This is a genomic window from Intestinimonas sp. HCP28S3_D6 (assembly GCF_052065695.1).
Lineage (GTDB): Bacteria > Bacillota > Clostridia > Oscillospirales > Oscillospiraceae > Intestinimonas.
In genome coordinates this window covers 1-94,865 of sequence record NZ_JBQHTM010000008.1, presented here as the reverse complement: position 1 = coordinate 94,865, position 94,865 = coordinate 1, and the positions used below count along the sequence as shown (strand labels likewise).

At 60.9% G+C, this 94,865-nt stretch carries 79 protein-coding genes and 1 tRNA gene; 33 read left to right on the top strand and 47 right to left on the bottom strand.

Annotated features, from left to right (window positions below; all coding sequences use genetic code 11):
* The first annotated feature begins 664 nt into the window (after positions 1-664).
* From ACTNBK_RS04730 to ACTNBK_RS04655, 16 genes are all read left to right on the top strand, one after another.
* Positions 665-1,027, top strand: a complete 363-nt coding sequence (locus tag ACTNBK_RS04730; protein ID WP_441144066.1) for an ArsR/SmtB family transcription factor — start codon at positions 665-667, stop codon at positions 1,025-1,027.
* A gap of 37 nt (positions 1,028-1,064) precedes the next feature.
* Entirely contained in the window at positions 1,065-1,283 is a 219-nt protein-coding gene (locus ACTNBK_RS04725; RefSeq protein WP_294514156.1) for a cation transporter, read from the top strand.
* A 43-nt stretch (positions 1,284-1,326) separates the two neighbouring features.
* Positions 1,327-3,246, top strand: a complete 1,920-nt coding sequence (locus ACTNBK_RS04720; protein WP_441144064.1) for a heavy metal translocating P-type ATPase — start codon at positions 1,327-1,329, stop codon at positions 3,244-3,246.
* A gap of 142 nt (positions 3,247-3,388) precedes the next feature.
* Entirely contained in the window at positions 3,389-5,374 is a 1,986-nt protein-coding gene (locus ACTNBK_RS04715; protein ID WP_441144062.1) for a DNA gyrase/topoisomerase IV subunit B, read from the top strand.
* Between the two features lie 282 nt (positions 5,375-5,656).
* The gene (locus ACTNBK_RS04710; protein WP_441144060.1) at positions 5,657-7,672 is read left to right on the top strand and encodes a hypothetical protein; all 2,016 of its coding nucleotides are present in this window, start codon (positions 5,657-5,659) and stop codon (positions 7,670-7,672) included.
* A gap of 37 nt (positions 7,673-7,709) precedes the next feature.
* Positions 7,710-9,950: a DNA gyrase subunit A gene (locus ACTNBK_RS04705; RefSeq protein WP_441144058.1), complete on the top strand. Its 2,241-nt coding sequence runs from the start codon at positions 7,710-7,712 to the stop codon at positions 9,948-9,950.
* Between the two features lie 31 nt (positions 9,951-9,981).
* Positions 9,982-10,851, top strand: a complete 870-nt coding sequence (locus ACTNBK_RS04700) for a YitT family protein (protein WP_441144056.1) — start codon at positions 9,982-9,984, stop codon at positions 10,849-10,851.
* 19 nt (positions 10,852-10,870) lie between these two features.
* Positions 10,871-11,458, top strand: coding sequence for a lactate utilization protein (locus ACTNBK_RS04695; RefSeq protein WP_441144054.1), 588 nt, complete (start codon positions 10,871-10,873; stop codon positions 11,456-11,458).
* Positions 11,439-12,563 (top strand): hypothetical protein, encoded by a 1,125-nt coding sequence (locus tag ACTNBK_RS04690; RefSeq protein ID WP_441144052.1) that lies wholly within the window; start codon positions 11,439-11,441, stop codon positions 12,561-12,563. Before ACTNBK_RS04695 ends, ACTNBK_RS04690 begins: the two co-directional genes overlap by 20 nt.
* Before the next feature lie 52 nt (positions 12,564-12,615).
* A tRNA-Gly gene (locus ACTNBK_RS04685) sits at positions 12,616-12,691 on the top strand.
* A gap of 268 nt (positions 12,692-12,959) precedes the next feature.
* On the top strand, positions 12,960-13,868 hold the full coding sequence (locus ACTNBK_RS04680) for a GDSL-type esterase/lipase family protein (RefSeq protein WP_441144050.1): 909 nt from the start codon (positions 12,960-12,962) through the stop codon (positions 13,866-13,868).
* Positions 13,869-13,889: 21 nt separating this feature from the next.
* The gene (locus ACTNBK_RS04675) at positions 13,890-14,396 is read left to right on the top strand and encodes an RNA polymerase sigma factor (protein ID WP_441144049.1); all 507 of its coding nucleotides are present in this window, start codon (positions 13,890-13,892) and stop codon (positions 14,394-14,396) included.
* A complete protein-coding gene (locus tag ACTNBK_RS04670; protein WP_441144048.1) occupies positions 14,386-15,240 on the top strand; it encodes a DUF3298 domain-containing protein in 855 nt (284 codons plus the stop codon). Before ACTNBK_RS04675 ends, ACTNBK_RS04670 begins: the two co-directional genes overlap by 11 nt.
* A 289-nt stretch (positions 15,241-15,529) precedes the next feature.
* Complete coding sequence (locus ACTNBK_RS04665; protein ID WP_441144047.1) at positions 15,530-16,324, top strand: enoyl-CoA hydratase/isomerase family protein; 795 nt, start codon at positions 15,530-15,532, stop codon at positions 16,322-16,324.
* A 49-nt stretch (positions 16,325-16,373) separates the two neighbouring features.
* Positions 16,374-17,117, top strand: coding sequence for a CoA transferase subunit A (locus tag ACTNBK_RS04660; RefSeq protein ID WP_294515832.1), 744 nt, complete (start codon positions 16,374-16,376; stop codon positions 17,115-17,117).
* Positions 17,117-17,776, top strand: a complete 660-nt coding sequence (locus ACTNBK_RS04655) for a CoA transferase subunit B (protein WP_441144045.1) — start codon at positions 17,117-17,119, stop codon at positions 17,774-17,776. Before ACTNBK_RS04660 ends, ACTNBK_RS04655 begins: the two co-directional genes overlap by 1 nt.
* Before the next feature lie 60 nt (positions 17,777-17,836).
* Here ACTNBK_RS04655 and obgE read toward each other — a convergent pair whose 3' ends face one another.
* The 12 genes from obgE to ACTNBK_RS04595 all read right to left on the bottom strand — a co-directional run bounded on the left by obgE (position 17,837) and on the right by ACTNBK_RS04595 (position 28,929).
* Positions 17,837-19,114, bottom strand: coding sequence for a GTPase ObgE (gene obgE / locus ACTNBK_RS04650; RefSeq protein WP_441144043.1), 1,278 nt, complete (start codon positions 19,112-19,114; stop codon positions 17,837-17,839).
* A gap of 86 nt (positions 19,115-19,200) precedes the next feature.
* Positions 19,201-19,485, bottom strand: a complete 285-nt coding sequence (gene rpmA / locus ACTNBK_RS04645) for a 50S ribosomal protein L27 (RefSeq protein ID WP_101692346.1) — start codon at positions 19,483-19,485, stop codon at positions 19,201-19,203.
* 4 nt (positions 19,486-19,489) lie between these two features.
* Complete coding sequence (locus ACTNBK_RS04640) at positions 19,490-19,825, bottom strand: ribosomal-processing cysteine protease Prp (protein ID WP_227603029.1); 336 nt, start codon at positions 19,823-19,825, stop codon at positions 19,490-19,492.
* 20 nt (positions 19,826-19,845) lie between these two features.
* A complete protein-coding gene (gene rplU / locus ACTNBK_RS04635; protein ID WP_204739601.1) occupies positions 19,846-20,157 on the bottom strand; it encodes a 50S ribosomal protein L21 in 312 nt (103 codons plus the stop codon).
* Between the two features lie 213 nt (positions 20,158-20,370).
* Positions 20,371-21,468, bottom strand: coding sequence for a metallophosphoesterase (locus ACTNBK_RS04630; RefSeq protein ID WP_441144040.1), 1,098 nt, complete (start codon positions 21,466-21,468; stop codon positions 20,371-20,373).
* 31 nt (positions 21,469-21,499) lie between these two features.
* Positions 21,500-22,438 (bottom strand): 50S ribosomal protein L11 methyltransferase, encoded by a 939-nt coding sequence (gene prmA / locus ACTNBK_RS04625; protein ID WP_441144038.1) that lies wholly within the window; start codon positions 22,436-22,438, stop codon positions 21,500-21,502.
* Positions 22,439-22,460: 22 nt separating this feature from the next.
* Entirely contained in the window at positions 22,461-23,327 is an 867-nt protein-coding gene (locus ACTNBK_RS04620; RefSeq protein ID WP_441144036.1) for a DegV family protein, read from the bottom strand.
* Between the two features lie 48 nt (positions 23,328-23,375).
* A complete protein-coding gene (locus ACTNBK_RS04615) occupies positions 23,376-23,903 on the bottom strand; it encodes a DUF1836 domain-containing protein (RefSeq protein WP_441144034.1) in 528 nt (175 codons plus the stop codon).
* Positions 23,904-24,069: 166 nt separating this feature from the next.
* Positions 24,070-24,648 carry a hypothetical protein gene (locus ACTNBK_RS04610; protein WP_441144032.1) on the bottom strand — a complete coding sequence of 193 codons (579 nt, stop codon included), beginning with the start codon at positions 24,646-24,648 and terminating at the stop codon, positions 24,070-24,072.
* 20 nt (positions 24,649-24,668) lie between these two features.
* Positions 24,669-25,430, bottom strand: coding sequence for a nucleoside phosphorylase (locus ACTNBK_RS04605; RefSeq protein WP_441144030.1), 762 nt, complete (start codon positions 25,428-25,430; stop codon positions 24,669-24,671).
* A 581-nt stretch (positions 25,431-26,011) separates the two neighbouring features.
* Positions 26,012-27,820, bottom strand: coding sequence for a translation elongation factor 4 (gene lepA / locus ACTNBK_RS04600; RefSeq protein WP_441144028.1), 1,809 nt, complete (start codon positions 27,818-27,820; stop codon positions 26,012-26,014).
* 401 nt (positions 27,821-28,221) lie between these two features.
* Positions 28,222-28,929 (bottom strand): helix-turn-helix domain-containing protein, encoded by a 708-nt coding sequence (locus tag ACTNBK_RS04595; RefSeq protein ID WP_441144026.1) that lies wholly within the window; start codon positions 28,927-28,929, stop codon positions 28,222-28,224.
* A 170-nt stretch (positions 28,930-29,099) separates the two neighbouring features.
* On the opposite strand from ACTNBK_RS04595, the gene pta reads away from it, so the two are divergent.
* On the top strand, positions 29,100-30,074 hold the full coding sequence (gene pta / locus ACTNBK_RS04590) for a phosphate acetyltransferase (RefSeq protein WP_441144024.1): 975 nt from the start codon (positions 29,100-29,102) through the stop codon (positions 30,072-30,074).
* A 115-nt stretch (positions 30,075-30,189) separates the two neighbouring features.
* On the opposite strand, the gene ACTNBK_RS04585 is transcribed toward pta, so the two are convergent.
* From ACTNBK_RS04585 to metF, 4 genes are all read right to left on the bottom strand, one after another.
* Complete coding sequence (locus tag ACTNBK_RS04585) at positions 30,190-32,535, bottom strand: S-layer homology domain-containing protein (protein WP_441144022.1); 2,346 nt, start codon at positions 32,533-32,535, stop codon at positions 30,190-30,192.
* 132 nt (positions 32,536-32,667) lie between these two features.
* Positions 32,668-35,049 (bottom strand): homocysteine S-methyltransferase family protein, encoded by a 2,382-nt coding sequence (locus ACTNBK_RS04580; protein ID WP_441144020.1) that lies wholly within the window; start codon positions 35,047-35,049, stop codon positions 32,668-32,670.
* A 36-nt stretch (positions 35,050-35,085) separates the two neighbouring features.
* On the bottom strand, positions 35,086-35,733 hold the full coding sequence (locus tag ACTNBK_RS04575) for a Vitamin B12 dependent methionine synthase activation subunit (protein WP_441144018.1): 648 nt from the start codon (positions 35,731-35,733) through the stop codon (positions 35,086-35,088).
* Positions 35,726-36,610, bottom strand: coding sequence for a methylenetetrahydrofolate reductase [NAD(P)H] (metF, locus tag ACTNBK_RS04570; protein WP_441144016.1), 885 nt, complete (start codon positions 36,608-36,610; stop codon positions 35,726-35,728). Before metF ends, ACTNBK_RS04575 begins: the two co-directional genes overlap by 8 nt.
* A gap of 138 nt (positions 36,611-36,748) precedes the next feature.
* Here metF and ACTNBK_RS04565 point away from each other — a divergent pair, with 138 nt between their 5' ends.
* Positions 36,749-37,243, top strand: coding sequence for a phosphatase PAP2 family protein (locus ACTNBK_RS04565; RefSeq protein WP_441144014.1), 495 nt, complete (start codon positions 36,749-36,751; stop codon positions 37,241-37,243).
* 53 nt (positions 37,244-37,296) lie between these two features.
* Here ACTNBK_RS04565 and ACTNBK_RS04560 read toward each other — a convergent pair whose 3' ends face one another.
* From ACTNBK_RS04560 to ACTNBK_RS04535, 6 genes are all read right to left on the bottom strand, one after another.
* A complete protein-coding gene (locus ACTNBK_RS04560) occupies positions 37,297-37,992 on the bottom strand; it encodes an ABC transporter ATP-binding protein (protein WP_441144012.1) in 696 nt (231 codons plus the stop codon).
* A complete protein-coding gene (locus tag ACTNBK_RS04555) occupies positions 37,979-38,827 on the bottom strand; it encodes an ABC transporter ATP-binding protein (RefSeq protein ID WP_441144010.1) in 849 nt (282 codons plus the stop codon). The genes ACTNBK_RS04560 and ACTNBK_RS04555 overlap by 14 nt, the downstream gene beginning before the upstream one ends.
* Positions 38,820-39,989, bottom strand: coding sequence for a branched-chain amino acid ABC transporter permease (locus ACTNBK_RS04550; RefSeq protein WP_441144008.1), 1,170 nt, complete (start codon positions 39,987-39,989; stop codon positions 38,820-38,822). Before ACTNBK_RS04550 ends, ACTNBK_RS04555 begins: the two co-directional genes overlap by 8 nt.
* A 14-nt stretch (positions 39,990-40,003) precedes the next feature.
* Positions 40,004-40,912: a branched-chain amino acid ABC transporter permease gene (locus ACTNBK_RS04545; RefSeq protein ID WP_441144006.1), complete on the bottom strand. Its 909-nt coding sequence runs from the start codon at positions 40,910-40,912 to the stop codon at positions 40,004-40,006.
* Between the two features lie 165 nt (positions 40,913-41,077).
* Entirely contained in the window at positions 41,078-42,307 is a 1,230-nt protein-coding gene (locus tag ACTNBK_RS04540) for an ABC transporter substrate-binding protein (protein ID WP_441144004.1), read from the bottom strand.
* A gap of 347 nt (positions 42,308-42,654) precedes the next feature.
* The gene (locus tag ACTNBK_RS04535) at positions 42,655-43,272 is read right to left on the bottom strand and encodes a TetR/AcrR family transcriptional regulator (RefSeq protein ID WP_441144002.1); all 618 of its coding nucleotides are present in this window, start codon (positions 43,270-43,272) and stop codon (positions 42,655-42,657) included.
* Positions 43,273-43,571: 299 nt separating this feature from the next.
* Between ACTNBK_RS04535 and ACTNBK_RS04530 the strand changes: the two genes are divergently transcribed.
* Positions 43,572-44,294: a YczE/YyaS/YitT family protein gene (locus ACTNBK_RS04530; protein ID WP_441144001.1), complete on the top strand. Its 723-nt coding sequence runs from the start codon at positions 43,572-43,574 to the stop codon at positions 44,292-44,294.
* Positions 44,295-44,362: 68 nt separating this feature from the next.
* On the opposite strand, the gene ACTNBK_RS04525 is transcribed toward ACTNBK_RS04530, so the two are convergent.
* The 5 genes from ACTNBK_RS04525 to ACTNBK_RS04505 form a co-directional block, all read right to left on the bottom strand.
* Entirely contained in the window at positions 44,363-44,797 is a 435-nt protein-coding gene (locus ACTNBK_RS04525) for an ACT domain-containing protein (RefSeq protein ID WP_441143999.1), read from the bottom strand.
* 14 nt (positions 44,798-44,811) lie between these two features.
* Positions 44,812-46,113, bottom strand: a complete 1,302-nt coding sequence (locus ACTNBK_RS04520) for a phenylacetate--CoA ligase family protein (RefSeq protein WP_441143997.1) — start codon at positions 46,111-46,113, stop codon at positions 44,812-44,814.
* Positions 46,114-46,246: 133 nt separating this feature from the next.
* Positions 46,247-46,819, bottom strand: coding sequence for an indolepyruvate oxidoreductase subunit beta (locus ACTNBK_RS04515; RefSeq protein WP_441143995.1), 573 nt, complete (start codon positions 46,817-46,819; stop codon positions 46,247-46,249).
* Between the two features lie 3 nt (positions 46,820-46,822).
* Positions 46,823-48,565, bottom strand: coding sequence for an indolepyruvate ferredoxin oxidoreductase subunit alpha (gene iorA / locus ACTNBK_RS04510; protein WP_441143993.1), 1,743 nt, complete (start codon positions 48,563-48,565; stop codon positions 46,823-46,825).
* Complete coding sequence (locus tag ACTNBK_RS04505; RefSeq protein WP_227603064.1) at positions 48,562-48,915, bottom strand: YerC/YecD family TrpR-related protein; 354 nt, start codon at positions 48,913-48,915, stop codon at positions 48,562-48,564. The genes iorA and ACTNBK_RS04505 overlap by 4 nt, the downstream gene beginning before the upstream one ends.
* A 223-nt stretch (positions 48,916-49,138) precedes the next feature.
* On the opposite strand from ACTNBK_RS04505, the gene ACTNBK_RS04500 reads away from it, so the two are divergent.
* A complete protein-coding gene (locus tag ACTNBK_RS04500) occupies positions 49,139-50,773 on the top strand; it encodes a class I adenylate-forming enzyme family protein (protein ID WP_441143991.1) in 1,635 nt (544 codons plus the stop codon).
* Between the two features lie 68 nt (positions 50,774-50,841).
* On the opposite strand, the gene ACTNBK_RS04495 is transcribed toward ACTNBK_RS04500, so the two are convergent.
* The 3 genes from ACTNBK_RS04495 to ACTNBK_RS04485 all read right to left on the bottom strand — a co-directional run bounded on the left by ACTNBK_RS04495 (position 50,842) and on the right by ACTNBK_RS04485 (position 53,644).
* Positions 50,842-52,101, bottom strand: coding sequence for a competence/damage-inducible protein A (locus ACTNBK_RS04495; protein ID WP_441143989.1), 1,260 nt, complete (start codon positions 52,099-52,101; stop codon positions 50,842-50,844).
* Positions 52,102-52,125: 24 nt separating this feature from the next.
* Positions 52,126-53,295, bottom strand: a complete 1,170-nt coding sequence (gene thiI / locus ACTNBK_RS04490) for a tRNA uracil 4-sulfurtransferase ThiI (RefSeq protein WP_441143987.1) — start codon at positions 53,293-53,295, stop codon at positions 52,126-52,128.
* A 103-nt stretch (positions 53,296-53,398) separates the two neighbouring features.
* Entirely contained in the window at positions 53,399-53,644 is a 246-nt protein-coding gene (locus ACTNBK_RS04485; RefSeq protein WP_441143985.1) for a hypothetical protein, read from the bottom strand.
* A gap of 105 nt (positions 53,645-53,749) precedes the next feature.
* On the opposite strand from ACTNBK_RS04485, the gene ACTNBK_RS04480 reads away from it, so the two are divergent.
* Complete coding sequence (locus ACTNBK_RS04480) at positions 53,750-53,995, top strand: helix-turn-helix domain-containing protein (RefSeq protein ID WP_294515539.1); 246 nt, start codon at positions 53,750-53,752, stop codon at positions 53,993-53,995.
* A 32-nt stretch (positions 53,996-54,027) separates the two neighbouring features.
* Here ACTNBK_RS04480 and ACTNBK_RS04475 read toward each other — a convergent pair whose 3' ends face one another.
* Positions 54,028-55,545, bottom strand: a complete 1,518-nt coding sequence (locus ACTNBK_RS04475) for a YifB family Mg chelatase-like AAA ATPase (protein WP_441143983.1) — start codon at positions 55,543-55,545, stop codon at positions 54,028-54,030.
* 244 nt (positions 55,546-55,789) lie between these two features.
* Here ACTNBK_RS04475 and nifJ point away from each other — a divergent pair, with 244 nt between their 5' ends.
* Positions 55,790-59,356, top strand: coding sequence for a pyruvate:ferredoxin (flavodoxin) oxidoreductase (gene nifJ / locus ACTNBK_RS04470; protein WP_441143981.1), 3,567 nt, complete (start codon positions 55,790-55,792; stop codon positions 59,354-59,356).
* 159 nt (positions 59,357-59,515) lie between these two features.
* Here nifJ and ACTNBK_RS04465 read toward each other — a convergent pair whose 3' ends face one another.
* Both ACTNBK_RS04465 and ACTNBK_RS04460 read right to left on the bottom strand, forming a co-directional pair.
* Positions 59,516-60,307, bottom strand: coding sequence for a TIGR03915 family putative DNA repair protein (locus ACTNBK_RS04465; protein ID WP_441143979.1), 792 nt, complete (start codon positions 60,305-60,307; stop codon positions 59,516-59,518).
* Positions 60,308-60,320: 13 nt separating this feature from the next.
* Complete coding sequence (locus tag ACTNBK_RS04460) at positions 60,321-61,586, bottom strand: putative DNA modification/repair radical SAM protein (RefSeq protein WP_441143978.1); 1,266 nt, start codon at positions 61,584-61,586, stop codon at positions 60,321-60,323.
* Between the two features lie 173 nt (positions 61,587-61,759).
* Between ACTNBK_RS04460 and ACTNBK_RS04455 the strand changes: the two genes are divergently transcribed.
* Both ACTNBK_RS04455 and ACTNBK_RS04450 read left to right on the top strand, forming a co-directional pair.
* Positions 61,760-62,893: a sensor histidine kinase gene (locus ACTNBK_RS04455; protein WP_441143976.1), complete on the top strand. Its 1,134-nt coding sequence runs from the start codon at positions 61,760-61,762 to the stop codon at positions 62,891-62,893.
* A gap of 2 nt (positions 62,894-62,895) precedes the next feature.
* Positions 62,896-63,603, top strand: coding sequence for a GNAT family N-acetyltransferase (locus ACTNBK_RS04450; protein WP_441143974.1), 708 nt, complete (start codon positions 62,896-62,898; stop codon positions 63,601-63,603).
* 84 nt (positions 63,604-63,687) lie between these two features.
* Here ACTNBK_RS04450 and ACTNBK_RS04445 read toward each other — a convergent pair whose 3' ends face one another.
* The 6 genes from ACTNBK_RS04445 to secA form a co-directional block, all read right to left on the bottom strand.
* Positions 63,688-65,160 carry a transglutaminase domain-containing protein gene (locus tag ACTNBK_RS04445; RefSeq protein ID WP_441143972.1) on the bottom strand — a complete coding sequence of 491 codons (1,473 nt, stop codon included), beginning with the start codon at positions 65,158-65,160 and terminating at the stop codon, positions 63,688-63,690.
* 137 nt (positions 65,161-65,297) lie between these two features.
* Positions 65,298-65,768 carry a hypothetical protein gene (locus ACTNBK_RS04440; RefSeq protein WP_441143970.1) on the bottom strand — a complete coding sequence of 157 codons (471 nt, stop codon included), beginning with the start codon at positions 65,766-65,768 and terminating at the stop codon, positions 65,298-65,300.
* A gap of 12 nt (positions 65,769-65,780) precedes the next feature.
* The gene (locus tag ACTNBK_RS04435; RefSeq protein ID WP_441143968.1) at positions 65,781-69,482 is read right to left on the bottom strand and encodes a phosphoribosylformylglycinamidine synthase; all 3,702 of its coding nucleotides are present in this window, start codon (positions 69,480-69,482) and stop codon (positions 65,781-65,783) included.
* A gap of 46 nt (positions 69,483-69,528) precedes the next feature.
* Entirely contained in the window at positions 69,529-71,061 is a 1,533-nt protein-coding gene (locus ACTNBK_RS04430; protein WP_441143966.1) for an ABC transporter substrate-binding protein, read from the bottom strand.
* 77 nt (positions 71,062-71,138) lie between these two features.
* Positions 71,139-71,948 carry a peptidoglycan editing factor PgeF gene (pgeF, locus tag ACTNBK_RS04425; RefSeq protein ID WP_441143964.1) on the bottom strand — a complete coding sequence of 270 codons (810 nt, stop codon included), beginning with the start codon at positions 71,946-71,948 and terminating at the stop codon, positions 71,139-71,141.
* A gap of 346 nt (positions 71,949-72,294) precedes the next feature.
* The gene (secA, locus tag ACTNBK_RS04420; protein ID WP_441143962.1) at positions 72,295-75,063 is read right to left on the bottom strand and encodes a preprotein translocase subunit SecA; all 2,769 of its coding nucleotides are present in this window, start codon (positions 75,061-75,063) and stop codon (positions 72,295-72,297) included.
* 218 nt (positions 75,064-75,281) lie between these two features.
* Here secA and ACTNBK_RS04415 point away from each other — a divergent pair, with 218 nt between their 5' ends.
* The 3 genes from ACTNBK_RS04415 to ACTNBK_RS04405 are packed head-to-tail and all read left to right on the top strand — an operon-like array spanning position 75,282 to position 77,967.
* A complete protein-coding gene (locus ACTNBK_RS04415; protein ID WP_441143960.1) occupies positions 75,282-76,073 on the top strand; it encodes a DUF3298 domain-containing protein in 792 nt (263 codons plus the stop codon).
* Positions 76,074-76,088: 15 nt separating this feature from the next.
* Positions 76,089-77,711 (top strand): 23S rRNA (uracil(1939)-C(5))-methyltransferase RlmD, encoded by a 1,623-nt coding sequence (gene rlmD / locus ACTNBK_RS04410; RefSeq protein WP_441143958.1) that lies wholly within the window; start codon positions 76,089-76,091, stop codon positions 77,709-77,711.
* A 10-nt stretch (positions 77,712-77,721) separates the two neighbouring features.
* Positions 77,722-77,967 (top strand): DUF6061 family protein, encoded by a 246-nt coding sequence (locus ACTNBK_RS04405; protein ID WP_367923292.1) that lies wholly within the window; start codon positions 77,722-77,724, stop codon positions 77,965-77,967.
* 51 nt (positions 77,968-78,018) lie between these two features.
* On the opposite strand, the gene ACTNBK_RS04400 is transcribed toward ACTNBK_RS04405, so the two are convergent.
* The 7 genes from ACTNBK_RS04400 to ACTNBK_RS04370 all read right to left on the bottom strand — a co-directional run bounded on the left by ACTNBK_RS04400 (position 78,019) and on the right by ACTNBK_RS04370 (position 87,239).
* Entirely contained in the window at positions 78,019-79,845 is a 1,827-nt protein-coding gene (locus ACTNBK_RS04400; RefSeq protein ID WP_367923293.1) for an ATP-binding protein, read from the bottom strand.
* A 20-nt stretch (positions 79,846-79,865) separates the two neighbouring features.
* Positions 79,866-81,053 (bottom strand): SIR2 family protein, encoded by a 1,188-nt coding sequence (locus ACTNBK_RS04395; RefSeq protein ID WP_367923294.1) that lies wholly within the window; start codon positions 81,051-81,053, stop codon positions 79,866-79,868.
* A 15-nt stretch (positions 81,054-81,068) separates the two neighbouring features.
* Entirely contained in the window at positions 81,069-84,302 is a 3,234-nt protein-coding gene (locus ACTNBK_RS04390; protein WP_367923295.1) for a type ISP restriction/modification enzyme, read from the bottom strand.
* A 43-nt stretch (positions 84,303-84,345) separates the two neighbouring features.
* Positions 84,346-84,996 carry a super-infection exclusion protein B gene (locus ACTNBK_RS04385; RefSeq protein WP_367923296.1) on the bottom strand — a complete coding sequence of 217 codons (651 nt, stop codon included), beginning with the start codon at positions 84,994-84,996 and terminating at the stop codon, positions 84,346-84,348.
* 544 nt (positions 84,997-85,540) lie between these two features.
* A complete protein-coding gene (locus ACTNBK_RS04380) occupies positions 85,541-86,203 on the bottom strand; it encodes a sigma-70 family RNA polymerase sigma factor (protein ID WP_367923297.1) in 663 nt (220 codons plus the stop codon).
* Positions 86,184-87,029 carry a helix-turn-helix domain-containing protein gene (locus ACTNBK_RS04375; RefSeq protein ID WP_367923298.1) on the bottom strand — a complete coding sequence of 282 codons (846 nt, stop codon included), beginning with the start codon at positions 87,027-87,029 and terminating at the stop codon, positions 86,184-86,186. Before ACTNBK_RS04375 ends, ACTNBK_RS04380 begins: the two co-directional genes overlap by 20 nt.
* Positions 87,030-87,032: 3 nt before the next feature.
* Positions 87,033-87,239, bottom strand: a complete 207-nt coding sequence (locus ACTNBK_RS04370) for a helix-turn-helix domain-containing protein (protein WP_303926995.1) — start codon at positions 87,237-87,239, stop codon at positions 87,033-87,035.
* A gap of 229 nt (positions 87,240-87,468) precedes the next feature.
* Between ACTNBK_RS04370 and ACTNBK_RS04365 the strand changes: the two genes are divergently transcribed.
* The 5 genes from ACTNBK_RS04365 (at position 87,469) to ACTNBK_RS04345 (ending at position 93,443) form a co-directional block, all read left to right on the top strand.
* Positions 87,469-88,077, top strand: a complete 609-nt coding sequence (locus ACTNBK_RS04365) for a CHC2 zinc finger domain-containing protein (RefSeq protein ID WP_367923299.1) — start codon at positions 87,469-87,471, stop codon at positions 88,075-88,077.
* Positions 88,067-89,386, top strand: a complete 1,320-nt coding sequence (locus tag ACTNBK_RS04360) for a DNA primase family protein (RefSeq protein WP_441143952.1) — start codon at positions 88,067-88,069, stop codon at positions 89,384-89,386. Before ACTNBK_RS04365 ends, ACTNBK_RS04360 begins: the two co-directional genes overlap by 11 nt.
* Before the next feature lie 87 nt (positions 89,387-89,473).
* Positions 89,474-90,463, top strand: a complete 990-nt coding sequence (gene mobV, locus ACTNBK_RS04355; protein WP_367923301.1) for a MobV family relaxase — start codon at positions 89,474-89,476, stop codon at positions 90,461-90,463.
* A gap of 276 nt (positions 90,464-90,739) precedes the next feature.
* The gene (locus ACTNBK_RS04350) at positions 90,740-92,431 is read left to right on the top strand and encodes a recombinase family protein (RefSeq protein ID WP_441143950.1); all 1,692 of its coding nucleotides are present in this window, start codon (positions 90,740-90,742) and stop codon (positions 92,429-92,431) included.
* Between the two features lie 205 nt (positions 92,432-92,636).
* A complete protein-coding gene (locus ACTNBK_RS04345) occupies positions 92,637-93,443 on the top strand; it encodes a hypothetical protein (RefSeq protein WP_041223376.1) in 807 nt (268 codons plus the stop codon).
* 45 nt (positions 93,444-93,488) lie between these two features.
* Here the strand turns inward: ACTNBK_RS04345 and ACTNBK_RS04340 are convergent, their stop codons facing one another.
* Positions 93,489-94,217: a zinc ribbon domain-containing protein gene (locus ACTNBK_RS04340; protein ID WP_441143948.1), complete on the bottom strand. Its 729-nt coding sequence runs from the start codon at positions 94,215-94,217 to the stop codon at positions 93,489-93,491.
* Here ACTNBK_RS04340 and ACTNBK_RS04335 point away from each other — a divergent pair.
* Positions 94,216-94,539, top strand: coding sequence for a hypothetical protein (locus tag ACTNBK_RS04335; protein WP_441143946.1), 324 nt, complete (start codon positions 94,216-94,218; stop codon positions 94,537-94,539). The two genes, ACTNBK_RS04340 and ACTNBK_RS04335, sit on opposite strands and share 2 nt — an antisense overlap.
* Positions 94,540-94,865: the final 326 nt, after the last annotated feature.

The following is a 94,865-nucleotide window of genomic DNA, read 5'->3' as shown; positions in this document are numbered from 1 at the left end:
CCCACGCGGCCGCGCCCACGGCCACCCCCCGCTTTTGTTTTGCAGAGAGGGGAGAGGACGTGAGCAGTCCACGTTGCGATCCCCACCACGTGGCGACCAACGCCACCCACGCCGCAGCAACGGAAATCCCAGTCAGCGCCACCACGTCCCGACACCCACCCACGCAGGCGGCGAAAAAATTGCGGATAGGACCACAGCTTGCCCCTGTTCCGCCAAGGTAGTCTACCGTAGACGGGGCCGGTGCTCAACGGGGGCGTAAAGACGGGCCGCCGGATTCCTATTTGGAATCACCTAACCCACACGGGAGCCCCTTTTTCTTTGGATTCCAAAAACCGTTCTTTTTCCAGCAGGGAAAAAGAAACGGGTTTTGAACGTCTCTCCCGTCCTTTCACGTCACAGAAAGGCAAAGAAACGAGACGGAATACCACGCCGCAAGGCTCCCCCTCATCCGGCGGCAAGACTCCCGCAGTCGCCATTCGGTGACAGCTCCCTCAGAGAGGGAGCCAATGGAGGCGTCCGGGAAGACGCCCCCCACAAAGAGCACAAGGCCGCAGGCCATCGCCCCAGCCAAGAAAATTTTCCCCACCCTGTTGACATTTCCGCGGGAGTGCATATAATAACATATGAACAATAACTCATATGTTTCAGAAAAGGAGTGAGGCAGATGGAGGAGAGAGAGGAACTGGAGCAGTGCGAGACCGTCCAGGTCCACCGGGACATCGTGGAGAAGGTGGACGCCGAGATGCCCGACGAGGAGATCCTCTATGACCTGGCGGAGCTCTTCAAGCTCTTCGGGGACTCCACCCGCATCAAGATCCTGTATGTGCTCTTCGCGTCCGAGATGTGCGTGTGCGACATCGCCCAGCTGCTGGGCATGAGCCAGTCGGCCATTTCCCACCAGCTCCGGGCCCTGAAGCAGGCCAAGCTGGTGCGCTACCGCCGGGAGGGCAAGCAGGTCTTTTACTCCCTGGCCGACGGCCACGTCCGCACCATCCTGGGCCAGGGCATGGAACACGTGGGAGAGTAATCAAAATAATCAAATTATAGGTTAGGAGGACACCACCATGAAGAAAAAGTTCAAGCTGGAGGATCTGGACTGCGCCAACTGCGCCGCCAAGATGGAGGACGCCATTAAGAAGCTGGACGGCGTCAACGATGCGTCGGTGAGCTTTCTCACCCAGAAGCTGACCCTGGACGCCGACGACGAGCGGTTTGAGGAGATTCTGGACCAGGCAGTCAAAGTGTGCAGAAGGGTGGAGCCCGACTGCAAGATCCTGCGCTGAGGGGAAAAGAGGTCCCCGGCAGCGGTTTTGGAGGTGCATGGTGATGACCAACAAACAGAAAAAGACCCTGTGGCGGATCATCGCGGCGGCGGTGCTGCTGGTGTGGGCCATGTTCGGCCCCACCCTGTGGCTGCCGGCGGGCCTGCCCCTTGTGTCGGTGGGCCGGACGGCAACCGACGGTACGGCGGCCTTTGCCCTGGCCCTATGGGCCCGGTTCCTCATTCCCTATCTGGTCATCGGCTGGGACGTCCTGTGGCGTGCGGTGCGGAACATCGCCCACGGCCAGGTCTTTGACGAGAACTTCCTCATGGCCATTGCCACCGTGGGGGCCCTGTGGATCGGGGAGTATGCCGAGGCCGTCTTTGTCATGCTCTTCTACCAGGTGGGCGAGCTCTTCCAGAGCTACGCCGTGGGCAAGTCCCGGCAGTCCATTGCCGAACTCATGGAGATCCGCCCTGACTACGCCAACGTGGAGCGGGACGGCGCGGTGGAGCAGGTGGACCCCGACGAGGTGGAGGTGGGGGAGACCATCCTCATCAAGGCCGGGGAGCGGGTGCCGCTGGACGGCGTGGTGCTGGAGGGCCGGTCCGACCTGGACACCGCCGCCCTCACCGGCGAGTCCCTCCCCCGGGAGGTGGAGAGCGGGGACGACGTCATCTCCGGCTGCGTCAACCTCACCGGCCTCTTGAAGGTCCGGGTCACCAGGGCCTTTGAGGAGTCCACCGTCTCCAAGATCCTGGACCTGGTTGAGAACGCCGGCAGCAAAAAGGCCAAGGCCGAGAACTTCATCACCAAGTTCGCCCGGTACTATACCCCCGCCGTGGTCTTTGCCGCCGTGGCCCTGGCGGTGCTTCCGCCCCTCTTCGGCGCCGTGACCTGGAGCGAGAGCCTCCACCGGGCCCTCATCTTCCTGGTCATCTCCTGCCCCTGCGCCCTGGTGATCTCGGTGCCCCTGAGCTTCTTCGGCGGCATCGGCGGCGCGTCCAAGGCCGGCGTGCTGGTGAAGGGGGGCGCCTACCTGGAGGTGCTGGCCAGGACCCAGATCGTGGTCTTCGACAAGACGGGCACCCTCACCAAGGGAGTCTTCAATGTCACCGCCATCCACCCCGAGACCTGCGGAGAGGACCGGCTGCTGGAGTTGGCCGCCCTGGCCGAGAGCTGGTCGGAGCACCCCATCGCCCGCTCCCTCCGAGAGGCCTACGGCAAGGACATTGACTCCGGCCGGGTGGCCGACGTGGAGGAGCGCTCCGGTCGGGGTGTCCGGGCCGTGGTGGACGGCAAGGAGCTCTTCGTGGGCAACGACAAGCTCATGGACGACATCGGCGTATCCTGGCACCCCTGCCACCGGGTGGGCACCACCGTCCACGTGGCGTCGGAGGGGGAGTACCTGGGCCACATCGTCATCTCCGACGAGGTGAAGGAGGATGCCGCCCAGGCGGTGGCCGACCTGAAGGCCCTGGGTGTGGCCAAGACGGTGATGCTCACCGGCGACGCCAAGGCCGTGGGAGAGGCCGTGGCCGCCCAGTTGGGCCTGGACGAGGTCCACACCCAGCTCCTGCCCGCCGATAAGGTGGAGCGGGTGGAGGCCCTGCTGGAGCAGAAGACGGGGAAGGGCTGCCTGGCCTTCGTGGGGGACGGCATCAACGACGCCCCCGTCCTCTCACGGGCCGATATCGGCATCGCCATGGGGGGCCTGGGCTCCGACGCCGCCATCGAGGCCGCCGATGTGGTCCTCATGGACGACAAGCCCTCCAAAATCGCCGTGGCCATCCGCATCGCCAAAAAGACCCTGGTCATCGTCCGGCAGAACATTGTCTTCGCCCTGGGGGTGAAGGCCCTGGTGCTGGTGCTGGGCGCCCTGGGTGAGGCCAACATGTGGGAGGCCGTCTTCGCCGACGTGGGGGTGTCCGTCATCGCCATCCTCAACGCCATGCGGGCCATGAAGGGCGCAGGACAGCCCTGACCATTTTCAGGAAAAGACCGCCGTTTTTGGGACCGGCGGTCTTTTTTTGTGCCTTTTTCGACCCTTCCCCTTCCTTGACAGAACGGGTGGAAATGGGATAAACTTATTCTGAGATATTATCGTTTGAATGTGAGGGAGACCCATGCCAAAGAGCAGCGCGAAAAGCTACGGCAACGACTCCATCTCCTCCCTGAAGGGTGCCGACCGGGTCCGCAAGCGGCCCGGCGTCATTTTTGGCTCCGACGGGCTGGAGGGCTGCGAGCACGCCGTATTCGAGATCCTGTCCAACGCCATCGACGAGGCCCGGGAGGGCCACGGCGACCTCATCACGGTGACCCGGTACGCCGACCAGTCCATCGAGGTGGAGGACTTCGGCCGGGGCTGCCCGGTGGACTGGAACGAGAAGGAGGGCAAGTTCAACTGGGAGCTGGTCTTCTGCGAGCTCTACGCCGGCGGCAAGTACAACAACCTGGAGGGGGACAACTACGAGTACTCCCTGGGCCTCAACGGCCTGGGTACCTGCGCCACCCAGTACGCCAGCGAGTTCTTCGACGCCGTCATCCACCGGGACGGCCAGGAGTACACCCTCCACTTTGAAAAGGGCGAGAACATTGGAGGCCTTCAGAAGGCCCCCTATTCCGGCAAAAAGACCGGCTCCAAGTTCCGCTGGAAGCCCGACCTGGAGGTCTTTACCGACATCAACATCCCGGTGGAGTACTTTCTGGATGTCCTGAAGCGCCAGGCGGTGGTCAACGCCGGGGTCACCTTCCGGTTCCGCAACCAGGTGGGGAACAAGTTCGAGACCACCGACTTCAAGTACGAGCACGGCATCGAGGACTATGTCCGGGAGCTGGCCGGAGAGGACAGCCTCACCCAGCCGGTGTTCTGGCAGACCGAGCGGAAGGGCCGGGACCGGGCGGACAAGCCCGACTACAAGGTGAAGCTCTCCGTGTCCTTCTGCTTCTCCAACCGGGTCCAGGTCATCGAGCACTACCACAACTCCTCCTGGCTGGAGCACGGCGGCTCCCCGGAGAAGGCGGTGCGCTCCGCCTTCGTCTCGGCCATCGACGGCTACCTGAAAGCCCAGGGCAAGTACCAGAAGAGCGAGAGCAAGCTCACCTGGAACGACGTCCAGGACTGCCTGGTCTTCGTCTCCAACAACTTCTCCACCCAGACCTCCTACGAGAACCAGACCAAGAAGGCCATCAACAACAAGTTCGTCCAGGAGGCCATGACGGAGTTTTTGAAGAGCCAGCTGGAGGTCTACTTCATCGAAAACCCCTTCGATGCCCAGAAGATCGCCGAGCAGGTCCTCATCAACAAGCGCTCCCGGGAGAGCGCCGAAAAGGCCCGGCTGAACATCAAGAAAAAGCTCTCCGGCAACGTGGACATCTCCAACCGGGTGCAGAAGTTCGTGGACTGCCGGACCAAGGACACTGAGCGGCGGGAGCTCTACATCGTGGAGGGCGACTCCGCCATGGGGGCCGTCAAGCTCAGCCGGGACGCCGAGTTCCAGGGCATCATGCCGGTGCGGGGCAAGATCCTGAACTGCCTCAAGGCCGACTACGCCAAGATCTTCAAAAGCGAGATCATCACCGACCTCCTGAAGGTGCTGGGCTGCGGTGTGGAGGTCAAGGACAAGCACGCCAAGGACATGGCGGAGTTTGACCTCATGAACCTCAGGTGGAACAAGATCGTCATCTGCACCGATGCCGACGTGGACGGCTACCAGATCCGCACCCTCATCCTCACCATGCTCTACCGCCTGACCCCCACCCTGATCCAGCGGGGGTACGTCTATATCGCCGAGTCCCCCCTCTACGAGATCGGCTGTAAGGACAAGACCTGGTTTGCTTACAGTGAGAGCGAAAAGGCCGCCATCCTCAAGGAGCTGGAGGGGAAGAAGTACACCATCCAGCGCTCCAAGGGCCTGGGCGAGAACGAGCCCGACATGATGTGGCTCACCACCATGAGCCCGGCCACCCGCCGTCTCATCAAGGTCATGCCCGAGGACGTGGAGCGCACCGCCGCCGCCTTCGACCTGCTGCTGGGAGACAACCTCCAGGGGCGCAAGGACCACATCGCGGAAAACGGGTATAAATATCTGGAATTGGCCGATATTTCCTGACGTATTTTTTATGGTACCTGGCGGCATGGCGATGTGGTCCGCGAACGGATGTGAGCCGCCGCGTCAGCGGCGTCCAAGCGTTTTGCCCGGCGGGCAAAACCTTGCGGCGGGACCATTCATTTGTCCCGCCGAAGATGCTGTCCGGGTGCCCATCCGGCCCTGGCCGGATGGGAGGTATATCGCTGAAAACGGTTATAAATACCTGGAGCTGGCCGACATCTCCTAAATGACTGCCGCTCCGCCGGTCCCCACCCAAAACGGAACAAGGAAAAGGAGGTCCCCATGAAAAAGCTGATTTCCATTCTGCTGACCTTGGCGCTGACCCTGTCCCTGTCCGCACCCGCCCTGGCCGCTGCCCCGGAGGAGGTGACCCTGCCCACCATAGACGAAGCCCTGTCCATGGAGGATTCCGTGGTCATCCGGGACTCCGGCTATCCCATGGGCGCCTACGTGGCCGACAGGCTGGAGGCCCACCCCGAGGAGGCCGCCGCCATGGAGGCCAACCTGGACCAGTGGGCCGGCACCTCCTGGGGCTATGGCTCCGTGGCCGAGATGGCCGAGGCCTGGGGGGAATCGGAGGCTTACATCCGGGCTATGCTGTTGGAGGAGCAGGCCGGGACGGCCATGTACCTGGAGGAGCAGCAGGCGGCCCAGGCCGAGTACGCCGCCGCCCACCCCGGCTATCTGGACGGATTTGACCCCGACGCCTGGCTCCGGAGGGCCTATCCCGATTACAGGGACCCGGAGGAGGCCTTTATGGCCGACTACGGTCTGGCCGACCGGGCGGCCTTTGAGGCGTACATGAAGGAGGACTACACCAACCACCTCATCTGGATAGAGGAACTCCGAAGCGACATCGACGCCGCGCTAGCGGAGACCCCCACCGCCCTGGACGGCTTCGACGTGGGCGCCTACTTTGCCCAGGAGTACCCCTACTATGACAGCCAGGAGGCGTTCATGGCCGACTATGGCCTCCTGGACCGGGCCGAGTTCGAGACCTACCTCACCTGGGAGTATCTGTATTACTACGCCGCGCCGTCCGACCCCTGGACCTACGAGAGCAAGGAAAACCTGGGCGGTGTCCCCGGGGAGCTGGGGATCATGGTCAACGGCACCTACCTGACCTTTGAGGTTGACAAGCCCTACGCCGAAGACGGCGTCACCTACGTCCCCGCCGCCCAGCTGGGGGAGGCTCTGGGCCTGACCCTCACCGGCGACTACGTCCCCCTGCGGGAGACGGCCCAGGCCGCCGGCTGTGAGATCTGGTGGGACCAGGACTATGCCACCGCTGTGGTCATCGATCCCGCCGCCCTCACGGAGACCATCGACGGCGGCTTCACCGCCCTCAACGGCGTGCTGGCCAAAAGCATCCCGGCCTGGGAGCGCTGGGCGGAGACCGAGGACTGGACCGTCACCCTCACCATATTCGATACCCTCGATGGGGACCAGACCTACCCTATGACCCTGACTCAGGAGAGCCTTTACGGCCCGGAGAGCCTCCAGACCACCGGGAAATACGACCTGGCCGCCCTCATGACCCTGCTGGAGCGGATGGGGCTGCTGGACTACGTGGGCGAGGATGAGAGGCAGGTGGTCTCCGCCGTCCTCAGCGGGGACTATGAGCTGCGCTGGGATATGGAGAGCGGCGATATGGCCTTTACCGCCTCCTGCCTGCCCGATCTTCTCTCCATGCTGGGAACCCCCTATCCCAAGGACCTGTGGTTCACCCTGGACGGGGAGACCACGGCGGAGCTGACCGACCTCCTCTCCGGCCTCATGGACCGGGAGACCTCCGTCACCGTGGGGGCGCTGACCTGGGCCCTTACCCGGAGCACCACCTATGGAAGCCCTGTTTTCTACTGGCGTGACGCCATGGACTTTGCCGATGCCCTGGCCCTCTTCCTGGGGGACGACGCCCTGATCCGGGAGGGGGACGCCTGGGTGCTGCGGCTGGGCATGGACGACCTGGCCGCCCTGCTGGGCTACGGGGAGGATACCTACGACTACCTGGGCTTGGAGGACTTTACCCTGGAGTGCGCCTTCGGCGACGACGGCACCGTCACCGGCAGCCTGCTGTTCCTCACCCCCGATGGCAGCTGGTCCCCCGCCATGCGCATTGCCGCCCAGTGGGACTTTGACCTCACCGGCGGCACCGTGGAGGCCGAATTCCACCTCAAGAACCAGATGAAGCTGACCCTCACCGGCGCTTTCGCCCTGGAGGAGACCGGCGGAAAGCCGGAGACCGGGGTGCCCGATGGGGCCGCCGCTATGGCCCTGGAGGACCTGACCGGCTGGTGAGCCGCATCTGACCATATGTACAAAGGACTGATCACCATTGGCTAAGAAAAAGGCCCCCCAGGAGGGGGGCAAGCGGGTGGACGACTCCAATGTCCTGGGCCTTCACGCCGAGGTGCTGGAGCAGCCCATCACCCAGACCCTGGAGCTCAACTACATGCCCTACGCCATGAGCGTCATCGTCTCCCGGGCCATCCCGGAGATCGACGGCTTCAAGCCCTCCCACCGCAAGCTCCTCTACACCATGTACCAGATGAAGCTGCTGGGCGGGAACCGGACCAAGAGCGCCAACGTGGTGGGCGCCACCATGAAATTGAACCCCCACGGCGATGCCGCCATCTACGACACCATGGTCCGCCTGAGCCGGGGCTACGGCGCCCTCCTCCACCCCCTGGTGGACTCCAAGGGCAACTTCGGCAAGGTCTACTCCCGGGACATGGCCTGGGCCGCCCCCCGTTACACCGAGGTGCGCCTGGACCCCATCTGCGCCGAGTTTTTCCGGAACATCGACCAGGACGCGGTGGATTTCGTGCCCAACTACGACGGCACCATGGAAGAGCCTACCCTCCTGCCCACCACCTTCCCCAACGTGCTGGTGTCCTCCAATATGGGCATCGCCGTGGGCATGGCCTCCAACATCTGCGGCTTCAACCTCTCCGAGGTGTGCGACACCACCGCCGCCTACCTCAAAAACCCCAACTGCGACCTGATGGCCACCCTGAAGGCCCCCGACTTCCCCACCGGCGGCGAGCTCCTCTACGACGAGAAGGAGCTCAGCGCCATCTATGAGACGGGCCGGGGCTCCTTCAAGGTCCAGGCCAGGTGGCGGTACGTGAAGGAAGAAAACCTCATCGAGATCTACGAGATCCCCTACTCCACCACTGTGGAGGCCATCATGGACAAGGTCTCCGAGCTGGTGAAGGGCGGCAAGGTGAAGGAGATCTCCGATATGCGGGATGAGACCGACCTGAGCGGCCTCAAGCTCACCATGGACCTGAAGCGGGGCACCGACCCGGACAAGCTCATGGCCCGCCTCTTCCGCATGACCCCCCTGCGGGACTCCTTCTCCTGCAACTTCAACATCCTCATCGCCGGCATGCCCCGGGTCATGGGGGTGCGGCAGATCCTGGAGGAGTGGACGGCCTGGCGCATGGAGTCCATCCGCCGCCGGACCTATTTCGTCCTGGGCAAGCGCCGGGAGAAGCTCCACCTCCTCCAGGGCCTCCAGAAGATTTTGCTGGACATCGACAAGGCCATCAAAATCATCCGGGAGACCGAGGAGGACGCCGAGGTGGTGCCCAACCTGATGATCGGCTTCGGCATCGACGAGGTACAGGCCGAGTACGTGGCCGACATCAAGCTGCGCAACATCAACAAGGAGTATATCCTCAAGCGCACCCGGGAGACCGAGGACCTGGAAAAGGAGATCGCCGACCTCCAGGACCTGGTGGACAGCCCCGGCCGCATCAAAAAGACCATCGTGGCGGAGCTTGCCGCCGTAAAGAAGAAGTACGCCCTTCCCCGGAAGACCGGGCTCCTCTACGACCGGCCCGAGGAGGCTGACGACGGGGGAGAGGACGTGCCCGACTACCCGGTGAACGTCTTTCTCTCCAAGAAGGGCTATTTTAAGAAGATTACCCCCCAGTCCCTGCGCATGAGCTCGGAGCAGAAGTACAAGGAGGGGGACGGGGCCTACCTCCAGTGGGAGTGCACCAACCGGGACGAGCTGCTGGTCTTCACCGACCGCCAGCAGTGCTACAAGACCCGCATGAGCGACTTCGAGGACGCCAAGGCCAGCGTTCTGGGCGACTATCTGCCCACCAAGCTGGGCTTCGATGAGGGGGAGAGCTTCCTTTGGGCCTGCGTGCCCGGGGACTACTCCGGCAACCTCCTCTTCTTCTTTGAAAACGGCAAGGTGGCCCGGGTGGAGCTTGCCGGCTACCAGACCCAGACGAGGAGAAAGCGCCTCACCGGGGCATACTCTGATAAGAGCCCCCTGGTCCGGGGCTTCCTCCTCCGGGAGGACCTGGAGATGGCGGTATGGTCCACCGAGGGCCGCTGCCTCATCTTCCACACCGCGCTGCTCGCCCCCAAGACCACCCGCACCACCCAGGGCGTGGGCGTCATGACCCTCAAGCCCAAGTACAGGGTGGAGGGAGCCGCCCCCCTGGACCAGACCCCCATCCAGAACGCCGCCCGCTACCGGGCCCGGAGCCTGCCGGTGGCCGGCGCCCTCCTGAAGGAGGAGGACCGGGGCGAGGAGCAGATGAGCCTGCTGTGATGGAAGATCCCAACTCCCTCTGGAGGTAGTTATGAAAAAGACCCTGCGCAAGACCCTGCTGGCCTATGTGTGGATCACCCTGGCGTCGGCGATCTACGCCGTGGGCTTCAACTGGTGCTACGAGCCCAACCAGATCGGCTTCGGCGGCATCACCGGCGTGGCCCAGATCATCAACGCCTTCCTGCCCTGGGCCCCCATCGGCACCGTGGTCATCATCCTCAACGCCCCCCTCTTCCTGCTGGGGTGGCGGCTGCTGGGGGGCCACCTGCTCCTCTCCTCCCTCTACGCCATGTTCGTCTCCTCCCTGGCCATCGACGTGCTCCACGCCCTCTATACCTTCCAGCCTATGGACCCCATGCTGGCCACCATCTACGGCGGCGTGCTCATGGGGGGCTCCCTGGGCATCGTCTTCCTCCAGGGCGCCACCACCGGCGGCACCGACCTCATCGCCCGGCTGCTGAAGCTGAAGCTGGCCTGGCTGCCCATGGGCAAGCTCCTCATGGCCATCGACCTGGTGGTCATCGTGGCGGTGGCCCTGGCCTTCGGCAACGTGTACAGCGCCCTCTACGGCCTGGTGGCCCTCTTCCTCTCCTCCAAGGTGATGGACGTGGTCCTCTACGGCCTGGACACCGCCAAGGTGGCCTATATCATCAGCCAGGACCCCCAGGCCATCGCTCAGAAGCTCATCCGGGACCTGGACCGGGGGGTCACCATCCTCCAGGGCCGGGGCGCCTGGTCGGGAGAGGACAAGGAGGTGCTCATGTGCGCCTTCAAGCAGCGGCAGATCGTGGCCATGAAGCGCATGGTCAAGGAGGTGGACCCCGCCGCCTTCCTCATCGTCTGCGACGCCCACGACGTCATGGGCGAGGGGTTTCGGGAATATCAGCAAAACGACTTGTGATGTGAAAGAAGGGTGTCTTATGGCAGATCTCGAAAAGTTGCAGAAGAGCCTGGAGGCGGAGGGCTTTGCCGTCTCCCGCTTCGACACGGCGGCCCAGGCCGCCGATTACTTAGACGCCGCCCTGGACGGCAAGACCATCGGCATCGGCGGCTCCGTCACCGTCCAGGAGATGGGGCTGGGGGAGCGGCTGGCCAAGCACAACACCGTCCTCTGGCACTGGGGCGGGAGCACCCTCCAGGAGGCCGCCGGGGCCCAGGTCTACCTCACCTCGGTGAACGGCGCCGCCGAGACCGGGGAGCTCATCAACATCGACGGCACCGGCAACCGGGTGGCCTCGGGGCTCTTCGGCCACGAGAAGGTGTACTTCATCGTGGGCCGGAACAAGGTGGCCCCTGACTACGACGCCGCCCTCTGGCGGGCCCGGAACATCGCCGCCCCCAAGAGCGCCCAGCGCCTGAACCGCAAGACCCCCTGCGCCGCCAAGGGCGACCGCTGTTACGACTGCAAGAGCCCCGAGCGCATCTGCCGGGCCCTGGTGGTGTACTGGGAGAAGCCCACCAGCATGGACATGGAAGTGGTGCTGGTGGATGAGGACCTGGGCTATTAAGGGGCGCTTCGCCGCCCTGGGACTCACGGCCCTGGTGCTCCTCAGCGGCTGCTCGGCCATGCTGGAGCGGGAGTACCAGTCGGTGGAGCCCCACGTCCGGCTCAGCGTGGCCGAGGACGACTCCAACGCCGTGTGGGCGGAGACCTACTCCGAGCTCCAGAGCGCCATTCTGGCCCAGGTGAAGGCCGGCCAGGAGGAGGGCGTCATCCGCCTGCGGAACTGGAAGGGAGACGTGGAGGAGCAGCTCACCCGGGCCTGCGACGAGATCAGCCACTCCGACCCCCTGGGGGCCTACGCCGTGGACCGCATCCAGCACAGCTTTGCCCGCATGGTCTCCTACTACGAGGCAACCATCACCATCGACTACCGGCGCTCGGCGGAGCAGATCGCCGCCGTCACCACCGTCACCGGCAGCGGCGCCATCCGGGCCGAGCTGCTGGACGCCCTGGACGGCTTCGTCCCCGAGACGGTCTTTCAGATCAACTACTTCGACGAGACCCAGGACGCCGACTATATCCGTGACCTCATCCGGGAGGCCTACTACGATCTGCCCGCCGCCGCCCTGGGCATGCCGGAGGCCCAGGTGAACCTGTACCCCGATGAGGGGAGCCGGCGGGTGGTGGAGGTCCTCCTCACCTATCCCGAGGACGCCAGGACCCTCCAGGGCAAGCGGGTGCAGCTGGAGGACGCCGCCACCGACCTGGTGGAGCCCTACCGCACCGGCCTTGCCGACCGGGTGTTGGCCTCGGTGCTCTTCAGCGCCCTGGGGGAGCGCGCCAGAGCCGACGAGGCGGCGGGGGCTACCGCCTACCACGCTCTGGTGGAGGGAGCTGCCGACAGCGAGGGCATGGCCCTGGCCTATAAGGAGCTGTGCGACCTCACGGAGCTGCCCTGTCAGGTGGTGGAGGGGGATCTGGGCGGAGTACATCACTTCTGGACCATCGTCACCCTGGGGGAGGGGAGCTTCCATGTGGACCCCTCCCGGGAGGAGGGCATCCTCCTCACCGATGCCCAGATGGCCCAGGCGGGCTATACCTGGCCGGAGGGGGAATACCCCGTCTGCGGCGAGGCGGCCATCCCCACAGAAGAAAATGCGGAAAATTGAAAAAAACTATTGACAGAAGCGGCAGGTGTGGCTATAATATCATTTGTCGCTTGCAGGTGTAGCTCATCTGGTAGAGCGCCACCTTGCCAAGGTGGAGGTAGCGAGTTCGAGCCTCGTCACCTGCTCCAGCAAAAAACGGACTGCTTATGCAGTCCGTTTTTTTCATATCAAGACCACTGTCCTTTGGCGAGAACGCGCTGCCTCCACCACAAAAATGCGGTGTAGCCGCATTTTTTGCAATCCGGAGGTGCGGGGTCCCCGCAAAAGCGGCGCTTTTGTAGGGCGCGGCTTCCCAAATGCGCCCTCATGCCGACCTGAAACTTTTTCTCCCCCGTGAAAACTTTCCGCCCGCCCCTCCGTCTAACATACAGAAAGACAGAAAAGGAGGGGAGACGCATGGGCTATCAGCCGAAACGCTGCCAACGGAAGGTGCGGACCGCCCCAGCGCTGCGCCTGCCCGCCGCCGTGCTGCTCCTGGCGCTGCTGCTGGCCGGAAGCTGGTCGGTGCTCTCCGCCCATGTGAGCGCCCGTCACGATACAGATGACCTGCCCCGGCAGAAGGTGGAGCGGCAGGAGACCGCCGTGGAGACCGTGGCCCCCACAGTGACCGCTCCCGTGCCCGTGACGCCTTCCACGGCAGAGACTGCCGCTGTCCCGGCGGAAACGGACGCCGCCCAGGGCTATGACTATACCGCCCCTGTGCCCGAGAGGGAGCGGGTGGAAAACGACTGGTTCGAGGATGCCGCCTTTTTGGGGGATTCCCTCACCGACGGCCTGCTGCTGTACAGTGACATCCGGGGGCCGGCCAACCTCTCCTACAAGGGTCTCACCGTCCAGTCCGTCCGCACCGACAAGGTGATCCGGCTGAACGGTCAGAAGTACACCCCTCTGGAGGCCCTGGGGAAGCGATCCTACGGCAAGGTCTACATCCTGCTGGGCATCAATGAGCTGGGCTGGTACAACGACCAGCGGTTCTACAACTGCTATGCCCAGCTCATCGATCTGGTCCGGGCGGCCCAGCCGGACGCCCAGATCTATCTCCAGACCCTGCTGCCGGTGACGGCGGAGAAGTCGGAGAGCCATGAGTGGCTGAAAAATGAGAAGATCGCCGTCTACAACGACCTCATCGCCCAGCTGGCCGGGGAGAAGGGGGTCTACCTGGTGGACGCCCACGCCGCCCTGGCCGACGAAAACGACGCCCTGCCGGCGGATGAGAGCGTGGACGGGGTCCACCTTACCAAGGCCGGCTATCAGCGCTGGGCCGACTACCTCCGGACCCATACCGCGGCGTCGGAGACCTCATAACGGAAGGAAGCTGCCATCCCCTTGAGACAGAACGTCCCGGACAACCGCCAATTGCTGGTGGAGCATATTCTCAACGGACAGACGGATTTTTACCGCCTGGCGATGAGTTATGTCAAAAACCGGGATGCGGCCATGGATGTGGTCCAGGAGGCCATCGTGAAGGCCCTCAGCAAGGTGGACAGCGTCCGGGAGCCGGCCTATCTCAAGACCTGGTTCTACCGCATCCTCATCAACGAGGCCATGAACCACTTCCGGCGGAATCGCAACCTGGTGTCCCTGGAGGACGTGATGGTGGACCGGGCGGAGGAGCCCCGGGACCCGGGGGAGCGGCTGGACCTCTATGACGCCATCGACCGGCTGTCCTTCCCGGAACAGACCGTCATCAAGCTGCGTTACTTTGAGGACATGAAGCTGGAGGAGATCGCCCAGGCTACCGGGGCCAACCTGAACACGGTGAAGTCCCGGCTCTACAAGGCCATCCGAAAGCTCAAGGACATGACTGGAGAGGAGATCGACTATGCACCCTGAAATGGAACGGGCCAGGGCCCGCTATCGGGCTCAGGAGACGCCGGAGGAACTCTCCTTTATGGTGCGCGCCGCCATCCGGGAGGGGGACCGGCAGCGGAAGCACCGTCGGACCCTGCGCCGGAGCCTGGCCACCGCCCTGGCCAGCTGCGCCTGCTTCGTGCTGCTGGTCAACGGCAGCCCCAGCTTTGCACAGGCGGTGTACGAGGTGCCGGTGCTGGGCAGCCTGGCCAGAATCGTCACTGTCACCGAGTACACCGTCAACGACGACGACCGGGTCATCGATGTACGGCTCCCGGCCCTGGAGCACACCGGCCACACCGAGCTGGAGCAGAAGATCAATCAGGAGATCTCCGCCCGCATCCAGTCCGTCATCGCCGAGGCTGAGGAGCGGGCGCGGGAGGCCAAGGAGGCCTATGTGGCCACCGACGGCGACCCCAAGGACTATATGCCGGTCATCATCGACGTGGACTACGAGGTCAAGTGTCAGACCGACCAGTACCTCTCCTTCGTGGTGGAGAAGACCGAGACCCGGGCCAGCGCCTACACCGAGTTCTACACCTACAACATCGACCTGGAGACGGGCAAGGAGCTCAGCCTCCGGGACCTGCTGGGACCCAACTGGATGGAGATCGTCAACACCCAGGTGGCCCAGCAGATCGAGGAGCGGTCCCAGGACCCGGACAACATCTACTGGACCGCCGAGCAGGGCGGCTTCCAGGGCATTGAGGAGGACCAACCCTTCTACCTCAATGAAGATGGGCTCCCCGTGGTGGTCTTTGAGAAGTACGAGCTGGGCCCTGGTTCCATGGGCAATCAGGAGTTCGTCATCCAATCTGGTGATTGATCCAATATTTCTGCCTCCAAGCCGGACGGGCGGATACGGTTCTTCCATATCCGCCCGTCCGGCTTTTTCGACGGCAAATGAGGGAAAGGGTAAAAATGAGAAATTCTTAGTTTCATTTTGAATGGATGCAATCCCCAGGCCAAAATTCATTATTTTATACAAATATATTTTTTATAATACAGGTAAAAATGATTGATTTTCACAATACAAAGTGGTAGCCTTTAAGTGTAAGGCCCGGTGTTACCGGAAACCCAGATCTGAGTAAGCTTGTGAAAGGAGCAGGGTAAAAATGGAACTGAAGAAGCTGATCTACACCGTGGAAGACGGCATCGCGGTTATCACCATGGACTACCTGAAGAACCTCAACGCCATTGATGAGCAGATGGCGGACGAGCTCCAGTATGTGGTGGACGCGGCGGAGCAGGACCCGGCGGTGCGGGTGGTCGTACTCAAGGGCAGCAGGAAGGCCTTCTCCGCAGGCGGGGACATCGGCTACTTCTATCAGCTGATCCAGGCCGGCGGCGAGGTCAACATGGACGGGCTCATCAGCAAGGTGGGCGGCGTGGCCGACGGCATCAAGCGCATGAGCAAGATGGTCATCACCTCGGTGTGCGGTGCGGCGGCGGGGGCCGGTGTGAGCCTGGCCCTGGCCGGCGACTTCATGATCTGCGCCGATAACGCGAAATTCATCCTGGCCTTTGTGAATCTGGGCCTGGTGCCCGACACCGGCGCCACTTATCTGCTGGCCAAGAGTATCGGGACCGCCCGCACCATGGAGCTGGCGGCCACCGGGCGGCCCGTGGACGCCCAGGAGGCCAAGGCGCTGGGCCTGGCCTACAAGGTGACCACCGTGGATGAGCTGGACGAGGTGACTATGGCCTTTGCGAAAAAGCTGGCCGCGGGGCCCCTTGTCTCGTATAAAAATATCAAAAAGCAGCTCTACGCCGCCAGTTACAGCGACTACAAGCAGTGGCTGGCCGAGACGGAGGTGCCCACCCAGCGGGAGTGCGCCGCCTCCATGGACTTCCAGGAGGGCTGCAAGGCCTTTATGGAGAAGCGCAAGGCCCAGTTCCAGGGGAAATGATATACAGGCGAATCACGCCGAACACCCGTAAGGAAAGGTGGCAAGGGATTTGAAATCAAAGATCGTGACCCGCGAAGAGGCCGTGGCCGGTATCCATGACGGCCAGGTCATCATGTTCGGAGACTGGCACGGAGAATTCTCCGCCGAGGAGCTCATCACTGAGGTGCTGAAGAAGGGCGTCAAGGACATCGACGCCATCGCCGTGTCCGGCGGCATGCCGGACCAGGGGCTCGGCCGGCTCATCCACGAGCACCGGGTCAGAAGCCTCATCACCACCCACATCGGCCTCAACCCGGAGGCCCGGGACCAGATGTTCGCCGGGGAGCTGGACATTGAGTTCGTGCCCCAGGGCACCTTTGCCGAGCGCATCCGCTGTGGCGGCGCCGGTCTGGGCGGCTGTCTCACCCCCACCGGCATCGGCACCGATGTGGAAAAGGGCAAGCAGAAGCTGACCATCAACGGCAAGGAGTACCTGCTGGAGCTGCCCCTCCATGCCGACGTGGCCCTCATCAAGGCCACCAAGGCGGACCGTGCGGGCAACCTGAATTTCCGGCTCATCAGCCGGGCCACCAACAGCTATATGGCCCTGGCGGCCGATCTGGTCATCGCCGAGGTGGAGGAGCTGGTGGAGGTGGGCGAGCTGGGCCCCGATGATATCGATGTGCCCGCGCCCATTGTGGACATGGTGTATGTGCGGACGGGAGAGAAGAAGCCCTTCTGTCCCATGTGGCAGCGGGCGAAGGCCAAGGCAGAGGCCAAGGCCCGGGAAGCGGCGGAAGGAGGCAGCAAGTAATGGGAGCTCTGACCGGACGGGCGTTGATCGCGTCTCGCTGCGCGAAGTTTTTCAAAGACGGTGATTTTGTCAATCTGGGCATCGGACTGCCCCTGATGTGCGTCAACTACCTGCCGGAGGGGGTCAACCTCTGGCTGGAGGCCGAGATTGGAATCGTGGGCTGCGGCAGCTCTCCCTCCTGGGACGACGCCGACCCCGACCTCATCGACGCCGGCGGCCAGCCGGCCTCGGTCATCCCCGGCGGCAGCGTCTGTGACCACGCCACCTCCTTTGCCTACATCCGGGGCGGCCACATCGACGCGGCGGTGCTGGGCACCCTCCAGGTGGACCAGCAGGGCAACATCGCCAACTGGACCATCCCGGGCAAGCTGGTGCCCGGCATGGGCGGCGCCATGGATCTGTGCGCCGGCGTGAAGAAGATCGTGGTGGCTACCGACCACTGCGAGAAGAGCGGAGAGTCCAAGATCCTCAAGCAGTGCACCCTGCCCCTGACCGGCGCCCGGTGTGTCACCGATATTGTCACCGAGCGGTGCTACTTTGAGGTGACCCCGGAAGGGCTGGTACTCCGGGAGCTGGCCCCCGGCTACACTGTGGAGGACATCAAGGCCTGTACCGAGGCCGACTTCCTGGTGCCCGACGAGATCGGCGTCATGGAGTGATTACCTCGGCGGGCGGCCATCAAAAACAAAAAACGGAGCGCCAAAAGGCGCTCCGTTTTGTTATTTCTGGTATTCAAATTCCAGATTGTAGAGGCAGACGGTGTCGCCGTCCTGGACGCCCATCTCCTCCATCCGCTGGAAGAGGCCGGACTCCCGCAGGACCCGGTCGAACCAGTTCCGGGACTCGATGTCGCCGAAGTTGACGTTGGCCATGAGCCGCTGGAGCCAGGGACCGTCCACCATCCACACGTCGTCCACCTTCTCGATGGTGACGTCGCCGCTGGTGTCCAGCTGCGGGGGGGCGGGGACGTAGTCGGGCTCGTACACCGTGATGGGGGGCAGTTGGGACAGCAGCCCGGCGGCGTGGCGCATGAGGGCGTCCACCCCCTGGTGGGTGGCGGCGGAGAGCTCGAAGAAGGTGAGCCCCTTGGCCTCCACATGGGCCTTCAGTTTCTCCAGCCCGGACCGGTCCTCGGCGATGTCGGCCTTGTTGCCCGCCACCAGCATGGGCCGCTGGGCCAGCTGGGGGCTGTACTGGGCCAGCTCGGCGTTGATGGCCTCAAAATCCTCCACCGGGTCCCGGCCCTCACGGCCGGACACGTCCACGATGTGGATAAGGAGGCGGCAGCGGTCGATGTGCCGGAGGAAGTCGTGGCCCAGGCCGGCGCCCTCGCTGGCCCCCTCGATGATGCCGGGAATGTCGGCCATGACGAAGGAGACGCCCTCGTCCACATAGACCACGCCCAGGTTGGGGAAGAGGGTGGTGAAGTGGTAGTCGGCGATCTTGGGCCGGGCCTTAGACACCACGGAGAGCAGGGTGGACTTGCCCACGTTGGGGAAGCCCACCAGGCCCACGTCGGCCAGCAGCTTCAGCTCCAGAATGACCTCACGCTCCTGGCCGGGCAGCCCCGCCTTGGCGAAGTTGGGCACCTGGCGGGTGGGGGTGGCAAAGTGCTTGTTGCCCCAGCCGCCGTTGCCGCCCCGGCAGAGGACGAAGGGCTCGGTGGTGGACATGTCGGCGATGATCTGGCGGCTCTCAGCGTCCCGGACCACGGTGCCCAGGGGGACCTTGATGACCATGTCCTCCCCGTCCTTGCCCGAGCAGCGCTTGCCGGTGCCGTCCATGCCGTTGCCGGCCACGTACTTGCGCTTGTAGCGGAAGTCCATCAGGGTGGACATGTGGGGGTCCACCTGGAGGATCACGTCGCCGCCCCGGCCGCCGTCACCGCCGTCGGGGCCGCCGGCGGCCACATACTTCTCCCGGTGGAAGGCCACGGCGCCGTTGCCTCCCTTGCCGGACCTTACCGTGATTTTCGCGGTATCCACAAATGCTGGCATAGACAGCACCTCCTGTGTAAAAGTAAGAATAGCGAAAAAACGCCCCGAACAGAGGATACCCTGTCCGAGGCGTTATGATGCTCAAGTTACTGGGCGATCTCCACGATGGAAACCTGCTTGCGGTCCTTACCCAGACGCTCGAACTTGACCTTGCCGTCCTTGAGGGCGAACAGGGTGTCGTCGCTGCCCTTGCCCACGTTCACACCGGGGTGGATGTGGGTGCCGCGCTGACGCACCAGGATGTTGCCGGCCAGGACGAACTGACCGTCGCCCCGCTTCACGCCCAGACGCTTGGACTCGGAATCACGGCCGTTCCGGGTGGAGCCGACGCCCTTCTTGTGAGCGAAGAACTGAAGACCGATCTTCAGCATGGTGTTACACCTCCATGTCGTAAACGATGATGTTGTCGGGATATTCCTCCCTGAGGTCGGTGAAGTAGACCATCATGGCTGTCAGAAGGGTCTGACAGGTGCTCTCGTTGGTCTGCCCCAGGCCGCCGGGGAGCTTGAGGGTGATGGAGGCATCCTTTTCCCGCACCTTCACCGCAGCCTCCAGGCCGAGAATGTCGTTGACGGCGCACTCGGTGAGCCGGACGGCACTGGTGACGGCGGCGCAGAGGATGTCCTCCCCCTGGGAGGCCAGGCCGCTGTGACCCTTGACTTCAAAGCCGGTCAGGCGGCTGCCCTCCGTAAAAAAAGTAACCTCGATCATAGGTCAGGTAAGAGGGAGGCTCAGGCCTCGATCTTGCCGATGGTGACCTTGGTGTAGGGCTGACGGTGGCCCTGCTTGCGGCGGTAGCCCTTCTTGGGCTTGTACTTGAAGACGATGACCTTCTTGCCCTTGCCGTTCTTCACCACGGAAGCGGTGACCTTGGCGCCGTCCACCACGGGAGCGCCGAAGGTGGCCTTGTCGCCGTCCAGTACAGCCAGGACCTTGTCGAAGGTCACGGTGTCGCCGGCCTCGACGGGAAGCTTCTCGATGAAGAGGGTATCACCCTCGGCCACCTTGTACTGCTTGCCGCCGGTCTCAATGATCGCGTGCATTCTATTTTTCACTCCTTCATTACGGGCTCGCTGTCGGGGGCGGGAAGAAGCGCGGAGGGCGCGCAGCGTGACAGCCTGCACCCTTGCTCACGTCTCCCACTTTCGTACCCAGTCAAAGCGGCTATAATAGTATATCAGTGCCCATGGGGCTTGTCAATGGATTTCTGCCCTAATTTCTCCCTTTTTTCCGGGTAAAAACAGGGAAAAAGCCGGTTAGGGTTCCGCCAGCCGTCCCAGGTACCAGCCGGTGGAGCCGTTCTTCTTCACCAAGGCGCCCCGGGAGGTCTCCTCCACCACGGAGAGGAGGTCGCCGGGGGTCACGGAGAGGCGGTAGTCGGTGGAGTCCAGGCAGAAGGTCTGGCCATCCCGGTGCCGCAGGTACTTGGTGAGTACCCACAGCTCTTTCCCGGTGCTCAGGTGGCGGCACAGGGAGAACTCCGGTCCCTCCTCCAGCACCTCCACGGCGTGGTCGGTCCAGGAGATGGTGAAGGGATGGGCGCTCTCATCCTGGCTGTCCAGGGCCCGACGGCGGGGGAGGTCGTCGTAGGAGCACCAGGTGATGTCCTCGCCGCCGGGGGGGAGGATGAGGGCGTTGAGCTGGCCGTCGTCCTTAAGGACGCAGCCGCCGTCGATGCTGATGATCTTCCGGTCCCGGCAGATGAGAGGCTCACAGCAGGGGTGGTCGGTGCGGTAGAGGGTCACCGGCCAGTGCCCCACCACGCAGTAGTAGGGGAAGGAATGGCCCTGGGACAGGAAGTCGTCGTTTTTCATGCACTTCCAGGCGTCCAGCTCCTCCATGTGGTCGTAGGAGGGTACGCCGCCGTGGACAAAGACGTAGCCCGGGGCGGTGAGGATGGTGGGCAGGCTCCGGAGAAAGTCCAGCTCGGGGATGAATTTTTCACGGAGGGCGGCGCGGAGGGCGGGCAGGTCCTCGGGGGAGGACACCGGCGCGCCGATCTCCATGGCCATCTGCACCACCAGGGAGCGCTCCTTCCACACATTGAGGTAGTAGCGGAAGAAGTCCCGGCCCAGGCCGGCGTTCTGGTCCACGAAGTCCACCGCCAGGTTGTCGCAGTTGCCGCACAGGGCGTGGACGGTGTGGGTCTTGGAGAGCTCCATGACATAGCGCAGGGTGGCCAGGCTGTCGGGACCCTTTTCAATAAGATCGCCCACCAGCACCAGGGCGTCGTCGGTGGTAAAGCCCACCTTGTCCAGCAGGCCCTTCAGCCAAGGCAGGTTGCCGTGGACGTCGCTGACCGCCAGCAGCCGTCCGTTGGCGGGATAGGGGATGGGGCGGACCACCGCCTTCATGGGTCAGGACCTCCTTTTCGTGAATTTGGGCTCAGAAGCGGGCGGCGTAGGCCACCCAGCCGTCCCGGTCCTTCCGGCCAAAGACAGTGAGGCCGTTCTTCTCCAGGGCGGCGCGGACCTCGTCGCAGCGGGTGTCGATGATGCCGGAGCACAGGAAGACGCCGCCGGGGGCCAGAAGCTCCTCCACGTGGGCGGAGAGGGGGATGATGACATCGGCCACGATGTTGGCCAGCACCACGTCGTATTTCTGCGCCGAGAGCTCCGCCTTCAGGGAGGCGTCGGAGAGGATGTCCCCAGCCAGCACGGTGTACATGTCCCGGCCGATGCCGTTGAGACCGGCGTTTTCATAGGCCACGTCCACCGCCTTGGGGTCAATGTCCACACCGATGGCGGAGGTGGCCCCCAGCAGCAGGGAGGCGATGGACAGAATGCCCGAGCCGCAGCCCAGGTCCAGCACCTTGGCGCCGGGCTTCACGGACTGCTCAGTCCACTCCAGGCACAGCCGGGTGGAGGCGTGGTTGCCGGTGCCGAAGGTGAGGCCGGGGTTGAGGTAGAGGGCGGTCCGGCCGTCGGGCACCGGCTCCCCCTTCTCCCACTCGGGCACCACGTAGAGCCGCTCCCCGATGGAGAGGGGCTTATAATACTTCTGCCAGCTGGTGGCCCAGTCGTTCTCCCGCAGGGGGGTGGTGGAGTAGGGCAGGTCGATGCCCGCCATCCACTTCGCCAGCTGGGCCTTGCCGTCAGCGTCGTCGGTGACGTAGAACTTCACCCGGGCGGCGCCCTTCATCTTCTCCAGCAGTTCGTCGTCCACGTAGTCCCAGTACTGCTTGTTCTGCTCCAGAAAGGTCTTGAAATCGTTTTCATCTTCAATGGCCAGACCGGTGGCGCCGTTCATGGTCAGCTTGGCGCACAGGTCGTCCAGTTGAGGTTCGGTGGTCTCCACCGTGACCTCCAGCCATGTGGTATCCATAGATGCAGCTCCTTTGGAAAAATTACCGCTTGGTGCCCAGGAAGAAGAGGGCCAGCGTGCCGGGTCCGGAGTGGGCGCCGATGACGGGCCCCACGTTGTTGATGACCACGTCCTTGGTGCCGAAGCGCTTCTTCACGTCGGCGGCCACCTTCTCGGCATCGGCCAGACAGTCGCCGTGGCTGATGAAGACGGTGTCCACGTCGGTGACGGTCTTCTCCATGTGGTCCACCAGGGCGGTGAGGGAGGCTCCCCGGCCCCGGGCCTTGCCCATGCTGATGAGGTGGCCCTCGTCGTCCACGTGGAGGACGGGCTTGATGGAGAGCATGGTGCCCACCACGGCAGTGGCGGCGGAGATGCGGCCGCCCCGCTTTAGGAAGTGGAGATCGTCCACGGTGAACCAGTGGCACAGGTGGAGCTTGTTCTCCTCCACCCAGTCTCGAACGGCCTCGATGCTCTGGCCACGCTTCTGCTCCTGGACGGCGTGCCACACCAGCAGGCCCTGGCCCATGGAGGCGCACAGGGTGTCCACGGTGTAAATCTTCCGGTCGGGGTACTGCTCGGCGAGCTCATTCACCGCGATGACTGAGGACTGGTAGGTGGTGGACAGGCCAGAGGAGAAGGCCAGCACCAGTATGTCCTTCCCAGCCTGGAGGAGGGGCTCCAGCATGGCGGTGTACTCGGCTACGTTGACGGCGGAGGTGGTGGCCATCTCGCCGTCCCGGAGCATCTTGTAAAAGACCTTGGGGGCCATCTCCCGGTCGTCGGGGTAGTTGTGGTAGGTCTTGCCCTGCACCGTGAAGGACAGGGGCAGCACCTCCACCCCCAGCTCTTTGACCAGGCTGTCAGGCAGGTCGGCGGAAGAGTCGGTGACGATGACATAGTCGCTCATATGGTAATTACCTCCCGTATAGAATGGGGTATGTACTCCGATTTGAGATCACTTTCTCCGGCGTTCCGGCTTCTCCTCCTGGGGGGCAATGAGCGAGAGGAGGCGCTGGCAGGCCAGCTTGTCGGCGTAGCTGCGCAGGGCCAGCCGCAGGGCAAGCCGGGGCAGGTCCTCCCGGCTCAGGTCGGGGTCCAGCACCTCGGCGGTGCAGTCCAGGGCCAGGGAGAGCTCCTGGTAGAAGGCGGCGTACAGCTTTTCCGGGTCCCGGCCCGCGCTGCCCGTCTCCAGCAGGGTGCGGGTGTCCCGGACGGAGAGGACCTGCTTGAGGGCGCAGATGGCGGTGAGGTAGCCCAGGTGGGTCTTGCTGTACTTCTTGCCCTCGGCCCGGGGAAGCAGGCCGTCCTTGATGTAGTTGTTCACCATGGCGGGAGTCAGAGCCTCGCCGCCGTCATAGGAGATGAGCTGGCGGGAGACGTAGGAGATGACCTGGTCCATGTAGAGGCCGATGTCGGGAAAGCTGTCCCACACCATGGGGCGCTCCTCCTCCAGCCGGCGCTTCAGTTCTTCCAGTTCCTCCACCGCGGGTCACTCCTTGTCTTTCATAATTTTAAATATGACATTTCAGCATATCGATATGAATTATACCACGATTTCAGCACTACGTAAAGGGGTGGGAGGAGTTTCCGGGAGGGCTGAAAAAAGCCCGGAGCCCTTCCGGTGAGCGGGCTCCGGGCATAGGGCCGTGTCAGGCCTCCTTGGCGTCCAGGCTGGTGGCGGCGGCGAAGAAGCCGGCCCACTGGGGGGAGCGGAAGAAGACCAGCTGCCCCGGCAGGCGGATGTCCTCCACGGTGAGGAAGCGCTTTTTCTCCTCCCGCTGGGCCAGCAGGCCGTTGAGGTGGGTGAGCAGGCCCAGGTCCAGCCAACCGCCCAGGTCCTGGGCCTCATATTGGCAATCCTCCCCGTTCAGAGTGAAGGTAAGGACGCGCTTGCCGTCGGCGGCGGGAGCCAGGTTGCCGCCGGAGAGGTCCGCCGCCCCGCCGGTGAGGGCGGAGAGGGACTTGAGCAGGTCACGGTACATGGTGTCGGGGGAGGGGGACTCGGGGACCGTCACCAGGGCCTGGTCGGGCTCGTCCTGGGCCAGGCGGCAGAGGAGGGAGAGATAGGCCGGGTCCTCGTAGGACTCGGGATGGGCTTGGAAGTGAGTCTCCAGCTCAGGGGAGAAGCGGAAACTCAGCCGCTTGAGGGTGGCGAGCTGCTGGTCCACCGGTACCGCCGGGCGGCGGAGCTGGGCGGAGAGGAGACCGGCGAAGTGGTCGAGATCCATGTGTATCCGTCCTTTCTTACTCAGGGGGTGACCCGGCGGGCCAGTTCCAGGGCCAGCCGGAAGTAGGCATCCTTGGCGTCCTGGGGCAGCTTGCCCAGCAGGCCGGGGTCCCAGAAGTCGCCCCCAAGGTTGTCTTCGGTGTAGAGGAACTGATAGAATTCCACGCCTCGGAATTTGCACACCGCCGCGCAGGCGGCGCACTCCATGTCCACGCAGAGGCAGCCCTCGGCCTTGCGCCGGGCCACGTTCCGCCGGGTCTCCCGGTAGAGGGCGTCGGTGGTCCAGGTGGGGCCCTCCACAAAGGGTACCCCCAGCTGGGTGAGGACCCGGGCGGTGCGGGGGGCGGTGTCCAGAGGGATATAGTTCTCCTCCGGGGGGAGGTAGTGGTAGCTGACGCCCTCGTCCCGGCGGGCCGCCGTGGGGACGATGAGGTGGCCGTCGGGCAGGTCCCGGGCCAGGGAGCCGCAGGAGCCGAAGAGGATGAAGCGCCGGGCCCCCCGGGCGATGACCTCCTCCATCATGCCGGCGGAGGCGGCGCCCCCCAGCAGGGTCTGGTAGAGGCCCAAGGTCTTGTTCTGGTAGTCGATGGCGTAGATGGGGATTTGAAAAAAGACGGGCAGGTGGCCCAGTACCCGGGTGCCCGGCCAGCTTGCGGCGGCCTGGGTCAGGGAGGGCTGGAAGGTGACCACCACCGTCTCGGGAAAGCCCTCCACCGGCGCGGCGGCGTGGCTGGGCTCCAGAACCGCCTCCCGGGCGGGGTCGTAGGCGTCCAGAATGCTCATGGGGACCTCCTTTTTGGGACATTTCTTTGGAAAACCGCCCGTGTGCTCAGGGCGCGTCTGGGAAGCCACGCCCCACAAAGAAAAGTAACAGGGAAAAGTGAAGAGTGAATAGGTAAGAGAGACGGAACCCCATCCCACAATAGAGGGAATACCAGGCAGCGCCATCACGCCCCGATACCCACCCACGCAGGCGGCGAAAAAATGTGGGATAGAACCACAAGTTTTCCCTGTTCCGCCGAGGTAGTCTACCGTAGACGGGGCTGGACCTCTATGGGGGCGTAAAGCCGGGCCGCCGGATTCCTATTTGGAGCCACTCAACCCGCTCGGGAGCCCCTTTTTCTTTGGATTCCAAAAACCGTTCTTTTTCCAGCAGGGAAAAAGAAACGGGTTTTGAACCGTCTCTCCCGTCCTTTCACGTAACAGAAAGGCAATGGGCCGAGATGTCGTTTGGCGGGTGGATGATATCCGCCCCTACTCCACCTTTGCGACGTGATACCGGGGGCGCGTCTGGGAAGCCGCGTCCCACAGACAGCGTGGTGCCGGGGTGGCGGGCGGCCACAGGCCGCCCCTACGCCGGCAGGTTACTCCTCGTCCAGCTTGAGGACGGCCATGAATGCCTCGGTGGGAAGCTGAACAGAACCCAAGCTCCGCATCTTTTTCTTGCCCTCTTTCTGCTTCTCCAGCAGCTTCTTCTTCCGGGTGATATCGCCGCCGTAGCACTTGGCCAGCACGTCCTTCCGCATGGCCTTCACTGTCTCCCGGGCGATGATCTTGCCGCCGATGGCCGCCTGGACGGGGATCTCAAAGAGCTGACGGGGGATGTTCTCCTTGAGCTTCTCGCACAGCCGACGGGCCCGGCCATAGGCCTTGTCCCGATGGGCGATGAAGGAGAGGGCGTCCACCTGGTCGCCGTTGAGCAGCAGATCCACCTTCACCAGGTCGCTGACCTCGTAGCGGTCCAGCTCGTAGTCCAGGGAGGCGTAGCCCTTGGTGCGGGCCTTCAGGGTGTCGAAGAAGTCGTAGATGATTTCGTTGAGGGGCATGGAGTAGTGGAGCTCCACCAGGTTGGTGTCCAGGTACTGCATGTCCTTGAACTCCGCCCGGCGCTCCTGGCACATGGGCATGATGTTGCCCACGTACTCCGGCGGGGTGAGGATGGTCACCTTGGCGTAGGGCTCCCGGGCCTCGGCGATGACGGCGGGGTCGGGGTAGTTGTGGGGGTTGTCCACCTTGACCACGGTGCCGTCGGTCTTGGTGATCTCGTAGATGACCGAGGGGAGGGTGGTGATGAGGTCCAGGTTGAACTCCCGCTCCAGCCGCTCCTGGATGATCTCCATGTGGAGCATGCCCAAAAAGCCGCACCGGAAGCCGAAGCCCAGGGCCACGGAGGACTCGGGCTCGAAGGAGAGGGAGGCGTCGTTGAGCTGGAGCTTCTCCAAAGCGTCCCGCAGGTCGGGGTACTTGGAGCCATCCTCGGTGTAGATGCCACAGTAGACCATGGCCCGGGCGGGGCGGTAGCCGGGGAGGGGCTCGGCGGCGGGGGCGTCGGTGCCGGTGACGGTGTCGCCCACCCGGGTGTCCTTCACGTCCTTGATGGAGGCGGTGAAGTAGCCCACCTCGCCGGCGATGAGCTCCTGACAGGGCTCCATGCCGATGGGGAGAAGGTGGCCGCACTCCAGCACCTGGTAGCTGGCGCCGGAGGCCATCATCTTCACGTTCATGCCGTTTTTCAGGGTGCCCTCCATGACGCGGAAGTAGACGATGACGCCCCGGTAGGGGTCGTACTGGCTGTCAAAGATGAGGGCCTGGAGGGGGGCGGCGGGGTCGCCCTTGGGGGCGGGGACGTTCTTGACGATGTCCTCCAGCACGGCGGGGATGTTGATGCCCACCTTGGCGGAGATCTCGGGGGCGTCCTGGGCGGGGATGCCGATGACGTTCTCGATCTCCTCCTTCACCCGCTTGGGATCGGCGGCGGGCAGGTCGATCTTGTTGATGACGGGGAGGATCTCCAGGTCGTGCTCCACCGCCAGGTAGGTGTTGGCCAGGGTCTGGGCCTCGATGCCCTGGGCGGCGTCCACCACCAGGATGGCGCCCTCGCAGGCGGCCAGGGAGCGGCTCACCTCGTAGTTGAAGTCCACGTGGCCCGGGGTGTCGATGAGGTTGAGCTCGTAGGTATTGCCGTCGTCGGCCTTGTAGTTGAGCTTTACCGCACGGGCCTTGATGGTGATGCCCCGCTCCCGCTCCAGGTCCATGTTGTCCAGAAGCTGGGACTCCATCTCCCGCTGGGACACCGCCCCGCACAGCTCGATGAGCCGGTCGGACAGGGTGGACTTGCCGTGGTCGATGTGGGCAATGATGGAAAAGTTGCGGATCTTGGATTGGTCAGTCATAGGCAGAAACCTCCAGACGGCAAGTCCACGGGGCCCCATCGGAGATGGGGCGGCGCAGAGCGCCGTGAATGAAATCAAAAATATGGGGTCCCCGGACGCCGGGACGGCGTCTGGGGGAAGGAGGAGCAAGGAAGTGGCTGAGGGCTTCGCCGTCAGGCGGAGACCGAAGGAGCGGACTTTGCGACGACGCGGTCGATGTGGGCAATGATGGAAAAGTTGCGGATCTTGGATTGGTCAGTCATAGGCAGAAACCTCCAGACGGCAAGTCCACTGTGCCCCATCGGAGATGGGGCGGCGCGGAGCGCCGTGAATGAAATCAAAAATATGGGGTCCCCAATAAAACCTCCGATAGGGGGAATAGAAAACCGCTGAATGGGGAATGAAACCTCCGATAGGGGTGGTTACTTGCTGTTTCCGGCTTCGTAGGCGGCCACCCGGCGGCCGATACGCTCGCCGGTGTTGTGGATGATCTGAAGGAGGGACTGGTAGGCGCCGGGGTAGGTCTGGGTGAGCACGTCATGGTTGATGGGAGGCAGACTGCCCGATTCCTTGACCTGGCTGGCCAGGGCGTCCACATACTCCACCTCGGCACAGGTCATGTCGGCATTTGCAAGGCCCGTGACGAAGCGCCGGGCGGGAATGGTGAAGAAGTCCTCGTTGTTGTTGCCGTCGGCCCGGTAGAGGTGGCGGAACATCTTGTAGACGGCGGTGCTCAGGTAGTCCGAGCAGGCCTTGATGGCCTCCTTGCTGCCCGACTTGCCCAGAAGATCGAAAAGCACGCCGATGGAGTTGACCAGCAGCTTCTTGGACAGAGTGGCCATGATGCTGCCCCGGAGGACGTTGTCCTTCTCGGCGCTGTAATCAAAGAGGCTCTCGGCGTCCACGATGGTGGTGCCGTCCCGGCTGAGGGTCCGGCCCAGGAGAAAGTCGGCGGAAACCCCGTAGTAATCACAGGCCTTCACCACAAAGGCGAGACCGGGTTCACGGATGCCATTTTCATAGTGGCTCAGCAGGGCCTGGGAGATCCCCAAATCCTTGGCCACCGAGCGCTGGGAAATACCCTTTTCCTTCCGCAGCAGAGTCAGGGAACGGGAAAAATCCGAACTCATATTCGTCACACCTCGCAAAAAACAGTATGTATAGTATAGTTTGCAAAATACAAAAAGTAAAGCGTAAAGTTTCAGATTCTGGACAATTTGGGCATTGTGATGGAGAAAGGCTTGATGTATAATGTAGCTTACCGGAGAAACTACGAATACACACATGGAGGCGTGTAAATATGTTTGAGAATCTGGTTGAAAAGCTGAAAAAGAATCCTACCACCCTGGTCTTTACCGAGGGCCCCGATCCCCGTATCCTGGAGGCCGCTTCCCGGCTGAAGAAGGAGGGCATCCTGGAGCCCCTGCTGGTGGGTAACCCTGAGGAGGTCCAGGCCGCCGCTGCCAAGGGTGGTTTTGACATCACCGACATCCGCATCGTGGACCCCGCCAACTACCGCCGGATGGACGAGCTGGTGGAGAAGATGGTGGAGCTGCGCAAGGGCAAGATGAGCCCTGAAGAGTGCAAGGCCGCCCTCCTGAAGGGCAACTACTTCGGCACCATGCTGGTGAAGCTGGGCGTGGCCGACTGCCTGCTGGGCGGCGCCACCTACTCCACCGCCGACACCGTCCGTCCCGCCCTGCAGCTGGTCAAGACCAAGCCCGGCAACAAGAGCGTGTCCTCCTGCTTCGTCCTGGTCCGCGAGCGGGCCGACGGCAGCGAGGAGAAGTACGTCATGGGCGACTGCGCCATCAACATCGAGCCCTCCGCCGAGGAGATGGCTGAGTGCGCCATCGAGTGCGCCCACACCGCTAAGATCTTTGGCATCGATCCTAAGGTGGCCATGCTGAGCTACTCCACCAAGGGCTCCGGCAAGGGCGAGAAGGTGGACAAGGTGGTGGAGGCCCTGAAGCTGGCCCAGGCCGCCGCTCCCGACCTGGCCATCGACGGCGAGCTCCAGTTTGACGCCGCCTTCTCCCCCGTGGTGGCCCAGACCAAGTGCAAGGGCTCTCCCGTCGCCGGTCAGGCCAACGTCTTTATCTTCCCCGAGATCCAGTCCGGCAACATCGGCTACAAGATCGCCCAGCGTCTGGGCGGCTTTGCCGCTTACGGCCCCATCCTCCAGGGCCTGAACGCTCCCATCAACGACCTCTCCCGCGGCTGCGACGCCGAGGAGGTCTACAACATGGCCATCATCACCGCCGGCCTGAAGTAAGCAGTTTCCCAAACAGATAAAAAGCCCGCCCCGGAGCTGTTCCGGGGCGGGCTTTTTTGTGCCGCCGTGAAAAAGGCCCGGGCCCCCATGACGGAAGCCCGGGCCAGATATTATGTCACTGCCGGAGAATGACGGTGGCCTGGAAGATGGTGCCGCTGTAAGCGCCGTTGACCTCGATGACGCTGCCGGTGTCCAGATCCCGGAGGATCAGGGACTTGCCGGTGGAGGCGCTGAGGATGACGGCGGTGGAGGGGACAGACACGGTGACCATCTCCTCGCCGCCGGCGTCGGTGGCGGCCCGGAGGTAGATGATGTTCTCGGCGTAGTCTACATAGAGGATGGTGCCCGAGACCTTATTGCCGGAGTTAACGGCCTGCTGGATCTCGATGGACACCACCTGGTTGCCGTTGACGGCCAGACCCAGCTTATAGCCGGGCTTCAGGGAGGAGAGGGCCATCTCCTTGTTGTTCTGGGTCACGGAGACGGAGTTGTCCACGGTGTAGGAGGCCTTCGTGCCGTCGGAGAGGGTCATCTCCAGCGTGTAGCCGCTCTTCTCCTGAATGATGCGCTCCACAGTACCGGTGAGGTTGACGTTCTGGGTGGTGGCCTCGATGCGGCTCACCTCGCCGTAGCGCACGGTAAACTCCACCTCGTCGCCCACCCGGAGCTTATCCACGGCGGAATCCTCGTCATCCCGCTCCACGACCGGGGGATCGGACAGGTCCACCTTGAAGCTCACCATGGTGCCGTCCTTCTGGGTGACCACGAAGGTGATAGTGGTGTCGGTACCGGAGCCGAAGGTCCGCTCACTGATGGTGCCCACGGTGGTGGTGGAGCTGGGGTAAGCCTGGATCATGGTGGCGTCATCGCTCTCGTTGAGAAGGATGGTGACAAAGTCGTTCTTGTCCAGGTCACGGAGCCGGGTGGTCTCCCCGTCATAGGTGATGACGGCGGCGGAGGTGACGTCATAGGTGGCCCTACGGTCGTTGGAAAGCCGGGTAATGGTGATGGTCTCGTCGGAGGAGTCCACCGACTGGATGACGCCCTGGACATAGTTGGACTTGGTGTCCACCGAGACGGACTGGACGGTGTTGTCCTCGTCCAGCAGGCGGAGGATCACGTAGCTGTCCTTGAGGGTGCTGCTCAGGGAGTCCACAAGGCCGTCCACAGTGGTGGTGGCGCCGGAGGGGATGGTATAGGTCCGGGTGACGCCGTCGAAGCCGATGAGCTGGACGGTGGCGGAGGTGGCGCTGGTGGATGTTCTGGTGTAGCTGGAGAGGATGCCCTCCACGGTGGAGGTGCCGCCGGTGAACTGAATGGCCACCAGCCGGCCCTGGTCGTCCAGCTTGCACACGGCGGTGGTATAGTTGGCGCCGGCGTCCACGATGGAGGAATCTCCGGTGGTCTTACTGCCCACCTGGACCTGGGTAAAGCGGTCCATGGTGAGGATACGGCCAGTGCCGTCGGCGGTGACGGCCACATTCTTGCCGTCGATGCCGTTGACGGTGGCGGTAAAGACCTCCAGCTCACTGCTGACCCGGACGGCGAAGGGGGTGCCGGTGCTGTCCAGGCAGACCCGGGCGTGGCGGCCGCTCTTCAGGGCGGAGGAGGTGGTCTCCATGTTGTTCTCATAGATGGTGACATTGGCGGGCAGGGTGACGGTACCGATGGCGGCGCCGGTGAGATCGCTGCTCAGGGAGAGCTGGATGACGCCGTTGGTCTCGATGGCCGAGGAGATAACGCCCTGTCGGAAGGCATAGTCGGTGTACTCGGGCAGGTCAGGGGAGGTGCCGTGGGCCTGCATGTAGGCGATGGCACGGGTGAGCATGGTGGCCATGACGGCCCGGGTGACGTTGAGCTTGGGGCTGAAGTCGTTGAACTCGTCGCCTTCCACGATGCCGTAGACGTGGAGCAGGTAGACCGAGGGCTTGGCGTCGGCGGCGATGGAGGAGGCGTCGTCAAAGGTCAGGGGATAGGAGGTGAGCCGGTCGGCCATGGGGCCCAGCTGCATGGCCCGGACCAGGTAAATGGCCAGGTCCTCCTTCTCAATGGGCTTGGTGAGGGCACCGGTCTGGTAGAGGCTCTTCAGGTCAGAGCTGGTGAGGATGCCGGTGGCCAGACAGATGGAGAACTCCTGATAGAACCAGCTCTGCTCGTTGTTGAGCAGGGTCTTGAGTGTGGGGAAGTAGTTCACGGAGATATCCGTAGTGGTGCTGGAGTCCAGCCCCACGGTCCGGGCGCACAGCGCCAGGGCCTCAGCGGTGGTGAGCTGGTTCTCCGGCTTGAAGTTGCCGTCTTCATAGCCTTTGAACATCCCGGCGGCCGTCATGGCCTCTATGTAGCTCTTGGCCCAGTGGGCCTGAATATCGGGAAAGGTGGTGGCGGCAGACGCGGGCAGAACGGTCGCGGTCAGGACCATGGCCAGCGCCAGCAGGCTGGAGAGCAGTCGTTTCACTTTCATGCGGAACACCTCCATGGACGTTTGGTGGTCGGCCGGTGCGGTCGACATAAGCTTGTATCTTTCAGTATACCGTCCGCGGGGGAAAAAAGCAACTGGAAGTATGTCGATTTCCACAAAAACCCACAGGGCAGATCAGCCAGCTTCGGTGACGCCGTCGGCGTAGCGCACGTCGCTCATGGCGTCTTTTCCGTAGAAGTCGGCCCCCATCCGCCGGGCATAGTCCTCGGTGAGCACGGCACCCCCCACCATGACCTTGCACCAGGGAGCCTCCTGCCGGAGGAGGGCGATGGTCTCCTCCATGGCGCCCACGGTGGTGGTCATGAGGGCGGAGAGGCCGCAGAAGGCGGCGTGCTCCCGGACCACGGCCTCGGTCACGGCCTGGGGGGAGACGTCCTTCCCCAGGTCCACCACCTGGTAGCCGTAGTTCTCCAGCAGCACTTTGACGATGTTCTTGCCGATGTCGTGGACGTCCCCCTTCACGGTGGAGAGGACCACCTTGGCTTTGGCGGCGGGGCGCTCCCCCTCACGGGTCATGGCCCCCCGGAGAAGCTCAAAGACGGCCTTGGCCGCCTCGGCGCTCATGAGGAGCTGGGGGAGGTAGAGCTTGCCCGTCTCGAAGGCGGCCCCCACCCGGTCCAGGGCGGGGATGAGGCCGTCGTCGATGAGCTCCATGGGGGCCTTGCCCCCGTCCAGGCCCGACTTGGCGGCGGCCACGGCGCTCTCCTTGAGGCCCCGCTCCACGGCGGTGCCCAGGTCCATGCCGGCGGCAGGGACGGCAGGAGCGGGGGTGGGGGCGGTCTCCCCGGCCATGGCGGCGATGTAGTCCTGGCAGTTGGGGTCCAGGCCCTTCAGGGCGCAGTAGGCCCGGAGGGCGTCGGTCATGGGGGCGGAGTTGGGGTTCAGAATGGCGGCAGACAGGCCGTGCTCCAGGGCCAGCAGGAAGAAGGCGGAATTGACCGCCTCCCGCCGGGGCAGGCCGAAGGACACGTTGGAAACGCCCAGGCTGGTGCGGCAGCCCAGCTCCCGGGTGATGTGGTCCACCGTCTCCAATGTGACGGCGGCGGCGCTCTGGTCGGCGCTGATGGTGAGGGCCAGGGGGTCGAAGATCAGGTCCTCTTTGGGGATGCCATAGCTGGCGGCGGTGTCAATGATCTTTTGGGCGATGGCCACCCGCTCCCCGGCGGTGGCAGGGATGCCGTTCTCGTCCAGGGTGAGGGCGATGGCGGTGCCGCCGTATCGTTTCAGGAGGGGAAAGACGGCGGCCATGCTCTCGGCCTTGCCGCTCACCGAGTTCACCAGGGGGCGGCCGTTGTAGCACCGCATGGCGGCGGCCATGGCGCCGGGATGGTTGGTGTCGATCTGGAGGGGGAGGTCGGTGACGGCCTGGAGCTCCTCCACCGTCCGGGGCAGGAGGGTGGGCTCATCCACCTCGGGCAGGCCCACGTTCACATCCAGCACCTGGGCGCCCTTCTCCTGCTGCTCGATGGCCAGCCGGAGGACGTAGTCCATGTCCCCCGACCGGAGGGCCTCCTTGAGACGAGGCTTGCCGGTGGGGTTGATGCGCTCTCCGATGAGCACGGGCTTCTCCCCAAAGACCACAGTGCGGGCGTAGGAGGATACCCAGGTCCGGTGCTTGGGGGTGACGGGCAGGGCGGGCAGATCCCGGCAGACTGCCGAGAGAGCACGGATGTGCTCGGGAGTGGTGCCGCAGCAGCCTCCCGCCACCCGCAGACCGGCCTTGACCAGCTCCGCCATGGCGGCGGCGAAGTCCTCAGGCCCCACCCGGAAGTGGGTGCAGCCGTCCACGCACTCGGGGAGACCGGCGTTGGGCTGGATGAGCACGGGGAGGGAGGTGAGACGGAGCAGCTCCGGGAAGAGGGTGGCCATCTGCTCGGGGCCCAGGCCGCAGTTGAGGCCCATGGCGTCCACCCCCAGGCCCTCCAGCAGGGCCACGGCGGAGGAGAGATCGCCGCCGGTGAGCATCCGCCCGGTCTGGTCCAGCACCACCGAGACGAAGATGGGCAGATCGCAGTTCTCCTTGGCGGCCAGCACGGCGGCCTTGGCCTCGTAGAGGTCGCTCATGGTCTCGATGAGCACCAGGTCGGCCCCGGCGGCGGCTCCCGCCCGGACGGCGGGGGCGTAGGCGGCCACCGCCTCCTCAAAGGGCAGGTCCCCCATGGGCCGCAGCAGACGGCCGGTGGGACCCAGATCCAGCGCCACAAAGCCCCTGCCGTGCTCCGCCACAGCCTCCCGGGCCAGGGTCACGGCGGCGGTGACGATCTCCTCCACCGGGTGGCCGGCGAGCTTGACGGCGTTGGCGCCGAAGGTGTTGGTGGTGACGATGTCGGCTCCGGCGGAGAGGTACTGGGCGTGGACGGCCCGGACGGCGTCGGGCCGCTCCAGGTTCCACAGCTCCGGCTCATAGCCGGCGGGGAGGCCGGCGGCCTGGAGCATTGTGCCCATGCCGCCGTCGAAAATGAGCACCCGGCGGGAGAGTTCTTCTCTGATGTTCATGGGTGGACTCCTTTATCTATGAAATGGTATGGGTGCTCAGCCCTTCCGGAAGGCGCAGTCGGTCTTGCCGCAGGCCGCGCAGCCGGTGGGGGGGCACCAGGGGGTGGGGGAGAGCCCCACCACGGCGGTGACCGACTTGGTGGGGGTGAGCATCATGGTCTCGGTGGCGGTGAGGCCGATGCGCTTGGAGGCCTCCAGGGCCTCCAGCAGGGGCCGCTGGAAGTCGATGGGAAAGTCGCCGTAGCCGGGGCTGAACCGGGGGCGGAGGAAGAGCCCCTCCGGGGCCACTTCACGGGCCAGACCGTCGCAGCACTCGTCGCAGTAGGCCTCCAGCAGCGAGGCGGCGCAGGCCTGGAGGATGACGGCCCGGCTCACCTGGGTGACGGCCGAGCGGCGGAGGAGCCGGTCGGTCTCCGCCCCGAGGGTGGCGGCGAAGAGATACACCTCCCCGCAGTTCTTGAGGTGCCGGGCCAGGTAGGCGCTGGGGATGACCATGCCGGCGCAGGTCACCGTCCCGTCCTCCACCGCGGCGGGAAAGCGCCGCCACACCGCCCTGGGTCGGGCGGTGGCCTCCAGCTCCGTGCCGCAGGAGTGGAGGGATTCCTCCAGCTGTTCATCGATGGTCCCGCCGGGCCGGTGGAGCCCCAGGTACCGGCGGGCCTCCTTCCAGTCGATCTCAGCCATGGGGACGGAGGATGCAGGAGAGGTTGTCCATGATCTTGGCGGCCACCTCCGGCTTGTTCATGGTGTAAATGTGGATGTGCTCCACGCCGTGGGCGATGAGGTCCAGGATCTGCTCCGTGGCGTAGGCGATGCCGGCCTGGCGCATGGCGGCGGGGTCGTCGCCGAAGCGGTCGGCAATGCCCTGGAGCCGGGGGGGCATGACGGTGCCGGAGAGCTCGCAGGACCGGCGGATCTGCTGGACGGTGATGACGGGCATGATGCCGGCCACGATGGGCACGGTGATGCCCTTGTCCAGGGCCCGGAAGAGGAAGCGGTAGAGCACGTCGTTATCGAAGAACATCTGGGTGGTGAGGAAGTCGGCGCCGGCGTCCACCTTCCGCTTCAGATTGTCCAGGTCGGTGTAGAAGTGGGGGCACTCCACGTGGCCCTCGGGGTAGCAGGCGGCGCCGATGCACAGGTCCGTCCCGCCGGGCAGGGAGCGGATGTGGGAGATGAGCTCGTTGGCGTAGTGGTAGTGCTCGGGGGAGGGGAAGGAGGTGTCCTGGGGGATGTCGCCCCGGAGGGCCAGGATGTTCTCGATGCCGGCGGCCTGGAGCCGCTCCACCATGTCGGCCACCTGGTCCCGGGTGGAGGAGACGCAGGTGAGGTGGGCCAGGGCGGGGACCCGGTAGACGTCCTGGAGCCGGGCGGCCAGCTCCAGAGTGCGCTTGGAGGTGGAGCCGCCCGCGCCGTAGGTGACGCTGATGAAGTCGGGGGCCAGGGCGGCGGTGTCCCGGAGGACGTCCTCCACCTTGGCCAGGGCAGCGCCGGTCTTGGGGGGAAAGAGTTCACAGGAGACGGTGACCCGCCCCTGGGTGAGAAGTTGAGAAAGTTTCATATCGGTCTGCTCCTTGTTGTTAACTGGGGGATATTTTACCACGGTAAAGCAAGCGGCGCAACGAAAACTTGTATCCGGGCTTGCAATTCGGGACGTGAGAAGCTATGATGAAAAAACATGATACCTGGAGGTATACCCATGACCAAAGAACAATACGAGGCCATCAGCCGGCCCTTCCGGGGGCGGCCCGGCGCCGTGAAGGGGCTGAAGGCCTTCAACCGGGTCCTCACCCTGAGCTGTTATCTCCTCTATCCCGCCCTGCTCCTCTGGGCCCTGGTGACAAAGGACCCCCGGCTCCTCAGGCTGGTGCTGGTGCCAGCGGTATCTTTTGTGTCCCTGAGCGTGGTCCGCCGGGGGCTCAACCGCCCTCGGCCCTATGAGGCCCTGGACATCGTCCCCATCATCCCCCGGGACAAGAAGGGGGAGTCCTTCCCCAGCCGCCACGTCTTTTCCGTCTTTGTCATCGCCATGACCTGGGGCTGGGTCTGCCCGCCGGTGGGCTGGCTTCTGTGCGTGGTGGGGGTGCTGCTGGCCGTCACCCGGGTGGTGGCCGGCATCCACTTCCCCCGGGACGTGGTGGCCGGCGCCCTCCTGGGCGTGGCCTGCGGTTGGGTGGGCTTTTATCTCCTGTGAGTGCAGGTATAACAAAAGGGAGGACCGTTTTGCGGTCCTCCCTTTTGTTATGCTCAGCCCAGATAGGCCTTCTTGACGGCCTCGTCGTTGAGGAGCTCCTTGCCGGTGCCGCTCATGGTGAGCCGCCCGGTCTCCAGCACATAGGCGGTGTCCGCCGTGTGGAGGGCCATGTTGGCGTTCTGCTCGATGAGCAGGATGGTGACGCCCTGGCGGTTGATCTCCTTGATGATCTCAAAGATGCCCTTGACCACCAGCGGGGCCAGGCCCAGGGAGGGCTCATCCATCATCATGATCTTGGGCCGGGACATGAGGGCCCGCCCCACGGCCAGCATCTGCTGTTCGCCGCCGGAGAGGGTGCCCGCCGCCTGCCAGGACCGCTCCTTGAGCCGGGGAAAGAGGTCGTAGACCCATTTGATGTCGTCCTCCAGATTGTCGGTGCGCAGGTAGGCGCCGATCTTCAGGTTCTCCAGCACCGTGAGGTCGGGGAAGACGTGTCGCCCCTCAGGCACCAGGGTGATGCCCTTGGACACGATGCGGTCGGGGGAGAGGCCGGTGATGTCCTCAGCCTGGAGGTGGATGCGTCCCGAGGCCGGCTTCACTAGTCCGGCGATGGCCCGGAGGGTGGTGGACTTGCCGGCGCCGTTGGCCCCGATGAGGGTGACGATCTCCCCCTCCGGCACCTCGAAGGTGATCCCCTTCACGGCCTCAATGCCGCCGTAGTTGACCCGCAGGTCGTCAATCCTCAGCATCGTCTGCCACCCCCAAATAAGCGTCGATGACCCGCTGGTCGTTCTGCACGACCTCCGGGGTGCCCTGGCTGATGAGCCGGCCGAAGTCCAGGACGTAGATCCGGTCGGAGATCTGCATGACCAGATCCATGTGGTGCTCGATCATAAAGACGGAGAGGTTGTACTCCGTGCGGATCTGCCGGATGAAGTCGGTGAGCTCCTGGGTCTCCTGGGGGTTCATGCCGGCGGCGGGCTCGTCCAGGAGGAGGAGCTTGGGGTCGGTGGCCAGGGCCCGGGCGATCTCCAGCCGGCGCTGGAGGCCGTAGGGCAGGGAAGAGGCCACCTCGTCCTTCAGGTGGGCTAGGCCCTGCTCCTCCAGGAGGGCCATGGACTCCTCCCGCATCCGCTTCTCCTCCGCCCGGTTGAGGCGGAAGGTGGCGGTGAGGAAGTTCTGCTTGGCCCGCATGTGCTTGGCCACCAGCACGTTTTCAAAAACGGTGAGGGCTCCGAAAAGGCGGATGTTCTGAAAGGTGCGGGCGATGCCCTTCCGGGTGATCTGGTCGGGGGTGAGGCGGACCACGCCGGTGTACTTGCCGTTGTTTTCCCCCTGGTACATGGCTTTCATCTTGCCCTGGGGGTGGTTCTCCACGATGACCTCTCCGGCCAGGCTCACCCGGCCGTTGGTGGGCTCATAGACGCCGGTCACGCAGTTGAAGGCGGTGGTTTTGCCGGCGCCATTGGGGCCGATGAGGGCCACGATCTCCCCCCGGTTCACCTCCAGGGACAGGTTGTTGACGGCCACCACGCCGCCGAACTGCATGGTGACGTCCTCCAGGCGCAGGATATTCTCAGCCATTGTGCTCACCAGCCTTTCGGGCGGTCTTTTTCGGCCTCGGCCGGAAGAGGTCGGGCAGCTCCTTGTCGCCCATGAGGCCACGGCGGAAGAAGAGGACCACGATCATAATGATGATGGAGAAGACCACCATCCGGAAGCCGGTGCGGAGGAAGGGGACCTTGACGCCGAAGATCCACATCTCAGAGTCCAGGAAACGGAGCCACCACTCGCTGGCCGCCACGTAGAGGAAGGTGGCGATGCAGGAGCCGGACACGGAGCCGATGCCGCCGATGACCACGATGAGGAGGATCTCATAGGTCATGGTGGAGGTGTAGACCTTGGCCTGGGCGTTGGAGGCGTACATGGCGAAGAGGGCGCCCCCCACCCCGGCGAAGAAGGAGGAGATGCAGAAGGAGAGCATCTTGTGCTTGGCCAGGTTGATGCCCATGGCCTCGGCGGCAATCTCGTCCTCCCGGATGGCCTTGAAGGCCCGGCCGTAGGAGGAGTTGATGAGCATGACGATGACGGCAATGCACAGAATGGCCACCAGGAAGGGCACGAAGGCGGACAGGCGCAGGATCACCTCACCGTCGGCGTTCTTGATGTTGAAGCTGGTGAAGGTGGGGATCTGGGTAATCATGTTGGCGCCGTTGGTCACCGGGCCCAGGGCCTGCCACTGGAAGATGGCCCGGATGATCTCGGCAAAGCCCAGGGTGGCGATGGCCAGGTAGTCGCTCTTGAGCCGCAGCACGGGCAGGCCGATGAGCCAGGCGAAGAAGGCGGCCACGCAGCCGGCCAGAATGATGGCCAGGGCCACGCCCAGAATGAGGCCCTGGGGGGTGTCCACCCCGCCGAAGAGGTCGGGCAGGGAGAAGTTCAGGGCCGAGCCGCCGTAGAGGTAGTACACCGTGTCCTTCTGGGCCACGGGGACGGTGAGGATGGCGTAGGTGTAGGCGCCCAGGAGCATGAAGCCGGCCTGGCCCAGGGAGAAGAGGCCGGTGAAGCCGTTGAGGAGGTTCATGGAGACGGCCACCAGGGAGTACACCGCGCCCTTTTTGAGCACGATGAAGAGCTGGCTGGTGGAGGGGAGGGTGTTCTCCAGCACCACCACCAGGGCCAGCACCACCGCGGCGGCCACCAGGCCCAGAAACGCGCCTGTCTTGTTTTTCTTTGTTTGGATCATGTAAGGCGCCTCCTTTACACTTTATCGGTGGCCTTCTCACCGAAGAGGCCGGTGGGCTTGAAGACCAGCACGATGATCAGCAGCGCGAAGGTGAAGGCGTCCACAAAGGTGGTGGCCCCCTCGAAGGGCAGGACCTTCACAAAGTTTTCGCAGATGCCGATGAGGAAGGCGCCGATGACCGCGCCGGGGATGGAGCCGATGCCGCCGAAGACGGCGGCCACGAAGGCCTTCAGGCCGGGCATGGCGCCGGCGGTGGGGGTGACGGCCTGATAGGTGGTGAAGTAGAGCATGGAGCCCAGGGCCGCCAGGGCCGAGCCGATGACAAAGGTGATGGAGATGACGGAGTTGATCTTGATGCCCATGAGCTGGCTGGTCTCGAAGTCCTTGGCCACCGCCCGCATGGCCATGCCCACCTTGGTGTGGTTGATGAGCTGGGTGAGGGCCACCACCAGGATCACCACCAGGAAGGGGGTGAGGATGACCACCCACTTGATGGGAGTGCCCGCCACGGTGATGGTGTCGGACAGGAAGGGGATGGCGGGATAGGTCATGGGCTGGCCGCCGGTGACGTAGGTGGCGGTGTTCTGGAGCAGGTAGCTCACGCCGATGGCCGAGATCATGACGCTCATGCGGGGGGCGGTGCGCAGGGGCTTGTAGGCCACCCGCTCAATGAGGAAGCCCAGCAGCACCGTCAGCACCAGCACCAGGATCAGGCTGACCAGGATGGTGGTGGTGGGGGACAGGTAGGCCCCCAGAGACGAAGTCAGATAAATACCCATGAGGCCGGCCACCATGAACACATCGCCGTGGGCGAAGTTGATGAGGCGCAGGATGCCGTAGACCATGGTGTAGCCGATGGCGATGAGGGCATACTGCCCCCCTACCGAAATGCCGAACAGCAGGGTGGAGATGAAAAATTCCATGGGATGTCCTCCCCTATGCCAGATTTGATGCCAGGCTGTCTCGAAAAGAGCGTGGTCACGGCCCCTTTCGAGGCAGCCCGACGAGGTCAGAAATATGAGGCTTGGCGGGAACCCGGAGGTCCCCGCCAAGCGCACACGCTGCCTGTGGTTCAGAGACGGATATTCTTACTGCGCCACGGTCTGGACGCCCTCCAGCTCCCAGGCGCCGTCGTTGGTGGAGTGCTTGATGTAGGCGGTGTCGCGGACGGCGTCGCCGTTGGTGTCGTCGAACTCGATGTGGCCGGACACGCCGTCATAGGTCACGTCCCACAGAGCCGCCTTGATGTCGGCGGGCTCCACGCTGCCGGCGGCCTTGATGGCCTCCAGGGCCACATAGTAGGCGTCATAGCCCATGGCGGACACGGCCGCGATGGTGTCGTTGCCGCCGTTGGCCTCCAGAGCGCCGTCGGCGGTGTTGATGTAATTCTTGATGCCGGCGTCGAAGTCGGGATTGCCGCCCTCCTGATAGAAGGTGGAGACGTAGAGCTGCACGTTAGTGCCCTTGGCGGCCTCCAGGACCATGTTGTCGTCCAGCGTGTCGGAGCCCAGGAAGGGGGCCTCGATGCCCAGGTCGGCGGCCTGGGTGATGATCTGGGTGGCGTAGGCGATGGACACGGGGGTGAAGATGACGTCGGCGCCCTGGTCCTTGGCCTTGTTCAGGTAGGAGTTGAAGTCGGAGTTGTTGGTGGGGAAGGAGTCCTTGATGACGGTGCCGCCGGCGGCGGTAAAGGCCTGCTCAAAGTAGGCGATCAGACCCTGGTCGTACTCGTTGCCCGCCTCGCCCAGGCAGTAGGCGGTGGTGGCGCTGAACTTATCCTTGGCGAAGTTGGCCAGGACGGTGCCCTGGAAGGGGTCCAGGAAGCAGATGCGGAAGTAGTAGTCGTTGCCGGCGGTGACGTTGGGGTTGGTGCAGGTGACGCCGATGGCGGGGATGCCCGCGTCGCCGAAGATGGGGCCGCCGGCAATGGACACGCCGGAGCCGTAGGAGCCCAGCACCAGGGCCACGCCCTCGCTGACCAGCTGGGAGGCGGCGGTGGGGGCCTTGTCGGTGGTGGAGCCGTTGTCGGCGTAGACCAGCTCCACGGTGTAGGTCTCGCCGCCCACTTCCACGGTGGGGGTCTCGGTGTTGGCGTACTGCATGCCCAGCATTTCCTTCTTGCCGCCGGAGGCGGAGTCGCCGGTGGAGGGCTCAAAGACGCCGATGCGGACCACCTTGTCGCCGCTCTGGGCGGCGGGGGCGGAGGCGTCGGGGCTGCCGGTCTCGGGGGCGGCGCTGGAGGGCGGCGTGCTGGAGCAGCCGGCCAGGGCCGTCAGGGCCAGGGAGCAGGAAAGCGCGAATGCAAGAAACTTTTTCATTGTTGCTGGTTCCTCCTTGTCCGTTCTGTCGGATGAGACAAACTGTCTACACATAGAGAACGATTGTCCACAGCCGTTGCTTTATTATAGCAATGTGTCAGAGAAAATGCAAGCCGCTTTCCGAATAAAGATCAAATATTTTTGCGCTACCCCAGATTTGTCCGAATTTTTTGGGAAAAACAGCAGGAGAAGCAATACAATCCTGCATACAGCGACAAAATGAAATAAAATGTATTTCATGCACAGACAAATGTCGACAAATCAAAGAGGCGCGAGGAGACAAGTCTCGGGCGAAAAACGGAGGACGCCCGGAAGAATCCATCTTCCAGGCGTCCTCCTATCTTGATTTATGGTTCGGTGTGTCCGCCGGCGGCGGAGCGATAGTAGGCCAACAGGCGGTGGACAAATCTCCGCATGACGGCAGGCAGATCGTAGGAGCCGTCGCGGGTGCACCAGTTGTAGACCAGGCCCCGGACGGAGATCATCAGGTACTCGGCGATCTCCTCGGCGCTGTCGCTGCCGGCCAGTGTACCGTCGTCCAGACCCTGCCGGATGATCCCGATGAGCACCCCCACCATGCCCTGATGGGGGTCCCGGCTGAAGAGGGTGTTGTCCGGGTTGTAGAGCAGCTTGGTCATCCGCAGGTCCGTGAGATCGCTGGAGTAGTGGGCGTAGTAGTCGAAAAATGCCATGATCCGCTCCAGCGCTGACCCCTGGATGAGCAAAGGCGCCACCGTCTCGGCAAAGTAGTGGTCGGCGATGCGGTAGGTCTCATAAAAGACCTCCATTTTACTGGAGTAATAATTATAAAAGGTACCGATGGACACCTTGGCCCGGGCCACGATGTCCCGGATGGTGATGTCATCGAAGTCCTTTTCCGTCAGAAGTTCCACCGCTGCATGGAAGAGCTTGTCCTTGGTCTGCTCCGCCTGGAGCTGCCGCCTGCTTTTGTTCTCGGTTTCCATGTCCTCCACCTCGATACGGATCGGTTTTTTGTACCACGGATTATACAGGAAAAGTATCGCCTATGCAAGCGCGCGACGTTCCTCCCGTGTCCGTGTCATACCGGCGGGGCGTTTCGGGTCCGTCGAATATGGAATCGGCGCCTGGAGGCTATTGACGCTTTTTCCAGCCAGTGTTAGACTATATATGAACAAGTTCACTGAACATATTTGCCGTTTGAACGGAGCGGCCGCGGGGCTGCGGTCACGTTCAGCGCCGCTGAACAGCGGCGGACAGGCCAGGAAAGGAAGGAATTTTGTCTATGAAAAAAAGCACCCCCGCCCAGTGGGCGACCCGTGTCATACTCTACATCGTCGGCCTTTTCTTTATGGCCCTGGGCGTGGCCTTCGCAGTCAACTCCGATCTGGGCGTCTCTCCGGTGACCTCCCTGCCCTATGTGATCAGCCTTATTACCAATACGGCTTTGGGGACCTGTGTCATTGTGGTATACGGCATCTACATTGTATTGCAGATTCTCATTCTCCGGCGGGAGTTCCGCCTCATCAACCTGACCCAGATCATTTTTTCCACCATTTTCGGCTACTTCACCGACTTTACCAAGTGGCTGCTGGCCGACTTCACCCTGCCCACCTATGCTGGACAGCTGGTGATGCTGGTCATCAGCATCATCACGGTGGCCTTTGGCGTATTCCTCTACATGGAGGTGGACCTGGTGGCCATGCCCATGGAGGGGCTCACTATGGCCATCGCCAAAAAGGTGGGCAGACCCTTCCACAACGTCAAGATCGTGGTGGACTGCAGCACGGTCGTCCTGGGTATCCTGCTCTCCGTCGTCCTCCTTCATGGTCTCTTTGGCATCCGCGAGGGCACCGTCATTACCGCCATTGTGGTGGGCAAGGTCATGGGGCTCTTCAAAAAGCCCCTCCAGCCCGTGGTGCAGCGGCTGTGCTTCGGCGCCGTTGGCCCCGAGCCGGAGGAGGTACGGGAGCTGGAGGAGCTGGAAGGCATGAATGTGGACAGCTGAATCCCAAATAAACGTCCCCTCCGGCACATTGAGCCGGAGGGGACGTTTGTTGTTCCGTGAGGTGGCCGTTACAGTCCGGCCACCTCGTCCTGGTCCACCAGGCGGATACCGTGGGAGGTGAGGGCGGCGGTGGCCGCCTCCCCGTCCTGGACCCGGAAGATCATGTAGGCGTGGTCAGCGTCGGCGCCGCCCAGGAAGGCGTACATGTACTCCACGTTGACGGCGGCCTCGTTGAGGACCTGAAGGACCTGGTTGAGTCCGCCGGGCTCGTCGGGGATCATCACACCCAGCACCGGGGTCAGGCTGTGGATAAAACCGGCGTCCTTGAGCACGGTGGTGGCGTTGTAGACGTTGTCCACGATGAGCCGCACGATGCCGAAGTCCTTGGTCTCGGCCAGGGACAGCGCCCGCATGTCCACCCCGTTCTGGGCCAGAGCGGTGGTCATGGTGTGGAGGGTGCCGGGCTTGTTTTCCAGAAATACGGAGATCTGCTTCAAACTCATGGTCGTTCCTCCCCTCAGATCTTGCGGCGGTCAATGACCCGGACGGCCTTGCCTTCGCTGCGGACGATGGACTTGGGGGCCACCAGGGTAACCTTGGCTGCCAGACCCAGCATGGAGCGCAGGCCCTCCACCAGCTCGGCCTGCCGGCGGGAGACCTCGCCCAGGTTGTCGGTGAACATCTCGGGGGTCATCTCCACGTGGACGTCCAGGGTGTCGGTGGACTTGACCCGGTCCACGATGATCTGGTAGTTGGCGGGATAGCCGTGGTTGAGGAGCACCGTCTCGATCTGGGACGGGAAGACGTTGACGCCACGGATGATGAGCATGTCGTCGGTGCGGCCCTTGGGCTTGACCATCTTCACATGGGTGCGGCCGCAGGGGCACTTCTCACGGGTGAGGGTGCAGATGTCCCGGGTGCGGTAGCGCAGCAGGGGGAAGGCCTCCTTGGTAATGGAGGTAAAGACCAACTCGCCCTGGGTGCCCTCGGGCAGCACCTCGCCGGTGTCGGGGTCGATGATCTCGGCGATAAAGTGGTCCTCGTTGATGTGCATGCCGCTCTGAGCGGAGCACTCGAAGGAGACGCCCGGGCCGGAGAGCTCGGTGAGACCGTAGATGTCGTAGGCCTTGATGCCCAGGGTGTTCTGGATGTCCTGGCGCATCTCCTCGCTCCAGGCCTCGGCGCCGAAGATGCCCGCCTTCAGGGGGATCTGGTCGGGGGTGAGGCCCATGTCCTTCATGGTCTCGCCGATGTAGGCGGCGTAGGAGGGGGTGCAGCAGAGGATGGTGGCGTTCAGGTCACGGATGAACATGATCTGCCGCTCGGTGTTGCCGGAGGAGGTGGGGATGGTGAGGCAGCCCACTTTGTGGCTGCCGCCGTTGAGGCCGGGGCCGCCGGTGAAGAGGCCGTAGCCGTAGGACACCTGACACACGTCCTCGTTGGTGCCGCCGGCGGCCACGATGGCCCGGGCGCAGCAGTCCTCCCACAGGTCGATGTCGTGCTGGGTGTAGAAGGCCACCACCCGCTTGCCGGTGGTGCCCGAGGTGGACTGGATGCGCACGCAGTCCTTCAGGGGCATGCCCACCAGGCCGTAGGGGTAGGCCTCCCGCAGGTCGGCCTTGGAGAGGAAGGGCAGCTTGTGAAGGTCGTCCACGCCCTTGATGTCGGCGGGGGTGAGGCCCTTGGCCTCCATCTTCTTGCGGTAGTAGGGGACACTGTCCCACACGTGCTGGACCTGCTTGACCAGTCGCTCGTTCTGCCAGGCCAGGATCTGTTCCCGGGAGGCGCACTCGATCTCAGGCTGATAATAGCGTTCCATGGGTATCATCCCTCTCTGGTTTCTGAAATATCCCTGCCCCCCTCCCGCGAAAAGGCGGAGCAAGGGGGACCCGGTATCGACATATCAAATAAAGTTCTTTGCCAAGCTTTCTTTCAAGAAAGCGGAGCGGAGGTTACGCCTTCTGGCCCAGGGCGAAGGCCTTCCTGTTCAGCTCCAGGAATTTTGCCGGCACGCAGGCGTTGATGGCCTCCTGCCAGGCCTCCTCAGGGAAGTCGAAGTAGTGGGACAGCCGGCCCATGAGGACCAGGTTCACCGCCTTGCTGCTGCCGGCCTCCTCGGCCAGAGCCAGGCAGTCCAGGGCGTCCACCTTGGCCCCGGCGGCCTGCATCTTGGCCACCAGGTCCGTGGGGTACTCCGCCGCGCCGGTGATGACCGGCATGGGGTCGATCTGCTGGGTGGAGGTGACGATCTGGCCGTCGGGCCGCAGGTACTCCAGCCACCGGGCCGCCTCCAGCAGCTCGAAGGAGACGATGCAGTGGGCCTCGCCCTTGTCGATGACGGGGGAGTAGACCTTGTCGCCGTAGCGGACGTAGGTCACCACACTGCCGCCCCGCTGGCTCATGCCGTGGACCTCGGAGACCTTCACGTCATAGCCCTGCTCCATGAGGAGGTGGCCCAGCAGCTTGCTGGCCAGCAGGGAGCCCTGGCCGCCCACGCCCACGATCATAATATTCTTGGTTTCCATGGCTCAACCCTCCTTCCCGGTGCTCTCGAAGGCACCCACGGGGCACAGCTGCTCGCACACGCCGCAGCCCACGCACAGGGTGTTGTCCACCCAGGCCTTGCCCTCCTTGATGGAGATGGCGGGACAGCCGATCTTCATGCAGGACTTGCAGCCGATGCACTTGTCCTTGTTCACCGCCAGGGGGGGCTTGTGCTTGACGTACTTGAGGAGGGCGCAGGGCCGGCGGGAGATGATGACCGAGGGCTCCGCCGCGGAGAGTTCCTCCTTCACGGCCTGGTCGCAGGCCTTCAGGTCGTAGGGGTCCACCACCCGGACCCGGGTGAAGCCCATGGACCGGCACAGGGACTCCAGGTCAATCTTGCCCGCCGGGTCGCCCTTGATGTTGTAGCCGGTGGTGGGGTTCTGCTGGTGGCCGGTCATACCGGTGATGGAGTTGTCCAGGATGATGACGGTGGAGTTGGACTGGTTGTAGGCGATGTTGGCAAGACCGGTCATGCCCGAGTGCATGAAGGTGGAGTCGCCGATGACGGCCACCGTCTTGCCCTCGCTCTCGCCGCCCAGTGCCTTGTTGAAGCCGTGGATGGCCGACACGGAGGCACCCATGCACAGCGTCATCTCCATGGCCGCCAGAGGGGCCACGGCGCCCAGGGTATAGCAGCCGATGTCGCCCAGGACGGTGCACTTATTTTTGTTGAGGGTGTAGAAGAGGCCCCGGTGGGGACAGCCAGCGCACATGACGGGGGGACGGCCGGGGACGGCCTCGACGAGGGCCTTGCCCGTATGTACCTCTCCGCCCAGGGCGGCGGCCACCAGGTTCTGGGAGAACTCGTCGATCATGGGGAGGACGTCCTTGCCCAGGACCTCCAGACCCAGCTTGCGACAGTGGTCCTCAATGATGGGGTCCAGCTCCTCCACCACGGCCAGACGGTCCACCTTGGCGGCGAAGTTTTTGATGAGCTCCACCGGCAGGGGGTTGGTCATACCCAGCTTGAGGACGGAGACGGAGTCCCCAAAGACCTCCTTGACGTACTGATAGGAGGTGGAGGCGGTGATGATGCCCAGGGCGGTGCCTCCCATTTCCACCCGGTTCACCGGGGCGGTTTCCGCCCAGGCGATGAGCTTCCGGGTGCGCTCCTCCACCACGGGGTGGCGCTGCTTGGCGTTGCCCGGCATCATGACGTACTTGGCGATGTTCTTCACATAGGGCTTGGCGGGGGGCTCCACCCGGTCGCCGGTCTCCACCAGGGCCTGGGAGTGGGAGACCCGGGTGCACATCTTCAGCAGCACCGGGGTGTCAAACTCCTCGGAGAGCTCGTAGGCCAGCTTGGTAAACTGGAGGGCCTCGGCGGAGTCGGAGGGCTCCAGCATGGGGAGCTTGGCGGCGATGGCGTGGTGCCGGGAGTCCTGCTCGTTCTGGGAGGAGTGCATCCCGGCGTCGTCGGCCACGCCGATGACGACACCGGCGTTGACGCCGGTGTAGGACATGGTGTAGAGGGGGTCGGCGGCCACGTTGAGGCCCACGTGCTTCATGCCGCAGAAGGAACGCTTGCCCGCCAGGGAGGCGCCGAAGGCGGCCTCCATGGCTACCTTCTCGTTGGGAGCCCACTCACAGTAGATCTCGTCGTACTGGACGGCCTCCTCGGTGATCTCGGTACTGGGGGTGCCTGGATAGCTGGAAATCAGGGAACAACCAGCCTCATAGAGCCCCCGGGCAACGGCGGCGTTGCCCAACATCAGTTGCTTCATTCCACTTCCACCTTGCTTTCCTGCGTTTCTTGGGAGACCGGCGGGATCTCCCGCTTGTCCAGACCGCTCCGTAGGATCACGTCACGCATGACGCCTCCCGCTCCGTTGTCCAGCATGGCCCGCCGCACCCGGCTGATGGTGGCGCTGCTGGCCCCCGTCCGCTCCAGGATGTCCAGGTACACCAGCCCCTGCTGGAGATAGACCGCCACATCGAAGCGCTGCTCCATGGACCGCAGCTCCACCGGTGTACACAGGTCCTCAAAAAAGCGGCAGCACTCCTCCGCATCTTTCAGCTTCGCAATGGTCTCGTACAGCGCCAGACTGCGCTCCTTGCGCTCTGTCTTTGCCATAATATGCTCCTTCCGGACGATCAAAAAATGGACCGGCTCCCGCCGGCTGGGTATACTGCTTCAATGTTAACACATTAAAGCGTGACAGTAAACAAAAAATTCGCCATTTTTAAAATTTATTTGGTTGACTTGACAGAGCGTGGGAAATCGGCTATGATACTTTAGCGGTTTAAAGGAAAAAATAACCGGCGGGTCCACCCGCCGCGGAAAGGAACGAGCCGGTATGCCCATTACCGATCTGCTGGAGCGCAACAGCAAGCTCTATGGTGATGAGATCGCCCTGGTGGAGATCAACCCCGAGGTCCACGAGAAGCAGCGGGTGACCTGGAAGGAGTACGCCCTCATCCAGCCCACCTCCTCCGCCCCCTACCGCCGGGAGATCACCTGGTCGGTCTTTGACGAAAAGGCCAACCGGGTGGCCAATCTGCTCCTAGGCCGGGGCATCCGGAAGGGCCAGAAAGTGGCCATCCTCCTGATGAACTGCCTGGAATGGCTGCCCATCTATTTCGGTATTTTAAAGACGGGGGCGGTGGCCGTCCCCCTGAACTTCCGCTACACGGCGGAGGAGATCGACTACTGCGTCAAGCTGGCTGACGCCGACGTGCTCTTCTTCGGCCCCGAGTTCATCGGCCGGGTGGAGGACATCGCCGACGACCTGGGCCGGGAGCGGCTCCTCTTCTTCGTGGGGGACAGCTGCCCCTCCTTCGCCGAGGACTACCACCGGGCGGCGGCCAACTGCTCCAGCGTGGCCCCCAAGGTCCTCATCGACGACGAGGACGAGGGCGCCATCTACTACTCCTCCGGCACCACCGGCTTCCCCAAGGCCATCCTCCTGCGGCACAGCGCCCTCCTCCAGGCCGCCCGCATGGAGGCCATCCACCACAAGACCACCCATGAGGACGTCTTTTTGTGCATCCCGCCCCTCTACCACACCGGTGCCAAGATGCACTGGTTCGGCTCCCTCTTCACCGGCGGCAAGGCCGTCCTCCTGAAGGGCAACTCCCCGGAGGCCATCTTCCACGCCATCTCCCAGGAGGGGTGCACCATCGTGTGGCTGCTGGTGCCCTGGTGCCAGGACATCCTGGCCGCCCTGGACCGGGGAGTCCTCCAGCTGCCCAATTACCGGCTCAGCCAGTGGCGGCTCATGCACATCGGCGCCCAGCCGGTGCCCCCCAGCCTCATCAAGCACTGGATGCGCTACTTCCCCAACCACAAGTACGACACCAACTACGGCCTCTCCGAGTCCACCGGCCCGGGCTGTGTCCACCTGGGATTGGACAACATCGAAAAGGTGGGGGCCATCGGCGTCCCCGGTTACGGCTGGCAGGCCAAGATTGTGGACGAGAACGGCAACCAGGTGGAGCAGGGTCAGGTGGGTGAACTGTGCGTGAAGGGGCCCGGCGTCATGGTGTGCTACTACCACGACCCCAAGGCCACCGCCGAGGTCCTCCACGACGGCTGGCTCCACACCGGCGACATGGCCCGCCAGGACGAGGAGGGCTTCTACTATCTGGTGGACCGGAAAAAGGACGTCATCATCTCCGGCGGCGAGAATCTCTACCCGGTGCAGATCGAGGACTTCCTCTCCGCCCACCCCAAGGTCCACGACGTGGCCGTCATCGGCCTGCCCGACCGGCGGCTGGGTGAGATCGCCGCCGCCATCATCCAGGTCAAGGAGGGGGAGACCTGCACCGAGGAGGAGATCAACCGCTTCTGCAACGAGCTGCCCCGGTATAAGCGCCCCCGGAAGATCATCTTCGCCCCCGTCCCCCGCAACGCCACCGGCAAGATCGAAAAGCCCAAGCTGCGGGAGCAGTACTGCTCCACCCGCCTGGTGGAGGCCCAGAGCACCAGCTGAGGCCGGCCGAATCAATCACAAAAAGGTCCCGAAACAGCGTGCTGTTTCGGGACCTTCTGTCTTTTCTGTTATTCCAGGGGGAGACCGGTGAGGTAGCGGCGGACCAGGTCGAAGGCGTGGTGGGCGGAGCGATTGCGGATGCCCGCCCGGCCGGAGGCCCCCAGGCGGAGCTCCTTCACGTAGCAGAAGTCGGACCCCGCCAGGGCCACATAGACCAGCCCCACCGGGTTGCCCCGGTCGTCGCGGTCGGGGCCGGCCACTCCGGTGGTGGAGACGGCCAGGTCGCAGCCCAGCACCCGCCGGGCCCCCTGGGCCATGGCCTGGGCCACCTGGGCGGAGACGGCGCCGTACCGGTCCAGCAGGTCCTGGGGCACCCCCAGCACATTGTGCTTGACGGCGTCGGTGTAGCTCACCACGCCGCCCATGAGGACGGAGGAGGCGCCGGGCAGGTCGGTGATGCGCTTGGCGATGAGGCCGCCGGTGCAGCTCTCGGCGGTGCCGAAGGTGAGGCCCTTGTCCTTCAGGAGCTGGAGGACGGCGGACTCCAGGTTCTTCACGTCGGCGCCGTAGACCAGGGGGCCGAAGAGGGCCCGGATGTCGGCCTCCACCGGGGCGATGAGGGCGTGAGCGGCCTCCTTGTTGGGGGCGTGGGCGGTGATGCGCAGCTCGCACTCCCCCTCCTTGGCATAGGGGGCCAGGGTGGGGTTGGTCATGGCGTTCATGCGCTCCCGGAGCCGGGCCTCCATGGCCGACTCGCCGATGCCGAAGAGCTTCAGGGTGCGGGAGAGGATGACCCCGTCGGAGAGAGACTGGAGGTAGGGGAGAGCCCGGTGCTCGAACATGGCCCGGCACTCCCGGGGAGGACCGGGGAGCATGAGCACCCGGACGCCGCCGGCTTCAAAGGCGCAGCCGGGGGCGGTGCCCCAGTCGTTGTCAAAGACGGTGCAGCCCTGGGGGAGCATGGCCTGCTGGAGGTTGTTCTCCGTCATGGGCCGGTCGGGGTGGAGCCGGCGGAAGTAGTCGGCGATGCGGTCGGCGGAGGGCTGGTGAAAGACCAGGGGCAGTCCGAAGGCGGCGGCCAGGGTCTGTTTGGTGAGGTCGTCGCAGGTGGGCCCCAGGCCGCCGGTGGTGATGATGATGTCGGCCCGGCCCTTGGCGATGTCCACGGCGGCGCGAAGCCGGTCGGGGTTATCCCCCACCACGGTGTGGTAGTAGACGTTGATGCCCATGGCGGACAGGCCCTGGGAGATCATCTGGGCGTCGGTGTTGGCGATGTTGCCCAGCAATAATTCCGTTCCAACGGCGATGAGCTCGGCAGTGTAGGACATAATATAAAGCCTCTTTCCTGTTTTTCAGCCCAGCTGGACCCGCTCGATGCACTCCAGGGCCTCCTTCACTAGGCCATCGATGTCCAGGGGGGCCTCAATGGCCTCCACGTCCTCCAGGCGGGGACGGGTCCGGGGATGGCGGGGGGTGAAGACGGTGCAGCAGTCCTCGTAGGGCAGGATGGAGGTCTCAAAGGTGCCGATCTTCCGGGAGAGGCGCACCACTTCCTCCTTGTCCATGCCCACCAGGGGGCGGAAAACGGGCAGGTCGGTGACGGCGCCGGTGACGGCCATAGCGTCCATGGTCTGGGAGGCCACCTGGCCCAGGGACTCGCCGGTGATGATGGCGTGACAGCCCGTGCGGTGGGCCACCCCCTCGGCAATGCGCATCATGAACCGGCGCATGAGGAGGGTGAAGTAGTCCTCGGGGCAGGAGCGGCGCAGCTCCTCCTGGATGTGGGTGAAGGGCACCACGTGGACGGTGAGACGGCCAGTCCAGGGGGTGAGAAGCTGGGCCAGGTCCAGCACCTTCTGCTTGGCCTCGGGGGAGGTGTAGGGGTAGGAGTAGAAGTGGATCATCTCCAGGGCCACACCCCGCTTGGCCATCATCCAGGAGGCCACGGGGGAGTCGATGCCGCCGCTGAGCATGCTCAGGGCACGGCCGCTGGTACCCACGGGGAGACCGCCGGCACCGGGCTCCGGGTCGGCGTGGACGAAGGCGGCGTAGTCCCGGACCTCCAGGTGGACGGTGAGCTCAGGGTTGTGGACGTCAACGGTCAGGTTGGGGTAGAGGTCGTCCAGCTCCCCGCCCACCCACTGGCTCAGGGCGATGGAGGTCATGGGAAAGGTCTTGTCGGCCCGCTTGGACTCCACCTTGAAGGTCTTGGCCTTGGAGAGCTGATCCCCCAGGTAGCTCTTGGCGGTCTCCAGCATGGCCTCCTTGGTCTTTTCGCAGGCCTTGGCCCGGCTGAGCCCCACCACGCCGAAGACGTGCTTCATGGCCTCGTAGGCGGCGTCCATGTCGCAGTCCTCGCTCTGGGGCTCCACGTAGGTGGTGGACTGCCGGGTATAGACCTTGAACTTGCCCAGGTGCTTCAGCCGCCGGGCGATGTTGGCTCTCATCTTGTCCTCAAAGGTGTATCGGTTGGTCCCCTTCAGGACCATCTCCCCCTGCTTGAGCAGGATCATCTCGGTCATAAACTATGCCTCTTTTCCCGTTGTTTGTTCCAATATCGAGAGACATTATATCGAAAGACCAAAGAAATGTCCAGGGAAAAGCGAGAAGCAGGCAAGCGCCAAATCAAAAATCATGACGATTGCCGCAATCTGCCCCCAAATGCTCAAATATACGGACAATGTGCTCTATTTTATGAAAACACTCCGGGTCAGATAGGGTGTCATCCAGCAGGATTTTATGTATCTGGCAAAGCGCTTGGTAACTGAGGGATTCCAACATCTCCGGCGCAGTCAGATCAAGTTGGGGAAAACTCACGGATATTTGATGATTTTCCAGGAGTTTTGACAAAAGAGATACTGCAAGCTCCATAAAAATGCTCCTTTTTTTAAAGTGGACCAATATTAGTCCTATTATATCACCTCATTTCCATAAAATAAAGAAAAATGGACCCAAAGTGGTCCAGGAGGTGAGGACATGGAGGAGCAGAAGATCAAGCAGGATGAGATCCGGATCGGAGAGAACATCCGCCGCGTCCGAAGAGAGCGGGGCATGGGGCAGACCGAGCTGGCCCGGAGAATGCAGCTGGAGGGCGTGGACATGACCCGGGAGGCCCTGGTGAAGATCGAGCGGGGGACCCAGCATATCTCGGCCAGCCAGCTTCGGGCCATCCGGGATATTTTATCCACAAGTTATGAAGAATTGTTGAAAAAGACCCCCTGAACGGCACGCAGTCCGTATCAGAGGGTCTTCCTTTATCTACGCAGATAGCTGCTCTCCCGGTACTGGAGGGCCTCGGCCAGGTGGGGGACCTGAATGTGTTCCGCCCCCTCCAGGTCGGCGATGGTGCGGGCCACCCGCAGGATGCGGTCATAGCTCCGGGCGGTGAGGCCCATGCGGTCAAAGGCTCCCTGCATGACGGCTTTGCACCCCTCGTCCAGCTCGCAGCAGGCCTGGAGCTCCTTCGGGCCCATGTGGGCGTTGCAGTCGGGACCGTCGGGGCCGAACCGGGCGGTCTGGACGGCCCTAGCGGCGTTTACCCGCTTCTTGATCTCCGCCGAGGACTCCCCGGCGGGGCGGGCGGAGAGCTCCTCAAACTCCAGGGGCGGCACCTCCACGTAGAGGTCGATGCGGTCCAGCAAGGGTCCGGACAGCCGACCCAGGTACTTTTTCACCTCGGCTTCGGAGCAGCGGCACCGGCCGGAGGGGTGGCCGTACCAGCCGCACTTGCAGGGATTCATGGCCGCCACCAGCATGAACCGGCTGGGGAAAACCTCGGTGCCCGACACCCGGGAGATCTGGACCTTCCCCTCCTCCATGGGCTGCCGCAGCACCTCCAGGGTCTCCTTCTGGAACTCGGGCAGCTCGTCCAGGAAGAGGACCCCGTTGTGGGCCAGGGAGATTTCGCCGGGCCGGGGCGGGGAGCCGCCGCCGGAGAGACCCATCACCGAGATGGTGTGGTGGGGTGCCCGGAAGGGCCGCCGGGTGAGGAGGGGCTCCTCCTTGGTGGTGAGGCCCAGGACGGAGTGGATCTGGGTGGACTCCAGGGCCTCCCGCTCGGTGAGGCCGGGGAGGATAGAGGGGAGCCTTCTCGCCAGCATGGACTTGCCCGATCCCGGCGGGCCGATCATGGCGATGTTGTGGCCACCGGCGGCGGCGATCTCCAGTGCCCGCTTCACCGGCTCCTGGCCCTTCACGTCGGCAAAGTCGGGGACGGTTCCACCGCCGGGCACGGGCACCCAGGGCTCTGCCGGAGAGATGGGGACCTCCCCCCGGAGATGGGCGGCCAGCTGCGCTACATTTTCCACCGGGTAGATGGTGAGTCCCCCGGCCAGGGTGGCCTCAGGGGCGGAGTCGGCGGGGACGTAGAGGGCGGTGAGTCCCGCCGAGCGGGCGGCCAGGGCCATGGGCAGCATGCCCGTCACCGGCCGCAGCTCTCCGGACAGGGAGAGCTCCCCCACGAAGGCGGCCCCCGGCGCCGGGGCGGGCAGCTGCCGGCCGGCGCAGAGAATGCCCACCAGCATGGGCAGGTCGTAGAGGGTGCCGCCCTTCCGCCGGTCGGCGGGGGCCAGGTTCACGGTGATCCGGGAGACGGGGAAGGTAAAGCCGCAGTTCCGGATGGCGGAACGGACTCGTTCCCGGGCCTCCTTCACCGCCGTGTCGGGGAGACCCACGATGTCAAAGTTGGGCAGACCGTTGGAGAGGTCGCACTCCGCCGTCACAAGATAGCCCGTAATACCGTGAAGGCCCAGGGAGTTGAGGGTACAGAGCACGGGGCGAGCACCTCCATTTCACTGAGAACTTTTTCCTAACTATACCTTATTTTATATAGCATTTCAAGGAGAGGGCCCGTCTAATTTTTAAGAATCGCCAAATTGGAAGGACCAATTTTGGACTGTTCGCCGAAAAACTTAGAAGAGGGAAAGAAGCGATTTACAAACGGGGAGAGGAGTGATAGTATTAAGAGGCTAGAGAATGGAGTTGTATCCATTTGAAGAACAAGGAGGAACGATCAACATGGCCAGAAAAAAGAAGTCCATGGACGGCAATACCGCCGCAGCACACGTTTCTTACGCCTTTACGGAGGTCGCGGGTATCTACCCCATCACCCCCTCCAGCCCCATGGCCGATAATGTAGACCAGTGGGCCGCCGCAGGCCGCAAGAACATTTTCGGCGATCCCGTCCGCGTTATTGAGATGCAGTCCGAGGCCGGCGCCGCCGGTACCGTGCACGGCTCTCTGAACGCCGGCGCCCTCACCACCACCTACACCGCCTCTCAGGGCCTGCTGCTGATGATCCCCAATATGTACAAGATCGCCGGCGAGCTGCTGCCCTGCGTGTTCCACGTCTCCGCCCGTACCGTGGCCGCCCAGAGCCTGAACATCTTCGGTGACCACTCCGACGTCATGGCCTGCCGCCAGACCGGTTTCGCCATGCTGTGCGAGACCAACCCCCAGGAGGTCATGGACCTGGGCGCCGTTGCCCACCTGGCCGCCATCGAGGGCCGCGTCCCCTTCCTGAACTTCTTCGACGGTTTCCGTACCTCCCACGAGATCCAGAAGATCGAGATCTGGGACTACGATGACCTGAAGGACATGGTGGACATGGACGCCGTCAAGGCCTTCCGCGCCCGCGCCCTCAACCCCGAGCACCCCACCATGCGCGGTTCTCACGAGAACGGCGATATCTTCTTCCAGCACCGCGAGGCCGCCAACAAGTACTACGAGGCGGTTCCCGAGATCGTGGAGAAGTACATGGGCAAGGTCAATGAGAAGCTGGGCACCGACTATCAGCTCTTCAACTACTATGGCGCCGCCGACGCCGACCGCGTCATCATCGCCATGGGCTCCATCTGCGACGTGGCCGAGGAGGTCATCGACTACCTCAACGCGCACGGCGAGAAGGTGGGCCTGCTGAAGGTCCGTCTGTACCGCCCCTTCCGCGCCGACAAGATGCTGGCCGCTATCCCCGCCACCGCCAAGAAGATCGCCGTGCTGGACCGCACCAAGGAGCCCGGCAGCCAGGGCGAGCCTCTCTACCTGGATGTGGTGACCGCCTTCGCCAACGCCGGCCGTCAGGCCACCATCATCGGCGGCCGTTACGGTCTGGGCTCCAAGGACACCCCGCCCAAGAGCGTGTTCGCTGTCTACGAGGAGCTGGCCAAGGACGCCCCCAAGCACCAGTTTACCATCGGCATCGTGGACGATGTCACCAACCTGTCCCTGCCTGAGCACGACTGCCCCAACACCGCTGCTGAGGGAACCATCGAGTGCAAGTTCTGGGGTCTGGGCGGCGACGGCACCGTGGGCGCCAACAAGAACTCCATCAAGATCATCGGCGACCACACCGACAAGTACGTCCAGGCTTACTTCCAGTACGACTCCAAGAAGACCGGCGGCGTGACCATCAGCCACCTGCGCTTCGGCGACAAGCCCATCCGCAGCCCCTACTACATCAACAAGGCTGACTTCGTGGCCTGCCACGTGCCCGCCTACATCATCAAGGGCTTCCCCATGGTCCGCGACGTGAAGGACGGCGGTACCTTCCTCATCAACTGTCAGTGGAGCGATGAGGAGCTGGACAAGCACATGCCCGCCGTGGCCAAGCGCTACATCGCCGAGCACAACATCCAGGTCTACACCATCGACGCCATCGACCTGGCCGCCAAGATCGGCATGGGCAAGCGTACCAACACCATCCTGCAGTCCGCTTTCTTCAAGCTGGCCAAGGTGATGCCCGAGGCTGAGGCCATCGGCTACATGAAGGACGCTGCCACCCACTCCTACCTGAAGAAGGGCCAGGACGTGGTGGATATGAACCACAAGGCCATCGACATGGGCGCCACCGCCTTCAAGAAGTTCACCGTGCCCGCCTCCTGGGCCACCGCCGTGGACGAGAAGAAGGAGGAGCACCTGGAGGGCCGTCCTGCCACCGTGAAGATGGTCCAGGACATCATGGAGCCCGTGGGCCGCATGGACGGCGACAGCCTGCCTGTTTCCGCCTTCGCCGAGGGCCACGCCGACGGTACCTTTGAGCAGGGCGCTGCTGCCTATGAGAAGCGCGGCGTTGCCGTGAACGTGCCCACTTGGGATTCCGCCAAGTGCATCCAGTGCAACCAGTGCTCCTACGTCTGCCCCCACGCCACCATCCGTCCTTACGCTCTGACCGAGGAGGAGGCCAAGAACGCCCCCGCCGCCGCCAAGATCGTGGACGTGAAGGCCGGCAAGGGCAAGGGCGTCTACAAGTTCTCCATCGCTGTGAGCCCCCTGGACTGCATGGGCTGCGGCGTCTGCGTGGGCGTCTGCCCCGTCAAGGCTCTGGAGATGGTTCCCCAGGAGTCCCAGGCCGATCAGCAGGCCGTGTTCGATTACATGGTGGCCAAGGTGGCCGACAAGGCCGACATGGCCGACACCACCAGCGTCAAGGGCAGCCAGTTCAACCAGCCCCTGCTGGAGTTCTCCGGCTCCTGCGCCGGCTGCGCCGAGACCAGCTATGCCCGCCTGATCACCCAGGTCTGCGGCGACCGGATGTACATCTCCAACGCCACCGGCTGCTCCTCCATCTGGGGCGGTCCTGCCGCTACCTCTCCCTACACCGTCAACAAGGCCGGCCACGGTCCCGCTTGGGCCAACTCCCTGTTCGAGGATAACGCCGAGCACGGCCTGGGCTTCTACTATGGCCAGAAGGCCCTCCGCGACCGTCTGACCGAGCAGACCAAGGCTCTGCTGGCCATCGACTACACCGACGAGAGCATCAAGACCGCCGGTCAGGCCTGGCTGGACACCATGGCTGACGGTACCGCCAACGCCGAGGCCACCAAGAAGTATGTGGCCGCTCTGGAGGCCGTCATGGCCGAGAACGGCGACTGCGGCTGCGACGCCTGCAAGCTGGCCCGCGAGATTCTGGCTCACAAGGAGTTCCTGGCCAAGAAGTCCATCTGGATCTTCGGCGGCGACGGCTGGGCCTACGACATCGGCTTCGGCGGCCTGGATCACGTCCTGGCCTCCGGTGAGGACGTGAACGTCATGGTCTTCGATACCGAGGTGTACTCCAACACCGGCGGACAGGCTTCCAAGGCCACCAACGTGGGCGCTGTCGCCCAGTTCGCGGCTGCTGGTAAGACCATGCCCAAGAAGTCCCTGGCCGAGATCGCCATGAGCTACGGCTATGTGTACGTGGCCCAGGTGGCCATGGGCGCCAACCCCGCTCAGACCCTGAAGGCCATCAACGAGGCTGAGAGCTATCACGGCCCCTCCCTCATCATCGGCTACGCCCCCTGTGAGATGCACAGCATCAAGGGCGGCATGACCAACTGCCAGAGCGAGATGAAGAAGGCTGTGGAGTGCGGCTACTGGAACCTGTTCCGGTTCAACCCCGCTCTGAAGGCCGAGGGCAAGAGCCCCTTCACTCTGGACTCCAAGGCCCCCGCTGGCGGCTATCAGGAGTTCCTGATGAACGAGGCCCGTTACTCCGCTCTGACCCGCGCCTTCCCCGACCGCGCCGAGAAGCTCTTCAAGGAGAACGAGGAGCTGGCCAAGGCCCGTTACGAGCACCTGGTCAAGCTGCAGGAGCTCTACGCCTGAGTTTCGCCGCGTGATCCCCTGACATAAGCACAACGCCCGCCCTTCCGTGAGGAAGGGCGGGCGTTTTTTGTGCCGGATACCTTTGCGGGCGACCAAAGGGGGCCCCTACGCCAACCTCTGTGCCGGCTTCGTAGGGGCGACCTGTGGCCGCCCGCGGGCCTATGTCCTTGCCAGGGCCGTGCCGGGGGCTGCCGCCTCGGTCTGAAATTCGGTCATGTCGTCCCAGTACCGCTTGGGCATGTGGGTCATGCGGCACCGGGGGTTCTCCCGCTCCCGGATGGCGATGGTGTCATAGAACCGCCGCCACAGCTGCCGGTAGTCCTGTTCCTCTTCACCGGGGCCCTCCAGGTGAAACTCCTCCAGGGGGAGGATGGCCCACTGCCGGGGCTGGTAAAGGAGGGCCTCCTTGTGGGTGCGGTCGTAGAGGAGAAGCCGTTCCCGGGAGAACCGGGCGCAGAAGTGGGGCCGCAGCAGGGGAAGAACCCGGTTTTTGGGGGTGATCTGGCCGCAGAGGACGCCCCCCTGGTCGGAGAAGCGGACGAAGCCCTGGAAGAGGTGGGCCTCCTTCCACAGGTGGAGAAGGGCGGTGTGGAGGGGGGCCACCCGGGGGTCGGTCAGGTCACGGACCACGGCGGGACCCGCCCGGTAGGCCAGGCGGATGAAGTCGTAGAGCCGCCGCTCCTTCTCCGGGGCGCAGGTGAGGAAGCCGTGGCGGACCCACCGCTGGACCTCCGGGGAGACCCGGCGGCTCAGGGAGCGGTACACCCGCTCCGCCTTCTCCCGGTCGGTCTCCACTGCCCGCTCCGGCCACAGGGAGGTACGTGGGTCGTTGAAGAGGGAGAAGCAGGCGGGCTCCTCGTCTTTGGCGTAGCTCTCAAAGACGCAGGTGAGGAAGCCGGCGAAGGTGCCGTCGTAGAGGTAGACAAACTGGGGGCGCTGGGACAGAGGCATGAAGATCCTCCTTTCAGATGGTGGGGGAGAAGAGGGAGAGCTGACCGGGTAGCACCTTGGCGCCGCCTCCGGGGAGGGGGTCGGCCAGGCGGAAGAAGAGGTCCTCGGGCTGGAGCCGGGCGGCGCCGGGGACGGCGCGGCCGGAGCAGGTGAGGAAGTACTGGGCCCGCTTGAGGACCACCCCCAGGGTCTTGAGCCCCTCGAAGGTGAGAGGGCCCACCCGGCGGGCGGCCAGGACCCGCCGGGCGGAGGTCACCCCCATGCCGGGCACCCGGAGGAGGGCCTCGTAGTCGGCCCGGTTTACGTCCACGGGGAAAAACTCCGGGTGGCGGAGGGCCCAGCAGCACTTGGGGTCCAGCCGGGGGTCGAAGTGGGGGTGGGCCTCATCCAGCAGCTCCCCGGCGTCAAAGTGGTAGAACCGCAGCAGCCAGTCGGCCTGGTAGAGCCGATGCTCCCGCAAAAGGGGCGGCCGGAACCCCTGCCGGGCGGGGAGGAGCTTGCTGTCGGACACCGGCATGTAGGCCGAGTAAAAGACCCGCTTGAGCCGGTAGCGCCGGTAGAGCCCCTGGCTCAGCCGCAGGATCTGGAGGTCGGTCTCCGGGGTGGCCCCCACGATCATCTGGGTGGACTGGCCCGCCGGGGCGAATTTCGGGGCGTGGCGGTACCGGGCCAGCTCCTGTCTGGAGACGGCGATGCCGTCCCGGATCTGCTCCATGGGGGCCAGAATGGCCTCCTTGGTCTTGTCGGGGGCCAGCAGGGCCAGACTGCGCTGGCTGGGCAGCTCGATGTTGATACTCAGCCGGTCGCACAGCAGGCCCAGCCGCCGGGTGAGGAGGGGGTCGGCCCCGGGGATGGCCTTGGCGTGGATGTAGCCCTGAAAGCCGTACCCCTCCCGCAGCAGGGAGAGGACGGCGATCATCCGCTCGGTGGTGTAGTCCGGGTCCCGGAGGACGGCGGAGGAGAGGAAGAGCCCCTCGATGTAGTTCCGGCGGTAGAAGCCCAGAGTGAGCTCGCACAGCTCCTGGGGGGTAAAGGTGGCCCGGGGCACGTCGTTGGAGCGGCGGTTGACGCAGTAGGCGCAGTCGTACCGGCAGCGGTTGGTCATGAGGACCTTCAAGAGGGAGATGCACCGGCCGTCGGCGGAAAAGGAGTGGCAGCACCCCGCCGGCAGGGTGGAGCCCAGGCCGCCCCGCCCGCCCCGGCCCACGCCGCTGGAGGTGCAGGCGGCGTCGTATTTGGCGGCGTCAGCCAGGATGGTCAGCTTGTCCAGGAGCTCCATAGGGGTCCCTCCGTAATCGAACATTTGTACTATTATGATAGCACGGAAAGGGGGGACCGTCAACCGGAAAGAAGCACCAGGGAGGAGCGGAAAAGTCCGGTCCATGGGACCGGGCTTGCGGTGGTGGACGGCAGCGGGTATAATGGGGACACCACTGGGAAAGGCGGGATGATATGGACAGGCGGTATGACCGGCTGAAGGGAAAGCTGCTGCTGCTGGCGGCGGCGGGGGCTTTGGGAGCTTTGGCCGTGACGGTGGTCCTGTGGCAAGTGGCCGACAGCCTGTGGGGCCAGGCCATGGCCCAGGGAACGGAGCGGCTGTGCCTGGACCTGTTCGGCCTGGAGGAGGAGGCCGCCCAGGGCATGTACCAGCATATCTTCCGGGATGGCTGGCTCTACTGGGTGGCCGGCCTGGGAGCGGTCTATCTGCTGGCGGCCTTTTATGTGGTGCTGGGGAAGGTCACCCGGTGGCTGGACCAGATCGGCGCCACCGTCCACCAGGTGGTGAATGAGACGGGGGAGCCGGTGTCCTTGCCCAAGGAGCTCGCCCCCCTGGAGCGGGACCTGCGGGCCATCCAGAGCAGTTTGGCCGCCGGCCGTGCCCAGACCAAGGAGGCGGAGCAGCGGCGGCAGGACCTGGTGGCCTTCCTGGCCCACGACCTGAAGACGCCCCTCACCTCGGTGCTGGGGTATCTGAACCTCCTCCACGACGACCCCGGCCTCACGGCGGAGCAGCGGGCCAAGTATACCGCCATCGCCCTGGACAAGGCCAACCGGCTGGGGGAGCTCATCGGGGAGTTCTTCGACATCACCCGCATGGACTTCGCCACTTTGGGGGAGAAGGGGGAGCTCATCCAGCTCTCCCTGCTGCTGGAGCAGCTCTCCGACGAGTTCTACCCCGCCTTTGCCGAGAAGGACCTGACCTGTCAGTGCGACATCGCCCCCCGGCTCACGGTGCGGGGAGACGCCGACAAGCTGGCCCGGGTCTTTGACAACGTGCTCCGCAACGCGGTGAGCTACAGCGCCCCCGGCGGCGAGGTGGAAATCCAGGCGGCACAGCGGGAGGGCTGGGCCGAGATCGCCATTCGAAACCAGGGCCTGGAGATCCCGGAGCAGGAGCTCACCAACATCTTTCAAAAATTCTACCGGCTGGACCAGGCCCGGTCCACCCGCACCGGCGGGGCAGGGCTGGGGCTGGCCATTGCCCGGGAGATCGTGGAGCGCCACGGCGGCACCATCCGGGCCGAGAGTGACGGCAGGCGGACCAGCTTTGTGATCCGGCTGCCCCTGGCGGAGGAGGAGAAGTGACGATGGAGCAGATGGAACGGGCTCGGGCCTGGCTGGAGCGGGACAGCGTCCTCCACGCCAATCTTCTGGAGGTCCTCCGCCGGGGCAGCGCCGATGTGCTGATCGCAGAGGAGGGGGGCGTCCTCCTCCACGACACGGGCTGCGGGGCCTGGATGCTGGCGGCGGAGCCGGAGGCGGTAGAGGCCTTTTTGGACCGGGTGCCGGCGGGGTGCGACCTCTTTGTGGGCCATGATATGGCGTATTTTGACCTGGCTCGGGCTAGGTTCGGACTGCCGGAGCAGGAGATCTGCTGGTCGGCGGCCTATCTGGGCAAAGACCCCCTGCCCGTCCCTGCCTTCAACGGGGAATTGCGGCTGCTGGACCGGTCCTGGGCGCCCTGGCTCAGCGCCCATTACAGCCACGACTTCGGCGGCCCGGCCTACATGGAGCGGGCGGCGGACCGTGGTATCATCGGCGTCTTTGTGGAGGGGCAGCCCGCCGGCTTCGTGGGCTTCCACGACGAGGGGAGCATCGGCATGCTGGAGGTGCTGCCCGCCTACCGCCGCCGGGGCCTGGGGGAGATCCTCCAGCGGGCGGCCATCAACCTGGCCCTGGAGCGGGGGCAGATCCCCTTCGGCCAGGTCATCGACGGGAACGAGGCCTCCCTCGCCCTCCAGCGGAAGCTGGGCATGTCGGTCTCCCATACCACCCTCTTCTGGCTCATGGGGTGAGGGGGGGCAGCCCACTGACCGGACACAAAAAAGCCTCCCCCGGCGCACTGCGCCGGGGGAGGCTCTGTTCTTCTATGGGGACGGTCAGTCGCCGGTCCAGGTGGGGTCCCAGAAGCGGTCGGGGGCCAGATAGAGCTCCCAGACCGCCGGGTCCCGGTCGATGGCGTGGAGGTCGTAGAGGAAGAAAGCATCCATGGGGGGATCAAAATACTGGCTCTTCTCCAGCTCGCCCCAGGAGACGTTGGGCTCCAGATAGTTGCTCACCGGGGTGTCGGAACCGCCGAAGGGCTTGTAGTAGTAGGTGCCGTTGGTAAAGGCCAGCCGCCCGGCGTTGCCGGTATTGTCAATGGCCATCCAGTCCCCGTCGGCACAGACTATGTTCCAGGCGTGGTTGGAAGCGTCGGAGCTCTGGTAGTAGCACTCCACCCCCACGGAGGTGAGCATGTCGCAGGTCAGCCAGGCATACCCCTCACAGACCGCCGTGCGGGTCTTCAGCACGTTGGCGGGGTCCTGGTAACGACCGTCTATGCGGGCGTAATAGAGATCGGTGTCATAGAAGATGTGGGTGGCGATCCACTCCGAGACGGCCACGGTCTTGTCGTAGTCACTGGTGAGCCCCTGGGTGAGGGACTGGGCCAGGGCGGCCACCTCTGGGTCGATGGACCCGCTGTTGGTGTCCGCCGTCTCCCGGATGCGCTCAAAGAAGGCCGGGTCCTGGATGGCGTAGAGGAGGGCGTAATCCCGAGGCAAGATGGTGGAAAAGTCCACCGTCACGGTCTGGGCCAGGTCCCCCGCGCTCCGGCGGACGGAGCAGTCGTAGAGCAGCAGGTCGGAGAGGCCGTACTCCTCCGCCAGGATGTCGCCCAGACTCTCATGGTTGTCCCCGGCATCGATGCTCAGCATCAGGTAGAGGATCTCGGCGGCCACCTCACGGGTGAAGGGGCTCTTCTCCTGCTCAATATATTTCTGGACGTAGGCCCCGGCAGCGGCGTAGGGGAAGGCGGGATAGTACTGGTAGAGTGCAGAGTTGTCCTCCACGGCGGCGGTGGCCTGGGCCAGGTCGGCCATGGCGGTCTGCCAGCTGTAATCCGTCCCCTCCGTCAGATGGGTCAGCCGGAAGAGCATGAGGGTGAATTCTTGGGCGCCGCACAGTGTCAGGGAGCCGAACTGCCCGTTTCCGATGCCGTTGACCACGCCCTTTTCGTAGGCCAGGTTCACATAGCCGTTGGTCCACGCCGGCACGTCGGTGAAGGGGGAGGGGGCATTGGCGGCGGCCTGGGCTTCCTCCTCCAGGCCCATGAGCCGGATGAGGATGGTGGCGGCCTCCGCACGGGTGAGCTCCTCCATCCACCGCATGTCCCCGCTGCTGTCCCCCAGCAGGATGCCGGCGGACCGGGCAAAGCTCTTGCCCACGTCGATCTCGGAGGAGAGACCGTCTACGTGGTAGTGGGCGTTTCCGTAGAAATAGGGTCCGCGGCGGGGGTCCACGGCGGCGGCTGAGCCGGCCAGCAGAGCGGCAGCCAGACCCAGAGACACCAGGTGACGCCAAAGCTTCATTGTTCCTACTTCCTCTCAATACAGATCTTGGAATCTACGGCCAGTATACGCCCATCCCACAGCCCTGTCAATCCAAAAGGCGGGCGCCCAGCATGGCCGGGCGCCCGCCTTTTCATGCGGTGGTGTGGTCAGAGGGATCAGCGGGTGGAAAGGAGCTTCCACAGCTTTTTTTGGTTGGGCATCATCTGCCGGGGCGGGGTCTGCTTGCCGTACCGCTGACTCAGATCCAGCCGGGCGTCGGGGGAGAGGAGAGGGGCCAGGGGCAGGCCGCAGCCCTCCAGGGCCAGCAGGGTGTAGGTCTCCGGCATGGTGGCCGGCCTGGGGTAAAAGAGGAGCCGCTCCAGTCCCCGGAGGGCGGCAGCCTGGGCCTCGGGGCCGGGATGGGCCTGGACGGCCAGGACCAGGGCCTCCACGTGGCCGTTCAGGAGGGGGAGATAGCGGGCCATCAAGGCGTCCAGACCGGGGTGGTAGCTGTGGCCGGAGAACATGCTGGCCAGGATGCCCTTGGGGTTCTTCGACTGCTTGGCTGCCGGCAGCTCCTCCAGAAGGGCGTCATAGCAGTCCTCCAGGGCCTTCAGGGCCTCAGAGGGGGTAAGTACTGTGTCCATAGGCGATACCCCTTACGCGAAGTAGGCGGCGCCGCTCTCGAAGATGGGCTGGAACTTGTCGCCGGGGATGTTCTTGGCCAGGAACTGGCCCCGGCGCTCGGAGTGGCCCATCTTGCCAAAAACCCGGCCGTCGGGGGAGAAGATGCCCTCGATGGCGCAGAGAGAGCCGTTGGGGTTGGCGGAGATGTCCATGGAGGGCTCGCCGGAGAGGTCCACATACTGGGTGGCCACCTGGCCATTGGCGATGAGGCGGTCCAGCAGGGGCTGGGGGGCCACGAACTTGCCCTCGCCGTGGGAGATGGGGATGGCGTGGAGGTCGCCCACCTGGCTCTTGAGCATCCAGGGGGAGCGGACGCTGGCCACCCGGGTGGTGACGTACCGGCTCTGGTGGCGGCCGATGTCATTGAAGGTGAGGGTGGCGCACTTGTCGTCCATGGAGGGGCGGATCTCGCCGTAGGGCACCAGTCCCAGCTTGATGAGGGCCTGGAAGCCGTTGCAGATGCCCAGCATCAGGCCGTCCCGGTTTTTGAGCAGGTCGTGGACGGCGTCGGTGAGGCGGGGATTCCGGAAGAAGGAACAGATGAACTTGGCCGAGCCGTCGGGCTCGTCGCCGCCGGAGAAGCCGCCGGGGAGGACGATCATCTGGGCGCTCTGGATGGCCTGCTCCAGGGCCTGGGCAGACTGGGACAGGAGGTCGGCGTTGAGGTTGCGCACCACCACGATCTCCGGCTCGATGCCGGCCCGGAGGCAGGCCCGGGCGGTGTCGTACTCGCAGTTGGTGCCAGGGAAGACGGGGATGACGGCCTTGGGCCGGGCGGTCTTGTGGCGGCACACGGCGGGGGAGGGCTCGGTGCAGCTGAGGGTGGGCACGTCGCCGGCGGCGTCGGTGCGGGTGGGATAGATGTTTTCCAGCACGTCCTCGGAGACGGCGAGCAGCTCGTCGATGGGGGCGGAATCGTTGGGCAGGGAGACGATGGGCTCATTGGAGGTATAGCCCAGCAGGGTGGCGCCGGGCACGGGGCCGTCGCACTCGGCCACGATGGCGCCGGGAGTGGTGATCCAGAAGGGGTCCCGCTCCAGGCGGGCGTCGGAGGTGAAGCCGATGCGGTTGCCGAAGGACATCTTGATGACGGCCTCGGCGCTGCCGCCGGCGGTGACCGCCCAGGCGGCCTTCACGTGACCGGCCAGGCACAGCTTGTGGAAGTCCATCCACAGGGCCTTCAGGTCGCCGTAGTCGCCGCTGAACTTGGGCTGGAAGAGGTAGACCGGGTGGCCGGCCGCCTTGAACTCAGGGGTGATGACGTTCTGGGCCTTCTCCGGGGCAATGGCGAAGGAGATGAGGGTGGGGGGCACGTCCAGGCCCAGGAAGGAGCCGGACATGGAGTCCTTGCCGCCGATGGCGGCCACGCCCAGGCCCACCTGGGCGGTAAAGGCCCCCAGCAGGGCGGCGAAGGGCTTGCCCCAGCGGACGGGGTCATTGCGCAGCTTCTCGAAGTACTCCTGGAAAGAGAGGTAGGCCTTGGCGGGATCGCAGCCGGCGGCCACCAGCTTGGCCACCGAGTCCACCACCGACACGCCGGCGCCGTGGAAGGGGTCCTTCTCCATCCACCGGGGGCGGAAGCCCCAGGCCATGACGGAGCAGGTGTCGGTCTCGTGGCCCGGGTCCACGGGCAGCAGGGCGGCCATGGCCTGGGTGGGGGTGGTCTGGGTCTTGCCGCCGAAGGGCATAAGTACCGAGGCGGCGCCGATGGTGCCGTCGAAGCGCTCCCCCAGGCCCCGCTGGAGGCCCAGGTTCAGGTCGGAGCACAGCTCCCGAAGGCCCGCGCCGGCGAAGGGCAGGCCCATCTCCGCCGGGGGCACCACCACGGTGGTGTGCTTGTCGGCGCCGTTGGAGGAGAGGAACTCCCGGGACAGGTCGGCGATGACGGCGCCGTTCCAGTGCATGACCATCCGGGGGGACTCGGTGACGGTGGCCACCACGTAGGCCTCCAGGTTCTCGGCGCTGGCGGCGGCGATGAAGGTCTCCACGTCGCCCTCGGCCACCACCACGGCCATGCGCTCCTGGCTCTCGGAGATGGCCAGCTCGGTGCCGTCCAGGCCGTCATACTTCTTCCGCACGGCGTCCAGGTCGATGTCCAGGCCGTCGGCCAGCTCGCCCACCGCCACGCTGACGCCGCCGGCGCCGAAGTCGTTGCACCGCTTGATGAGGCGGGTCACCTCGGGGTTGCGGAAGAGGCGCTGGAGCTTGCGCTCCTCAGGGGCGTTGCCCTTCTGGACCTCGGAGGCCATGGTGTCCAGGCTCTTGAGGTCGTGGCTCTTGGAGGAGCCGGTGGCGCCGCCGATGCCGTCCCGGCCGGTGCGGCCGCCCAGGAGGATGACCTTGTCGCCGGGGGCGGGGCGCTCCCGGACCACGTTGGAGGCCGGGGCGGCGCCCACCACGGCGCCCACCTCCAGGTGCTTGGCCACGTAGCCGGGGTGGTAGATCTCGCTGACCAGGCCGGTGGCCAGTCCGATCTGGTTGCCGTAGGAGGAGTAGCCCGCCGCGGCGGTGGTGCACAGCTTCCGCTGGGGCAGCTTGCCCTCCAGAGTCTCGCTCAGGGGAGTGCGGGGGTCACCGCAGCCGGTGACACGCATGGCCTGGTAGACGTAGGACCGGCCGGACAGGGGGTCACGGATGGCGCCGCCGATGCAGGTGGCCGCGCCGCCGAAGGGCTCGATCTCGGTGGGGTGGTTGTGGGTCTCGTTCTTGAACATGAGGAGCCAGTCCTGGTCCTCCCCGTCCACGTTGGCGGTGACGTGGACGGAGCAGGCGTTGATCTCCTCGCTCTCGTCCAGGTGCTGAAGGACGCCTCGCTTCTTGAGGACCTTGGTGGCGATGGTGGCCAGATCCATCAGGGTCTCGGGCCGGGCCTTGGCCTTCTCCTCGCCGTAGACCTCCTTTCGGGCGGCCTGGTAGAGGTGATAGGCCCGCTTTACCTCGGGGGAGAGGATCTCCACGGAGTCGATGTGGGTGGAGAAGGTGGTGTGGCGGCAGTGATCGGACCAGTAGGTGTCCACCAGCCGCAGCTCGGTGATGGTGGGGTCCCGGTCCTCCTCCTTCTTCATGTAAGACTGGAAGAAGGTGAGGTCGGCCAGGTCCATGGCCAGGCCATACTCCTCCAGCACGGCCTGGAGACCGGTCTCGTCCAGGTTACGGAAGCCCTCCAGCACCTGGACGGACTGAGGGATGGGATAGGTCTGGGCCAGGGTGTCGGGCTTGTCCATGGAGGCCTCCCGGGCCTCCACGGGGTTGATGAGGTAGGAGCGGACCTTCTCCACGTCCTCGGCAGAGAGGGCGCCCAGCAGCAGATACACGGTGGCGGCCCGGACGGTGGGGCGGTCGCCGCCGGTCATGAGCTGGATGCACTGGGCCGCCGAATCGGCCCGCTGGTCGAACTGGCCGGGCAGGGCCTCCACCGCCAGCACGGTGTGGGGCTCCTGGGGCAGGGGACAGACCTCGTCGTACACCGCGTCCACCTGGGGCTCGGAGAAGACGGAGGTCCGGGCGGCGGCGTAGACCTGGTCCGTCACGCCCTCCACGTCGTAGCGGTTGAGCACCCGGAGCCCCGTAAGGCCCCGGACGCCCACGGCCTCGGTGAGCTCCCGGCACAGGGCCCGGGCGGCTCCGTCAAAGCCAGGCTTTTTTTCCACGAAACAGCGAAATACGTCTCCCATTGGTGGTTCCTCCCTCATTATGTATCTGTGGGGTAAGGGCGCCGGGTCAGGACCCGAAGCGCCAGTTCTCTATGCCGTAAAAGGGGTTCTGCTGGGTGGGGGTGAGGCCGGTGACCGTCCCCCACTGGGTGAGCACGGACTGGTTCTTGAAGCAAAGGGTGGAGAAGGGGACCTGGGTCTCCAGGTCGGACCAGAGGGCCTGAGCGGCGGTCTTACGGGGGGCGCCGGAGGCCGCCTGCCAGGCGGAGAGCAGGGTCAGGGTGTTGGCGTTCCAGTAGCCGCCGAAGTTCAGGGCGCCGCCGGCGGCGAGAAGGGGGGCGGGGTCAAAGTCGGCGGACAGGGTGGTGGCCCCCAGGTAGAGGTCGAAGGAGCCGGCGGTGAGGGCCTGCTGGTACTCGTTCCACTCCAGCTTTTGCAGCTCCACCTGGACGCCGGAACGGGTGAGCTCATCGGCCAGGTACTCCGCCGCCGACAGCCGGAAGGTGTTGTCGGTGTTCACCACGAAGGTGAGGGAGAGGGGCCGCCGGCCCTGGTACCAGAGGCCGTCCTCCCCCTGGGTGCAGCCCGCCTCCTCCAGAAGCTGGGTAAAGACCTGGGGGGAGTAGTCCCGCCGCTGGGCCAGGGTGTCGTCGTAGTCGGCGCAGTCCGGGTGGAGGGGCAGGGCGGCGGCCTGGGCGTGGCGGGAGTAGAGGGCCACCGCCACGGTGTTCCGGTCCCAGGCCCGGTCCAGGGCCCGGCGGATGGCGGCGTTGGCGCAGGGGCCGCTTTTGCAGTTGTAGCCGATGTAGACCATGGTGGTGGTGGGGTAGTCCCACACCGCGTGGTCGCCGGCAAAGCCCAGGGTGCAGGTGCCGGTGAGGTCGGCGGTGACCAGGGAGATATCCTCAGTGTCGAAGGCGGAGATGAGGTCGTCGGCGGCCTGGATGGTCACCAGGGGGATGGTCTCCGCCGGAAGATTCAGGTTCCGCCACCAGTCGGTGCGGGCGGTGAGCACGGCGCCCCCCTCGGTCTCGGTGAGCCGGTAGGGCCCCGTCCCCAGGGGCACCTCGTCGGAGCCCGCCTTCACCACGGGGATGTCCAGCAGGGCGGGCAGGGCGCCGTTGGGGGTGTGCAGGGTGAGCATCACGGCCCCCTCCTGCTCGGAGATGGAGGTCACATCGTCCAGCCGCCCGGCGAAGCGGGACTGGGGGCTCTGGGCCAGCTGGAGGGAGGACACCACGTCGGTGGCGGTGAGGGGGGAGCCGTCGGAGAAGGTGACGCCGGTGCGCAGGCGGAAGGTCCAGGTGAGGCCGTCGGCGCTGACGGCGTAGCTCTGGCACAGCCGGGGCTGGGGGGAGAAGGTCCGGTCCAGCTCGAAGAGCCCCTCCCAGATGAGGCCGGCCAGGGACACGTTCACCTTGTCGGTGCTCAGGATGGGGTGGAGGCTGGCGGTGGTGCGGGGGAGGGTAAAAACGGTGCTTGACGCCTCCACAGTCTCGGGCGTGGGGGAGGGGGTGGGGGTGACCTCCGGCGGAGGGGCGCCGCAGCCGGAGAGCAGGGCCAGTGCGAGGACCAGTGCAAACAGGCGGGATGGTTTCATAGGCGGCTCCTGATAAGTGATAGGTATGGAAAAGAGCGAAAAGCGGAGAACAATATCCCTCTTTTCGCTCTTTTGAGTTATAAAAGCTGAATGACGGCGGCCTGGCTGCCCCGGACGCCACCGGTGATCCGGTGGGACCAGTACTTTTCAGGCAGGCAGGCGGTGCAGTCGGCGGTGACGGAGATGTGCTCCGGGCGCAGGCCGACCCGTTCCAGGCGCATGGCGTTGATGCCCTTCAGGTCCACCTTGAACTTGCCGTTCTCGATGGGGGAGAGAAAGGGGGTGGCCCGGACGCCCAGGGCGGCAGTCATGGCGTTGGGTACATCCTCGTGGGTCTCGAAGCAGCACCGGGAGATGCCGGGGCCGATGGCGGCCAGGATGTCCTCCGGGCAGCAGCCGTAGAAGGCCATTTTCTCCACCGCCCGCTCCACGATGCCGGCGGCGGTGCCCCGCCAGCCGGCGTGGACGGCGGCGATGACCCGGCGGACCGGGTCATAGAGGAGGACGGGCAGGCAGTCGGCGCTGAAGATGACCAGGGCCACGCCGGGGATATCGGTGACCAGGCCGTCGGCCTCGTAGGGCTCCGGGTCCAGCAGGCCGGCCTTGATGTCGGCGGTGGTCACGGGCCGGACCACATCGCTGTGGACCTGATTGGTCATGGCCACCGTGCTCAGGTCAGCTCCCACGGCGGTAAAGAACCGGCGGTAGTTCTCCCGGACGTGCTCAGGGTCGTCGCCCCGGGTGGAGCCCAGGTTGAGGCTCTCATAGATGCCGGTGCTCACGCCGCCCAGCCGGGTGGAGAAGCCGTGGACCACCCCGCCGGCGTGCTCAAAGGCCTCCGCCGACAGGTAGGTAACGCCGGCGCTGATCTTGTCGTGGATATCCAAAGAGGTACTCCTTTCTGGACCAAAGGGGACTTGTCCCCCACGGGGCAGGCCCCGTGGGGACCCCATTCTTTCACTCAGCCGGGGCGAAGTGAATCCGCCCCGGCCCAAGGTTTTCACCTGCGGTGAAAACGCTTGAACGGCGTGACCGCCGTCCCCGCTGCGCGGGTGCCTTTGCGGGTTACTCCGGCTCGGAGTGGCACTTCCCCACGGGGCAGGCCCCGCGGGAACCCCATTCTTTCACTCAGCCGGGGCGGAGTGAATCCGCCCCGGCCCAAGGTTTTCACCTGGCGGTGAAAACGCTTGAACGGCGTGACCGCCGTCCCCGCTGCGCGGGTGCCTTTGCAGGTTACTCCTGATCGGAGTGGTACTCCTTACAAGTGCATTTCTTCCACTTGAGGCCGCTGCCGCAGGGGCAGGGGTCGTTACGGCCGATCTTGACGCCCTTGTGGACCACGGGCTGCTGCTTGACGGAGCCGTCGCCGCCGCCGGAGGTGCCGGTGACCTTGGCCACCCGCTTGCGCTCCACGGTGCCCTCGCCGTTCTTGGCCTGGACACGGACGATGAACACGCGGCGCACGGTCTCCTCCTGGATGGCGGCGATCATCTCCTCGAACATCTCGTAGCCCTCGCGCTTGTAGGCCACCACGGGGTCCTCCTGGCCGTAAGCCCGCAGGCCGATGCCCTGGCGCAGCTCGTTCATGTTGTCCAGGTGGTCCATCCAGTATTCGTCCACCACCCGGAGCATCATCACCCGCTCCAGCTCCCGCATGAGGGGGCTGCCCAGGGCCTGCTCCTTCTTCTGGTAGATGTCAAAGGCCCGTTCCTCCACCATGGAGCACAGGTCCTCGAAGCCGTACTTCTGGAGCTCCTCGTCGGTGAGCTTGAGCTCGTCGGGCAGCAGGAACACCCCGCGGAAGGGGGCCAGGGCCTCGCGGAAGCTCTCGGCGTCCATGTGCTTCTGCTCACCCATGCGGCCGCGGATGGCGTTGTGGATGGTGGTGCGGATCATGTTCTCCATGCTGGCCTTCATGTCCTCGCCGTCCAGGACCTGCCGGCGCTGCTTGTAGATGACCTCACGCTGGGTGTTCATGACGTCGTCGTACTCCAGCACGTTCTTGCGCTGCTGGAAGTTCTTAGACTCCACCTGACGCTGGGCCGACTCGATAGCGTTGGTGAGCATCTTCTGCTCGATGGGGGTGTCCTCGTCCACGCCCAGCTTCTCCATCATGCCCATGACACGCTCGGAGCCGAAGAGGCGCATGATGTCGTCCTCCAGGGAGAGGTAGAAGCGGCTCTCGCCGGGGTCGCCCTGACGGCCGGCACGGCCGCGCAGCTGGTTGTCGATGCGGCGGGACTCGTGACGCTCGGTGCCCAGGATGAAGAGGCCGCCCACGGCCCGGACCTTGTCGGCCTCGGGCTTGATCTCGGCCTTGTACTTGGCCTCGGCGTCGGAGAACATCTTGCGGGCGTTGAGGATATCCTGGTTGTCGGTCTCGGCGAAGCCGGTGGCCTCGGCGATGAGCTCGTCGCTGAGCCCCGCCTTCTTCAGGTCGGCCTTGGCCAGATACTCGGCGTTGCCGCCCAGCATGATATCGGTACCACGGCCGGCCATGTTGGTGGCCACGGTGACGGCGCCGAACTTGCCGGCCTGGGCCACGATCTCGGCTTCCTTCTCGTGGTTCTTGGCGTTGAGGACGTTGTGCTTGATGCCGGCCTTCTTCAGCATGCCGGAGAGCATTTCCGACTTCTCGATGGAGATGGTGCCCACCAGCACGGGCTGGCCCTTCTCGTGACACTCCTGGATCTGCTTGATGATGGCCCGGTACTTGCCGGCCTCGTTCTTGTAGACCACGTCGTGGTGGTCGATACGGGCCAGGGGCTTGTTGGTGGGGATCTCCACCACGTCCAGGGAGTAGGTGCCGTTGAACTCCTCCTCCTCGGTCATGGCGGTACCCGTCATACCGGAGAGCTTGTCGTAGAGGCGGAAGTAGTTCTGGAAGGTGATGGTGGCCAGGGTCTTGGACTCCCGGGCCACGGTGACGCCCTCCTTGGCCTCGATGGCCTGGTGGAGGCCCTCAGAGTACCGGCGGCCGAACATGAGGCGGCCGGTGAACTCGTCCACGATGATGACCTCGCCGTCCTTGACCACGTAGTCGATGTCCCGCTTCATGAGGCCCCGGGCCCGGATGGCCTGGTTGATGTGGTGGGAGAGGGTGGTGTTCTCGGGGTCGGCCAGGTTCTCCAGGTTGAAGGCCTTCTCCGCCTTGGCGATGCCGTTGGCAGTCAGGGTGACGGTGCGGGCCTTCTCGTCCACGATATAGTCGGCGTCCTCGTTGGGGTCCTCCTCCTCCTTGGTGTCCACGCTGGCCACCACCTTGCACTTGAGCTGGGCGACGAACTTGTCCACGATGGTGTAGAGCTGGGTGGACTCGTCGCCCTGGCCGGAGATGATGAGGGGGGTACGGGCCTCGTCGATGAGGATGGAGTCCACCTCGTCCACGATGGCGAAGGCGTGGTCCCGCTGGACCATCTCCTGCTTGTAGATGGCCATGTTGTCCCGGAGGTAGTCGAAGCCGAACTCGTTGTTGGTGCCGTAGGTGATGTCGGCGTCATAGGCCCGGTGCTTGTCCGCGCCCATGACCCCGTGGATGACCAGGCCCACGGTGAGACCCATAAAGCGGTAGACCTTGCCCATCCACTCGGAGTCACGCTTGGCCAGGTAGTCGTTCACCGTCACGATGTGGACGCCCCGGCCGGTGAGGGCGTTGAGGTAGGCGGGGAGGGTGGCCACCAGGGTCTTGCCTTCGCCGGTCTTCATCTCGGCGATGCGGCCCTGATGGAGGATGATGCCGCCGATGAGCTGCACCCGGTAGGGCTTCATGCCCAGCACCCGCCAGGCGGCCTCCCGGCAGGCCGCGAAGGCCTCGGGCAGCAGGTCATCCAGGCTCTCCCCGTTCTGGTAGCGGTCCTTGAATTCCTGCGTCTTGGCCTGGAGCTGTTCATCCGTCAGGGCGGAGTACTCCGCGTCCAGGGCTTCGATTTTATCCACGATGGGGGAGATCGCCTTCACTTCGCGCTCAGAGGATGTACCAAAGAGCTTCTTCAGCAGACCCATTTTATCGTACACCTTTCCTAATTGGTTCTGGAATCAGTTTAGTATATCATACCCGGCCGGAAGAAAAAAGAGAAAATTGTGAACAAATCCCCCGCCGCCGCCGGGGCCCGTCCTGTGCGGAAGGGCTTTTTCAAAATAAGGTAGCCGGGCGGCGGGGGGCTGTGGTACAATGTTGCCAGATCGACGCCCCACGCCCCAAGACAGAAAGGAAGGTCCCTATGCGCGCTAGACCCTTGCTGCTCGCCTCAGCCCTGGTCCTCACCCTGGCCGCCTGCGCTCCGGCAGAGCCCCAGGCCACCCCCACCCCTGCCCTTGTGGAGTTTTCGGCACCGGAGGAGACCGCCCCTCTGGAGCTGGTGTGGACCGACCAGACCTTTGCCAAGGACTTCACCGCCGACGACGGCACGGTGGTCATGTCGGTAGACTATGTGTTCCCCGACATTGAGAATGCCAGTGCGGTACCCGCCTGGCAGAAGATCCAGGACTACTACGCCGCCGAGGGCATGGCCTACCTGAGCGACGCCTCCGAGCTGGCCGGCTACGCCGCCGGAGACTACGAGGTGGCCCAGGCCATGGGGGAGGACTTCCTGCCCTACGGTGAGTCCATGAGCTACCGCCTTACCCTCCAGACCGAAGACCTGGTCAGCATCGTTCGCAGCTACTACGCCAACTCGGTCACCGGCGCGGCCCACCCCTCCAACTTCCAGTTCTCCGAGACCTTTGACCTCTCCACCGGAGAGAAGCTGGCCCTGGACGACTGTTTCACCGACCCCGACGCCGGCCGCACCCGGGTGCTGGACCTGCTGGAGCAAAAGGGGGCTGACGCCGGCTATTCCCGGGCGGTCCTGGAGGCCGAGCTCAACGACACCTACTTCTATCTCAGCGACCAGGGCCTGGTGATCTACTACCAGCCCGACACTCTGGCCCCCTACGCCGCCGGCCTGCTGGAGTTCACCCTCCCCTACGCCGACCTCCAGGACCTGCTGGCCGTCTCGCCCATCCCATCTTAAATGAGGTGTTCCCCCATGCCCAAGAAAAATGACATTCTGCCCCTGACCATCGAGTCCATCGGTCTCAACGGTGAGGGCATCGCCCATCTGGACGGCCAGGTGGTCTTTGTCTCCGGCGGCCTCCCCGGCGAGGTGTGCGACACCCTCATTTTAAAGGTGGGCCGCTCCGCCATCTGGGGCAAGGCGGCGGGGGTCAGGACGCCCTCCCCGGACCGCATCGACCCCGACTGTCCCCAGTACCCCAGGTGCGGCGGCTGCCAGTTCCGGCACATGAGCTACCCCGCCGAGCTGGAGGCCAAGCGCCGCCGGGTGGAGGACGCCATCCGCCGGGTAGGGGGTCTGGACCTGGCGGTTTCTGTGATATTGGGGGCGGAAAATACACAGCGTTATCGAAATAAGGTGCAGCTGCCGGTGGCCGCGGGGAAGGACGGGCCCAAGATCGGCTTCTTCCGGGCCCGGAGCCACGATGTGGTGAACGTGGACGACTGCCTCCTCCAGCCGGAGACCGCCTCCTCCCTGGCCCACGCCGTCCGGCGGTGGATGGCGGAGTATGCCGTCCCCGCCTATGACGAGAAGGCCCACGCCGGACTGGTGCGCCATCTCTTCGTCCGCTTTTCCCGGACCCAGGCCCTGTGCTGCCTGGTGGTCAACGGGGACCGGCTGCCCCACGAGCGGGAGTTGGTGGAGGCCCTCCGGTCCGCCGCCCCGGAGCTGGCCGGGGTGGTGCTGTCCGTGAATAAGGAGCGGACTAACGTGGTGCTGGGCAAAGAGCTGCGCACCCTGTGGGGGCAGGACTTTCTGGAGGACACCCTCTGCGGCCTCACCTTCCGCATCTCGGTGCCCTCCTTCTACCAGGTGAACCGGGACCAGTGCGAGGTCCTCTACGGCAAGGCAGTGGAGCTGGCAAGGCTTACCGGCACCGAGACGGTGGTGGACCTCTACTGCGGCATCGGCACCATCTCCCTGGCCATGGCTCGCCACGCCGGGCGGGTCATCGGGGCGGAGATCGTCCCCTCCGCCGTGGAGGATGCCAAGGCCAACGCCATGCGCAACGGCATCACCAACGCCGAGTTCTTCTGCGGCGACGCCGCCGACACCGCCGCCCGGCTGGCCGCCGAGGGTCTGCGGCCGGACGTCATCTGCGTGGACCCGCCCCGGAAGGGCCTGGCCCCGGAGGTGGTGGCCTCCATCGCCCAGATGGCCCCCGAGCGGGTGGTCTACGTCTCCTGCGACCCGGCCACCCTGGCCCGAGACCTGGCCCGATTTGCGGAGCTGGGCTACGCCGCCCAGACCGCCGTGGCGGTGGACATGTTCCCCCGCACCGCCCACGTGGAGACAGTATGCTTATTGTCCAAACTAAAATCGACGCAGCATATCGAAGTTGAGCTGGATATGGATGAGCTGGATTTGACGGCTGCGGAGAAAAAGGCTACCTATCAAGAGATCAAAGATTATGTACTGGAACATAGTGGTTTGAAGGTAAGCAATTTGTATATCGCACAGGTGAAGCAGAAATGCGGCATTATTGAGCGGGAGAATTACAACAAGCCGAAGTCTGAGGAATCTAAGCAGCCCCAATGCCCGCCAGAGAAGGAAAAGGCGATTATGGAGGCATTAAAGCACTTCGGGATGATTTGAGGTGGCGAATATGGAGCGCTTGTTTTCCTGTGAGTTCAATATGGATACTGCCTGTGTTGAACTGAAATTTACCGATGGCAGCATGATTACCATTGATACGATCGCCGTGGAGAACGAGGTTGCCGACAATATGTATCAGCGGTCAGAGCTGGACTGGCTGATCTATAATAAACCTCTGGAATATGCGCAACTGGTTCTTGGCGGCGACTTGGAACGGTATGTGAAAGGCACACCAGAGTATCGGTTGATGGATTGAAAATTAATATGGCAGAGCCCACTGGTCAACAATGATCGGTGGGCTCTGGTTTTAAGGTTCTTTCCATAACTCTGTAAGATTTATGGTGCTACTCTGTGGTTGCTTTTGTTTGGGTAGCAAATCGACCTGCACCAAAACAGGAAAATTGGAAGCGACACCAGTAAAGATACATGCTCCTTGCGGGAGTACCGAGATCATTTCATATGAAGTATTGTCAATGAATGCCACAGCTTTACCTATTGCCCGTATATCTTCATTGTTAACCAATCTATGAATAAAATAGTTATGTAGTTGAGAAATAATGGTTTCCGAGATGTCAGAGGGACGCTGGCTCGATATAGTTAAGAATGTTCCGAATTTTCGTCCCTCTTTGATAATTTCCTCGAAAGTTTCTAAGCGGTAATCTTTCCATGTCTGGCTTTCTCGTTCAGATGTCGTGGACAAGACATTATGTGCTTCATCAATGATAATATGTAGACTACTACCATTGAAATTCTGCCGTTGGCGTTCATAGAAATACTTACAGATAATTAAAGGTACAATCTTTTTGAATTCTACATTAACATCAACCAATGAATATACCGCTAACCAATCAGATGGGGGGTTCTCGCATATTCTGAAAAGGCGCTTTACTCGTTTTACACGATTTTCAAATCTTGAGATCAGTGGGCCAACGTGTTCTTCGTTGATATATTGCAAACACAAAGAATCCAAGTATTTATACCGTAGAGCATACTCAAATATCATATATTCATCCGGATCTTTGCAATTAGCCGGAATAAACACTGAATCCAAAATAGCAGATACAAATTGTTGTTCGTAGTCATCGAGGCTGTTTGCCCAGTGCTCACCCTCAGCAGATGTACGGTAGAATTTTGTACCCTGCGCACGAAGTTGGATGCTATTTAAAATTCTGATTCCAGGTTCGGCATCAACAAATAGCAATGTAAGAATCGTCTTAAGTCCTGTTAGTTGACGCAAGAATATTTGAGGGTCATCATAGTATCGGAGAAGCAGATTCCGTAACATCCCGCGAATATAGGCCATAAGATTGTCAGTCTCACGCAAACGGCGGTATAAGTCAATGCTCTTGCTTAAGAAAGGCTTCTGAGTTTTTTCTGTTGCCTCACATATTATTGACCAGAGTTCCACATCTTCCAAAAACGATTGATGAATAGGGATTGAATCTCCTGTATCAACTCTTGTTGAAAGTCGATATACTCGTTTGCTGTCATCAAAGGCTTGGGTGTACTCTCCATTAAAATCGATAAGAAGAAATCTGCTTTTAGCGAATCCAGGCATTCCTTTAAAACGTTGAAAGCACTCGGTGTATATCTTGGCCAATGTATTTGATTTGCCACTTCCGGTATTTCCGAAGATTCCTATATGACTGGCAAAAAGAGAATTTGCCGAGATGAAAAGCTTTTCTTCTTTGTAATCGTTAATAGAGCCAATACACACAGAAGTGCTTAAATCGGAGCTAAACTCGAAAATCTTTTGCACTTCTATGTCTGTAAGCATATATGCATCGGAGAAAACCAGCGGAATGTCAATGAGACCTCTCTGAAAACGTCCATCATTCAACACACCCATAATGCTAACTTCGATAATGCGATCAATGGTCTCGCTCTCTTTTGAAAAACGAAGTTGACCATTGTTCTCACCTGTGGGCTTAGTTTCTTGGATGTATTCACCCTCTATGCGGCCAATGATGTTGCTGAATCCTTTTGGAATCTTCACGAAGCTGCCGACGGACACATTTTTAATAACGTGTCCCTGGTATATCAGAATATTGCTGTTCTTGTTTTCAAAAACACGTATGCGAAGTTTTTGACCTCGTACCTCAATCACTTGTCCGATTTTATAAAAATCGTTCATACCGATTCACCTCTTTCCTTTTAGGAATGGATATGTGACAAAATCTGATTGAAATAATCCAAAGACAGCTTTTCTCCATCCAGCGTAATATAAGTAATGTTATTATTCTTCGCCTCACCGAATAGTTTTTGAAAGTCCCCAATCGCTGTTTCTTGATATGTGAAAATGAGTATTTTCAAGGATGGATTAACCATGGAGCGTTTTACTACATCAAGGATGTGCTCATCTCTAAAAGAAAAACCATTGACTACTAGAAGTGAGTTCTCTTTTTCCAACTCATTGGAGAAAATGCGCAGAAGCTCATAATAATTTTTGTTTAATAGGGTATCACTGAATTTTTCCTTTGTTGGGTTCACAATTAGGAAGGAATTTTTGTACGATTGAATGAATTTGTCATAGTCTCCCTCTTTGGCAAGTAATGAATCAAAAATAGTACTCGCAAGCAAAGATTGAATTTGTTTATTTGCTTCATCCGGTTGATCAGCCGTAAAATGAGCATCAATTCTTGATACCATAGCTACATCAAACAATGTAGAGTGCTCTTTGGTAAAGTGATGTATTTGGGTTCGATATTGCTGATACTCAATACCTCCCCAAATGATGTCTGTGCTCCAAGTAACAGACCCGTGCAACTTTAAAAGATTCACAGATGGGATTTCAGCTTTCCTGTTGGAGAATACTGCTTGCCTATAATACGTTTTTGAGTAGTTATCGGTGGAAAATCGAGGTTCAATTCTCCCTTCAAAGCCATCATTGCATATACAGGTTGAATGGTCAAAGATCAGCTCAATTATTGGGTCGTAATTTGTTGTAAAGATGTTGAACTGTCGATCCAATGCTGGATTTCCTCTTTCGGCAAAAATCCGGTACACAATATCTCCAAATTCTTTGTAAGGGGCAAATGAGGGATCATATGTCGATACTTTGGAGGAGATCGGTTCGATACATCTAATGAAGAACGACCAATACAAAAATGCAGATAGAATAGTGATCTTTTTTCGTTCATCTTCATTTTTGACTTGATATTTTTGTAATGCTTCAAAAATTACCTCATTATTACTCAAAGTGCCTAACAGATTTGCAGAAAAGCCAGCACCAAGCAGGAAACTTACTCTGCATCCGGAAAACAAATTCTTGAGTATGGACTTTATATCTTCTGAAATTACAACCTTTCCTGTATCCACTGGAATTTTAATTATCTTATCCATGTTTCCCCCGTTTTTTTAAATTTGCTTGTGCAAACTTCGCATATGTTCTCGCAAGTTGATTGTCTCCGCAAGCAATCCCACCACATTTTCAATGTGAGTAAAGGAATCAATAGTGAGTGTTTCGCCCTTATGTTCCTTAAACCACTTGTCCAACACCTGATGTCCGCCAATTTGGTATTGCCATACATCCTGAGAAATACCGGTAATGTGTTTGTTGGCGTTTAACTGAAGCACACCGTTTTTGTATTTAACGGCTCCGATTTCCATATCATCAGGTGTGTTAGGATCTAACATAAGCTCGGCAGGCACCTTGATTTGCATAAGATGCAGTTTTCTAAGCCGTTCGCCGGTAACAACATATTCTCTATACAAATCTTCACTTACGAAAAATGTACCGTCGGTTCTTTCTTCCTCTGGCTCATTGATGACCGGAACACGTGGAAAATCTCTGCAAAGATACTGCTCGTATTTCTCGCAGTAAACCGGATCGTGCAGAATGCCGTACACATAGTCAAACACCTCAATTGGTGTGGGCTTTGTAGGCAAATACTGGGTTAATTTATTAAATGCATCATCGTTCAAATTTGCAGTCCAGCTTTCGCCAGTCAGTTCCGACTCTGAACGAAGATAAAGTGGTGCGATGTAGGTGATCTCGCACATAGCAGAGAACAGCCGATGTGCGATGATATTCCTGGACACAAACGGAGAAAAGAAGTTTCTGGAGGTTTTGCAGAATACCAAACCAATATTGGCTCCAATAGGGCTCGTCGGTTCGGCCAGCAAATGCCCCATGGTGCTCTTTTCTCTGGGCCAAAGAACCCATCCGCAGGAATTGCCAGAATAATATGTCCATCGAGAATCAAACGGGCGGAAAGAAATCTGAGTTATTTTGCCTTCTGATAGGACATCATTTTGGATCTTTTCTGCTGTTTGTCCACGGCTGAATCTCCCCCATAGATTGAATATATCTTTTTCTTCTGTGGCATGCTTAACAATATCCATCCGTCTAATTAATTCGGCTTTTGTAGGTGCAATGGCTACACTATCGTTGCCAGAAACAATTCCTGTCACACTTATCGGAAACAGTTCTGCAATACTAACCCCTTTATCATAGGCATCTTTGTCGCTATTTCCGAAAGGAATAAAGTACGCCATCTTATGATCCAGCTTCAACAGAGTGAATGTCAGATCGCCTTTGGCAAGGGCCTCCAGTTTGGTTTCCCGGGTTCCCCAAATATCCGTATAGTATACTTTTGCCCAATCTGTTTTCTTTGTTTTTTTGACTCCGATGAACAAAGATACACCTTGCATAATATCAAAGATATTTTCATCCCTGCTTCCGTCGGGAGCGGTTTCCTTTTTATTTGCGCTGCCGTGAAGATTTACGATATAGATTTTATCAAAGGATCTCAGAAGGCTGCCACGCATACCCCTAAAGGTCGGATTGTCTAAGTATCCGTTATTGGATACAAAGGCAAGCACACCTTCTTTGTTCTTATCGATGATCTGTTCGGAGAAACGGAAAAATTTTACATAATCATCATTCAGCCAGTGCTTTCTTTCACCAAAATCAGTCACACCATCCGTTTCAGTTTTGTATGCCGAAATATCATATGGATTTGTAGATGCCGCCAGATATGGAGGATTACCGATGATTACCTTGATGGGGCGACGGGCTTTCCATGTATCTGCGTTGTAGGCTTCCTCAGTAATGGCAGCAGAGAAATCAAACAAAGTCAACTGTTCACCTCGCTCCAAATCCGACATGGGTGGTGCCAGGGTGTTTGTCAAAAAAATGTTTGTGGGGAGCTGAACTGTTGGCAAATGACCGAGCGTTTCATCAATTGTGCGACGAATTTTTAAGTGCGCAACAACATAACTGGTCATCATAATCTCAAAACCAATTAAGCGGGAAAGCAAGCCGTTTTCCTGCTGAATGTAGTTTTCATAAAATGCTGACCGAGCGCCAGAAAAATATGTATTTTTAATATATTTGATGATCTCTGCACCAAACGAACCAGTGCCGCAGGCTGGATCGAGAATAGCTACACGGGGTACAGAAACTGTCATTTCGCTGGACCACTTGGTCTTTGTTACTTTGTATGGTGCACACGGAACTTTCGTTGTGATTAGTTCGTTATTCGAGAGTCCCCCTTCAATACCGAAATCTTCAACCAAAATCTTATCTACAGTTGAAACTAAATATTGTACGGCTTGAACTGGTGTATAAAAAACGCCAAGCGATTTTCTTAATGCCGGATCATAGAAAGTCAGAAATTCTTCATAAAAATGGATAATCGTATCCTTCTTCTCATCTCGCTCCAGCAAAGCAGAAATATTACAAATACGGTACAAAGAACACAACTTTTCAATAACGCCTTCAAGGGTAGGGTGTTTTCTGCCGGTTCCGGCAATATGCATGAAGAACTGTTTGAGGAGTTCGGATTCTTCTTGCAGATATTTTATGGCCTCATATCTGTCAAAGGAGTCCGGTGTTGTGTCATTGTATCTTGCGATAAATAAACCATAGACAATGGTCTGGGCATACATATCAGCAAATTCACGAGTGTTCATGAGAGGCCGGAGGTCAGATTTAATCCTGCTATATAGCCCATATAATTCTATAAACATAGGTAGTCTCTTTTGACTGTCAGTGACAAGAGGTTGTCCATTGCCGTCATCTTTAAGAATACCAGAAATTATGCTGCGTATTGTGCGAGCATGCATTGCCATATATTCAGCAAGCTTGGTGGATGATTTTATTTGTGCAGGATCACGAAGCAGAAAATCTTCTACGAGGCTAATAAACAGCTCGACGTTATCTTCTCTTAGAACCAGTTTGTCATTAACCAATTCCATAATTCGCAAACCGGTATACATCTCCGTATCACCAGCACGCCAAAAACGCCATTCAAGATTATCAGTTAAAATAGCATTGCCATACCGATCAGCTTCGATTTTGATCTGGGAGAGGGCTCTCTTGTCAATGCCTCCAACTTTTTTAACTTCAACGCCAGCAAACGGTTCAGTTTCTGTAACTTCTTCCTCGCTGTGCCACAGTTTAATATCAATATTTTCTCCGGTTTGACCTTTACGCTCACCAGACAAATCACGGGCAGCACATCCAATATCTGTGAACAGAGCCATTATTGGTGCGTTATAAGATGACTCAACATTTCCGAGACGGTATGCGTCGCATACAGCTTTAAAGTATGTTGTGATAATTTCAGTTGAAGTGGCTTTATCCATAATTACCCCCCATTAATCGCCTATTAGCATTTACGTTTGAGAGTTATTCCTTAAACAAGTTTTCGTCGAAATATGCTTCATAGCAATCTTTCAGCTCATAAAGTTTATAATTCAATTTGCTTAGTTTTGATTCTCTTTTCGTTTTAGCGATCTTTTTTTCTGTTTTTTCAATTTCTCGTGATAGCTTTTCTTTGTAATAATCCAGTGCCTGATAAACAAATGGTTGGAGCGTAAGTTTTACCGGTAACGCTGTTGAATATAAGGATGTTCGAACTAATTGCTGACCACCACCATATAAGTAATTGCGTGCAACAAGGCCTTTTATTACAGGCTGCCCATAGTCAAGTTCGCAAGTAAATGCGGGCGAGTGGTAAAGTTTGAGAATAATTGCTTTTTCAACATCACTCATACTTGAAAATTTTTTCATAGTATTTCTGTTCAAGAAAAGTTTGGAAATAAGATGAGTAATTTTTGATTTCGTATAAATAAATGAATACACCAGGATCAGGCAGGAGGTGATAATAAGTATTAATCCAAAAGCAAACAGGTGCTCATTTTTCCACTCTAGTAAACCTAATTTTTCAAGCCATCTGTCAGGAAATAAGGTCATGGCGGATGAAAAAAGCCATGCCGAGGGTAAAAGAACTTTTAATGGTACCTTTAGAAGATCAATTAACTTGGTTATCCATTCCATAATTTTTCTGATTCCTTTCTGACCGCATTCGCATATGGTTAAGCATAAATAAATCGTTGAAATAGTATCTGACAATCTGAAATTGCACCATATTAATATTCAGATTGTCAGGACAAAAGGAAGATTAGCAGTTTGCAGATTCATGTGCAGATGCTTCCTTTTGTATTTTCTTCGCACCGGTGTCAAACTGATTCTTTCAGTTTGGGTACCACCGTGTGAAGAAAATATGAGGTGTCCAGAGGGGGGCAGCCCCTTGGCTCTGGGTTTCCAATAGGGGCGAGAAACATCCCTGTTGGCACACGATTTTGCTTGCAAAGTCTAGTGTGTTATACCTTTGCTTCCGGCTGACGCTGGAAAGGGGCTGGCTGCAGCATCTGCGACATAGGCAGATTGAAGCGGACAGACGCTTCTCGGCGGCAGTAGGGCAGGCGGATTTTGTGACAAAGGCGTTGACACAAATGCAGGATTTTTGAGAAACAAAATCCGACTGACCGGAGAAGGAAGCAGAGGTATATAAGCCCCTGTCCCGCCACAGCGACACGCACTAAAACCACCACGGCAACTCTAACCAGAGGTTGTCCATAGCCTGTTCCTCGGTTTTCTTGGCTCGGCTTTCGCTCAGATTAAAGTGGATTGCTGCCCCAATCATCGTATGCTCTATATCGTCTGTGAAGCCAAAACGGTACAGCAGATAGGCTTGCTCTCGCTTTCCAATCCTATCGAGTCCCGCATACAGTTCACGCAATGTTTCTTGTTCCACATAAATCTGTTCCGGCGATTTGGCAATCGGGTCGGCAACCGCTTCGATACGCAGCAACCGTTCCTCGCCGGGGACAACTTCATCCAGACGGATTTTCTGAAAGGCAAGTCCATCTGTGGTGTCGGTCATTCGCTGCTCAAATTGAGAAAACGCATTCCGTATCAAATCGGTCATGGCGTTTCGGATGGACGGTGCGGCATAGGTCAGAAACTTGGCGCCTTTGCTACTGTCAAAGCGAGGGATGGCATCCAATAAGCCGATGCAGCCCTCCTGCTCCAGATCGTCTTTGTCGATACTGAGTTCGCTTTCGCCCAGATTCATACCGAAATAAATCTCGTTGGCGGTTTTGCGGATAAAGCCGAAATTGTTTTCCAGAAGCAGGTCACGGGCGTTCCTATTCCCCTTCTGTGCCAGAGTGCAGAGTTGCTCATTGCTCTGGTTTTTCATCGTCCTTCTCCTGTATTGCCGCCTGATCCAAGGTGGTCTGCATAAAGTCGGTCAACGCCTGACTGAGCTTGTCCAGTGCTTCTTGGTTGACCCCATCCATACCGGCAACGCTGTCGATAATCAGTTCGGTCACATGCTCCGGTGTGACCTTGGGGTTTTCCATATCCTGACCTTTTGTAAGCTCTGTAAACATTCGCTCGGCGGCTTCTTTGGTGAGGGCCTGCTGTACTGTAAAATCGTGACCGATCTCTTTCTTCACTTCTTTGACTGCCGCCATAAATTGAGCTTCAATGGTGGCGAGATCTGCCTGATATGCCGGTGTCCGTAAACGGCTGATGTCCTTGGCAGCTTCTTTCGCTGCATCGGTTTGTACGGTACTTCTTGTCAGATTGGCAAGGGTAGCGTAAAGCTGATTCTGAGCTGCAAAGCCGGATGCGATAGTGTCATTGAAATACTGCTCCAATATGTAGGTCAGCTCAGCAAAGCGGGGACTTTCCAAGAGCCGATTGACCACTTGTGTATTAACCTTGCCGGTGTAGAGGTTTCGTGCCGCCTGGGCTGACAAGCCCAGCTCTTCAATCTCATAATTTTTTCTATCGGGAACATTGGTCACGCCTAAAAGAAAGTCGGTGGACACATTGAATACTCTAGCAATACGGATGATGTTTTCGTCACCGATCTTGTCTGTCTTTCCGGTTAGGAAACGGCTGAGCAAGCTGTCGCCGCATCCAATTTTTAGCGCAAGGTCAGTCTGAGATACCTTGTGATATTTCATCAGATCGGCAAGCCGCTGTCTAACAGTACCGGGCAAAAATACATTCTCCATTCGTTATGTCCCCCTTTCCTTGTTTTTTGCTTTGATATATTTGCCGCTTTTGATTCTGGCATCAGCGGGCTTCTCTGCATCTTCTGGGATAATCCAGCGGCTTCCTGCTTGCTGTGCGCCGGGGATGCGGTTTTGGCTACAAAGAACACCTACACGACGCGGAGAAATCCCCCATTTCTCCGCCACCTCAAAAGTTGATAAATAACGCACCCTCAACACCCCTTTTCGCTAAATCTGATAATATTATATTCTATTTTCGGAATAATATCAAGGCGCATATTGTGAACAATCGCCACCCTGTGTATTTTGCATTTTTGCAAAAATTCAGGGCGGCGATTTCTTTTTTTGCAGAAGTGCCGGATTTTTCGGTTGAAAGCTGTTTTCTCCGTATATTCAGGTGACAAGCAAGAATTGTCAAATTAATTACGGAGGTATGCATATGAATCTATTTGAAACCATCAAGGCGGCAGTTCCCGTAAGACAAGCTGCCGAACACTACGGGCTGAAAGTCAACCGCAACGACATGGCTTGCTGCCCGTTCCACAATGACAGGCATCCGAGCTTGAAGCTGAACGAGGAATATTTCTTTTGTTTCGGCTGCGGAGCCAAGGGAGATGTGATTGACTTTGCGGCGAGACTGTTTGATCTGAGCAGCTACGAAGCGGCGCTAAGGTTGGCTGAGGACTTCGGTATCAGTACCGAACAGGGACAAGCGGTGGCAGTTCCCCGCAAACCCAAACATCCCCACATCCGGCAGTTCCGGGAGGACGAAATGCTTTGCTTCCGTGTGCTGACGGATTATCTGCATCTGTTGGAAGACTGGAAGGTTTGGTATGCCCCGAAAATGCCGGACGATGATCTGGATGACCGTTTTGTGGAAGCCTGCCAGATGCTTGATCGCATCGAATATCTGACGGACATTCTGGTCGTAGGCGATTTGGAAGAACGTGTTGCTGTGGTGGATGAGCTGATGAGAGATGGCAAGATTGCGTCCCTCCAGGACTACACCGCAAGAAAGAGAGAGGAGTATGTACGCTATGAGCGATGAAATGACGCAGACCGCGCACTGTAAAAATCCGGCGTGGTTTGACGGTAAGAAAATCAACGAAGCCATATTCTGCGAAGAATTTCTCCGGGAATATCCAATGGTCACGGTAAACGGAGCATTTTTCACGGTCAATGGTAGAGTACACGATGAAAACCGCCTGAAAAAGGTGATCTATGACCGCATCAAGTATTATGTGACCAGTGGCATTGCAAAGAAGGTCACAAATCTGTTGGATGTCATGCGGATGGAGTGCTGCACCGAAAAGTTGCCCCTGTATCAAGACCGCATCCATGTGGCGAACGGCACCTATTATCTGAACGGTACATTCAGACCGGAAAAGGATTTCTGTCGGAACCGTCTGCCCGTTTCCTACAATCCAGAAGCTCCGCAGCCAGTGACATGGCTGCATTTTTTGTCTCAGCTTTTGGAGCCGGAGGACATCCTGACCTTGCAGGAATTTATGGGATACTGCTTTATTCCCTCCACCAAAGGACAGAAGATGCTTTTGCTGATCGGCAAGGGCGGCGAGGGCAAAAGCCGCATTGGCATTGTCCTTCGTGCGCTGCTGGGCAGCAACATGAACACAGGCAGTATCGCAAAGGTGGAGACAAGCCCTTTTGCCCGGGCTGATCTGGAACATGAGCTTGTGATGCTGGACGATGATATGAAGCTGGAAGCCTTGCCCCAGACCAATCATATCAAGGCAATCATCACTGCAGAATTGCCGATGGATCTGGAGAAAAAGGGACAGCAGAGCTACCAGGGCGATTTGTATGTACGCTTTATCGGCTTGGGCAACGGCGTCCTGCAATCTCTCAATGACCACAGCGTGGGTTTTTTCCGCAGACAAATTATCCTTTCCACCATAGAAAAAGACCCGAATCGGAGAGACGATCCGTATATTGCGGAAAAGATGTGCGCCGAAGCAGAGGGCATTTTCCTGTGGGCACTCACGGGCCTGCACCGCCTGATTGCCAACGATTACAGGTTTACACTCAGTCAGTCGGCGCAGGACAACATGGAGGCTGCGGTATCGGACGGCAACAACATCATCGATTTTTTAGGTTCCGAAGGGTATATCCGCTTCAAGGCAGATTACGAAGTCAGCTCCAAAGCCCTGTATGCTGTTTACAAGCTGTGGTGTGACGATAACGCCATGAGCAGCCTTTCGCAAAAGCGCTTCTGCTCCTTCCTCAAACAGAATGAGAGCCACTATCACCTTGAATACACAAATAAGGTCAATATCGGCGGTGGGAAGTTCGCCAGAGGTTTTGTCGGCATTGAGCTTTTGCAAAGACCGTTTCTATAAAAGCGAAAGTGACCCGGAAATACATGTACCACCCGTACCAAACGTACCACGGTATGACATCGTATGGCAGAAAGGTCGGGAAAAATAATGGAAAAGGGACAGTTTGCTATTTTGAGATTTGCCAAGTATAAGGGGCCGGAGATCGGGCGCATTGAAGCCCACAATGAGCGTACCAAAGAAGAGTACGCAAGCAATCCGGATATTGATACCAGCCGCAGTCATTTGAATTTCCACCTTGTTAAGCCGGAAAGAAAGTACCGGGCAGAGTCCGAACGGCAGATTGCTGCAGCCGGATGCCGCACTCGCTCTGACAGTGTTCGTGTGGTAGAAGCGCTGATCACCGCAAGTCCGGAATTTTTCAAGGGCAAGAAACGGGCTGAGATCAAGGAATTCTTCAATGATGCGTTGGAGTTTATCCGACAGAACCAATCCCCCGAAACCATTATATCCGCCGTGGTGCATATGGACGAGAAAACGCCCCATATGCACCTTTCTTTTGTCCCGTTGACAGAGGACAAGCGGCTCAGCGCCAAGGAGATCGTAGGCAACAAGAAAAAGCTGACATGGTGGCAAGACAAGTTCTGGGAACACATGGTCAAGAAGTATCCGGTATTGGAGCGTGGTGAGAGTGCCAGCGAGACGGGCCGTGACCATATCCCGCCGAGAGTGTTCAAACAGATGACCCGTCTGACAAAGCAGATGGAAAAGCTGGATGCAATGCTTTCCGATGTGAAATTTACCAACTACAAGGAGCGGACAGCGCAAATCGCAGCATTTCTGGAGGAATATATCCCAGATGTGGCGGCGATGGAAACGCAGATGAAGAAATATCAGAAGTGCTTTACCACGGCTGAATCCGAGAAAAAGGCGCTAAAAAAGAAAAACGATGATTTAGCGGAAGCGCTGGAAAAGAGTCAGCAGCAGAGTACCGTCAAGAAGTTGCAGGAGGCAAGGCTGCAAAGCGATTATGAACGGGTGAAAGGGATTCTTGACCGTATCCCTCCGGAGATTATCCGGGCGTACACACAGCGTGGCAGTAAAAAACAGGAGGTAAACCATTATAGCGGATTGGAATAAGGATGAGTGGAGCGGCTTTGCCGATTTGCTTGCCAACTTAATAGAAAAATATGCGGCGGTTCTGGACATTGACAATCTTCCAGAGCCGCCGCACTGTTTTGGGGAAGAAACTGCTGGAACTGCGAATATTCCCGAACAGCCAGAGGACACTATTGAAAAAGCTAAAACGGCATGATATAATAATCGTGTGAAATGTGTCCAAACCTTACTCTGAAAGAGCTTCGGAGTAAGGATACATAAAGGTGCCATAGCTGTGGCACGAATGAGGATTGTGAGATGAAAAAAGAAAAGACAAAAGTATATATCTATACGAGAGTATCCACCGCCATGCAGATCGACGGATACTCTCTGGATGCCCAGAAATCCAGAATGAAAGCCTTTGCCGAGTACAATGAATATGAGATAGTCGGTGAGTATGAGGATGCCGGTAAGTCTGGTAAATCCATTGAGGGCAGAGCCGAGTTTAACCGCATGATGGAGGATATAAAATCCGGGAAAGATGGTGTCTCTTTCGTGCTGGTATTCAAGCTGTCCCGCTTCGGCAGAAATGCGGCAGACGTATTGTCCACTTTGCAGGTCATGCAGGATTTCGGCGTCAATCTGATTTGTGTGGAGGATGGGATTGATTCTTCCAAGGATGCCGGAAAGCTGATGATCTCTGTTCTGTCAGCTGTTGCGGAGATCGAGAGAGAAAACATCCGTGTTCAGACAATGGAGGGCAGAATCCAGAAGGCCCGTGAGGGCAAATGGAACGGCGGATTTGCGCCCTACGGCTACAAGCTGGAAAATGGCCAGCTTTTCATCAACGAGGAAGAAGCGGATGCAATCCGTGTGATCTTCGATCAGTATGTGCATACCGACATGGGTGCAAATGGTCTTGCCAAATATCTTGACCAGCATGGTATTCACAAAATCCAGCGGCAGAACGGCAAAAATCCGCTGTTCGATGCGTCTCTGATCCGAAGAATACTGAAAAATCCTGTCTATTGCGGCAAAATCGCCTATGGCAGACGCAGAACGGAGAAGGTGCATGGAACCAGGAACGATTACCGGCTTGTGGAGCAGGATGATTATCTGCTGGTGGATGGCCAGCATGAGGGGATCGTGTCGGAAGAACTCTGGCACGAAGCACAGGTGAAACTGCTGGCACAGGCTCAAAAGTATGAACATGTGAACCGCGGCAAGGACACCAAGGTGCATCTTCTGTCGGGTATCGTCAAATGCCCAATCTGCGGAGCCGGGATGTATGGTAACAAGAGCATCAAGCATAAGCAGGATGGAACAAAGTACAAGGATTTCTTCTATTATGGCTGCAAGCACCGCACTATGATTCGTGGGCACAAGTGCGATTATCGAAAGCAGATTCACGAGGAACTGTTGGACAGTGCAGTAGCAGAGGTTATCGTAAAGCTGGTCAGCAATCCGAAGTTCGCCGCCATGATGCAGGAAAAAATCAACATGAAGGTGGACACTGTCGCCATTGAGCAGGAGATTGCCAATTACGAAAAGCTGCTCCGGCAGTATTATGCTGTGAAATCAAAGCTGATGGAAGAAATTGATTCCCTTGACCCAGACGATAAACACTATTACAAACGCAAGGCTGACCTTGATGATCGGCTTTACAAGATGTATGATAAGATCGAAGATACGGAAAATCTGCTGATCACTGCCAGAGCAAAGAAAATGGCAATCGAAGCGGAAAAGCTCACCGGAGATAATATTTACAAGGTGCTGATTTACTTTGATAAGCTATACGCCGTCATGAGTGAGCAGGAAAAGCGGCAGATTATGGAAGCGCTGATTTCCGAAATCCAGATATACGAGGAACGTCAACCCAACGGACAGTGGCTCAAGTCCATCAAATTTAAGCTCCCGATCATTGAAGAAGATATGAGCTTGAGTTTGGACAATGATTCACAAGTCGAGACGGTAGTATTGATGTCAAAGGTCGGAGTGGAATGCGCTTGAAAGCCCTTGATTTCAGGCACTTTTCGACTTTAGGTAGCTTCGAGCAGGTGGAGACGGTAATAGTTCTGCGGTAACTTATCTATGGTGGCTTGGCTCAAAAAGTGTGAGAGTTGAGTTGCCGGATTAGATGTCACATAGTTGAAGCTGTGGATTAGATGTCAGGGGTGTTGAGTGTTCGAGATAGATGTCCGAGGAGGTTTTGTATTTGTTTAATACTTATGATATACGATCTTCTGCAAATGCCTGTAAAACATTAGTAGGACTAAGCGGAGTCGACATTTCAACTTGGGAAAAATTTGTAGGGCATGAAAGTGAATACAGATATACAGATGATTTAGTGGAAGAGGTAATAAAAAGATTCGGACATCTTCCGAGAACATATCTTGATTTTAATTTTGTGTATTTTCACGTAACCACGAGTGCAAACGAGTGTGAAGCTATAAAGAAATATGGGATCTTAGATTTAAAGCAAGCATATCTTTGTGTCGAATCAGAACTGAGAGTTTTTTTAGATCGGCACGGGATAATAATAAATATAGAGGACGCATTATTGACATATAAAGGGAAAGCCTTTGATATTTCTTATAATGCTGGCAATTGTCCCAGAACAGGTACACAGGAATATTTATGTTGGTCGATTGGAAGAAAGTTCTATTATGATTTTACAACTTGCGGATTTTTATCGGTATGGGAAAGAAGTCCTTATGGGGGTCAGGTTCATTGCCGCCCGGAAATACTATGGGATATTGACAACCTATTAAGATTAAAATTATCTGAGGAATGGGAGCAGTCGCATTTCCCATATGAAATAGTAGCTCAAGTAAATGGTTTCGATATTGTTTTTGACGGGGACGATGATCAGAGCGATAAGGACAAAGTATTGATGTATTTAACGATGGCTTACGATACCGCCTTTGGAGAGCCATTTGAGCATATTCTTCTGATGAAAAACGGTATTCAGATTTCTCCAGATCGAATAATTGAAATAAAACCTTTAACATGTTGGAGGTAAAGCAAACAAGCATCTCAGATAGTAAGTCTGTGATGCTTGCTCTTTTTATGCCTCTATATCAATTGTGATCCCGGACTTGAATTCCACAGTGAAGTGGTCGGCAAAGACGGTGATCTTCTCGATGAGCTTTTTTACCAGAGCTTCGTCGAACTCTGTGATGTCTGTTTTCTGCTTGAAGATAAAGTCCTGCAGTTCCTTGATCCGGTTCATGGCTTCTTCCCGGTGGTGGCTGTCGACCTCGGACTGTTCCTTCTGTTCCCTGAGTCTGAGGATTTCGTCAGCGATGGCATCGTAATCCTGTTTGTTGTTTGCCTTCTTGATGAGCTCTTTTTGCAGTTCTTCCAGCCGAGCTTGAATGCCATCCGGCGATAGGGTATCGGCGCTGACTACGGCCTTGGCGATATTGGCCTGCAACTGTTTTAGGAAGGTGCCGCGCTCTGTCAGAATCTGATTGATGGCTGTGACCGTGACTTCCTGCAGCAGGAGCTCGTTAACCGTCCGGTTGGTGCAGTTTGTGTCTGCGGAGCCCGGCTCCAATCGGCTGATGCAGCGCCAGACGATGGACTTGCAGCCGTGGTTATTCCAGTGAACGCGCCGGTAAAGCTCACCGCAGTCTCCGCAGAAAACCATCTGTGCAAAACAGTGATTGCAGGAGAAGCTGCGTTTCTTGCCTGTCGGGCTGACATGGACTACTGCGGTCAGGAATATAGTCACCGAGGGTGCCGTTGCCATCAGGGAGTGACTGATCCAGAGAAGTAATGTCACCTGCTGCATGGTATTCACAGCCGATACAGTCACCGTCGCACTTCCAGATGAAGCGGTAAGGACACATGCACCTGCCGTGATCCTGCTCTTTGTGACGAATACGGTCGGCTTCCTTATAGAAGGAGTCGTGCTGTTCCTTGGTGACAGGTACCTTCTCGCCGGTGCTGCGAACGTAGATAAAATAGGTCTTCTGATTGTCATTGTTTTGCATAATGAAAGCCCTCCTTCGGCTTTTGCCGAAATGGAGAGCTTCAGACATGCAAAACCAGACCACAGGCGTGAGGGCATACCGAAGGATTACTCCATTTCGGCTGCACCTCACTTCCGGTGATCGGTACAGTATTTGATTGTCATCGGTAGTCACGTGGAACCGGAAACACCCTGCGCAGATGGTTCCCACGTGCTAAAGCAAGTATGCCATTTTTAGGGATCGGAACCTCAGACACAGGCATGTCCGTTTTTGCGGTGCTGATAGGCAGAAACGAGAAGGCCAAGATGAGCTTTATATTGAAAAACGGGCAAAAAAAGACCGGACATAGTTTGGTGCCCCCTGACAGGGGTAACTTTGCAGGTGTCTGAACCCCCGGCAGATATTGCTTCGGCAGTATCTGCCGGGGACTTCTTTTTGTCTCACGCACCCTTGGCGGTGGACTGACC

Coding starts and splice junctions, on each gene's coding strand:
- ACTNBK_RS04730 (WP_441144066.1), top strand. CDS start 665: ATGGAGGAGAGAGAGGAACTGGAGCAGTGCGAGACCGTCCAGGTCCAC.
- ACTNBK_RS04725 (WP_294514156.1), top strand. CDS start 1,065: ATGAAGAAAAAGTTCAAGCTGGAGGATCTGGACTGCGCCAACTGCGCC.
- ACTNBK_RS04720 (WP_441144064.1), top strand. CDS start 1,327: ATGACCAACAAACAGAAAAAGACCCTGTGGCGGATCATCGCGGCGGCG.
- ACTNBK_RS04715 (WP_441144062.1), top strand. CDS start 3,389: ATGCCAAAGAGCAGCGCGAAAAGCTACGGCAACGACTCCATCTCCTCC.
- ACTNBK_RS04710 (WP_441144060.1), top strand. CDS start 5,657: ATGAAAAAGCTGATTTCCATTCTGCTGACCTTGGCGCTGACCCTGTCC.
- ACTNBK_RS04700 (WP_441144056.1), top strand. CDS start 9,982: ATGAAAAAGACCCTGCGCAAGACCCTGCTGGCCTATGTGTGGATCACC.
- ACTNBK_RS04695 (WP_441144054.1), top strand. CDS start 10,871: ATGGCAGATCTCGAAAAGTTGCAGAAGAGCCTGGAGGCGGAGGGCTTT.
- ACTNBK_RS04690 (WP_441144052.1), top strand. CDS start 11,439: ATGAGGACCTGGGCTATTAAGGGGCGCTTCGCCGCCCTGGGACTCACG.
- ACTNBK_RS04680 (WP_441144050.1), top strand. CDS start 12,960: ATGGGCTATCAGCCGAAACGCTGCCAACGGAAGGTGCGGACCGCCCCA.
- ACTNBK_RS04670 (WP_441144048.1), top strand. CDS start 14,386: ATGCACCCTGAAATGGAACGGGCCAGGGCCCGCTATCGGGCTCAGGAG.
- ACTNBK_RS04665 (WP_441144047.1), top strand. CDS start 15,530: ATGGAACTGAAGAAGCTGATCTACACCGTGGAAGACGGCATCGCGGTT.
- ACTNBK_RS04655 (WP_441144045.1), top strand. CDS start 17,117: ATGGGAGCTCTGACCGGACGGGCGTTGATCGCGTCTCGCTGCGCGAAG.
- obgE (WP_441144043.1), bottom strand. CDS start 19,114: ATGCCAGCATTTGTGGATACCGCGAAAATCACGGTAAGGTCCGGCAAG.
- rpmA (WP_101692346.1), bottom strand. CDS start 19,485: ATGCTGAAGATCGGTCTTCAGTTCTTCGCTCACAAGAAGGGCGTCGGC.
- ACTNBK_RS04640 (WP_227603029.1), bottom strand. CDS start 19,825: ATGATCGAGGTTACTTTTTTTACGGAGGGCAGCCGCCTGACCGGCTTT.
- rplU (WP_204739601.1), bottom strand. CDS start 20,157: ATGCACGCGATCATTGAGACCGGCGGCAAGCAGTACAAGGTGGCCGAG.
- ACTNBK_RS04630 (WP_441144040.1), bottom strand. CDS start 21,468: ATGAAGGCGGTGGTCCGCCCCATCCCCTATCCCGCCAACGGACGGCTG.
- prmA (WP_441144038.1), bottom strand. CDS start 22,438: ATGGATACCACATGGCTGGAGGTCACGGTGGAGACCACCGAACCTCAA.
- ACTNBK_RS04620 (WP_441144036.1), bottom strand. CDS start 23,327: ATGAGCGACTATGTCATCGTCACCGACTCTTCCGCCGACCTGCCTGAC.
- ACTNBK_RS04610 (WP_441144032.1), bottom strand. CDS start 24,648: ATGGATCTCGACCACTTCGCCGGTCTCCTCTCCGCCCAGCTCCGCCGC.
- ACTNBK_RS04605 (WP_441144030.1), bottom strand. CDS start 25,430: ATGAGCATTCTGGACGCCTACGACCCCGCCCGGGAGGCGGTTCTGGAG.
- lepA (WP_441144028.1), bottom strand. CDS start 27,820: ATGACTGACCAATCCAAGATCCGCAACTTTTCCATCATTGCCCACATC.
- ACTNBK_RS04595 (WP_441144026.1), bottom strand. CDS start 28,929: ATGAGTTCGGATTTTTCCCGTTCCCTGACTCTGCTGCGGAAGGAAAAG.
- pta (WP_441144024.1), top strand. CDS start 29,100: ATGTTTGAGAATCTGGTTGAAAAGCTGAAAAAGAATCCTACCACCCTG.
- ACTNBK_RS04585 (WP_441144022.1), bottom strand. CDS start 32,535: ATGAAAGTGAAACGACTGCTCTCCAGCCTGCTGGCGCTGGCCATGGTC.
- ACTNBK_RS04580 (WP_441144020.1), bottom strand. CDS start 35,049: ATGAACATCAGAGAAGAACTCTCCCGCCGGGTGCTCATTTTCGACGGC.
- ACTNBK_RS04575 (WP_441144018.1), bottom strand. CDS start 35,733: ATGGCTGAGATCGACTGGAAGGAGGCCCGCCGGTACCTGGGGCTCCAC.
- metF (WP_441144016.1), bottom strand. CDS start 36,610: ATGAAACTTTCTCAACTTCTCACCCAGGGGCGGGTCACCGTCTCCTGT.
- ACTNBK_RS04565 (WP_441144014.1), top strand. CDS start 36,749: ATGACCAAAGAACAATACGAGGCCATCAGCCGGCCCTTCCGGGGGCGG.
- ACTNBK_RS04560 (WP_441144012.1), bottom strand. CDS start 37,992: ATGCTGAGGATTGACGACCTGCGGGTCAACTACGGCGGCATTGAGGCC.
- ACTNBK_RS04555 (WP_441144010.1), bottom strand. CDS start 38,827: ATGGCTGAGAATATCCTGCGCCTGGAGGACGTCACCATGCAGTTCGGC.
- ACTNBK_RS04550 (WP_441144008.1), bottom strand. CDS start 39,989: ATGATCCAAACAAAGAAAAACAAGACAGGCGCGTTTCTGGGCCTGGTG.
- ACTNBK_RS04545 (WP_441144006.1), bottom strand. CDS start 40,912: ATGGAATTTTTCATCTCCACCCTGCTGTTCGGCATTTCGGTAGGGGGG.
- ACTNBK_RS04540 (WP_441144004.1), bottom strand. CDS start 42,307: ATGAAAAAGTTTCTTGCATTCGCGCTTTCCTGCTCCCTGGCCCTGACG.
- ACTNBK_RS04535 (WP_441144002.1), bottom strand. CDS start 43,272: ATGGAAACCGAGAACAAAAGCAGGCGGCAGCTCCAGGCGGAGCAGACC.
- ACTNBK_RS04530 (WP_441144001.1), top strand. CDS start 43,572: ATGAAAAAAAGCACCCCCGCCCAGTGGGCGACCCGTGTCATACTCTAC.
- ACTNBK_RS04525 (WP_441143999.1), bottom strand. CDS start 44,797: ATGAGTTTGAAGCAGATCTCCGTATTTCTGGAAAACAAGCCCGGCACC.
- ACTNBK_RS04520 (WP_441143997.1), bottom strand. CDS start 46,113: ATGGAACGCTATTATCAGCCTGAGATCGAGTGCGCCTCCCGGGAACAG.
- ACTNBK_RS04515 (WP_441143995.1), bottom strand. CDS start 46,819: ATGGAAACCAAGAATATTATGATCGTGGGCGTGGGCGGCCAGGGCTCC.
- iorA (WP_441143993.1), bottom strand. CDS start 48,565: ATGAAGCAACTGATGTTGGGCAACGCCGCCGTTGCCCGGGGGCTCTAT.
- ACTNBK_RS04505 (WP_227603064.1), bottom strand. CDS start 48,915: ATGGCAAAGACAGAGCGCAAGGAGCGCAGTCTGGCGCTGTACGAGACC.
- ACTNBK_RS04500 (WP_441143991.1), top strand. CDS start 49,139: ATGCCCATTACCGATCTGCTGGAGCGCAACAGCAAGCTCTATGGTGAT.
- ACTNBK_RS04495 (WP_441143989.1), bottom strand. CDS start 52,101: ATGTCCTACACTGCCGAGCTCATCGCCGTTGGAACGGAATTATTGCTG.
- thiI (WP_441143987.1), bottom strand. CDS start 53,295: ATGACCGAGATGATCCTGCTCAAGCAGGGGGAGATGGTCCTGAAGGGG.
- ACTNBK_RS04485 (WP_441143985.1), bottom strand. CDS start 53,644: ATGGAGCTTGCAGTATCTCTTTTGTCAAAACTCCTGGAAAATCATCAA.
- ACTNBK_RS04480 (WP_294515539.1), top strand. CDS start 53,750: ATGGAGGAGCAGAAGATCAAGCAGGATGAGATCCGGATCGGAGAGAAC.
- nifJ (WP_441143981.1), top strand. CDS start 55,790: ATGGCCAGAAAAAAGAAGTCCATGGACGGCAATACCGCCGCAGCACAC.
- ACTNBK_RS04465 (WP_441143979.1), bottom strand. CDS start 60,307: ATGCCTCTGTCCCAGCGCCCCCAGTTTGTCTACCTCTACGACGGCACC.
- ACTNBK_RS04460 (WP_441143978.1), bottom strand. CDS start 61,586: ATGGAGCTCCTGGACAAGCTGACCATCCTGGCTGACGCCGCCAAATAC.
- ACTNBK_RS04455 (WP_441143976.1), top strand. CDS start 61,760: ATGGACAGGCGGTATGACCGGCTGAAGGGAAAGCTGCTGCTGCTGGCG.
- ACTNBK_RS04450 (WP_441143974.1), top strand. CDS start 62,896: ATGGAGCAGATGGAACGGGCTCGGGCCTGGCTGGAGCGGGACAGCGTC.
- ACTNBK_RS04445 (WP_441143972.1), bottom strand. CDS start 65,160: ATGAAGCTTTGGCGTCACCTGGTGTCTCTGGGTCTGGCTGCCGCTCTG.
- ACTNBK_RS04440 (WP_441143970.1), bottom strand. CDS start 65,768: ATGGACACAGTACTTACCCCCTCTGAGGCCCTGAAGGCCCTGGAGGAC.
- ACTNBK_RS04435 (WP_441143968.1), bottom strand. CDS start 69,482: ATGGGAGACGTATTTCGCTGTTTCGTGGAAAAAAAGCCTGGCTTTGAC.
- ACTNBK_RS04430 (WP_441143966.1), bottom strand. CDS start 71,061: ATGAAACCATCCCGCCTGTTTGCACTGGTCCTCGCACTGGCCCTGCTC.
- secA (WP_441143962.1), bottom strand. CDS start 75,063: ATGGGTCTGCTGAAGAAGCTCTTTGGTACATCCTCTGAGCGCGAAGTG.
- ACTNBK_RS04415 (WP_441143960.1), top strand. CDS start 75,282: ATGCGCGCTAGACCCTTGCTGCTCGCCTCAGCCCTGGTCCTCACCCTG.
- rlmD (WP_441143958.1), top strand. CDS start 76,089: ATGCCCAAGAAAAATGACATTCTGCCCCTGACCATCGAGTCCATCGGT.
- ACTNBK_RS04405 (WP_367923292.1), top strand. CDS start 77,722: ATGGAGCGCTTGTTTTCCTGTGAGTTCAATATGGATACTGCCTGTGTT.
- ACTNBK_RS04400 (WP_367923293.1), bottom strand. CDS start 79,845: ATGAACGATTTTTATAAAATCGGACAAGTGATTGAGGTACGAGGTCAA.
- ACTNBK_RS04395 (WP_367923294.1), bottom strand. CDS start 81,053: ATGGATAAGATAATTAAAATTCCAGTGGATACAGGAAAGGTTGTAATT.
- ACTNBK_RS04390 (WP_367923295.1), bottom strand. CDS start 84,302: ATGGATAAAGCCACTTCAACTGAAATTATCACAACATACTTTAAAGCT.
- ACTNBK_RS04385 (WP_367923296.1), bottom strand. CDS start 84,996: ATGGAATGGATAACCAAGTTAATTGATCTTCTAAAGGTACCATTAAAA.
- ACTNBK_RS04380 (WP_367923297.1), bottom strand. CDS start 86,203: ATGAAAAACCAGAGCAATGAGCAACTCTGCACTCTGGCACAGAAGGGG.
- ACTNBK_RS04375 (WP_367923298.1), bottom strand. CDS start 87,029: ATGGAGAATGTATTTTTGCCCGGTACTGTTAGACAGCGGCTTGCCGAT.
- ACTNBK_RS04365 (WP_367923299.1), top strand. CDS start 87,469: ATGAATCTATTTGAAACCATCAAGGCGGCAGTTCCCGTAAGACAAGCT.
- ACTNBK_RS04360 (WP_441143952.1), top strand. CDS start 88,067: ATGAGCGATGAAATGACGCAGACCGCGCACTGTAAAAATCCGGCGTGG.
- mobV (WP_367923301.1), top strand. CDS start 89,474: ATGGAAAAGGGACAGTTTGCTATTTTGAGATTTGCCAAGTATAAGGGG.
- ACTNBK_RS04350 (WP_441143950.1), top strand. CDS start 90,740: ATGAAAAAAGAAAAGACAAAAGTATATATCTATACGAGAGTATCCACC.
- ACTNBK_RS04335 (WP_441143946.1), top strand. CDS start 94,216: ATGGTATTCACAGCCGATACAGTCACCGTCGCACTTCCAGATGAAGCG.
- ACTNBK_RS04340 (WP_441143948.1), bottom strand. CDS start 94,217: ATGCAGCAGGTGACATTACTTCTCTGGATCAGTCACTCCCTGATGGCA.